Origin of the sequence: Mesorhizobium sp. B2-4-6 (assembly GCF_006442775.1) — a bacterium.
Taxonomy (GTDB): Bacteria; Pseudomonadota; Alphaproteobacteria; order Rhizobiales; family Rhizobiaceae; genus Mesorhizobium.
Genome location: NZ_VFVI01000008.1, coordinates 220,828 through 316,264, shown reverse-complemented (window position 1 = coordinate 316,264; position 95,437 = coordinate 220,828). Strand labels below are relative to the sequence as shown.

The following is a 95,437-nucleotide window of genomic DNA, read 5'->3' as shown; positions in this document are numbered from 1 at the left end:
TGTCCGAAAGGACGACCAGGATTCATTCGGTCTCCTTCCCACTTCAAACCATACACCAGAACCAACACACAGGATTCCAGGGTCTGTGCGCGTCGCTTCGCTCCTTGCTCCGCCCTGGAATGACGAAGATCGGAAGCTTACGGCTGATCGCGAACGTTGAGACTTGCACCCCGTTGGCAGTCGGGATGAGATGGTGCCCAGAAGAGGCGTGACAGGGGCAGTATCAAACCGCCTGCCGATCCGGCGCAAAGCCTTACGTACCAAGGGATTGGGGCGTCTGAGCGTCTCCGGGGGTCCGGGTTGTGGTGGACCTCTAAGATGGCCTATTGGTGGACCTCGGTCAAGCCGCTCTTAGCTCTGGTTCGGCCCGGCAAGTGGTGCGGGCTGGTTTACATTCGCAAGCTTTGTCAGCACCTCAATTTCAGCCCTTACTCTGTCTATCTCAGGCCGATTGGCCCGACTAAATTCCGCGAGTTCGACGAACGTGGTGCTGTCCGTTCGCATCGCGTCAAGCTTCTGCAACAGGGGTTCGACGCTCTCGATGTTCGCAATGGCCTTAATCAGGTAATCCGTCATCGTGCTTTGCGTCCACTTCGGCAAGAGCTTCTTGCCGCAGGCTGTGGCGCATGTGTTCAGGAAGTTGAATGTCTCAACCAGCCTCGCCTGCTGTTCTGCCGGCGAGCCGGCTGCCCATAGCCGCTCTTCCATCTCACGTATCTCTGCAGCGAGCTTGAACATTGCTTCGACATCGCGGGATTTTGTCGACGACCGAAGCTCCCGTGCATTGAAAATCAATCCTATCGCAGAGAGGAACACGCCCGCCCCGACAAAGGCTGTCTCCCAGTCGGTTGCCAACGCGCTACCTCTTCGCGTTGTTGCCGCCTGAGCTGCTGCCACTTCCATCCCCGCCACCTTGGCCGCCTGCGCCGCCGCCACTTTGGCCGCTACCAGCGGTCGACGATGTGCCAGCCGCCGAAGCCAGTCCTTGTTGGAGGTTCGCCATAGACGCCCCCTTCTCCAAGTTCACGTACTGCGGTCTACTGGGCGCGTTTTGCGGTCCGCTTGGAACATTTTGCGGTCTGCTGGAGCTGCTTTCCTTGTCGTTTGCCATGTCGCGGCGGTCCTCTCCGGTTGATAACATTCATGTGGGGATGCGACCTGACGTAAGCAAGACGCCCCGACACACCTCTTGGGGCGATGCATCGGGGCAGGGATGGTGTTGCTGGGTGGGTTAGTCGCTGTAGGCTGAACCGTCCTTACGAGCCGCAGCTATGGCTTGGGCATGTCCGTGGAAGACGTGCCACTCGCCCTTGGCTGCAGCCCTGCGCAGCGCTGGGTAGTCCGCCTGGTCGACATGCTCAAGGTACGTCGCCAAGCTCAGCCCATGCTGCCGCAGAACGTTGCGGTCGAGGTGCTGACTGAACGCAGCCACCACGACATCCGCTTCCACCTCCTCGATCCCAAAGGTTTCTCCAGTCGGGATTTCTCCGGTCTCCACGTAGGCGTCGACGATGAACTGCTGCTGTGTCTCGGAATGGGTCTCCCGAAAGCGGTCCAAGCTCTGGTCAGCCATGCGCACAAACTCGGCATGTTGCTTCTCCTCCTTCTGGTCGGCTGTCAGTTCCTCGTCATCGGCCTCGGTCTTCTCGTCGGCCTTACCTTCCCCGGTGGGCAACGGAGCGGCCTCAGCCGCCCCGTCACTCTCGGCCCCCGGGGTTACCTGAAAGACTTCGGCGCGGCGTAGCCACGGGCAGCCAGCCCGTCGACCACGGCCTTGTTGAACTCGGCCTGCGTGATCTGCCCGACCTCGGCCATGTCCTTGGCCTGTCGGTAGGAGACCTCGATTCCGCCGAGAACCCTGACAGTGGTCCTCTCCACCTCTGCCATGGGCGGGATCACCCCGGCGCTCTGCGAGGTGATTACGCGATTGGTGCTGAAGCCCATGCGCTGGGCCTGAAGCTGGGCATTGTTCCGCACGGACAGTTCCACCGCCCGGTCGATCTCTTCCCGCTTGGCGCGCTCTGCCGCCTCGGTTGCCACGGCGTCTTGCTTGGCCCTGTCAGCTTCCGCCTGTGCAGCCTGGGCTCTCATCATAGCCTGAGCCAGCGGCGTGTTGTCGGTCTGATAGACGTAGTTCTGGTCGGTGTTCATTTCATTTCGTTCCTTCTGGGTTGAATGCTGGATTACCCCTTACTCAGGTGAAGGGGATATTGCTGTGGTGGTGAAGGCGTCGCGCGCCTGAGCGCTGATGAAAAGGGGCTCCGAACTTTGGAGACCCCCGGAGGATCGCAGCAAGCCCTCGCCGTTCTCCCGCTCAATGCGGTAGATGATCATTACCGCCGAAGGGTGAACCCATAGGTCGCGGCCTCAGGGTCGCTTTTGTATGGTCCATGCAAAGCTGCTTGGCTTCCCATGACTTTGTTGTCGGCGACGACAATCTTGGCGCCCTCAGGACGCGCGCTGGGTGTGGCCGGTGTGGCCGGTCGAGAAAGCCCGCCGCTGCCTCCGGCGACCCCTTCCCGTGGCGCTGAGCCGGTGGGCCTCATAAAGACCTCGGTCATACCTCGGGCAACCGCTGCCGGCTCCAGCTCTGGGTAGCCATAGACCATGTAGCACCGGTCAGCGACGGTCAGGACATTGGGTATGCCCGTCAGCCGCTCCAGTTCGCTTGACGTCCCCGCCTCGGCCTTCCTGAGGGCTTCAACGATGGCGAGGGCCGTCTCCCGGCTGGGATAGTCTTCCGGTGGCAGGAAGCCTCGCAAGCCGCTCAGTCCGCTGACGCTCATGCCCGGTTCCCCTTCGATGTCATTCGGCCCATCCGGTAGAGGTACGCGATGGGCGACCCTTCGGGGTTCACCGTCTCGTCATCCACCATGTGCGGGTCGAGGGTCCCCATGGCAACAAGCCGGTCGATGGTCTGGTGATACTGCTTCACTTGCTCAGGGCTCATCGCCCGCCATTCCTCCTTACGTGGTTGGATCACGACGCCCTCGGCAGTCTTCCGCCTCTGGTCCCGCCGCGCCTTTGCTTCCTTCAATGACTTTGTTCGGCGCATCTTCGCGCGCTGTGATAGTGCCTCGTCGGGTATCACCCGCTGGCCTTTGATGGGGTCGAGCGTCAGCCGTTCCCGGCCCCCTCGATCGGCTCTGTCGTCGTGGTCGAGCTTGTGCCGCTTGCTTCGCCTGTCCTCGCCCTGGCGGACCTTGGCCTCGGCAATCTTGCCGGCGACCACGGCGTTCCAATCTGCTTGGGTGAAGCTCTCGGCCTCGGTCGAGGTCGTGACCAAGAAGAGCACTTCCCGGTCTGTCAGTCCCCTCGGGTCGTCATGTGCCTGCATGATCTGGAAGGCTGTCGGGCGATAGACGCAACTGCCGGTCTCGCTGACCATCCCCTGCCAGCCCCGCACGGGGTCATGCTCGATGGTCGACGTCCCGTCCGGGTGCTGGTCGAGGTATTGCGCCATGAACGCCGTGACGGCCTCATGGGTGACGTATCGGTCGAGGTGGTCGTTCGGGTCCCATCCGGGTGACCTCAGCGTGACCAGCGCTTTCTCATCGGGGCTCATTGTCTCCTTTCGTCTCAGGGGGGTGCCTCTGATTGTTTCTGTTGGGAAATCTGCTGCGATCTTCCGTGAGTAACGGAAGCCTTGATGTGGAAAGAGCGCCCCGATGGGGGCGCCCTGTGTAAATTGCACCCCGTAGTGATTACACAGGCGGGGCCTCAGAAGTCCTCGTTATCGACCTCAGCGGCCTGCCTCTGGTCCTCGCTGAGGTGATCCCTCAGGAACCCATACACCTCCGGCAGCTTCCGCCCGAAGTAGCTCGCCAGTGCCATGGCGGCGATCTCGGGGTTCAATGCCAGCTTGGTCGAGAACTTCTTGGTCAACTCGTCGGCGTACCTGTCAGCAACCTGTTGCATCCACTGCTCCCGCTCATCTTCTCCGTTGTTCCCGTGATCCTTCCCGTTGGCCGCAAGGCGAGCCCGGAACCACGACGAGAAATCCCCCGCCTGTTCCCCTAACGCCTTCTTAGCGCGCCGCATGATGGACACTTGGGCTTCCGAGATGCCCGACGCCTTCGCCACCGCTGCCTTGCTGTGCCTGTCGATCAGCACCAGCCGCCATGCGAAGTTCTGCCGGTCGGTGTTGTCCATCGGCAGCTTGGCCTTCGAGTTGGCCTCACCAGCCACCAGAACGGCCTCCTCCGGTGTCCCCTCGAAGTAGGTGACGGGAACCGGCGCGGCCCACTTAGCGGCCCCGTAGGCTTCAATCCGATGGTGCCCGTCGATCAGGATGAACCTTGATCCCGCAACTTGTGGGGATGGCTCTCCTGCTGAGGTGATTGAAACACCTCTCCCGACCACCATAACGGTCACCGGGTCGAGGACCCCAACCGCCTTGATTGCCTTGACCAGTTCCGACACATGCCGCTCGCTGATCCCGCCCCTCGGCTGAAACAACACGGGCACCGTCTCGATGTCCTGTAGGTGCAACTCTGGGGGACCTTGGGCTGCCCCGGTGAACTGCTGTGTCAATTCCTGGAGGTGATCTCCAGCGTTCATTCTCGCTCCTTCTGTTGTTTCCGTTGGGAAATCTGGTGCAATTCACCGCTGATCAGCGACGGCTGTCCACCATGAAATGCATGGATAGGCAAACACGCGTCTGAACATTCGTAGGCTCGCACCTCACCAAGACCGACCACCCCGGAAACACCTTCAAGCGCCCCCGGAAGGAGCAACGGAGGTGCCTGTCGGGTCTACAACAGGGTGGTCGATCTCGGTGAAGCGCGTTGCGTAGTGCTAGTGGGCTGACAATCGCCTTCGTAGTGCTAGTGGGTCACCTATTCAGCAATCGCTAATGAACGACCTTCACAGCTAGTGGATGGGTTATCCCGCCGTCAGCACCTTCTGGACCGCCGATGGCGAACACCCGGCTTCCTTGGCGATCTGCCTCACAGACCGTTTCTCAGCCTTCAAGGCCTTGATCAGGTCGTGGTCGAGGGTCACCGGCCTGCCGGTCTTCCACGGCTCACCCTTGGCCTCGGCTTGGGCCTTGGCCTTGGCAATGCCTTCCATCTGCCGTTCTTTCCGTAGGGCGGTCTCAAACTCGGCGATGCTGGCGAGGATGCCGAACACCAGCTTGCCCGTCCGGGTGGTCGTGTCCAGCGAGGCGTCGTCCAGCACCTTGAAGCCGACACCCTTCTTGTCGAGGAGCTTTACGATCTGGTGAAGGTGCGCCGCCGATCTCGCCAGACGGTCCACCTTGGTCACCGTGAACACGTCACCCTCACGTGCGAACTCCAGCGCCTTATCAAGCTCTGGTCTGGTCTCGTCCAAGCCGGACCTCTTCTCGCTGAATACCTTCTCGGCCCCGGCAGCCCTCAGTTTCTCCAACTGGGTGTCGAGGTCTTGGCCGGTGGTCGAGACGCGGGCATATCCGATGATCATGGTGTTCACTTTCCTCTAAGAGCGTTGGTGTACAACACTTAGTGGACGATTAGTGCACATGTCAAGCGGTATGTTCACGAAGGTATAGGTTTGTGCACAATCAGGGCAGGAGGCGCGCAACTGGGGCCGCACAGAAGAATGCGATCACCGGGCAAATGAACGCGCCCCAAGCGTAGAAGTCGGGACTTGCGTTTGATGAGCCGCGCACGGCCTTCGTCAGGAAGGATGCCAAGAGAGCAAACCCCCCGCCGATCACAATGGACGCGGCGAACATACCGACGACGATTAGGAGGGCCCATCCCCACCAATGCGGCTGCTGCTCGCCGGCATAGGCCAGCCATGCCAGCCCCGCGAACCACCCGAGTATGGTCGTCTTGCTGCTGTAAGAATTGGCAGTTTCAATCGAGATCATTCGTTCCCCCTGGTCAGTTGATTGAGTGCCCCGATGGTTGCCGACCGTGCAAAGGAAAGCAAGGGCCGATAGGGGGTACGGGGGGTCGTCGCGCGAGCCAGTTATCCGATCCCCCTCTCGGAAATTTGCTCCAAACATTTCGACCTCCTAAATTACCTACATGATAACCATCAGGTACGAACTTCGGGAAGACCCCGCCGGCTGGACGGTCTGGGACCTCTACCACGACGAACCAGTCACCCATGGGGGTCGCCTTGCGGTGGGCCTGACGCGGCTCTATGCGGACGATCTGGTGGCGCTGCTGGTCGCCTCTGACATGAAGCGAACGATCACCCGGGGGCCTGCCTTTTGAGCTTGCGTTGGTTCTCCCCGCCGGTCCCCGTGAAGACCAGGAAACCGGGTGCCCGATACGAGGTCAACTCCGTCGAGGCTGCCTCCGAACAACTCCTCGGGTGGACCAAGAAAGGGCCACATTGGCGACGTGCCGTAAACTGCTGCATGGCTGCCCTGGAGGACAAGGCAACCACCAGTGAGGTCCGAAGGTGCTTCCGTCTGGCTGCCAAGGAGGAGGGGGTCCTTCTCCCCGATCTCTGAGGCCCTATAACCCCACCCTGCCGGCCAGCTTTTCCGTTACTAACGCCAAACCGTTACTAACGCTCAGCGCGTAGGGCTTCGAGTTCCTGCCGCAGTGCCCCAATCTGTTTCCAAGCCTCCGTCAACGCTTCTTCAAGTGCAGTAATCTTGGCCTTCTGGTTAGCACGAAAGCGTCTCTGGCGTTCGGCATTGTCGGCACGTTGGGCGGCGAGGTTCCGTCGAACCTGTTCCTCGTATTGTTCCATCGTCAAGCCCGTCTCTTCGAGGTGGCGCCTGATGAGTTCCTCAATTGGGGGGATGTCGTCGAACATAGTTGTCATTGAAGAGCCTTCCGCAGCGCTCTTGTCGCCACCTCAAGCCGCGCCTCAGGCCCGCCGTAAGCCTCGCTCACAGCCCCTGACGAATGACCGAGGATCATGTTCTGTACCGCCTCCGGCACACCAGCCCTGACGAGCTTGTCTTTGAGCGTGTGCCGCAACGAATGCACCGTGACCTTGGGGTCGGTGACCACCTTGCGGACGTGCTTCATGAGAACCTGTGACGCCGCCGTAGCGCCGCCTTCTCGGGCGTAGGTTGGGAACAGCAGGGCGCGGTCTCCCGCCGCCTCGCGGGCCTCCTGAGCGGCCTTGAGGGCGTCCCTGACCAGCGGCACCCGCCGCACACTCCCAGCGTTCTTCAAGCGCCTGTGGGGGTGAAACCTGAGGTCGAGATAAGGGTATGTCCCGTCAACGTGTACGTCCTCGACCATGAGCCCGGTGACCTCCGCCAGCCGGCACCCGGTCGGCTCCAGCATCCGCCAGATGCGCTGAAGGTCAGCAGAGGCATGTCCCAACACCCGCACCCGCGCCGCTTTAAGTTGGCTCTCCGAGAACGGCTTGCGGTCCTCCTTGGCCAGCGTCGCCTTCTTGACCTCCAGCCCGTTGAACGGATTGGTCGCGCCCCTGAGGTCGTCAACCTCTTTGATGGCATGTGTGATGATCGCCCGAAGGTCGTTCAGGTATCGGTGGACCGTCGCCGGGGACATGTCACCGTCAGCCAGCATGTGGTCTCTGACCTCTCTGGCGTCAGTACGGGTCAGCGATCTGATCTGTGGATCACCACGGTTTAGTGCCTTCTCGACGTGGCCTTGCACACGCTCCACCCGTTGCCGCTTCTTGGTTTCGTCAGCCGTGCCCTCAACCTTGTCTTTGAGGTACAGCTTGACGGCATCCGCAAGTGTTGGCTCAGGCTTCCGGTCGGGCACCACCAAGGCGCGATAGAGGTCACCCTGTCCGGTCTCCTCCAGATGGTCGGCCAAGGCGTCAGCCGTGTTGGCGGTCATCGGTCCCCACTCGGCGACCTGTCGGGTTGCCCATTGGTATCGCTCAAGGTCGGTCTTGGGCTGAGCCTTCACAGGATGCCCTTTCGTTGCCGCCTTCAACTCGGCCTCGGCCTGTGTGTGGGCCTTGCCATAGTGTCGCAGCACCTCGGCGGGCGTCCTGCCCAGGGGAAGAATGATCCACGCCTTTCCGAGAACGGGTCGAAGGAAGGGGGGCACCTTTCGCCGATAGCGATAGTGCGCTTTGCCCGAGGGTTGGTGAACGTAGGGCAGATTTATGTCCACGGGTGAACCTCCTGGAGGACCTTTAAGTGGACCTCCGGGGACGCTCAACGCCTTGATTTCCTTGGATTTCACGGTCTTGCGCGGGATAAATGGTGCCCAGAAGAGGACTCGAACCTCCACTCCTTGCGGAACACGGACCTGAACCGTGCGCGTCTACCAATTCCGCCATCTGGGCTGGTGCGGGCTCATGTAAGCGGGCAAACGATATGTGTCAACGCGCTTTTTTCGTTGCATGTCGCCCAAAAGTGCCAGCGGTTTTGGGATATCGACATGCAGCAAAACAAAAATAGGCCGCCTTGGCTGGCCTAATGGCCTCACCCCTCCAGCACGTCCTTCGACGCCACGGTGGAATCGGCGTTGAGCTTGTAGATGACCGGCACGCCGGTGCCGAGCTCGAGCTTGACGATCTCCTCGCCTGACTTGCCGTCCAGCGCCATGATCAGCGCGCGCAGCGAGTTGCCGTGCGCGGCGACCAGCACCGTCTCGCCGCGCAGCACATGCGGCTGCACTTCGTGCAGGTAATAGGGCCACACGCGCGCGCCGGTGTCCTTCAGGCTTTCGCCGCCGGGCGGCGCGATGTCGTAGGAACGGCGCCAGATATGCACCTGCTCCTCGCCCCATTTCTTGCGCGCGTCGTCCTTGTTGAGGCCGGAGAGGTCGCCATAGTCGCGCTCGTTGAGCGCCTGGTCGCGGATCGTCTCCAGGTCGCTCTGGCCGACGATGTCGAGGATGTGCTGGCAGGTTACCTGCGCCCGCTTCAAGGCGGACGTGTAGGCGATGTCGAATTTCAGGCCGCGCGCCTTGAGCTTCTCGCCTGCGGCAAGCGCCTCGGCTGTGCCCTGCTCGGTCAGCCCGACGTCGCGCCAGCCGGTGAACAGGTTCTTCAGGTTCCATTCGCTCTGGCCGTGGCGCACGAGCACGAGAGTTCCCGACATGTCAGCTCCTATAGAGTGTTTGGATAGGGATCAGCTCAGGCCGAGCACGTCCCGCATGGAATAAAGTCCGGGCTTTTTCCCGCGCGCCCACAGCGCTGCCTTGACGGCGCCGCGGGCGAAGATCGCCCGGTCCTCGGCGTGGTGGGAAAGCGTGATGCGCTCGCCGGTGCCGGCAAGGATCACGCTGTGGTCGCCGACGACGGAGCCGCCGCGCAGCGTGGCAAAGCCGATCGAGCCCGTCTTGCGCACTCCGGTATGGCCGTCGCGCACCCGCACGCTGTTGTCGGCAAGATCGATGCCGCGCCCTTTCGCCGCTGCTTCGCCGAGCAGCAGCGCCGTGCCGGACGGCGCGTCGACCTTGTGCCGGTGGTGCATCTCCAGGATCTCGATGTCGAAATCGTCGGCGTCGAGCGCCTTCGCCGCCTGCTCGACCAGCACCGCCAGAAGATTGACGCCGAGGCTCATATTGCCGGATTTGACGATCGTGGCATGGCGCGCCGCGGCGGCGATTCGGGCATTGTCGTCGGCCGAGCAGCCGGTGGTGCCGATGACATGGACGATGCGCGCCTGCGCGGCATAGCCGGCGAATTCGATGGTTGCCGCGGGCGCGGTGAAGTCGAGCACGCCATCGGCCCTGGCGAAGGCCGGCAGCGGATCGTCGACGATCGGCACGTTGATGATGCCGATGCCGGCGAGCTCGCCGGCATCCTTGCCGAGATGCGCCGAGTCCGGCCGCTCGATCGCGGCGGCGACGCGCGCGCCGGGCATGGTGTGGATGGCGCGGATCAGCGTCTGGCCCATGCGGCCGGCGGCGCCCACCACAACCAAGCCCATATCGCCGGCTTCGCTCATGCGCTTCTCCTGACGGTCTTCTTGGCGCGGCTGCGCGGCGCCGGAGTTTGGCCCGAAGTCTGGCTTGCCTTGACGTCGTCGACAAGCCCCAGCCCCTTCTTGCCCTGGATCCGGTGAAAACGGGCATAGATGCTGTGCGGGTCGGCCATCAGCGCCGCATGCGTGCCTTCCTCGACCAGCCGCCCCTCTTCCAGCACGATGATGTGGTCGGCATTGACCACGGTCGAAAGCCGGTGCGCGATCACGATCGTCGTGCGCCCTTCCATGACATGGGTCAGCGCTTCCTGCACGCGCGCCTCCGCCTCGTTGTCGAGCGCCGAGGTCGCCTCGTCGAGCAAGAGGATCGGCGCCTGGCGAACGATCGCGCGCGCGATCGACACGCGCTGGCGCTGGCCGCCGGAAAGGGTCGAGCCGCCTTCGCCGACCGGCGTGTCGTAGCCTTCCGGCTGCTGGCGGATGAACTCGTCGGCCGCCGCTTGTTTCGCCGCCTGCTCGATCTCGGCGTCGGTGGCCGAGAGCCGGCCGTAGCGGATGTTATCGCGGATCGTGCCTTCGAAGAGATAAGGCGCCTGCGCCACATAGGCGATCGATTGGCGCAGCGAATGCTTGGTCACCTTGGCAATATCCTGGCCGTCGACCTCGATCGAGCCCTCGTCGACGTCGTAGAAGCGCTGCAGCAGCGCCACCATCGTCGACTTGCCGGCGCCCGATGCGCCGACGACGGCCGTGACCTTGCCGGCCGCGGCGGTAAAGCTCAAATCCCTGAGCACCGGCATGTCGGCGTTGTAGCCGAATGTCACATGGTTGAAGCGCACCTCGCCGGTAGTGACCTTCGCTTCGACCGCGTCGGGGGCGTCACCCTGCTTCGGCTCGAGGTCGAGCAGTTCGTAGATCATGCGCGCGTTGACCAAGGCACGTTCCATGCCGACCTGTGTCCGGGCCAGGCGTCTTGCCGGGTCATAGGCCAGGATCAGCGCGGTGATGAAGGAAAACACGGCGCCCGGCGGCTGTCCGAGCACCAGCGCCCGATAGCCGGAATAGGCAAGCACGGCGGTAATGGCGAGGCCGCCCAGGATTTCGGAAATCGGCGACAGCCGCTCCGCGACGCGGGCGATCTTGTTGTTACGCTGCTCGGCCGTGTCGGCCATGATGCCGATGCGGCGCGCCAGCTCGTCCTCCAGGGTGAAGGCCTTGACGACGGCGATGCCTTGGGTGGCCTCCTGCACCGATCCGTTCAGCCGCGAGTTGATCAGCACGGATTCCCGGTTGATCTTGCGCAGGCGGCGGGTGATGTAGACGACGGCCCAGATCAACGGCGGCCCGATCAGCAGCGAGCTGAGCGACAGCACCGGATCCTGGTAGATCATCACGCCGAGAAGGGCGACGAGCGAGACCGCGTCGCGGCTGATGGAGGTTAGCGTCAGCGACAGCAGGTCTCGGATGCCGCCGACATTCTCGTTGACCTGTGCCGCCAGCCGGCCGGAACGGGTCTCGTTGAAGAAGTTGACGCCGAGCTTCATCAGATGGTCGAAGCTGCGCTTCTGGTAGCGGGCGACCAGATTGTTGCCGATCGTCGCCAGCGCCACTGCCTGGCCGTAGCCGGCGAAGCCGCGCAGCAGGGAGGCGCCCATGAAACCGGCGCAGATCCAGACGATCATGTCGCTGCGCCGTTCGTAGAAGATCTGGTTGATCATCGGGGCCATGATCCACGCCGTGAAGGCGGTGGTGCCGGAAACGATCAGCAGGCAGGCGACGGCGACGACATAGGTCCAGCGATATTCCTTGCCGTTTTCGGCCAGGATGCGGCGCAGCACCGCGCTGACCTCGGTGGGCTGGACTTTCAGTTTGAGGGAAGTTTGAACAGTCAAATCAGGGCGCTTCGTGGTTTTCCGCGTGTCGGATGGGCCGCATTTCGGCATCCTCTTAGCGCCCCGGCTACGGCTTGCCTATGGCGAAACTTCGTCGCGGCGGCCGATCGCCAACCCGAACGCTGGCGCGATCAAGCCCGCCAGTGCCGGCCCGCCGTCTGCACGCCGAACAGCGAAGGCGTCCTGGCATAGGCGGCGAGCCCGAGCAGTGCCGCCAGCGGATGGGTGATGACATAGACCGGCATTTCGCGCATCAGCGCGCCGTGCGGCGCCTTGTCCTCGAACGCGGCGCGGAAATTGCCGGCTTTCAGCGCCGGCACGATCTTCTGCGCGATGCCGCCGGTCAGGAACACGCCGCCGCGGCCCATGAACACAAGCGCGAGATCCCCCGCTGTGCGGCCGAGGCAGGTGACGAACAGCGCCAGCGCCTCCTCTGCCACCGGATCGGATTTGGCGAGCGCGGCCGCCGTGACCTCGGCCGGCGTGGTGAAAGGCGTCGGCTTGCCGTCCGTCCTGGCGACGGCGCGATAAACGTTGACCAGCCCGCGTCCGCACAGGATCTGCTCGCCGGAGATGCGGCCCTCGAGCTTGTCGATATGCGGGAACACCTCGAAGTCGCGCGGCGTGCGCGGGCCGATATCCATATGCCCGCCCTCGCCCGGCACCGGGATCCAGTGGTCGAGCGCATGGATCAGCCCGGCGACGCCAAGTCCGGTGCCGGGGCCAAGCACGACCCGGCTCGCATTGGGTTCCGGCGTGCCGCCGCCGATCTTTTCCATATGCTCTTCGCCGAGCGCCACCACGGCCAGCGCCTGCGCCTCGAAATCGTTGAGCACGACGACCTCGCTCAGGCCCAGATTGGCGAACATCTGCCGGGGCTTCACCACCCAGGGGCAGTTGGTGAGCGGGATCTCGTCGCCGTCGACCGGCCCGGCGATCGCCAGCACCGCCGAGTTCGGCTGGATGGACGAGCGGTCGAGCACCGCCGCCTGGATCGCCTCGTCGATGGTCTTGAAATTGGCCGTCTGGACGATCTGCGGCTCGGTGGCTTCCGAATTGGCGTCGAGCACGATCGAGAAGCGCGCATTGGTGCCGCCGATATCGCCGATCAGGACCGGAAACCGCAGCCCTGTCTCGTTCTCGCCTGCCATTTTTTCGCGCGTCCCGTTCCTAGCCATCTGGCACTTGTCTGTTCGTTGAACTAGCGCATGGGCCCGCAAAGTGAAAGCGGCTTCGCTTCCGGCTTCCCCTCCCTTTCAGCGCCTACCTTGCCAGTGAGGCGCCTGGCTTCCACGTTGGAGCGGTTCAGCGTCTGTGGAATCGCTGAACCACTCCAACTCTTTGTTTTTCCGCAGTTCCGGGTGGAAAACCGCCGTGCATTTTTCCTGGAATTGCACTAGTTCCCCGGCCGTGGGCGCGGCAGCGGGATGCCGATCTTGGGCGTCGGCGCGAAGGCGCTTGCCGCCGACGGAACCGAGGCGTTGCCGCTGGAGATCGTCTCCGCCGGCTCGGTCGGCTGCGGCTCGGCCACGGCGACTGCGGCGCCGCCGCCATGATAGGTCACTGCCTCCAGCGAAGGCGCGTCCGGCGCATTGACCACGTCCTGGCATTGCTTCGGCAGATTGGCCATCGTCATCATGTCGCGCGCCTTGGGCGCGTCCGGATTTTTGTTCGGCCGCCACGGCTCCTCGGTGAACCACCAGGCCAGCGGCTTGCCGCAGCCATCGTCCCCCGGCGTCGTCTCCTGCGCCTTGCAGAAAGGCGAGCCCGGCTGGCAGCCGATGCGCATGTGGAAATGATAGTCATGGCCCCAGAATGGCCGGACCTTGCGCAGCCAGGAGCGGTCGCCGGTGACGGTGTCGCAGAGCTTCTTCTTGATGCCGGCATTGACCAGGATGCGCTCGACCTCCGGATAGCTCGCCGCGCGCTTCAAAAGCCGCGTATGCGCCGGCGTCCACAGCGCGTCCTTCACCAGATGCGTCTTCTCGTCGACCATCAGCGTCGCGCTCATCGATTCGCGCTGCGCCATGGTCAGCGGCCGCCTTGGCATCGGCGTCAGCCATATGTCGGCGTCGAGACCGATCTGGTGCGAGGCATGACCGGTCATCATCGGTCCGCCGCGCGGTTGCGAGACGTCGCCGACCAGAAGCCCCGGCCAGCCATCGGCTACCGCGTCGCGCGAAAGCTTTTCGATCAGCGAAATCATCGCCGGATGGCCCCAGCGGCGGTTGCGCGAAGGGCGCATCACTTCCCAGGTCGGCCCGTCCATCGGCAGCGCCACGCCGCCGGTGAAGCAGCCCTTGGAATAGAAGCCGAAGGATTGCGCAGGCGCCACGGCCGGCAGTTTCCGGGCGCCGAACAGCTCCTTCGCGCGGGGTTCGGCCGAAATGGCGACAGCCGCCAGCGCGGCCAGCGTCACCAGCGCCAGCGCCGCGGTCAGGAACGGCTTGCGGTCAGGCAGCGATCGCAAATTCATCAGGCTGGGTCCCTCTCCAGTCTATCCATTTGCCGCGCGGTCAGGCGATCAGGAACGAATCGTACCACGTCGCGCGTCCCGCATCGATCATGCGGCTCTGATCGGGCTGCGCGGCGCTCCGTCCCGCCAGTTGCCCTCGGCCCACATCCGCTCCAGCGCCACCCGGTAGTTCGGAAACCGGAAGCGATAGCCGGCCGCCTTGACCGCCTGATTCGCGACGCGCTTGTTCTCGCCATAGAAGGACCGCGCCATGGGCGAAAGTTGGGCGGTCTCGAAGGGAATTTCCGGCGGCGGCGTGACGCCCATCAGCCTGGCGGCATAGGCGACCACATCCTGCGGCGGCGCCGGCTCGTCGTCGGTGACGTTGAAGATGCCGCCGAGATCGTTTTCAGCCAGAAGCCAAAGCGCGCCGGCGATGTCGTCGCAATGGATGCGGTTGAACACCTGGTCCGGCTTGACCAGCCGCCGCGCCGTGCCGTCCTCGAGATTGGCCAGCGCGTTGCGGCCCGGCCCGTAGATCCCGGAAAGCCGCAGGATCGCCGCCGGTTTGCCGATCTCGCGGCCAAGCTCCAGCCATTCCTGTTCGGCCGCCACCCGCATCACCGAGCGTTTCGACACCGGACGGCACGCGCTGGTCTCGTCGACCCAGGCGCCGCCATGGTCGCCATAGACGCCGACGGTCGAGAGGTAGCCGATCCATTCGAGCGCCGGCATCTTTGCCCGGATCGTCTCGCCGGCGGCGTTGAGCACCGGGTCGCCGGCGTCGTCGGGGCCGACCGAGACGATGAGATGCGTGGTCTGTCCAAGCGCATCGCCGAGCTCGGGCGACAGCGCGCCGTCGAAGCGCAGCGGCTCGATGCCGGCCGACCGCAGCGCCTCGAACTTTTCCGGCGCCCGGGTCGTGCCAAAGACCGGCGCGCGGTGCGCGTTGGCCCGCGCGAAAGCCTTGGCCGAATAGCCGGCGCCGAAGATGAAGAAGCGTCTTTCGCTCATCGATGAACTCCCGTCAATCGGCCTTTGCCGGATTCGCCGGCGCCGCCAGCCATTCCTCGCGGACCGTCGCATCCGTTTCGGTTTTCGAAGCCGCGGCGGCGAGGTCGCCAAATTCGCGATCGGACAGCAATCGCGACAGGGCCCAGATTGCCGCACCCCGCACCAGCGGCGAGGCATCGTCGAGCAGGCGGCGCATAATGGGCGTCAGCGACGCATCGCCCGAATTGCCGGCGGCGATCAGCACGTTGCGGATGAAACGGTCGCGGCCGATGCGCTTGATGGGCGAGCCCGAGAAGAATGACCGGAAGCCTGCGTCGTCGAGAAGCAACAGTTCCGACAGCTTCGGCTCGCGCAAATCGGCGCGCGCGGCAAGCTTCGCCTCCGAAGCCGTGCTGGCGAATTTGTTCCACGGACAGGCGGCCAGGCAATCGTCGCAGCCATAGATCCGGTTGCCGATCTTGTCGCGGAACTCGCGCGGGATCGGCCCCTTGTTCTCGATCGTCAGGTAGGAGATGCAGCGCCGCGCATCGAGCCGGTAAGGCGCCGGGAACGCGTCGGTCGGGCAGGCGTCGAGGCAGGCGCGGCAGGAGCCGCAATGGTCGACCTCGGCCGGGTCCGGTTCAAGCTCTGCGGTGGTGAAGATGGTGCCGAGGAACAGCCACGAGCCATGCGCGCGGCTGACCAGATTGGTGTGCTTGCCCTGCCAGCCGAGCCCGGCGGCTTCCGCCAGCGGTTTTTCCATGACAGGCGCGGTATCGACGAACACTTTTACGTCTCCGCCGGCGCGCGCGACGATCTTGCCGGCGATCTCCTTCAGCCGGCCTTTCATCACGTCGTGATAGTCGCGGTTTTGCGCATAGACCGAGATCGCGCCGCGGTCGGACTTCGCGAGGATATCGCGCGGATCGCGGTCCGGACCGTAATTCATCGCCAGCACGATGATCGAGCGGACCTCCGGCCACAGCGTCGAGGGTTCGGCCCGCCGCTGAACCGTCTCGGCGATCCACTCCATCGAACCGTGGAAACCCTCGGATACGAATTCGGCGAGTCTCGCCGGTGCCAGCGGGATCGCGTCCGGCCGGGTCACGGCGACGGCCTCGAAGCCGGCGCGGCGCGCCTCGGCGTCGATCAGCGCGCGCAGGTTCTCAGAAATCGAGGTCCGCATAATGCGACACCGGCGACAGGCCGCGCACCCGGTCGGAAAGCAGCGGCCGGAACGACGGCCGCGATTTCACCCGCGTGTACCATTCGCGCGCGGCGGCATGCTCGCGCCAGTCGATCTCGCCGAGATAATCCAGCACCGAAAGCGTCGCCGCCGCCGCGAGGTCGGCATAGGTCACCTTGTTGCCGGCCAGCCAATGGCGCGTGCCGGCCAGCCAGTTGGTATATTTCATGTGCTGGCGGATGTTGGCGCGCGCGGCGCGGATCGCCGCCGAGTCCGGCGAGCCGCCGCCGGCGGCCTCCGGCATGACCGGCTTCAGCACACGCTCGCGCACCAGATGCCGCGTCACTTCGCTTTCGGCCTTGCTCAGATACCAGTCGGTCAGCCGGCGGATCTCGGCGCGTTGCATCGGGTCCTCGGCGAACAGCCGCTTGTCGCGCTTCAAGACGCCGCGCGTCTCGTCGAGATATTCGGCGATCACCATGGCGCCGACGATCGGCACGTCGCCTTCGGCAAGCAGGATCGGCAGCGTGCCGGCCGGGTTCAGCGCCAAAAACTCCTTGCGCCGCGTCCACGGCTTTTCCTCGATCAGCGCCAGCTCCTCGCCATACTCGCCGAAGGCGAGGCGCGCGAAGCGGCAGGTGGCGAACATGGGGTGATGGAAAAGCGTCAGCATGGTTCCGCGATGAAAAGGCGCACTGGCAATTGGCCGGCCGCGCCGGTAAGTCTTGGCCGCCCGATTCCTGGGGCTGTCATGGGTGTTGCGACCTATAGGGACACTTCCGCCCCATGACAAGCAAGCCCTTCCCTTGGAGCATGATGTCGTCCGAAAACCGCTTCACACTTTTAGGCGTCGTGCTCTAGCCGTCATCCGAGATCAGAGGTTGCCATGGAAAGCCAGACCATCGTCGAAGCGCTGCTGCTCGGGCTTTTGGAGGGCCTGACCGAGTTCATTCCGGTGTCGTCGACCGGCCACATCCTGCTTGCCGGCCATTTCCTCGGCTTCCATTCCACCGGCAAGGCCTTCGAGATCCTGATCCAGCTCGGCGCGATCCTGGCGATCCTCAGCGTCTATTTCAGCAAGCTCTGGCAGATGCTGATCAAGCTGCCCAGCGATCCGCAGACCAGGCATTTCGTCATCGGCATCCTGATCGCTTTCCTGCCGGCCGCGGTCATCGGCGCGCTGGCGCATGATTTCATCAAGACCATATTGTTCGAATCGCCTAGGCTGATCTGCATCATGCTGATCATCGGCGGGGTCGTGCTGCTCGTCGTCGACCGCATCAACTTCAAGCCGGTCCATCACGACGTCGAGCGCTTCCCGACCAGCGTTTATCTGAAGATCGGCCTGTTCCAGTGCCTGTCGTTGATCCCCGGCACCTCGCGCTCCGGCTCGACGATTGTCGGCGCGCTGCTGATGGGCGTCGACAAGCGCGCGGCGGCAGAATTCTCCTTCTTCCTTGCCATGCCTACCATGGTCGGCGCCTTCGCCTTCGACCTTTTCAAGAACCGCAACGTGCTGACCTCGGCCGACCTGCCGATCATCGCCGTCGGTTTCGTCGCTGCCTTCGTCACCGCTTTGTTCGTGGTGCGCTTCCTGCTCGATTATGTCTCGCGCAACGGCTATTCGCTGTTCGGTTGGTGGCGGCTTGTGGTCGGTATCGTCGGGCTGGTGGCGTTGATGGCCTGGGGGTGATTACACTAAGGCGGCGCACCAAACGCCTTCGTCATCCACGGGCGGAGCAAGGAGCGAAGCGACGCGCGCAGACCCGAGGACCGTGACGCGGACCGTAGAACGCGGCGGTCGCGAATAGCTTTCGTTAGACGCGACGCTCTTTGATCCAGATTCTGCACGGTGGCAGCGCGTCTAGGTCACGGCATGGATCCTAGGGTTTCCGCGACGTCGCTTCGCGACTGCTCCATCCTAGGATGACGAACGAAGGGGATCAATTCCGCCCATAGAACGCGTTCTGGACATGCACCGGCCAGCGCCAGGGCAGCACCGCCACCATGTCGAAGCGCATCGAAAGCTTTCCGTAATCCGGTTGGCGCGACAGCCAAAGATCGGCAGCGCCCTCGATCCGCCGCTCCGATTCATGGCCGATCGCTTCCATCGCCTCGATCAGCGTGCGGCGCGCCTTGACCTCGACGAACAGCACGAGGTCGCCGCGCCTGGCGATCAGGTCGATCTCGCCGAGCCTGGTGCGGTGGCGGCGGGCAAGGATGCGGTAGCCTTTCAGCATCAGCGCCAGCGCCGCCAGCCATTCGCCGCGATGGCCGCGCCGATAGGCTTTTCGGCGATGACCGGCCGTGCGCTCAGGCATCTCTTTGTTTGACCATGATCTTTTCCAAAAACCGGGTTCCACTTTTTGGGATCATGGTCTGTCCCTCAGCTCCAGCAGCCGCCGGTAGAGCGCCTGCTTCTGCCCGCCGGTCATTTTCGCCGCTTCGGCCGCAGCCTTCGAGGCCGGCATTTCGGCGGCAAGCGAGAGCAGGAGTCGGTCGATGTCGGCCGGCTGGTCCACCGCCGCCTCCGGCGGGCCGACGCAGACGACGATCTCGCCCTTCGGCGTGTCGGCCGCGGCATAATGGTCGGCCAGCTCGGCCAGCGTGCCGGTGCGCATCTCCTCGAACGTCTTGGTCAGCTCGCGGCCGATGGCGGCTTTGCGTTCGCCGCCGAGCGCCTCGACCATGGCGCCAAGCGTCTCCGCCAGCCGGCGCGGCGATTCGAAGAAGATCAGCGTCGCCGGCACCGCCTTGAACGTTTCGAGCTTGGTGAGCCGTTGCCCGGTCTTCACCGGCAGGAAACCGGCGAACAGGAAGGCATCGGATGGCAGGCCGGAAGCGGTCAGCGCGGCGAGCGCGGCCGAAGGTCCCGGGATCGGCACGACGCGGATGCCATGCTCCAGCGCCTCGCCGACCAGCCGGTAGCCCGGATCGGAGACCAGCGGCGTGCCGGCGTCGGAGATCAGCGCCACGCTCTGCCCGGCCGCCAGCGCCTCGATCAGCTTCGGCCCCGCCTCGCTCGCATTGTGCTCGTGATAGGCGGTGGTGCGGCGGCGGATGCCGTAACGTTCGAGCAGCACGCGCGAGACGCGCGTGTCCTCGCAGGCGACGATGTCGGCGGCGGCCAGCGTCTCCAGCGCGCGCAGCGTGATGTCGGCCAGATTGCCGATCGGCGTCGCCACCAGATAAAGCGCAGGCAGGAGCGGCCGCGCCGCGATCTCGCTTTGCCCGATCAGATAGCTGCGTTTGTCGCCGGTCACCGAATGCCCCTCCTGACCCGCCCTGTTTGGCATGGCTGGCGCCCCGTTGCAAAACGTGAGGTCGGCGTGAGGAAATCGCCATGCCTTTGCCACAGTGCGGAACGAAACCGGCAACGGCGAATTTAACCCCTGATTCCCCGGGAGGAGGCAGGACCGAACGATGCCCAATCGCTTCGACATCTTCATCAGCCGACTTGAAAGCAAAGCCGCCCGCGAGGGCATGCCTCCACATCCGATCGCCGCCGAGTCCGGCGCCCGCCGCGACAAGGCTGACCAGAAGCCTGTCCGCCACGACGAGGCGCATGGCGAGAAGCACCGCGGCAAGCACCGCCAGAAGCACGACGCTTGAACTATTCGCGATCTCGCGCTTCGTCATTCCAGGGCGGAGCAAGGAGCGACGCGCGCAGACCCTGGAATCCATGCCGTTGCATCGAAGCGCCGCCAGCGGTGCGGAATTCTGCACAGCCGTGCTCTTCGCACCGGTCACGGTATGGATTCTCGGGTCAAGCCCGAGAATGACGAACGCGCTGCTCTACCGCGCCAGATCCGCCACCACCGCATCCAGCACGATCATGCCGGCGGTCGTGGCACGCAGCCGGGCGTTGCCGACCGGCGCCACCAGCCCCTCCTCCTGCAGCACCGAGAGCCGCGCGCTCGAAAGACCGCGCCCGGCGAGCGCCTCGTAGCGCTGCAGGTCGATGCCTTCGGCCAGTCGCAGGCCCATCAGCAGGAACTCGTCCGCCTCTTCGGAACGCGTCAAAATCTCGCCGCCGGTGACGCCGTGCCCTCTGGCCTCGACCAGATTGGCCCAGGTTTCCGGCATTCTTTCCGCTATCGTCACCGTGCGGCGGCCGTTCTCGACGAAGCGGCCATGCGCGCCGGGCCCGACGCCGACATATTCGCCGTAGCGCCAGTAGGTCAGGTTGTGCCGGCTCTCGGCGCCGGGTTGGGCGTGGTTGGAAATCTCGTAGGCCGGCAGGCCATGCGCCGCCGTCACCTCCTGCGTCAGCGCGTAGAGATCGGCGGCGTGGTCGTTGTCGGGCAGCGTGAATTTGCGCGCAGCGTAAAGCGCGTGGAAGGGCGTGCCCTCCTCGATGGTCAGCTGGTACAGCGATAGGTGGTCGACGGCGTAGCCGATCGCCTGCTCCAGCTCCGCTCGCCACGCCTCGGGCGTCTGGCCGGGCCGCGCATAGATCAGGTCGAAGGACAGACGCGGAAAAATCTCACGCGCCAGGCCGATGGCGTGCAGCGCCTCCTCGACATTGTGCAGCCGGCCAAGGAAGCGCAGATCCTTGTCGTTGAGCGCCTGCACGCCTAGCGACACGCGGTTGACGCCGGCGGCGCGGTAGCCACGGAAGCGCTCGGCCTCGACCGAGGACGGGTTGGCTTCCAGGGTCACCTCGATGCCGGCTGGCATCGTCCAGTTCCTGGCCACCGCCTCCAGCATCGCCGCGACGGTTTCCGGCTTCATCAGCGACGGCGTGCCGCCGCCGAGAAAAATGCTGGTCACCTCGCGCGGGCCGGTGCGGTCGCGCATGGTCGCAAGCTCCGTCTCGAAGGCGCGGGCAAAACGCTCCTGGTCGACCGGCTGGTGGCGGACATGGCTGTTGAAGTCGCAATAAGGGCACTTGGCCGCGCAGAACGGCCAGTGGATGTAGACGCCGAAGCCGGGGCTCCGGTCGAACGGTATGGTGACCGCGCTCATGCCGATCCTGGTCGCGCCAGATCAAGGCGCGCCAAATCCAGGCGTGCCAAATCCAGGCGTGCTTGCGCGAATTTCTGGAAGGCGCGGGCGCGGTGCGAAAGCGCTGTGGCCTGGCCGGGCTTCCAGCCATGCTTTTCTTGCGCGCTCATCTCGCCGAAAGTCTTGTCGAAACCGTTGGGCAGGAACACCGGATCGTAGCCGAAGCCGAGCGTGCCGCGCGGCGGCCAAACAAGCGTGCCTTCCGCCTCGCCGCGATAATATTCGGCTTCGCCGTCCGGAAATGCCAGGCAGATGACGGCGACGAAGCGGCCGGTGCGCTGGACGGGCTCGGTCGCGCGGGCTTCCTGCAGTGCCGTTTCCGTCTTTTGCATGGCCATGCCGAAATCCCTGCTGCCATCGGGCTTCTCGGCCCAGTTGGCGGTGTAGACCCCCGGCGCGCCGTCGAGCGCGTCGACGCACAGGCCTGAATCGTCCGACAGCGCCGGCAGGCCGGTGGCCTTGGCGGCTGCGTATGCCTTGATATAGGCATTCTCCTCGAAGGTGGTGCCGGTCTCGTCAGGTTCGGGCAGGCCGTATTCCTTGGCCGATTTCGCCTCGAAGCCGAACGGCGCCATCAGGTCGGCGAATTCGCGCAGCTTGCCTTCATTGTGGCTGGCGACGACGATCTTCTTTCCATTGAGGGAATGCATCAAAGACCCCAGATCCTTGGCTCGGCGAACTCGATCGAATTGCCCGACGGGTCGCGGATATAGATCGAATGCCCGCCCTGCGGCCACTCGAAATCGCTTTCGATGGCGATGTTCCTGGCCGCGAGATGCTTGCGCCATGCGGCGATCTCATCGGCGGTCGCGGCGAAGCAGAGGTGCCCTTCGCCGGCCGTGCCGTGCGGCGGCACCTTCAGCCTGGCGTCGGGCGCCGGCGGGATCTTCGTCGCCTCCGCGTTGAAGAGAAGCAATACGCCGTTGCCGCAGCGGAAAAAGACGTGGCGCCCTTCGACCTTGCCCAAGGCTTCGAGGCCGATGATGTCGCGGTAGAAGGTTTCGGCGGCATCGAGATCCGTCACATAGAGCGCCGATTCCAAAATTGCCGAGGGAGTCACGAGGCACCCCCCTCTGGCCTGCCGGCCATCTCCCCCGCAAGGGGGGAGATCAGCAGCTTCGGCGCCGCCGCAAACCTTTCAGCGTTGGAGATTGGCGAAGGCCGAGACAACACCTGATCTCCCCCCTTGCGGGGGAGATGGCCGGCAGGCCAGAGGGGGGTGTGAAGGATCGCCGACCTCATCGCATTCAACGTCAGGCCACCGCCATCTGCTGCAAGCTCACCAGCCGCGAGATACCCTTCTTCGCCAGCCCCATCAGCGCCGCGAACTGCTCCTCGGAAAACGGCTCGCCTTCCGCCGTGCCCTGGATCTCGACGATACCGCCCTTGCCGGTCATGACGAAATTGGCGTCGGTGCCGGCCGAGGAATCCTCGAGGTAATCGAGATCGATGACCGGCTGGCCGTCATGGATGCCGCAGGAAATCGCCGCGACATGGTCCTTCAGCACCTTGGAAACGCTCACCATCTGGCGCGCTTCCATCCAGCGCAGGCAATCATAGAGCGCTACCCAGCCGCCGGTGATCGAGGCGGTGCGGGTGCCGCCATCGGCCTGGATGACGTCGCAATCGACGGTGATCTGCTGCTCGCCCAGCGCCTGCAGGTCGACCACGGCGCGCAAGCTCCGGCCGATCAGCCGCTGGATCTCCAGCGTGCGGCCGCCCTGCTTGCCGGCGGAGGCCTCGCGCCGCATGCGCTCGCCGGTCGAGCGCGGCAGCATGCCGTATTCGGCCGTCACCCAGCCCTTGCCGGAATTGCGCATCCATGCCGGCACTTTTTCCTCCAGGCTCGCCGTGCACAGCACATGCGTGTCGCCGAACTTCACCAGGCACGAGCCTTCGGCATGCTTGGAGACGCCGCGCTCGAAGGAGATGGCGCGCATTTCGTCGGCTTGGCGTTTGGAGGGGCGCATTCGGCCTTCTTTCTTGTCGTTTTGCGGAATCGTGGCCGGCTTGTAGACGCATGCGGGGCAAGTCGCAAAGGAAAAGGACGCCGCGCAGGAAAACGGGCCGGGTGACCGCAAAACGCGGCACCGTGACCGCAAACGCGGCACCGGGTTGCGCCGCTGTGGCTTAAGTCTATATCTTTCGGAAGGAGGTTTCTCGCCGGGATGAACAAACCAGTCGATCCGACGTCGCAGTCGCCGGTACTTCAATCACTGGACATGCGCTCGCGCGATATCTTCCGGCGGATTGTCGATTCCTATCTGCGCGACGGCGAGCCGGTCGGCTCGCGCAGCTTGTCGCGCATCCTGCCCTCCTCGCTGTCGCCCGCCACCATCCGCAATGTCATGAGCGATCTCGAGCATCTGGGCCTGATCTACGCGCCGCATATTTCCGCCGGGCGGCTGCCGACCCAGACCGGCCTGCGCTTTTTCGTCGACGCCTTCATGGAGCTCGGCGACCTTTCCGACGACGAGCGCCGCGTCATCGAGGCGCAGGTGCGCGCCTCCGGCTCTGGCGCGACGCTGGAGCATATGCTGACCGAGGCCAGCCAAATGCTGTCCGGCATGTCGCGCGGCGCCGGCCTCGTGCTCGCCTCCAAGAACGAGGTGGCGCTGAAGCACATCGAATTCATCCAGCTCGAGCCCACCAAGGCGCTTGCCGTGCTGGTGTCGCAGAACGGCGATGTCGAGAACCGCGTCGTCGACCTGCCGGCCGGCATCACCGTCTCGCAGCTGCACGAGGCCTCGAACTTCCTCAACGCCCATATCAGGGGGCGCACGCTTGCCGAGGCGCGCATCGAGATCGCCCGCATCAAGGACGAGACCAGAACGGCGCTCGACACGCTGTCGCAGGATCTGGTCGAGAAGGGGCTGGCGGTCTGGGCCGGCGCCGAGAGCGGCCTGCCGGCGCGCCTCATCGTGCGCGGCCGCGCCAACCTCCTGGAAAACGTCACCGCCCAGGCCGATCTCGAGCTCCTGCGTCATCTGTTCGAGGATCTGGAGACGCAGGACGGGCTGCTGCAGCTGCTCGACCTCGCCGAGGAAGGACCTGGCGTGCGCATCTTCATCGGCTCGGAGAACAAGCTGTTTTCGCTGTCCGGCTCGTCGCTGGTCGTTGCGCCCTATCGCGACAAGGACGCCCGCGTCATCGGCGCGCTTGGCGTCATCGGCCCGACCCGTCTGAACTACGCCCGCATCGTGCCGATGGTCGATTACACCGCGCAGCTGATTTCACGAATGCTGCGCTAGGTGTATCGGTATACAGGTGATGTCGGCCTGACCTGAATCTCGACAGGGTGCAAAGGAGAAAAACATGGCGCTGGAATCGCTCAAGGCCCAGATCGGCCTGCTGCTTGAGGAGATGGTGAACCAGCCCGAGGACGAGCACGAGATCCAGGAGCAGCTGCGCGAGAAATTGCGGGAGATGCGCGCAATGGGTCTGCCCTTGCCAGCTGACCTCGTCGAGTTGGAAAAGCGCCTCGACGACGATCTGGATGCCGAAGAGGCCTGAGCCCGAGGCCCGTCAAATCCGCGTGCGCAAGCTTCTCTTTTCGATCGTTTGCCCAATATGTCCTGGCTCTGGGCGCGCCTGATCGATTGAGGCGCGCTGGCAGACGACGGAGGACAGCCATGATGCGGATCGCCGGCCTTGCGGGCCTCGCGCTGGTCTTTGCCACCGGCGCCTTTGCGCAGCAGGCCGATCAACCCTTGCTCAGCGGTGAAAAGGCCTTCGGCGATTGGAAGGCCGATCGCCCGGGCGTGCGCCGGCTGCTGAAACCTGAGGATTTGCCGAAACCCGATGTGACGGAGTCCGCCTCGAACGGCGGCGGCGTCACCGATCGCCCCGAGGACGCGAAGCCGAAACTTCCGCCCGGCTTCTCCGCCGAGCTGGTCGCATCCGGCATCGACAGTCCGCGCGTCGTGCGCGTGGCTCCGAACGGCGACGTCTTTGTCGCCGACAGCCGGGCGAACCAGGTCCGCGTCTATCGCTTGGCGGAAGGCAGCGTCAAGCCCGCGCAAAAGTCGGTCTTCGCCAAGGGCCTGACCCGGCCCTACGGCATCGCCTTCTATCCGCCTGGCGACACGCCGCAATGGGTCTATGTCGCCAACAGCAACAGCGTCGTCCGCTTTGCCTATCGCGACGGCGACCTCAAGGCGTCCGGCAAGCCGGAGACCATCGTCGCAAAGATCCCCGCCAGCCATCACTGGACGCGCGACATCGCCTTCTCGCCCGACGGCAAGACGCTCTATCTGTCGGTCGGCTCGGGCTCCAACGTCGCCGAGGACATGGGCGCAAAGCCGAAGGGCGGTGTCGAGGCGTGGGCGAAATCGCAGCCGCTGGGCGAGGCCTGGGGTCCGGAACAGGGTCGCGCCGACGTGCTGGCCTTCGATCCCGACGGCAACAACCGCAGGACCGTCGCCACCGGCCTGCGCAACTGCTCCGGCATGGCCGTGCAGCCGGCGACGGGCACGCTCTGGTGCGTCGTCAACGAGCGCGACGAGCTTGGCGACAACATTCCCTTCGAATACGCGACCGCCGTGAAGGACGGCGCCTTCTACGGCTGGCCCTGGTATTACATCGGCGACAACGAGGACCCGCGCCACAAGGGCGCGCGCCCCGACCTCGCCGGCAAGGTCACGGTTCCGGATGTGCTGATCCAGGCGCATTCGGCGCCGCTCAACATCGCCTTCTACGACGGCGGCAATTTCCCGGCCGACTACAAGGGCGATGCCTTCGTCGCGCTGCACGGCTCGTGGAACCGCAACGTCCGCACCGGCTACAAGGTGGTGCGGCTGAGATTCAAGGACGGCAAGCCGACCGGCGAATACGAGGACTTCGCCACCGGCTTCGTCATTTCCGATGACGCGGTCTGGGGCCGGCCGGTCGGCGTCGCCGTGGCCAGGGACGGCGCGTTGATCCTCACCGAGGACGGCAACGGCACCATCTGGCGCGTTACGTATGGCGGGTAGTTCCCCGAATCTCGTCATTCTAGGGCTGCGCGCGTCGCTCCGCTCCTTGCTCCGCCCTGGAATGACGACAGGACTGATCGTTTCGGCCAAACTCCAAGGTATGCGGCGTCCCACAAAGGAACCAGCTCCCGGTCGAACTGGCGCAACGAATCCCATTGCGAGGGGAATTACCGTCGCACTGGCATCATGATAAAAGCCCGGCTCTCGACAGCGGTCCCCGCAGGACTGTACGCCAGGCCAGAACCATGACACTCACCGGATTCCTCGCCTACAGCGCCGCCCTCGGCATCGCCGCCGTCATTCCCGGCCCCGGCGTCACGGCGCTTGTCGCCCGCGCGCTCGGCTCCGGCTTCCGCTCGTCGCTCGCCATGTCGTTCGGCCTGATGCTCGGCGACCTCACCTATCTCACCGCCGTGGTGCTCGGGCTTGCTTTCGTCGCCCAGACCTTCGGCGTGGTCTTCCTCGCCATCAAATGGGCCGGCGTCGCCTATCTCGCTTTCCTCGCCTGGCGCTTCTGGACCAGCGGCGTCACGCCCGAAACCGTCGAGTCCCGGAAGGCCAAGGGAGGTCTGGTGTCGAGCTTCGCCGCCGGGCTGACCGTGACGCTCGGCGATCCGAAGACGATGATCTTCTATCTCGCCATCACGCCGACCATCGTCGACCTGAAGACGATCACGCTCGCCGACTACGCCATCCTTGCGATGCTCACCGTGGCGGTGCTGTTCGTGGTGCTGGTGCCTTACCTGGTTTTGGCCGCCAAGGCGCGCTGGTTCCTGAAATCGCCGCGGGCGCTGAAGGTCCTCAACCGCACCGCCGCCGGCTTCATGATGGGCGCGGCCGCGGCCATAGCGGCGCGCCAATAGGCGCCAATCTCAACCCGCGCCCGATTCGGCCAAACCATTCCCGAAACCCGCTGTGGCGGAAAATGCTTTTCCGGTCGTGGGCGCTTTTGAGCAACCGCCCCACTCGGATATTTTCGGTCGCCGGCCTATCTTGCGCGGCTGAAAGCCCTATTCTGTTTTTGCCTGTGCCATTGCCTTGGAGCGAACCATGAACAAGCCCGTCACCTCCGCGCGCGTGCCCGGCCGCGGCCGCGTCTTCAATTCGATCACGGAGACGATTGGCGACACGCCGCTGGTCAGGCTGGACAAGTTCGCCAGGGAGAAGGGCATCGTCGCCAATCTCATGGCCAAGCTCGAATTCTTCAACCCGATCGCTTCGGTCAAGGACCGCATCGGCGTCGCCATGATCGAGGCGCTGGAGGAGGCCGGCAGGATCGCGCCCGGCAAGACCACGCTGATCGAGCCGACCTCCGGCAACACCGGCATCGCGCTGGCCTTCGCCGCCGCGGCCAAGGGCTACAAGCTGATCCTGACCATGCCGGAGACCATGTCGGTCGAGCGCCGCAAGATGCTGGCGCTGCTCGGCGCGGAGCTGGTGCTGACCGAAGGCCCGAAAGGCATGAAGGGCGCCATCGCCAAGGCCGACGAGCTCGCCGCCACCCTGCCCAACGCCATCATCCCGCAGCAATTCGAGAATCCGGCCAATCCCGAAATCCACCGCCGCACCACGGCCGAGGAAATCTGGAACGACACCAATGGCGAGGTCGACATTTTCGTTTCCGCCATCGGCACCGGCGGCACCATCACCGGCGTCGGCCAGGTGCTGAAGAAGCGCAAGCCCTCGCTGCAGGTCGTGGCGGTCGAGCCGGAAGCCTCGCCGGTGCTGTCGGGCGGCCAGCCCGGCCCGCACAAGATCCAGGGCATCGGCGCCGGCTTCGCCCCGAAAATCCTCGACACGTCGATCTATGACGAGGTCGTCAGGGTTTCGAACGAGGATTCGGTCGCCAATGCGCGTCTCGTCGCCCGCCTCGAAGGCGTGCCGGTCGGCATCTCGTCGGGCGCAGCACTCCAGGCGGCCATCGTCGTCGGCTCGCGGCCGGAGAACAAGGGCAAGAACCTCGTCGTCGTCATCCCCTCTTTCGCCGAGCGCTATCTCTCGACCATCCTGTTCGACGGGCTGGGCGCTTAGGCATACCCCTCGTCATCCTCGGGCTTGACCCGACGATCCATGCCTTGACCGCGGCCGTGGAATGCCGCGGGAGTGTCTCGCTTAATCCCTGGACTGTTCAAAAAAGCATCCGTGGCGGGCGCTGCCCGGCTTGAGCAAGACCGGGCTTCCGGCTCATATCGCCGCCAGGCCTCATCGGCAGGCGGGAGGATTTCTCATGTACAAGCTCTATACGCGCCCGGGCAGCGGCGGCTTCGTCGTCGAGGCTGCGCTTGCCATGACCGGCCTGCCCTTCGAACAGATCGATGTGCCGAAGAAAGATCCGCCCGATCCGGCCTTCCTCGCCATCAGCCCGCTGAACCAGGTGCCCGCGCTGACGCTGCCCGACGGCCATTCGCTGACGGAGTCGGCGGCAATCTGCATTCTGCTCGCCGAGCGCCACCCGCAGGCCGGCCTTGCGCCGCAACCGGGCTCGCCCGGCCGCGCCGAATTCCTGCGCTGGATGGCCTTCATGTCGTCGGTGCTCTATCCGGCGATGCTGCGTCTCTATTACGCGTACCGCTACACCGCCGATGGCGAAGGCCTCCAGCCGGTGAAAGCGGCGGCGGTCGCCGAGATGGATCGCGGCTTTGCTATCCTCGACCAGGCGCTGGCCGGCCGCGACTGGCTGGCCGGCGAGACGCTCTCGCTGGCCGACATCTACCTGGTCATGCTGGTGGCTTGGCATCCCGACGTCGAGAAAGCGCGGGCCGCTTGGCCGAACATCGAACGCCTGTGGGCGAAACTGCGCCGGCACGACCTCATGCGCAAGCTGAACGCATCGCACGAGATGTGGGCCGAGGCTTAACTCCCAATAAGCTTCGCCTTCTCGCCCTGCAGGAAACGCCGCAGCGCCGGGTCGCGCTCGAGGCCGATCGCCCGGTCGTAGGACTGGGCCGCCTGCTTCGTGTTGCCGAGCCTGGCCAACAGCCCGGCGCGAGCGGCCTAATAGGGCTGGTAGTCCTGCAGCCGCTTGTCCTCGCCAAGCACGTAAAGTGCCGCCAGCCCAGCCGTTGCACCCTCGGTTTCGGCGATCGCCACCGCGCGGTTGATCGCCACCACCGGCGAGCCGGCCACGGCCTGCAGCGCGTCGTAAAGCTGGCGGATCGCCGTCCAGTCCGTGCCGCCGCCGCGCCGGCGCGCCGTATGGGCGGACTGCACGGCGGCCTCGAGCTGGTAGCGACCGATGATGCTCCCTTGCGCGGCGCGCACCAGCAAGGCTTCCGCCTCGTCGATCAGGCCGTCGTCCCAGAGCGCGATATCCTGCTTGGCCAAAGGCACGAAATCGCCTTCCGGGCCGCGCCTCGCCGAGCGGCGCGCCTCGGCGAACAGCATCAGCGCCAGCAGCCCGAGCGCTTCCGGCTCGTCCGGCATCAGCGAGGCGACCAGCCGACCGAGCCAGATGCCCTCGGTGGCGAGGTTGCGCCGCCGGCTGTCGGTGCCGGTCGGGTCCGACCAGCCTTCGGCGAAGGTGGCGTAGATCGCCTCCAGCACCGCGCCCAGCCGGTCGCCCAGCTCCGCCTGCTCCGGCACGCGGAACGGAATCCCGGTTTCGCGGATCCGCGCCTTGGCCCGCACCAGCCGCTGTCCCATCGTCGCCGGCGAAACCAGGAAGGCCGACGCGATCGTCGCGGCGTCGAAACCGAGGATCGTCTGCAGGATCAGCGGCGCGCGCACGCTGGCCTCGATCGCCGGATGGGCGCAGGCAAACATCAGCCGCAGCCGGTCGTCGGGCAGCTCCTCGCCGCGCATGCGCGCCTCCATTTCCTCGGCCATCAGCTGCAGATGATCGCGGGCCGCCTCGCCGGTCAGCCGCCGCCGCACCGCGTCCACGTCGCGCCGGCGCGCCACCGCGAGCAGCCAGGCTTCCGGCTCCGCCGGGACGCCGGTTCGCGGCCAGCGTTCGAGCGCGGCCGCGAAGGCGTCGGCCAGCGCGTCCTCGGCGCCGGCGACGTCGCGCGTGCGGGCCGCGAGCCAGGCGACCAGCTTGCCGTAGCTGCGCCGGGCGGCCGCCTCGGCCGCCGCCCGCGCGATCTCCGAGCGATCATCCATCACAGGGTTCGCTATGCGGCGGCTATGTACTCGGCCATTTCCCAGATCGGCCGCACCTCGACCGTGCCTGTGCTGGACGCCGGACAGCGCGCGCCCCATTCGATGGCCGTGTCGATGTCGGCCGCCTCGATCATGTAGAAACCCGCCAATTGCTCCTTGGTGTCGGCATAGGGGCCGTCGAGCACATTGGTCTTGCCATTCGCCATCCGCACCGCGGTGGCCGCCTGGGTCGGGCGCAGCCGCTCGCCGGCAATGTACGCGCCGGATGTCTTCAGCGCCTCGGTATAGGCGCCATAGGCCGCGAGCACCTGTTGGGTCTGCTCCTTCGGAGCGTTCGCCATCGCGGCTTCGTCATTGTAGATCAAAAGCATGTATCGCATGGTCTTCTCCCGTTTTGTTGACGGCCGCTTTCGTCGCGTGCCGACCTATGTCGTGCGGCCGCGGCCGATTTCGACAGGCATCGGGAAAATCTTTCGTCCTCGTCCGGCGATTGCGCAAGCACCACGCTCTCCAGGCAGCCAGGGCCGATCGCGGCAATGCTGGAACAACTGGCAGCGGCGCCTCGCGGCGCTATCCTTTTTCTCCGGAGCGGCGGATCGCGCGAGAAGATGGGAGAAGACCATGGAACTTGTGACCCACAAGAAATTCAAGAACGGCCGGCTGATGCCGTGGGGAAAGGGAACGGTCGTCAGCGGGGCGAAGGGGACCATCTATCTTTGCGGAAACACGGCCACATCGGATGACTACGATCCAATGGGCAAGAAGGGCGGCGGCTTCGTCGGCGATGCCGCGGCGCAATGGCGCGCGGTGCTCGGCAATATCAAGTCGGACCTGGAAGAGCTCGGCAGCGGTCTCGAACATCTCATCAGGCTCACCTTCTTCGTCAGGGGGCCGTTTCCCGACGGCGGCGTCCTCGGCTCGCCGAATTTTCGCCTGGACGTGCTGGACGCGTTCTTTGCCGAGCACTGTCCCAAGCATTGCAGCTACAACAACCCGCCGCCCTCGGAGGTGATCGGGGTCGCGGCGCTTGCTCAAGCCGATATCGTCATCGAAATCGTCGCGGTCGCGGCGCTGCCGGACTGAGGTCCGCCGCCGCAAGCCGCGCAGCGGCATCCGGTGCTTGCAGCGGCGTGCGGACAGAACGGATTTGAGCGGTTCTGCTGTCTTAACCGTTCGTCTAATGACTGCAATTGCGGGTTGGCATTTGCCGCTCGCTGTCTAAACTCTCCGCGAACTCGGGCCGGGAGGACGGCGCGGCCCGGATGTTTTCAGGGAGGAAATCGCGATGTTCAATTTCAGGACCAGGCTTGTTGCCGCCGGCGCGCTGGCGCTGTCGCTTGGCCTCGGCGCCGTGTCGGCCGGGGCGCAGGAATTCATCAATGTGCTCACCGGCGGCACGTCGGGCGTCTACTATCCGCTCGGGGTCGCGCTGTCGGAGATTTACGGCAAGGGCATCGAGGGCTCGCGCACCCAGGTTCAGGCGACCAAGGCTTCGGTCGAGAACCTCAACCTGCTGCAGCAGGGCAAGGGCGAGATCGCCTTTGCGCTCGGCGATTCCGTCAAGATGGCCGCCGAAGGCAACACGGAGGCCGGCTTCCCGGGCAAGCTCGACAAGTTGCGCGGCATCGCCGCGATCTATCCCAACTACATCCAGATCGTCGCCAGCCGGGACTCCGGCATCAAGACGCTCGCCGACCTCAAGGGCAAGAGCCTGTCGGTCGGCGCGCCTGCCTCCGGCACCGAGCTCAACGCGCGCGCCATCTTCGCCGCCGCCGGTCTCAAATACGAGGATCTCGGACGGGTCGAATATCTGCCCTTCGCCGAGTCGGTCGAGCTGATCAAGAACCGCCAGCTCGACGCCACCTTGCAGTCGGCCGGCCTCGGCGTCGCCTCCATCCGGGACCTCGCGACCTCGCTTCCCATCAACGTCGTCGCCGTGCCGGCCGAGGACGTCGCCAAGATCGGGGCGCCCTATCTTTCCGTGGTTATCCCGAAAGGCACCTATGAGGGCCAGACGGAAGACGTCGCGACCGCCGCGGTCGGCAATTTCCTCATTACCCGCGCCGACGTCTCCGACGAGACCGCCTACCAGATGACCAAGCTGCTGTTCGAGCATCTCGACCAACTGGCTGCCGCGCATGCCGCCGCCAAGGCGATCGATCCGGCCAAGGCGCTGGACGGTATGCCCGTGGCGCTGCATCCCGGCGCGGAGAAATATTACAGGGAAAAAGGGTTGCTGAAGTAGGGCCCATCGAGGAAAGGCTATCGCATAGCCCAGCGCCAGCCCCCTCATCCGGCCGCTTCGCGGCCACCTTCTCCCCGACGGAGAGAAGAGACCGGCGCCAACGCCGACCGCCTCCTCTCCCCTCGGGAGAGGTCAGTCGAGCGAAGCGGAGGCTGGGTGAGGGGGAGCGTCATACGCGGTTTCCCTCCCCTCAACCGAGACGGTACTGCCCGCCAGGAATCCGCCGATGACCGATACCCCCACCGTTCTTTCCCCGATCGCCGAGGAACAAGTCGAAGGCCTCCCGCCCGGTTTTGGCGACGGCCTTGCCGGCAAGGTGGCCTTCCTCATCGCCGTCGCCTTCTCCGTCTTCCAGATTTACATCGCCGCCTATGGCAGCCTGCCCAGCCAGGTGGTGCGGGCCATGCATGTCGGCTTCCTGCTGCTGCTCGGTTTCGGCCTCATCGCCAACCTGCGCGCCAGGAGCGCAGCGGCGAAGCTTGGCTTCTGGGTGCTCGGCCTGCTCGGCTTCGGCACCGGCCTCTACAACTGGGTCTTCTATGCCGACCTCATCCGCCGCTCCGGCTTCCTCACCACGCCGGACCTGATCGTCGGCGCGTTGCTGGTGGTGCTCGTCTTCGAAGCTGCCAGACGGCTGATGGGCCTGCCGCTGGCCGTCATCGCCTTCATCTTCCTCGCCTATTGCTTCGCCGGCAACCACCTGCCGCCGCCCTTCACCCATCGCGGCTATGATTTCGCGCAGCTGGTCGACACCTTCGCCTATGGCACCGAGGGCATATACGGCACGCCGGTCTATGTTTCGGCTGCCTACATCTTCATCTTCGTCGTCTTTGCCGCTTTCCTCGAACGAGCCGGCATGATCGCCCTGTTCAACGATTTCGCGCTCGGCCTGGTCGGCTCGTGGCGCGGCGGCCCGGCCCAGGTCTGCGTGCTGTCCTCCGCGCTGATGGGCACAATCTCCGGTTCGGGCGTCGCCAATGTCGTCGCCAGCGGCCAGTTCACCATCCCGCTGATGAAGCGCTTCGGCTTCCGCTCCGCCTTTGCCGGCGCGGTCGAGGCGACCTCCTCGATGGGCGGCCAGATCATGCCGCCGGTGATGGGAGCCGTCGCCTTCATCATGGCCGAGACGCTGAACATCCCTTATGCCGAGGTGGTCAAGGCGGCGATCATCCCGGCGCTGCTCTATTTCGGCGCCTGCTTCTGGCAGGTGCATCTGGAGGCCGGCAAGGCAGGCCTACACGGCATGGCCAAGGCGGATTTGCCCAATCCGTGGGAAGCGGTCAGAAAGCACTGGCCGCTGGTGCTGCCGCTTGCCGCGCTGGTCTACCTGCTGTTTGCCGGCTACACGCCGATCTTCGCCGGCACGATGGGGCTCGCGCTGACCATCGTGCTCATCCTCGGCACGCCGCTGGCAGCCTTGATCGGGCCGCTCGCCTTCCGCTTCGTCTTCTGGCTGGCGCTCGGGCTGGCCGCGGCGTCTTTCATGCGCTTCGGCGTCAATGTGCTCAGCCTCGTCATCGCGGCGCTCGTCATCGCCTGTCTCGCCTTCAAGGGCGGGCGCGAGACGCTGCGCATCTGCGTCGACTCGCTTGCCGAAGGAGCGAAGAACGCCCTGCCCGTCGGCATCGCCTGCGCCATCGTCGGCATCGTCATCGGCACGCTGACGCTCACCGGGATCGCCTCCACTTTCATCGGCTGGATCATATCCATCGGCGAGAACAACCTGTTCCTGTCGCTGGTGTTGACCATGCTCACCTGCCTGGTTCTCGGCATGGGCATTCCGACCATCCCCAACTACATCATCACCTCCTCTCTCGCCGGCCCGGCGCTGCTGTCGCTCGGCGTGCCGCTGGTGGTCAGCCACATGTTCGTCTTCTATTTCGGCATCATGGCGGATCTCACCCCGCCGGTGGCGCTCGCCGCCTTTGCCGCAGCACCCATGGCCAAGGAAAGCGGCCTCAAGATCGGCATCCAGGCGTCCAAGCTCGCCATCGCCGGCTTCGTCATGCCGTTCATGGCCGTCTACACGCCGGCGCTGATGCTGCAGGACGCGGGCCCGATCGCGGCTTCGTTCGGCTATCCCGTCGAGGTCGCCTACATCGTCGTCAAGGCCTGCATGGGCATCGTGCTGTGGGGGGCTGCCGCCGTCGGCTTCCTCGCCCGCCGCATGGCTTGGTGGGAGCGTCTCGTCGCGTTCTGCGCCGGCCTGCTCCTGGTGGCCGCATTGCCGCTCACCGACGAGACCGGCTGGGTGCTGGCGCTGGCGTGGATCGGCTGGCACTGCTGGCGCGCCCGCCGGCTGTCCGCCGCCGACACTCCATGAGCCTGTGTATCCTCGCCGCCGGCAAGACGGTGACGCTCGCCGTCGCCGCCTTCACGCTATCCTGGACGCATTCGGTGGAACGGACGCGCTGGCAGGAGGACTGGACGGTGACGCCGGCCGGGCTGCGGGTCGTTGAGGCACGGGTCAAGGGCTCCGGCGCCGGCATGGAGCCGCCGGAGGGCTCGGTGCTGCGGGGCGGCTGGTGGGTCTATGCGCCCCGGATCGGATTCCAGCCGCGTCTGGTGCTCGCGGCGTCCGGCGCCACCGGGGAAGGCTGGACGCTGTGCACGGCCGCCAACTGCCGGGAACTGGGCGGGACGGCCGGCGAACCCACCGTGCTCGAACCGTGCGACGGCTCGAGCCAGCCACGGTAGCGCACGATCAGCCCGGCGACCGGGTGCGATATCTCGACATGGAAGCGGAAGCGGTCGTCCTCGACTGTTTCGTACGCGTTCGACCGCGGGCAAAGCCACATCGGCAATGGCAGGCCGAGAAAGCTCCAGCGCCGCAGCACGAGCGACAGGCGGTCCTCGCCGGCCACCAGCGCCATGGCGAAGGTGAGGGGGCCGAAGCGCTCGCAAAGCAGCCGCTCCGAGCGGCCACGTCCGGCAAATTGCCGGCTCGAAAAACCGTGAGTTCCGAAAGTCCGCGTCCAGGTCTCGCCTTGCCCGTCGGTGACGAAACGCACCTTGACGGGGACATCGGCCGCGGCAGGTGGGAAGCCGGCCATGCGCGCGGCAAGCCGGCTAAGAATACCGCCGCCGCGCTCCACGCTCGCTCTTCCTTCCGCCATAGCCGCTCCCTCATGCATGGCGCAGATTTCAGCTGGAAGGCTTTTCCAGGCATCGCCGAGCACACCGGGATAGAGAGCCTTTCCCTTGTCGGTGTCGTCCCTGAGGCCGGTGTGGATCGTCTTGCCGGCAAACAGCGCTTCATAGTCCGCGAGATCGACGTCACGCACCGCCGCCCGGGCGCCCGGCAAGGGCATGCGGCCGTCGAGCGCCTTGCGGACGATCGCCTCGATCGCCATGGACGGGATCAGCGGCCCGTCATCGCCCTCGGCCAACAGGTGCCAGGACCGTTTGATCGGCTTGCCGGCCTCGTCCGCGCCCTCGACTTCGACGAACATGCCGCCGCGATGCTCGCCCCATGACAGCCGGTTGGTCGCCCAGTGCATCAGCGGCGCCAGCGGCGACAGCGATCGCGCCAGGCCGGCGCGGACCAGCCAGGCCAGGCCGATCAGCGCGCGGTGCAGCACCTCGGGCACCGGCCCGGCGCCCATCCAGATCGTGCTCGCCTCCGGCCACAGCGCCTGCAGCGCGCGCAGGTCCGGCACGTCGACCAGCGAGAACAAGGTGTTCCTCACCGGCACGTGCCCGGGCGGCGCGATCGTGTACCGCATCTGCCCGGTGAGCGGGTAACCCTCGGCCGGCCTGCCGCCGCGCTGCAGCCGCACCGCCCGGCCAGCATAGCTCGCGATGGCGCGGATGACGTTCTCGCCGACGCCGGCGAAAGGCGACGGCGCGATGCCGCCACGGATGGTGTCGACGCGCGCCATGTCGGCCGAAAGATGGCGCGCCACGGCGGCAGTCAGCACCGGGAAGCTCGACACCCCGGACAGCACGACGACGCCGGCCGCCCTGGCTGCCGCGTCGAAAGCGGATACCCCGGCGACGAAGTCCGAACCGTCGGCAAGGTCGAGATAGTGGATGCGCGCGGCGATACAGGTCTCGACCAGCCGGTAGCGCCCCTCGCCATAGGCCTGAAACGGACCGCTGGCGTCGACGACGATGTCGGGCAGCATGCCGGCGAGTTGCGCGCCAAGGTCGCCGTCGCGGTCGAACGTCGCCGGCACCAGCCGAGCCTTGGTGTTGCCTCGATCCCCGCAATAGGCCGCTGCCTTGGCGAGCGACCGGCCGGCGATGATGAGTTCGAGGCGCGGCTCGTTCTCCAGCAATTGGACGATGCGTCCGCCGAAGGTGCCGTAGCCGCCGACGATGAGAAGCTTCATGCCATGCCCCCAAGCCAATCGCCTTCAGCCGATCAACCGCTCCCGCAACTCGGCCGAAGGAATATCGCAACTGTCCTTGCGGCCGAACAGCGCGTAGCGGTTCTTGGCGACGCGGTCGTAGAGCCAGTCGCGCAGCGACCGCGGCAGGATGAGCAGCGCCTTTGCAATGCGCCATGGCCAGCCGAGCGCGGCCATGACGGCGATGAAGCTGTCGAGGCGCGTGAAGGCCGCGCCGTCGATGATGGCGAGGTTGCTGTCGTAATCGTCGGTCGGCAGGCCGTGCTCACGAAACAGTGCCTCGCCGAGCGGCGACTGCGCCGTGGCGAAGCGGAAGCGTTTTTTCCGGTCGAGCTTGAGGATGAGCTGGACGAAGCCCGAGCAGAACACGCAGACGCCGTCGAAGACGATCAGCGGCTGGCTGGCGTCATAGGCCTGGCGCGGCAAGGTGGGAGGTTCGGGCAGGTCGGTCATGGCGGCCCCGGCTGCTGTGGCCCCCTTACGCTATGCCAAGGGGACACTGAGCTGGGGAGACACTAAGCCAGCCGGCGGCTGCGTCAAAGCCGCGGCGTTGTCGCACGCCATGTGGCGGCGAGCGCAAGGCGTTCGGCGCGATAGGTGGTAGTGCGCTGGTCGGCGGCCGGCCGGCAGATGCGGCTGTGGTGGGCGCGTTCGCGGGTCATGATCAGTTCGCGCTGACGCCCAGCGAGTTGCCGCGGCGCGCGCACGCAGGGCCTGGGCCGCGCATGTAATAGCGCTCGGGCCGATAGGTCGGCGCGACGAATTCGCGAATGGCTGCGGCGTAGCCGGCGATGTGATTCCAGAAGTTCATTTTTACTGTCCCTGTCCCGCTTTCGGATGTCCCGTCCGAATTGTTCGAGAGCATAGCGTCGAGGCGTGAATAGTCGGTGAACGTGATGTTAATTTCTGGTCCGAAACACGTTGCATCGTGGCCGGATTGCGGCTGATTCGCGGTCTTTCGGTGCCTTTCGTCGCCTTTCCGCCCCGTGTGACTTTTGCATCACATATGTTTCGTTCCGATGTCGCTTGCGCGCGCATCTGTTTCACGTTTGCCCGGGGACATCCCACGTTTGCCCGGGGACAGGGAATTTCCTTTCGCGCGCCTGGGCGGGCAGGAACCTGTCACGGAAGACGACGTTGACCCGCAAGGTCGGGCGAACCGGCCAAGTTGACGGCTGTCCTGCCGGGCAACTTCCTCAAAACGCGAAACATGGAAAGGCAACCGCCATGGGCTTCTTTTCGAAAGACATCAAGACGCTGGACGACCTCTTCATCCACACGTTGCGCGACATCTATTATGCCGAGAAGCAGATCGAGAAATCGCTGCCGAAGATGATCGACAAGGCGACCGATCCGCAATTGAAGGCCGGCTTCGAGAAACATCTTGCGCAGACCAAGGGCCACATCGAGCGGGTCGAGCAGGTGTTCGAGCTGCACGGCGTCAAGGCCAAGACCGTCAACTGCCCGGCCATCGACGGCATCCTCGCGGAGGCCGACGAAGTCAGCGGCGATGTCGACGACAAGGAGGTTCTGGACGCTGCGCTGATCGCATCCGCCCAAGCCGTCGAGCACTACGAGATAACGCGCTACGGCACGCTGATCGCCTGGGCCAAGCAGCTCGGCCGCAGCGACTGCGCCAACGTGCTGGCCAAGAACCTCAAGGAAGAAGAGGCGACGGACCGCAAGCTCACCGAGATCGCGGAAAGCAAGGTCAACCTGCAGGCCGCCGAATAGCAGGCCGCGTGGCAGCCCTCCGGAACCCAAGCGAACCCCTGTCCGTTGCGATTGAAACCGCATCGCGCAGGAGTTCGCAATGGCACCACGCCCGGCCTGGAAGGGCTATCTCAAACTGTCGCTGGTCACGTGCGCCATCGAGCTCACCAACGTCGTGACCCATGCCGAGAAGGTCTCTTTCCGCATCCTCAACCGCAAGACCGGCAACACCGTCAAACGCATCTATGTCGATGCCGGGACCGGCAAGCCGCTTGAGGAGGGGGACGAGATCAAGGGCTATGAGGTGAGCAACGGCGATTTCATCCATATCGAGGAGGACGAGATCGAAGCGGTGCAGATCGAATCCTCGCACACGATGAGCCTCGACGGCTTCGTCGAGAAATCCTCGATCGAGCAGATCTATCTCGATACGCCCTACTATGTCTCGCCGGCGGACAAGGTGTCGGAGGAGGCTTTCGCCGTCATCCGCGATGCGATGGCTGGCAAGAAGATGGCTGGCCTTGCGCGTATCGTGCTTTACAGCCGCGAGCGCCCGGTGGTGATCGAGCCGCTCGGCAAGGGCATGGTGCTGACGACGTTGCGCTACGACAACACTGTGCGCCAGCCCGACGCGGTGTTCGGCGAGATCAAGTCGGTGAAGACCGACCAGGAGATGACGGATCTCGCCGAGCTCATCATCGACAAGAAGCATGCCAAGTTCGATCCTTCGAAGTTCGATGACAAATACGAGGATGCGCTGCTCGAGCTGATCCGCGCCAAGAAGGCCGGCAAGAAGGCGCCCAAGGCCAAGGCGCCGCCGAAACCCTCCAATGTCGTCAACCTGTTCGACGCGCTGAAAAAGAGCTTGAATGCCGATGGTGGCGGCAAGGCCGGCAAATCCACTGCCAAGGCGCCGGCGAAACGAACCAAAGCCAAGCCCGCGCCGAAGCGCAAATCCGCATAGGAGCAAAGCGTCATGGCTGGTCTCGAGCAATATCACGCCAAGCGCGATTTCAAGAAAACAGCCGAGCCGGCGGGCAAGGTCGCGCGCGGCAAGAAGGGCGGCGGCATTTTCGTCGTCCAGAAGCACGCCGCCACGCGGCTCCACTATGATTTCCGGCTGGAGCATGACGGCGTGCTGTGGAGCTGGGCGGTGACGCGCGGCCCGAGCCTCGATCCGCATGAGAAGCGGCTGGCCGTGCATGTCGAGGATCACCCGATCGACTACGCGTCTTTCGAAGGCACCATTCCGAAGGGCCAATATGGCGGCGGCTCAGTCATCGTCTGGGACGAAGGCAGGTGGACGCCGGATGGCGATCCGGCCAAGGGCATGAAGAAAGGCCATATCGACTTCGAGCTCGAGGGCCACAAGCTCAACGGCCGCTGGCATCTGGTCAGGCTGAGGCCCCGCCCGGGCGAGAAGCGCGACAATTGGCTGCTGATCAAGTCCGACGATGCCGCCGCCCGGCCCGGCGAGGATGTCCTCGAGGAAGAACCGAAATCGGTGAAGTCGGGCCTGACCATCGAGGAGGTGGGCGAAGGCAAGGCCGCCAGGGGCGAGAAGCCGAAAGTCTGGCAATCCAACAGGCCGGCTGCCGCCAAGGCCAAGGCCGGGCATGACAAGCGTCTCGACTTCATCGAGCCGCAGCTGGCGACGCTGGAGAAGGATGCGCCCGCCGGCGAGGACTGGCTGCATGAAGTCAAGTTCGACGGCTACCGCATGCAGGCGCAGATCGCCGGCAGCGAGGTCAGGCTGCTCACCCGCGCCGGTCTCGACTGGACGGACAAATTCGATGGTCCGGTCACCGCCGCGCTTGCCGGGCTGAAATGCCGCGACGCCATCATCGACGGCGAGATCGTGGTTTTGGCCGACAGCGGCGTGTCGTCCTTCCCCTTGCTGCAGGCGGATCTGTCGGCCCGGCGCGCCGACCGGTTCGTCTACTATGTCTTCGACCTGATGCGGCTCGACGGCAAGGATCTGCGCCGCGAACCCTTGGTCGAACGCAAGCAGGCGCTGGCTGAACTGCTCGGCGAGCAGCCCGACCATTCGGGGCTGCGCTTCAGCGACCATTTCCACGAGCCGGGCAAGGTCATGCTGCAGCATGTCTGCCGCATGGGCCTGGAAGGCGTGGTGTCGAAACGTGCCGATGCGCCCTACCGCAGCGGGCGTGGGCTCTCTTGGATCAAGTCGAAATGCACGCTCAGGCAGGAATTCGTCATCGGCGGCTATCTGCCCTCGGACAAGACCGGGCGCGGCCTGCGCTCGCTGCTGGTCGGCTTCAACGAAGGCGGCAAGCTGCACTATGCCGGCCGTGTCGGCACCGGCTTTTCCGGCAAGGTGATGACCGATTTGAAGAAGAAGCTCGACGGCCTCGAGGCGAAGGGCTCGCCGTTCTCGGCCGCCGTGCCCAAGGGCAAGGGCCTCACCTTCGTCAAGCCGGAGCTTGTCGGCGAAGTGGAGTTCCGCAGCTGGACTTCCGACCGTATAATCCGCCACGCCTCGTTCCAGGGGTTGCGCGAGGACAAGCCGGCGGAGGAAGTCGTGCAAGAACAGCCGAAGAAGGCCGAAAGCGAAGCAAAACCGAACGCAAAGACGGCGCCGAAGCCCTCGGCCGGAATGGCGAAGACTTCGGTAAAGCTCTCGCATCCCGACAAGCTGCTGTGGCCCGACGAAAAGGTCTCCAAGCAGGACCTGCTCGATCACTACGCGCTGGTCTGGCCGCGCATGGCAGAATTCGTCGTCAACCGGCCGCTGAGCCTGGTGCGCGCGCCGGACGGCATCAACGGCCAGCGCTTCTTCCAGAAACACGCCTCGCCCGGCATGAGCGACAAGATCGCCAGGATGAAGGATCCGACCGACGGCGAGGAGATACTGTTCATCAGGGATTTCGACGGGCTGGCCGCGCTTGTCCAGTACGGCGTGGTCGAGGTCCATATCTGGGGCTGCACCCTCGACGCGCTGGAGAAGCCGGACCAGATCATCTTCGACCTCGATCCGGACGAAGGCGTGGATGTCGGCAAAGTGCGCGAGGCGGCGCTCGACATCCACAAGCAGCTCGACGAGCTGTCGCTGCCGAACCTCGTCAAGACCTCCGGCGGCAAGGGCTATCACGTGCTGGTGCCGCTGAAACCCTCGGCGGAGTGGGACGCGGTCAAGGACTTCGCCCATGATTTCGCCCGCGCGCTGGAGCAGGCCGCGCCCGACCGCTACACGGCGACGCTGTCGAAGAAGGCGCGTACCGGCAAGATCTTCGTCGACTATCTGCGCAACGGCAGGGGCTCGACCACGGTCGCGCCCTATTCCTCGCGCGCCAAGAAGGGCGCGACGATATCGATGCCGGTGACGTGGCCTGAGATCGAAAAGGGACTTGCGCCGAACGCCTTCCCGCTTGGCGATGCGACGACGCTGGAACAGTTGAAGAAGGCCGATCCGTGGAAGGAGTTCTTCAAGCTGGGGAAGCCGCTGAAGCGGGGGTGAGCCTGGGCAAAGGAAGGCTAGGAGAGAAACACCCGCTCGAACGCCTGCCTGCCCGTCGGCGAGAACACAACGGCGCGGCTGTCCTTTTCGCGCCGGCCCCATTTCTCGGCGATGATCTTGTCGAGGATGGCGGCGCCCAGCGTGCCGGCGAGATGCGAGCGCCGCACGCTCCAGTCGAGGCAGGCGCGGCACACCGGCCGCCGCGCCTTGGCATGGGTGTCGATGCCGAGCGCGGAAAAATGCGAGACGCCGGATGACGAGAGCCTGATCTCGTTGTCCTCGCGCAGCAAAAGTTTCCTGTCGAAGAGCCGGTCGAGTATCGCCACCGCCTGCTCGCCGGCGAGGTGATCGTAACAAACGCGCGCCACGCGCCTGGCCGCGTCGCGCGGGCCGGGCCGCACACGCTTCGGGCCGACCGCCTCGGCGACGCCGATGATCGCTTCGATCATGCCGGCCACCTGCGCGCCGGCCAGGCCGTAATAGCGGTGGCGCCCCTGGCTGGCCAAGGTCAGCAGCCCGCCTTCCATCAGCTTGGACAGATGCGAGGAAGCGGTGGGCAGCGACACGCCGGCCTCGAGCGCCAGTTCCGACGCCGTCAGCGCCGTACCACCCATCAACGCGTTCAGCATGTTGGCGCGGGCCGGGTCGCCGACCAGGCTGGCGATGCGGGCGATGTCCGGTCCTTCACGCATGGTTCGATCCTTATCGAAGCATTCCCGTCAGGGAAGCATTATTCTGGGGTCATCTCAAGCAGCGCGGCAAACCCTCCTGACAGCAATATGCCTAGCACAATGACGCAAGCGATGTTTCGACCGGGATCGAACCGTCGTCGTCGAAAAACCAACCAGACGAGGACACCGACATGACCATCACCTGCTTCATCCGCTACGAGATCGATCCGTTCGGCAAGGCGGCGTTCGAGCAATATGCGCGCGCCTGGGGCCAGGCCATTCCGCGGTGCGGCGCCGACCTGATCGGCTACTACGCCCCGCACGAAGGCTCGGCCACCACGGCCTATGCCGCCTACAACATCGAGAGCCTTGCGGCCTATGAAGCCTATCGCGCGCGGCTTGCCGCCGACCCGGCCGGCAACGCAAACTACGAATTCGCGCGGCGCGAGAAATTCATCCTCAAGGAGGATCGCGTCTTCCTGAAGCTGGTGTCCGGCCCGCATGGCCCAACACAGCTCTTTCAGACCGACGTGACAGTCAGGGAAGGGATGGAGGCATGATCGCAGTCATCTTCGAGGTCGAGCCGGCGGAAGGCAGGCGCGATGCCTATCTAGGCATCGCCGCGGAGCTCAGGCCCCTGCTCGACGGCATAGACGGTTTCATCTCGGTCGAGCGCTTCCAGAGCCTCGTCGATCCCAGGCGCGTGCTGTCGCTGTCCTTCTGGCGCGACGAGGAAGCGGTGAAGGCCTGGCGCAACACCGAGGAGCACCGGCAGGCGCAGAAGGCGGGGCGAGGAGGCATCTTTGCCGGCTACCGTTTGCGCATCGCCCATGTCGTGCGCGACTACGGGATGACCGAAAGGGCGGAGGCCCCAAGGGATAGTCGCGCCGTGAATGCGTGAAACGCGCCTTCCCTTCTCCCACGGGAGAAGGGAAAACCTAAGCATTCCCGATCAGCACGCCCGCCCCGAACACCAGCGCGCCGCCCAGCACCACTTGGAAGGCGGCGCGCCAGAACGGGGTCTGCATGTAGCGGTTCTGGACGAAAGCGATCGCCCAGAGCTCGAAGAACACCACTACAGCCGCCACGGCGGTGGCCGTCCAAAAATGCGGGATCAGATAGGGCAGCGCGTGGCCGAGGCCGCCCAGCGAAGTCATCAGGCCGACCGTCAACCCGCGCTTGATCGGCGAGCCGCGCCCCGACAGCTTGCCGTCGTCGGAGGCGACCTCGGTGAAACCCATCGAAATGCCGGCGCCGATCGAGGCGGCGAGGCCGACCAGAAGCGTCTGCCAGGTGTCGTGCGTGGCGAATGCCGCGGCGAAGATCGGCGCCAGCGTCGACACCGAACCGTCCATCAGCCCGGCCAGCCCCGGCTGCACATACGTGAGGATGAACTGGCGCTGCTCGGCGCTCGCTTCCTCGACCTTGACCGTGCCCGGCACATGCTCCTGCTCCAATTCATGCGCCGAGCTCTCATGGCCCTGCTCGGCCACGGCGAGATCGTCGAGCAGCTTTCGCGTCGAAGCGTCGGTGGTGCGCTTGGCCGCCTCCACATAGAAGCGATAGGCCTGCTGCTCCATGGCCTCCGCCTGGCGCCGCACATGCTCGATGCCGAGCGGCTTCACCAGCCAGTCGGGCTTGCGCTCGAAATAGCCTTTCACATGTTCGCGCCGGATCAGCGGGATGCGCTCGCCGAAGCGCTTGCGGTAAAGCTCGATGAGCGAATCGCGATGGCCGTCCTCTTCCTCGGCCATCGCCTCGAACACTTTCGCCGATTGCGGAAAGTCCTGCGCCAGGCCATCGGCATAAGCGCGGTAGATGCGTCCGTCATCCTCCTCGGAAGAGATCGCCAGCGCCAGGATCTCCTGCTCCGACAGTGAATCGAACGAGCGGCGGCCGAAGCCGAAAACACGGGAAAGCATGATGGGATCACTCTAGTTTAGAATTGTTCTAAACTAGGATTTTGATTGCCGGACGTCAATTGCGAACGGCACGGGCCGCGGGCACGAATGGGTGATCCAGCGGAACCGGGCCCAACTCTTCATTATTGCCGAATGTTTGCCTATATAGCTTACAACCGCCAAAATTGAAGGAACCCCCGGCATGACGAACAAAAAGCCCCCGCACGCATTTGACGCCAAACCGGTTCTCGATCTCATCGCCAGCATCGAGGCCGACCTGCAGCGCCTGAAGGGTCTTGTCGAAGAACAGCTCGAAAAATTCGACCCGGCCAACCCGCACAACAAGACGCCGGATGGCAAGCTGACCGAGGAGGGCGCCGAGTGCTGCTACCGCATGTTCGACGAAGGCAAGTCGCGCTACACGGTTTCCCAGCAGATGAAGATATCGTTCGCCGCCGCCACCCACCGCTTCAACTCCTGGCGCAAGCTCGGCGGCAGCAAAAGGACAAAGACGCTGCTGGGGTGAGGCGCGCCGGGCGCCACCCTCCAACCTTGTAACCATCACATTTTTTCGTTGGCGTGCCGCCGCATTTTCCGTGCAGCATGGCCGAACCCATCCTTCGCGAGAGCAACGCCCATGACCACCGAGCCCGGCATCGCCGATATCCACGCCGCTTCGGCCCGGCTTTCCGGCCTGATCGTCGAAACGCCGCTGATCGAGTCGCCCGAGCTCAACAAGCGCTATGGCGGCCGCATCCTGTTCAAGCCCGAGACGCTGCAGCGCACCGGCTCCTTCAAGATCCGCGGCGCCTACAACAAGCTGTCGAGCCTGAGCGAGGAGGAGCGCGGCCGTGGCGTCGTGGCCTTCTCTTCCGGCAACCATGCGCAAGGGGTGGCGGCCTCCGCCGCCATGTTCGGCGTCAAGGCCGTCATCGCCATGCCGGCCGATGCGCCGGCCATGAAGATCGGCAATGTCCGCAAGATGGGCGCGGAGGTGGTGCCGTTCGATCGTTTTCGGGAAGACCGCACCGCCGTGGTCCGGCCCTACGTGGAAAGGGGCATGGTGCTGGTGCCGCCCTATGACGACCCGGCCATCATCGCCGGCCAGGGCACGATCGGCCTTGAATTGGTGGCGCAAGCCAAAGCGCTTGGAGCGAACCTCGACGCCGTCGTCATCCCTTGCGGCGGCGGTGGGTTGAGCAGCGGCATTTCGATCGCGGTCAAGGATGCTTCGCCGACCACGTCGGTCTGGATAGCCGAGCCCGAGCATTTCGACGACACGCGCCGCTCGCTGGCCAAGGGCGAGCGGGTCGCGAACGATCCCGGCCATAGCTCGATCTGCGATGCGCTGCTGACCGCCGAGCCCGGCGCCATCACCTTCGAGATCAACCGCCGGAATCTCGCCGGCGGCATCGCCGTGTCCGAAGACGCGGTCAGGCAGGCGATGCGCGACGCCATGGCCCATCTCAAGCTGGTGGTCGAGCCGGGCGGCTCGGTCGCCCTGGCCGCGCTCTCGTCGGGCAGGATCGACCTTGCCGGCAAATGCGTCGCCGTCGTGCTCTCCGGCGGCAATGTCGATCTGGGCACCTATGCTGGGATCATGGCGGCTGCATAAAGCGGCGCGACGCGGTCATCCGGTTACCAGCGCCTGTTCCAGATAGTCGGTGAAGGCACGCGCCTTCCGCGAAGGACGCCGTCCGGCGGGAAAGACCACGTAAGCCGTCATCGGTTCGAGCCTGTAATCGGCCAGGATTTCGACCAGCGTGCCGGAAGCAAGCTCGCTCGCGCACATCCATGTCGAGGCGATGCCGATACCGAGGCCCGCGCTCGCACAGGCGACGACACCGATGGCCGAACGGGTCTGCACGCGCGGAATAACTGGCTGAATCTCGGTCACGCCATCGTGCTGCGCCGTCCAGGTCTGGTCGCCTCCGTCGCCGGGCCCGCCGATCAGGTGGTGCTGGCCGAGGTCGGCGAGGCATTTCGGCGTGCCGCGGCGGGCAAGGTAGGCCGGTCCCGCAACGAACAGGCGCCGGGTCGTTGCGAGCTTGCGTGTCACGAAGCTTGAATCCGGCTGGTTGCCGAGACGAAGCGCCATGTCGGCGCCTTCGGTGATCAAATTCTCGTACCGGTCGGACATCATCAAATCGATCTTGAGCAGCGGATGCCGTTCGAGGAAGGCAGGCAGCAACGGCACGATCTGTTTGACGCTATAGGTCGTAGGCAACGCCACGCGCAGCGTGCCGGACAGCCGGTCCGCGCCGCGCGCCGCGTTCTCTGCCTCCTCGATGCCGGCAAGCGCCTCGCGCGCCCGCGAAAGCAGCGCCTCGCCGGCATCGGTCATGGACAGCTGGCGCGTGGTCCTGGTGAGCAGCTTGACGCCGAGCCGCTCCTCGAGCGCCGCGATCGTGCGCGAAACCGAAGGCTGCGACAGCCCGAACTCGCGGGCCACCTTCGAGAAATTGCCGGTCTCGACGGTGCGGACGAAGATCGCAAGTTGCTGGAGCCGGTCATTCATACGGCCTACGTATATATCATATGAGGTTCACCGGGCTACTGGGCCTGCTGCGCATGATTTACCTCTTCGGCAACGCCGCGATTGGTGGCGTTTCGCAGAATTGAAGGAGAAAAATCATGGACGAGCTGAAAGGCAAGGTGGCGATCGTCACGGGCGCTTCGAAGGGCATCGGCGCGGCAATCGCGCGGCAGCTGGCAAAAGCGGGCGCCGCGGTGGTGGTAAATTACGGTTCGAGCAAGGAAGACGCGGACAAGGTGGTCGGCGACATCCTGCGCGACGAGGGCAAGGCGGTGGCGATCCAGGCGGATGTCAGCAAGGGCGCGGACGTGAAGCGGCTCTTCGCCGAGACGAAGGCTGCCTTCGGCACGCCCAGCATCCTTGTCAATAACGCCGGCGTATACCGTTTCGGGCCGCTGGAGGAGGTGACGGAAGCCGAGTTCCATCGTCAGTTCAACACCAACGTGCTGAGCACGATCCTGACGACACAGGAAGCGGCAAAAGCATTTGACGGCCACGGCGGCAGTATCATCAACCTCAGCACCATTTCGAGCACCAATCCCGTGCCGAACTCCGTCGTCTATTCGGCCTCCAAGAGCGCGGTGGATACCATCACCAGGGCGCTCGCCAACGAACTCGCCACCCGCAAGATCAGGGTCAACGCGATCGCCCCGGGCATGACGGAAACCGAGGGCCTCGCGGTCGCCGGCATCGAAGGCGAAACCGCCAGGACCATCGGCGCGTCCTTGCCGATGGGCCGGATGGGAGTGCCGGACGATATCGCCCGCGTCGCCGTCTTCCTGGCGTCCGACCAGTCGGCCTGGCTGACCGGCGAACGCATCACCGCTTCCGGCGGGCAGCGCTGACTGCCGGACCCAAAAGTCTTGCAGCAGCCAGATGGACACATCCGCCTGCTGCAAGATGTGTCATTATTGTTTTTGGAATGCAGCGGAGAAAGCTCATGCCCCTACCAGAGCATTTTGATTTCCTGATCCTCGGCAGCGGCCAGGGTGGCAAGGCGCTTGCATGGCATCTGGGCCGATCCGGCCAGCGCGTCGCCGTCGTCGAGCGCCGCTGGGTCGGCGGCTCCTGTCCCGCCGTCGCCTGCATGCCCAGCAAGAACGAGGTTTGGAGCGCAAGGGTCGCGTACCTGGCCCACAACGCCGGCCAGTTCGGCACGTCGACCGGTCCCGTCTCGACCGACATGGCGAAGGTCCGCCGGCGAAAGCAGGAGATGATCGACCGCGAGATCGCCTTCCACCTCGATGCCTACAAGAGCAGCGGCGCGGACTTGATCATGGGAAGCGGCCGCTTCATTGGCGAAAAGACGATCGAAGTTGCGCTGAACGAAGGCGGTACGCGGGTGCTCACCGGTGACAAGGTCGTCATCAATGTCGGCACGCACGCGGCGATCCCAGGCATTCCCGGTCTCCAGCAAGCTCAGCCGCTCACCCATATCAGCGCGCTCGAGCTCGACATCCTGCCGTCGCGTCTCCTCGTGCTCGGCGGCGGTTATGTCGGACTGGAACTGGCGCAGGCCTATCGACGCTTCGGCAGCCGGGTGACGGTGATCGAAGCCGGGCCTCAGCTTGTCGGCCGCGAGGACCGCGACGTCGCCGACGAGATGCAGAAGCTTCTCGAGGGCGAAGGCATCGAGTTCTTTGTCGGCGCCGAGCCGCTTGGCGTGCATGGCCGTTCCGGCGAACAGGTCGGCGTGACCATCCGCACCGCTTCGGGCGAGCTGACGATCGAGGGAAGCCATCTGCTCGCCGCCGTGGGGCGCGTGCCGAACACCGCGGGCATCGGCCTCGAGGAAGCCGGCGTGGCGCTCGACGGCCGTGGCTTCATCCGCGTCAACGAGCGGCTGGAAACAAGCGCACCCGATGTCTGGGCGCTTGGCGAAGGCGCCGGCAGCCCGCAATTCACGCATGTCTCGGTCGACGATTTCCGCATCGTCAGGGACAATCTGGCCGGCGGCCATCGCACGACGCGCGACCGGCTGGTGCCCTACACCATGTTCACCGATCCGCCGCTTGCCCGCGTCGGCTTGAGCGAAGGCGAGGCGCAGCGCCAGGGCGTCATTGTCCGTGTCGCCAGGTTGCCGATGAGCGCGGTGCTGCGCACGGAAGCGACGGACGAAAAGCAGGGCTTCATGAAGGTGGTCGTGGCCGGCGATGACGACAATATTCTCGGCTTCACCATGATAGGCTCCGAGGCAGGCGAGGTGCTGGCGGCGGTGCAGACGGCAATGCTGGCGAACCTGCCTTATCCGAAGCTGCGCGATGCCGTCATCACGCATTTGACGATCGCGGAGGGACTTGGCCCCCTGCTGGCGAACGTGCCGCCGAGGTCCGGGCAATAGATCAGAAGCTTTGCGTCGGGCGCGGCTCTCAGACAGCTGAACCTTCCAAATGACCGAGGAAAATATCATGAAGGCAATCGTGGTGACGGACCAAGCCGCGGGAACGGCCGGGATGACGCTGGTGGAGCGGCCCGAGCCGCAGGCAGCGATAAACGACGTCGTGGTTCAGGTTTATGCGTCGGGGTTCGTCCCGACCGAGCTGGCGTGGCCCTCGACCTGGAGCGATCGCCGCGATCGTGACCGAACACCGTCGATCCCCGGGCATGAGCTGGCCGGCGTGGTCACCGCTCTCGGCTACGGCACGACGGGATTGTCGGTAGGACAGCGGGTGTTCGGCCTCGCCGACTGGTATCGCGACGGCACCCTGGCGGAATATATCGCCATCGAGGCGCGCAACCTCGCGCCGCTGCCTGGCGACGTCGACTTCACGGTGGGCGCAAGCCTGCCGATCTCGGGCCTGACGGCGTGGCAGGGACTGTTCGAGCACGGCCGCCTTCGGGCCGGGCAGAGCGTCCTTGCGCATGGGGCAGCCGGCGCGGTCGGGTCGATGGTGACGCAACTCGCGCGAGAGGCCGGCGCCTACGTCGTCGGCACCGGACGCGCCGCCGACCGTCAGGCGGTGCTCGACTTCGGCGCCAAGGAGTTCATCGACCTCGACAACGACATCCTGGAAGACGCCGGCAAAGTCGACCTGGTGTTCGACGTCATCGGCGGCGACATCGGCAAGCGGTCCGCGGGCATGGTTCGGGCCGGAGGAACGCTGGTGTCCGTCGTCGGGCCGGCCGAGGCGCGGCCCGCCGATGGCCTGGCGGTCGACTTCGTCGTCGAGGCCGATCGCGCCCAGCTGAGCGAGATCGTCCAGCGGGTGCGGGACGGACGACTGCGCACGAACATCGGCAACGTCTCCACCCTCGACAATGCCGTCGCTGCCTTCAACCCGACCGAGCGCCCCAAGGGGAAGACGGTCATCCGCGTTCGTCCGTGAGGATTTTGGGGACAGCGAACGGTTCGGCCCTCCTCGGTTATAACGTGCCGTGTTCATCGAATGTCCAGTTCTGACCACGGCAAACGAACGCGCCGAGCCACTCTCGCTCGCCCCGCGCAATTGTCCTCCGCCCCTAATCCAGTTGCGGCGAGTGGCTTTCAAGTTGTCATGCGGTTGGATCGCTTTGGGGCTGATTCCGGACTGTCAGATTTGAAGTGTCTATTCGGGACTAAGTGCCGTTCACCATCCGAGCTCAATCGGTTGTTTAAGCTGCACCTTGGAATTCCCAGAAGTTGCCGTTCTGCCAGGCCATCCAGGTTGCTTATTCGCTTGTCTGGATTTCGGGCACAGTGCGAACAAACAATTTCACTGAGTCCTCGGAGTTCTGCTTGGACTTGTATTCGGTTCCATCCTCGGAAAATCCAAGTTGGGTAAGCATATCACGCATAATTTCGTTTGAGTTTCTCGTTGTCGCAAACAAGGCGGCCCCTTTGGCGGCAGGTAAGAGCTCATTGATGAGCCGGGTCATCTGACCTTTCCCGCGATGAGGGACATCGAGAAATATCCAGCCGAGTTCGTACGGGTAGGCGGCAGGGTCTAGCTGACTTTCCGCCTTCTTGAACACTTTAGTGCGATAGCTGTCGACCGGCTTCTTCAAGGCTGCGGTGCCAACGATGGCATTCTCATAGGCAATGAAGCCGAGCCGGAAGGCGCGTTTGGCACGTTCACGAATTCCATCCGCTACTTCGCCGCCATCGGCCACCTTTGCAGCGAACTGACCGAGTTCGGCATCGCTACAAGCCTTAGGAGCCTTGACGACAATCAGGTATTTCTTGTCGCGCTCAGCGTTATGCACATGTCTGACGGCGATCTCCAACAGCTGCTTGGCATCCTCGTTCGTTATGTCGCTGTCTTCAGTCTGCTTGCCTTGGACTGTTAGTTTACCACCGGCGATGACATGTCCAAAAAGACTTTCGTCTTCTCTGATATCTTTGATGAGCCTATTGACGTATTGTATGCGAGCCTTTTTTCGGATCGGGTCCTCCCGCTCGTCCTGCCGGAAAAGGGCACGGAGGCGCGAATTTGCATTTTCTGTATCTACGGTCAGCTTTGCGACCAAACCTTGAATTCTGTCTAAGGTGCTTTCCGTGTCGCCTAGTTGATAGTCTGCCCAGCCAAGCTGATCCGACATACTCTTGATGCTGCTGTCGAGCGAAGACTCAAGATTGCTCAGCTCGGCCGTTATGCGCTCCGCTGCCACCTCGAACCGAGCCGCAAACGCGCTCGCCTCGCTTTCTAGGAAAAGCCCGAGCAACTCGCTCGGATGTAGGGGACGGTTTCGCGCACCATCGCGGCGGCAGTAAACACCCTTTGGCGTACAATGCGGCTTGGTCTGGCTAGGTGGAACTTCCACCCTAAGGATAGGCTTGTCGTCCAAGTTTTCGATGTAGACATCGATTGAGACCGGCGGAATGCAGCTGACCGCTTTGTTCAGGATCTGAAGGATGGTGGCATCGCTGACATCGCAGCCACGCACGACGCCGATTTGGGCCTTGTCAACCACCTGTTCGTCAACACCTGCTAATATTTGCCCTCCGGCCTCTGAGTTGGCGAAGGCAACGAGGTCATCTGCACTGATGCCATCTGGCAGACGCTTGAAATCGGAGCGCTCGCTTTCGCCTTCGGCGAGATGTTCGCGCGTGAGCTTGCTTAGGTTTTTGATGCGCTTCTTGATTGCCATCGTTCGTTGGGCCTTTACTGGGCAACGTCTCTATAAGAATCCGCCTCCGGACTTGTATCGCTCCACTATTCTTGTTCGCTTTTCTTCCTGTCGGCAACTATTTAGTCCTGCCTTCACCTCAACATCAGCCGTCGGCGCTCGCCTTCGATTCCGCTATTCGCCAGCTGCCGAGGGTCTGCTTTTTTGAATGCTGATCCAGAACCCGCCAGTCTCCTCCTCACCAAAGTCCGATTTTGCGACACAATAAGACCGTCGCTCCAGCGTCAGATTTCAGTTCGTTCTACCAGGAGCAGTGCGTCGATATCGACACCCAGATGCCGCACCGTGTCCTCGATCTTGGTTTGGCTGGCGCGCAGGTTGCCCGTCGCGTTGTAAGTCATTGCAGCCTTTGTTCTGCGCAGGGAATATTCGAAGTTCAATTGCAGTGATCCATTCGTCGACCAGACGGGCATATTGCCGCGTGCTCATATGGTGTGCATGGTTGATCCGGCTTGGGAACGCGTGGTCATTCACGGCGCCACCGCGCCTCTCAGCCACGCCAAGAGGCTAGTACGCACATCGCTGGTCAGTTCGGATTGGACAGGACCTCCTGTCTTCTGTTGAACCACCATCGCCCGCGTTCGTCCCGGCATATGTACCCAGAGCAGGTGGGACTGGAAGCCGCGAGACAGCGAGCATACTTGGTAGCGCGATTTGCTGAACTATAGGCGCGCACCACATCTTTCCTCGTCTGGACTTCCAAATATGGGCTCGCGGCGCCAGCATACCGCAACTGCCCTGGATGGTACGCGCCGCCTCCCGACGCGGAGATCAACGGTCATGGAAACAGCGGACGATTGCCGCGCCGGTGGGTCGGTGTCGTTGCGGTGGCTGAAATCTGCCATCCCTGGCTCTGATGATTGGTGATTGTTTGCGCGTGCGGGTGGCGGTAGGAATTAGGCTCTCCGTAGGATGCGATCGCCCGCCATGGGTCGACAGACGCCGGTGGCGATGCCTCTGAACGCCCGGCATGATGAGGCACCGTCAGGCCACCGATGCCGGCCAGCATGTGCGACTGGATTAGGTCATAACCGGTGTCACCAGTCAGAAGTACTGCGCGTCCATTCTCCTCATAACGAAGCTGATAACCCGCGCCGTTGCGATCATTGGCTAGTGTCGACGTGCCACGCGACAGACTGAAACCGCCGCTACTCGCCGGGCCGTCGATGAAGACCAGGCGGTTACCGAGGTCTGCCTGAAAGCGCGCGGTATTGGGACCGACGGGCTGGTCAGGGGCAAACCAGGCGAGCTTGCGGTAGGGTTGGTGACGACGGCCTAGGTCGAAATGATCGAAATCCCAGTGCGAGAGGATGATGAAACCGCCCGGCACCATCGGCGGGGTTATGGTCTTGGGCAGCGACCCTTTGTTGAACCAGATCGGTGCTCCGACGTCGAAAAAGCCGATCGGCTTGCCGTCTCGCTTGATCAGCGCGGCAGAGGCTTGGCCGACATCAAGTATGATGATCTCGATCCGGCCGCCCAAATGCAGTTGTTGCATAGCTACGGAGGCACTGACGCGGGGCCGCTGCTTCAGCGGGATGCTGGTGGCGGCCATGAGGTTCATGACCAGCGCGTCGTCTCCAGGCTGCGACATGGCGGGCGATCCGCTGATTCGGCGCATCGCCTTGATCGATCGCGATGGCCCCGCCGCATAGTTGTTATCGGCGCGCAGTTCCCAAGCCCGGGGAACATCGCCACTATCGTCGACGCGGAACGAGAGCCAGTCTCCCTTAGCAATCTCACCGAGCCCGAATTGCTCTTCCCATCGCTTGGGCGTCGACATCGCGCGAACCAGCGCCAGCGCGCTGCGATCTTCCATAATTTGGGCACCATCGCGATCGAAGCGGTCGGAGCGAACGCAGTCGATCAGTAAGAAGGATCGAGTTCGCGCACTCCGGGGGTCGGCTTCGACCGCCTCCTCAACGACACCGTAATAGTCGGTCGGCTCACGCGAATCGAAGCGCTTCCTGATCGGCACCCTCATCCCCCCGATTTACGCCTGATCCACGTATGGCGATAATGACACGGGCCATCATGCCGACAAGTAGCAAATCAAATCCAGATAGATTTCTGTTCTGTCACCGACATTTGCACGCAAGCAAGAATGCGCGCGATGCTGGTAGGACCCCGAACCGATCTTCGAGAGGCTGTAGAAAAACTTTAGAGGTTGAGGAGAAAGAATGACGGCTTTTGAGAACCTTACTCAGCCCGCCGAACGGCCGACATGAGGCGCAAAGCAGCAAAGCAGTCACGGTTCAGCCTCCGAGAGGCTGCTCTGGGTTAGAACGTGCCGTCCATCAATATCCGGTACCACAGCAAGGACCGTCTCGACCCACTCCCGCTCGCCCGGCGCACCCTTCCTCCGCCCCTAATCCAGCGTCCGCCTGAACCGCACCAGCGCCACGCCGGCAAACAGCGCCACGAACACCACCAGCCAGCCGATCTCCGTCGCCACCGCCGGCAGCGCGGCGCCCTTCAGCATGACCGCGCGGGTGATGCGCAAAAAATGCGTCAGCGGGAAGATCTCGCCAAAAGTCTGCGCCCAGCCCGGCATGCCGCGATAGGGGAACATGAAGCCCGACAGCATGATCGAGGGCAGGAAGAAGAAGAAGGTGAGCTGCAGCGCCTGCATCTGGGTGCGGGCGATGGTCGAGATCGTGTAGCCGAGCAGCACCAGCGACAGCACGAACACCAGCACGGCCGACAACAAGAGAGAGAGCGAGCCGGTGAAGGGAATGGCAAACAGAAGCTTCGCCGCCGCCAGAACCACCACCACTTGCACCGCGCCCACCACCAGATAGGGCAGCACCTTGCCCAGCATGATTTCCAGCGGGCTCGACGGCATGGCCAGAAGGTTTTCCATCGTGCCGCGCTCGGTCTCGCGCGTCAGCGCGATCGAGGTCATCATCACCATCGTCATCTGCAGGATGACGCCGAGCAGGCCGGGCACGATGTTGTATTGCGAGATGCCCTCGGGATTGTAGCGCCGGTGCACGACGACATCGAGCTGGCCGCGCGCCGCCTCCTTGGCCGTCTCCTGCGTGCCTTGCGCCCTGAGCAGCGCCTGGCCGGCCACGGTGCTCAGCGTCGAGATCGCGCCGCTGGCCACCGCCGGGTCGGTGGCGTCGGCCTCGATCAGGATCTGCGGATTGTCGCCGCGCTCCACCCGTCGGGCGAAATCGGCGGGAATGGTGACCACGAAGGAGACATCGCCGCGCGACATCAGGAATTCGGCCTCCTCGGCGCTTTGCGCGACATGGTCGAAACGGTAGTAGCCCGTCGTCTGCAGTGCCGAGACCATGGCGCGCGTATAGGGATCGCTGCTGGTCGCCACAAGCGCCGCCGGCAGGCTCTTCGGGTCGTTGTTGATCGCATAGCCGAACAGCACCAGCTGGATCAGCGGCACGCCCAGCATCATGGCGAAGGTGATGCGGTCGCGCCGCATCTGGATGAATTCCTTGATCAGCAGCGCGCCCAGCCTGGCGAAGGAGAAGACCGCGTTCATGCCATGTTGTCCTTCGAGCCCGACATGAACTGGATGAACACATCCTCGAGGCTGGTCTCGCCGGGCTTCACCGTGACGCCCTTATGCTCCTTTTCGACATCGGCGAGCGCCTTTTCGAGCGCCGCCTTGTCGGAGCCGACGACATGCAGCGTGGCGCCGAACGGCGCCACCTGGTCGACGCCCGGACGGCCCTGCAGCGCCTCGGCCACCTGGTCGAGCCGCGGCCCCTGCAGCACGAAGGTGGTCAGCCCGGCATTCTTCACCACCTCTTCCACCGTGCCGGTGGCAAGCATCTTGCCGTAGGAGATGTAGCTGATGCGGTGGCAGCGCTCGGCCTCGTCCATGTAATGGGTGGAAACGAGCACGGTCAGCCCGCCGCCGGCCAGCCGATGGATCTCGTCCCAGAACTCGCGCCGCGCCTTCGGGTCGACGCCGGCGGTCGGCTCGTCGAGCAGGAGCAGCTTCGGCTTGTGCATGATGCAGGCGGCCAGCGCCAGCCGCTGCTTCCATCCGCCGGAAAGCGTGCCGGCCAGCTGGTCGCGACGGCTCGTCAGGCCGAGCTCCTGAAGCGTGCGCGCGACATATTCCTCCACCGGCCTCAGCCGGTAGAGCCGCGCCACGAATTCGAGGTTCTCGCCGATCGTCAAATCCTCGTAGAACGAAAACTTCTGCGTCATGTAGCCGACTTCGCGCTTGATCTTGAGCGCGTCGCTGCGGATGTCGAAGCCCAGCACCGTGCCGTCGCCTTCGTCCGGCGTGAGCAGCCCGCACATCATGCGGATGGTCGTCGTCTTGCCTGAGCCGTTCGGTCCGAGGAAGCCGACGATCTCGCCTTCGGCGACCGTCATCGTCACATGGTCGACGACGGTCTTGTCGCCGAAGCGCTTGACCAGGCCGCGAACGTCGATTGCGTTCATTGCCCGAGATCCGCAAGATCGACATCGACGATCTGGCCGGGCTGCAAGGGCCCGGCATTGCCATCCGGCCGCGCTTCGACCAGATAGACCAGCTTCTGCCGGTTCTCGAGCGAATAGATCACCGGCGGCGTGAATTCCGGATCGGGCGAGACATAGCTGACGCGTGCCTTGAGTCCCGTCCCGCAGCCGTCGCAATGGACGTTGAGCTCGGTGCCGACCTTGACCGACGAGAAGGCGCTTTCCGGCACATAGACGCTGAGCTTCACGGCGCCGTCCGGCAGCACCGAGATCACCGGCGCGGTCGGCCCGGCTGTGTCGCCGGGATTGCGGATGACGTCGTTGACGCGGCCGGGCGAGGGCGCCGTCAGCACCCGCTTCGACAGCCGCCACTCGGCCTGCTCCAGGGTCGACTGCGCCTGCTTGACCTGGTTGTCGGCGGCCTTGATGGTCTCGGCCCGCGCCGGCAGGTTGCCGACGGCGAGATTGGCTTCCGCCTGGCCGACCTGGGCCGTGGCCGTCTCCAGCGAAGCCGAGGCGGTGTCGTAGTCGGCCTGGGTGCCGGTGCCGCGCTTGTAGAGATCGCTCGCCCGGTCGTATTTGCGTTTGGCGTCGGCCGCCTGGGCTTTTGCCATGTCGACCTCGGCCTTGAGCACCGCGATTTCCTCGGGGCGCTTGCCGACCTGCAGGTCGGCAAGCTGGGCCTGCGCCTGCGCCAACGCGGCCTGCGCTTGCGCGACCTCGATCTTGGCGTCGGCGTCCTCGAGCGTCGCCACCGGCGTGCCGCTCTCGACGCGGTCGCCGCGCCTGACCGTCACCGTCGCCACCTGGGCCACTTCGATCGGCGCCATCAGCACATATTCGCCTTCGACATAGCCGACGGCCAAGGGCGCCGCCGGCGCGCAGGCGCCGAACAATTGGGCCGCGAGCGGCAGCGAACAGAGAAAGCTCATGATTTGCCCTTCTTGCCGGCGGCCGGCCCGCGCGCCGCCAGCATTGCCCTGAGGTTGTCGGTTGCGACCGCCGCCACCTTGGCGGCCTCTTCATTGCCGATCTCGCGCCAGCCCATCCGTCGCATCACCGCTTCGCGGCCGATGCGGAAATAGATGACCTGGCCGATCATGGTGAAGACGGTGAGTTTGGTCGCCTCGCTCTCGGCCGGCTCGCCGGTCGCCTGTTCCCAGATCTGGCACAGCCGCCGGTGCGTCGGCTCGAACACGCCCGCATAGATGCGGTCGAGCGCGGCGGTCGGATGCGAGAGCTCGCGAAGTACGAATTGTACGATCTCGCCGGCCTGCGGACTGGCCACGACGAAGCCCACCATCCGCTCGAGCGCTGCGAAAAGCTGGGCGCGGGCGGCTTCCGGCTCCAGCGGCGCGGCGGCCTGGGCGCCGCCCAGCGCCTGGCCGGCGATCCTCTGGATGGTGTCGACGATAAAATCGGCGGCGGCGGCGCGCAGGCCTTCCTTGCCGCCGAAATGATAGGCGATCGAGCCGATATTGGCCTTGGCCTCGGCCGCGATCTCGCGCGTCGAGGTGCCGGCGAAACCTTGCCGCCCGAACAGCTTGAGCGCCGCGTGCACCAGCGCCGTTCGCGTTTGCTCTGCGGTGGTGGACTCGCGCGGCTGCCTTTTTATGCCTGGTTGCCTGTTCATACCCCGACTTTAATCAATCGATTGATTAAAGTCAAGTTTGACTCCGAGTCGGCTTGCCTTCCCGGCCCTCACAGGCTTTAGTGCCCGGCCATGGGCAAGGAAGTCGAGCGTAAGTTCCTGGTCTCCAGTCCGGCCTGGCGCGACAGGGTCGAGGCGGAAATCCGCATTCGCCAGTTCTATGTCGCCGCGCAGCCCGGCCGCACGGTGCGCGTGCGCATCTCAGACGGGCGCTCCGCCAAGCTGACGCTGAAGTTCGGCGACAGGGCGCGCGAGCGCGACGAGTTCGAATATTCGATCCCGCTTGCCGAAGCCGAGGAGTTGACGGCGTTTGCCGTCGGGCGTGTCATCGAGAAGACACGCCACCATGTTAGACACCGCGGCTATCTCTATGAAGTCGATGTTTTCGGCGGAAAGCTCGCGGGGTTGGTGATCGCGGAGCTGGAGACGCCGGAGGACGTATCCGACGAAATGCTGCCCGACTGGCTCGGTCGCGAGGTCACCGGCGAGTCGAGATTGTACAACGCGTCGCTGGCCCTTGGGGGGATTCCGGAGATCGTCGCATGAGCTTCCGCATCGATCCGCGCTTGCCGCTGACCGGCGAGGTCAGGCGCATATTGGCCGACGAGATCGGGAAGGCAATCGCCCATCTCGAGATGGCGCGCGAGAAGCCGGAGCAGGGGCTGCACAAATGCCGCAAGCGGCTGAAAAGCGTGCGCGCCTTGCTGCGCCTGGTTCGTTCCGGCGACGAACCGTTCTGCCAGACCGAGAACGAATGTTATAAGCAGGTATCGGCGCTGCTGGCCGGGCCGCGCGAGGCGACCGCCTTGATCGAAACCGTCGATCGCCTGGCCGATGCCTTTCCGGAACAATCCGCCGGCGGCGGTCTCGATCCCGTGCGCGAGCGGCTGGTGCTGCGCCAGCATGAGCTCCATGCCGGCCCCGGCCTCGATGCCGCCATCAATGCGGCCGTAGCCGCCTGCCGTGAGGGCCTGGAGCGCATCGACAGGCTGGCCATGCCCGATCAGCCGGAACAGGCCGCCGACATCCTCGCCGACGGCGCCCGCGCTACCTTGCGGCGGGCCAAGAAAGCGCTGGACAAGGCGGAGTCGCGCGGCGAGAACGAGGATTTTCACGACCTGCGCAAGGCGGCCAAGACGCATTCCATGCATCTGTCGCTGCTCGGCCGCCTGTGGCCGACGCCGATCAAGGCGCGGCGCAAGGCGGTCGACAAGCTCGGCGAGCAGCTCGGCGAATTGCACGACGTCTTTGTCATGCGCGCGCTGCTCGACGCCGATGGCGAGCCGCTCGGCCCCGCCGATGACACGAAGCTTCTGCGCAAGCTCTTGAAGCGCTCCGAAAAGAGCCTGACCAAGGCCTGCCTCGCCGATGCCGCCGAGCTGTTCGGCGACAGTCCGAAACGCTCGGCCAAAAAACTCGCCCGCAAGGCGCGCGACGATCTCGCCGGACCCCAGGAAGAAGCGAAAGCGGCGTGAAGCCCTTTCCTTCTCCCCTTGTGGGAGAAGGAGGATCGGCGCGTAGCGCCGAGACGGATGAGGGGTGCTCCAGCTTGGCCAACGCGCTTGGTCTAAGCCGCAATCGCCAACGTCTCATTCCCTGGAACACCCCTCATCCGTCGCCTTTCTCCTGCAAGGGGAGAAGAGGGAGAGCTACGCCGGCAGCGCCCGTTTCTCCTTCGCCGCTCGCGCTCCCGCATCGCGCGGATGCGGCCCGATCGGCATGATCGCCGGAAAGGGCGTCGCGCCGAAAGCAAAGGTCCATTTGTAGCCGGTGAGCTGGTCCTCCGGCGTGGTGTGCTGGTCGTGGTGGGCAAGCAGCCTGGCGCGTTCGGCGAGCTCCTCGGCCTCGCGCCGCAGCATCTCCGCCGTTTGCGGCCGCATCCGCCTGGAAAAGCTGATGAAGGTCGCGCCCTGCTCCATATGGCCGAGCGCCCAGCCGACGAAATTCTTGTTGGTCATCTCGAAATGCGGCTTCAGCGGTCCCTCGAAATCCCACTGGATCGGCGTGTCGACGAGCAGCCTTGCCGACAGGCCGCGCCCCAGCGCCACCAGCCCGAGTTCCTCGAGATCGCGCAGGCAGAGGAACATCGAAGCTTCGCTCAGGCCCTGCGAGCGCATGATGCCTTCGGCCGTGAATTTCTCCGACAGCATGATGAAGACGAAGAGCAGCGCCGGCCGCGCCGCCAGGCGGCGCTCGATCTCCGGCCCGACGCGGTTGGCCGGGCCCGGTCCCCGGTTCATCGCGCCGAGCACGTTCTCCAGCTCGACATCGGCGGCCGCGCAGATCTCCATCAGCCGGTCGAGCTTGCAGTTCCGCTCGTGGAAGATGCGCTTCACCGTCGGTTCGGAAATGCCCATGCGTTCGGCCAGCGTCCGGTAGGTCAGGCCCTTGGCCCTCAGCGTCCGTTTCAGCGCCTCGAAGATCGGACCGTTCATGGAATGCGCCTCGTTCATCCGATTTGGTATCGAAGAACGATACTAGTCTTGTTCCGACTTCCAGGAAAGTATCGAAAATCCTAGCTCTCCGTCGTCATTACAGGAGAGCAGCCATGAAACGTCTCATCGCCTCAACCATCGTCGCCACAATCGCCGTGTCCGCAGCGCAGGCCGGCGAACTCTGGCGCGCCACCGGCTTCCAGCAGCCGGAATCCGCGCTTGTCGATGCCGCCCACAACCGCATGGTCGTCTCCAACATCGCCGGCAATCCGGGCGACGCGGACGGCAATGGCTACCTGTCGCTTCTGTCGATGGACGGCAAGGTCATCGCCCGCCACTGGGTGGACGGCATGGACGCACCCAAGGGCATGGCGATCGCCAGTGGCAGGCTCTACGCCGCCGACATCACCAAGGTGCGCGTCGTCGATCTCGCCAGCGGCAGACTGGTCGAGACAATCGACGTGCCGGGCGCCGTGTTCCTCAACGACATGACGCAGGACAGCGCCGGCAAGGTGTATGTCAGCGACATGCTGGCCGACACGATCTATCGCATCGACGGCGACAGGCCGGAATTGTTCGTCAAGGATGCGCTGCTTGCCTCGCCCAATGGCGTGTTCGCCGATGGCGGCAGGCTGATCGTCGCGTCCTGGGGCAAGGGCATCAACAAGACTGACTTCAGCACCGCCGAGCCGGGCGGCCTGCTGTCGGTCGACCTCGCCACGAAGAAGGTCGCGCCGCTGCCGGGCGCTCAAGAATTTGCCGACCTCGACGGTGTCCTCGCCATTGGCGACACCATCTACGCCACCGCCTACCTGACCGGCACGCTTTACAGCTATAAGCCCGGCGGCGCGCCGGAAGCGGTGGCGCGGTTCAAGCCCGGCAGCGCCGACATCGGCACCGACGGCAAGCGCATTTTCGTGCCACTGATGGGCGAAGGCGAGGTCGTGGCGCTGTCACTGGATTGAGCCATGCGGCGGCGGATAAGCCTTAACCGCCGGAGGGACAGCGTTTCGCATCTCGGCACTCAGCGGCGAGGCGATTTTTCGCCTCGCCAATCGCGATTGGACCGCCATGTCGGTGGCGGCTGCCATCTGGTTTCGCCGCTTGCTCCGCACTATCCGGCTCCCATCCGTCACCTGAGCGAAGCCGTGAAGACATCCAGCCCGACCGGCGCCGTTTCGCCGATGATCCCCGTGTTCATATGCGCTCTGGCGATCTTCCTGCTCTCCGGCATGGACGCGGCCATGAAGTCCCTGGCCCTCGCGGTCGGCGTCTACAACACGCTGCTGTGGCGCAGCCTGGTCGCCACGTTGGTCGCGGGCGCCGCCTGGACGGCAGGGTCGCGCTCGAAGCCGACCCTTCCGGTGCTGGGCCTGCATGCCTTGCGCGCCGCGATTGTCGGTATCGTCCTGGTCTTGTTCTTCTGGGGTCTGGCGAGGCTGCCGCTCGCCGAGGCGATCGGGCTCAGCTTCGTCGCGCCGCTGTTTGCGCTTTTCCTTGCGGCATTGTTGCTGGGCGAACGCATAAGGCGGCAGGCGGTCTGGGCGTCGCTGGCCGGCATGGCGGGCGTCGCGATCATGCTGGCCGGCAAATTCGGGGCGGCAAGCCATTCGCAAGATGCCCTGCTTGGCACGGCCGCGGTGCTCGTATCGACGGTGTTCTACGCCTACAATCTGATCCTCTCCCGGCAACAGGCGCTGCTGGCCAGGCCGGTCGAGATCATGCTGTTCCAGAACCTCTTCGTCGCGATCATCCTCGGTCTCGCAGCACCCTGGCTCGCGGTTGCGCTGCCGAGCGATCTCTGGCTTCCTTTGGGCGCGGTGGCGCTGCTGTCGCTCGCCGGGCAATTTTTGATGAGCTGGTCCTACGCCCGTGCCGAGGCGCAATATCTGATCCCGACCGAATACTCGGCCTTCATCTGGGCGATCGCGCTTGGCTGGTTCTTCTTCGGCGAGACGGTGGCCTGGACCACGCTGACAGGGGCATGCCTCATCGTCGCCGGCTGCCTGATCGCCGCGCGCGCCAATCCGAAGCTTGCCGAGCCGATCGAAGCGACCGTTTGAGCAGGGGCCTACGCCGTCGCCGCTTTTCCGCCCAGTTGCGCCCGCGCGTCACGGATCGAGGCGGCATAGGTTACCAGCGGTCGCTTGACGCCATGGCTTATCAGCGTGCGCCTGACTTGCGACGAGGCGCCCGCGATAATGAAGCGTCCTCCGGCGCGCCTGGCCTTGCGCACGGTGCTTTCGATGACGTTTGCCGCGGTCGAATCGAGGAAGGGCACCGCCGTGCAATCGAGGATGAAGTTCCTGCGCTGGTCGGCGATACGGTCCAGCACCGCGGCAACCGTTGCCGCAGCGCCGAAGAAGAAGGCGCCGGAGATGCGGTAGATGACGGTGTCCGGATCGGTGGCGGCGGCGAGGTCATAGGCTACGCGCCCGCCATTTGCGTCGTCGGCGCGGTCGTCCGTCACCGACGGGACGTGCGCCTCCACCTCGACCGAACGTGCCATCCGCCCGATGAACAGCAGCGCGCCCAGCGCGAAGCCGATCACGATGCCGGTGGTGAGGTCGCGGAAGATGACAAGTCCGAAGGTGACCAGAAGCACCAGGGCGTCGCCCCAGGACGATCGGATCAGCGCCAGGAAGGCTGGCTTCTCCACCATGTTCCAGGCCACCGTGGCCAGCACCCCGGCAAGCGCCGCCAGCGGGATATAGCTGGCAAGCGGCGCAGCCACCAGCATGAACAGCAGCAGGAAGGCGGAATGGAATATTCCCGACAACGGTCCATGCGCGCCGGCGCGGATGTTGGTTGCCGTGCGCGCGATCAGTCCGGTCACGCAGATCCCGCCGAAGAGCGCCGAGCCGATATTGGCGATGCCCTGTGCTACCAGTTCGCAGTTGGAGCGGTGCCGTCGGCCGGTCATACCGTCCGCGACCACGGCGGAAAGCAGCGACTCGATCGCTCCCAGCAGGGCGAAGGAAATTGCATCGGGTACCACGGAGATGAGCTTCTGCGCATCGAGCGGCGGTAGAGTCGGGTCCGGCAACATCCGCGGAATGCCGCCGAATTGCGTGCCGATCGTCTCCACGGGAAGACCAAGAGCCGTCGCGGCCAGCGACGCCGCGGCGACCGCGATCAGTAGGCCCGGCCAGGAGGGCCGCCAGCGCTTCATGGCCACGATGATCCCTATCGTCAGCGCGGCGACGGCAATGGCCGCCGGATTTGCTGTCCCGGCAGCCTTGCCGAGCGCGATAAGCCGCGGCAGCAGGTCGCCTGGCTCCTTGCCCGGCAGCGTCAGGCCGAACAGGTCGTGCAACTGGCTGGACAGGATGATGACGGCGATGCCGGCTGTGAAGCCGACCGTTACCGGATAGGGGATGAACTTCACATAAGCGCCGAGCCTCAGATACCCGGCCGCGATCAGGAAGACACCGGCCATAAGCATCGCCAGGATCAGTCCGTCGACGCCGTGCCGGTCGACCGTCGAGGCCACGACCACGATGAAGGCGCCGGCGGGCCCGCCGATCTGGAACCGGCTGCCGCCAAGCGCGCCGACGATGAAGCCGCCGATGATCGCCGTGAACAAACCGCGCTCCGGCCCGACATGCGAGGCGATTGCGATCGCCATCGACAGCGGCAGAGCCACGATGGCGACCGTCAGGCCGGCGATTAGATCGGCCCTCAGCTGCCTGAGGTGGTAGCCCTCGCGCAGCACCGTCACCAGCTTTGGCGTGAACAGCTCGGCGAACCTCGGCCGCGCCTGATGGTGAATTGCCCGCCGCGCCTGATCCATGAACTGCTTCCGCTCCACAGGGCGGCGGGATCGTCGGCTGCATGTCGGCGGTCGCCGTCGCGATAACCGTTGCGACGCTGCATCGCGCTGCCCGAAACCGGCTACGGTTTCCGGGGGCGGATGCAGTTGCGGCTCAGCCCTGCGGGTTCTGCGCCACGATGGCCTTGAGGCGTACGCCCCTGCCGCCGCGTTCGCTGGTCTGGTTCTCGCCGATCAATTCCACCCCGACCTCATCGAGGGCCTGGATGACCTTCATCAGCGTGTCGACGACGCCTCGCACGACGCCCTCGCTCGCCTCCATACGCTGTATCGTCGGAAGCGAAACTCCGGCGCGCTCGGCGAGCGTTCGCTGGTCGATACCGGCCAACGCTCTTGCGGCGCGCATCTGCGCAGCAGTGATCATCGGCCAGAACCTATGTCTGAGTCTGCGGTGTCAATGGATAATATAAACATCCTGATGTTTCAACCCTCATTTGGCATAGATGAAACATTGGTTATTCGCTATCCGTAACAACCTTGCGTCGCTGCACCAGGCGTGCCGCAAGCCAGCACAGCATGGCCCATGCGAAGCCCGCGCACCAGCCGGCAAGCACGTCGGACGGCCAGTGCACGCCAAGATAGACGCGGCTGGCGCCGATCAGCACCGTGGTGAGCACGGCAAGGCCAAGCACGAAGACTTTCGTCCTGCGGTCCGGCAGGAAGCGGGCGGCCAGCGAGCCGAGGGTCAGATAGGTCACCGCCGACAGCATCGCGTGGCCGCTGGGGAACGAGAGCGAAGTCTCGGTGACGAGATGCGAGACGAGATCGGGGCGCGGCCGGTCGACCTCGAATTTGAGCAGGCTGGAAAGCACTTGCCCACCCGCCACGGCCGCGAACATGAACAGAGCGGTCAAGGGCCTGCGGATCAAGAGCAGATAGACGATCGTCGCCGTCGTGATCAGCACCAGCACAGCGGTGCTGCCCAGCGCGGTGACGTCGCGCACCGCACCTTCGAGCCAGGGTGGACCGATTGGACTGTCCGGCTGCCCGGCATGGCGGAAGGCAAGCAGGATTTCCGTATCGAAGGCATGTGGCGTGGTGGCGCGCGCCACCTCAATCAGCTCCACTAGGCCCCATAGACCGCCGGCAATCACCAGCCCGGCCAGCAGCACCGGGAATTCCATTTTGTTAAGCAGCGCGTTGGCGGTCGATTTCATTCTGGCCTTGGGTCCAGCTACAGCCGTTGGATATAGGGCCCAAGCGTGATCAGCGCGACGGCGGCGATCGCCAGCACCATGCCGGTCGCTTGCAAACCGTTGAGCCGCTCGCCGAAGAAGGCGAGCGCCACGACATTGACCGCGACGAGCTGGATCACCGCCGACAGGCTGAACGACACCGACATGCCGAATTCGCGCACCAGCCGCAGCATGATCAGATTGCCAGCCGTGTAGAGCGCCAGGGTCAAAAAGAGCTTGGCCAGGCTCGGCGCCATCCCCCAATGCTTGGCCGCCATCGCCGCCAGCAGGAACATCACCGTCGAAATGCCGAGCTGCCCCAGTCCCCAGAAACTCACCTGTCGTCCCCTTCTTGAAGCGCCGTCGCCACGCCGACCGCAGCCCTTGTTTCCGAAGCGGGCGAGACCGTCAAGCTGGGCGATGGAGGATAGGGCGAAGGCCGCGGACCGACATCGACGACTTCGCCAATCACCGAGGGGGTACGTCGAAGCCATGTCACGAAAATGTGATCGGCGCGCTTTAGGGGTCGAAAGGTCAAAATCCCAGCCACCTCAAGAAGCCAGAGGAATCCCATGACCGTGACCCCTGAGACCCGCTTCCGCACCAGCCAGCTCGAGGAAAATGACGGCCCGCCCGCCAACCCGACCGACAACCGCACCATGGGCGAGATCATCGCCGCGCGTTTCTCGCGCCGCGGCTTTCTCATGGGCTCGCTGGCCGTCTCGGCCATTGCCGCCACCGTCAGCCCGCTGGCGCTGATCGCCGCCGACGAGGCGCGCGCCGCAGAGGCTTCGGCTTTCAAGTTCGACGAGCTCGAGGCCGGCATCGACGACAAGCACCATGTCGCGCCGGGCTATGACGCCGACGTGCTGTTGCGCTGGGGCGATCCGCTGTTCGCCGACTCGCCGGAGTTCGATCCGGCAAAACAATCGGCCGAAGCCCAGGCCAGGCAGTTCGGCTACAACAACGACTATGTCGGCTATATCCCGATCGACGGCTCCGCCGAGCACGGCTTGCTGGTCGTCAATCACGAATACACCAACCCGCATCTGATGTTCCCCGGCATCGTCTCGATCGTCGAGAAGGACGGCAAGAAGGCCGCCGAGGTGGCGCCGCTCTCGAAGGAGCAGGTCGATGTCGAGATGGCCGCACATGGCGGCACGATCGTCGAAATCCGCAAGCAAGGCGGCAAGTGGCAGGTGGTGCGCGACGGCAAGCTCAACCGCCGCATCATGTCCACCACCGAGATGGCGCTGTCCGGCCCGGTCGCCGGCCACGATCGCGTCAAGACCAATGCCGACCCGTCCGGCGCGAAGGTCATCGGCACCGTCAACAACTGCGCCGGCGGCGTCACGCCCTGGGGCACCTATGTGATGGCCGAGGAGAACATCCACGGCTATTTCTCGGGCGAATTGCCGGAAGGCCACAGGGAGGCCGCCAACTACAAGCGCCTCGGCATTCCGGAAGGCGCCTATGAGTGGGGCGCGCATTACGACCGCTTCAACCTCGCCAAGGAGCCGAACGAGCCCAATCGCTTCGGCTGGATCGTCGAGGTCGACGTCAACGATCCGGCTTCGGTGCCGAGGAAGCGCACCGCCATGGGCCGCTTCAAGCATGAGGGCGCCGAGTCGATCGTCGCCAGGGACGGCCGCGTCGTCTTCTATCTCGGCGACGATGAGCGCTTCGACTATGTCTACAAATTCGTCACCGCCGGTAAGTTCAATCCCGATGACCGCGCGGCCAACATGGACCTGCTCGACGACGGCACGCTGCATGTGGCGAAATTCGCCGAGGACGGTTCGGTCGAATGGATCCCGATCGTTTTCGGTGAAGGCCCGCTGACGGCGGAGAACGGTTTTGCTTCCCAGGCCGACGTTCTCATCGAGACGCGGCGCGCCGCCGACCTGCTCGGCGCCACCAAGATGGACCGGCCGGAGGACATCCAGCCCAATGCCGGCAACGGCAAGGTCTATGTCATGCTGACCAACAACACCAAGCGCAAGGCCGAGCAGGTCGACGCCGCCAATCCGCGCGCTGGCAACGCCTTCGGCCACATCATCGAGATCGTCGAGGAAGGCGGCGACTTCGCCGCGACCAAGGGCAAATGGGAGGTGCTGTTGAAATGTGGCGATCCGTCGGTGGCCGATGTCGGCGCCACCTTCTCCACCGCGACCACCGCCCATGGCTGGTTCGGCATGCCGGACAATTGCGCCGTCGATTCCGCCGGGCGCCTGTGGGTCGCCACCGACGGCCAGGGTCCGAAGGCCACCGGCCGCACCGACGGCCTGTGGGCGGTCGATACCGAGGGTGCCGCGCGGGCAACGTCGAAACTGTTCTTCCGCGTCCCGATCGGCGCCGAGATGTGCGGCCCGCTGTTCGCGCCTGACGACCAGACGGCTTTCGTCGCCGTCCAGCATCCGGGCGACGGCGGCGAGGACTGGGAAGGCTTTGGCCGCCCGTCCTATTACGAGGACCCGTCGACCCGCTGGCCGGACTTCAAGCCGGACATGCCGGTAAGGCCGTCGGTCGTCGCGATTACGAAGCAGGGCGGCGGCAAGATCGCGGTGTGATGCGCTGAGGCTAGCGCAAGCGTTGGGGATTGGCGGAAGCCTCCCCAACGTCGTCATTCTAGGGCGAAGCAGGAGCGAAGCTCCGTCGCGGAGACCCTGGAATCCATGCCGTGACCGCGATCACAGGGCGCAGCGGAGCAGAATTCTGCACCGTGCAACGCTCGCATGTCACGGAATGGATCCTCGGGTCTGCGCTGCGTCGCTGCGCTCCTCGCTCCGCCCGTGGATGACGAAGCCGAGCAGTCACTTCGCGCGTTGAACCATGGCCACGTTCATCCTGTTTCTCAGGCGGAAGCCGATCGACTCGTAAAGTTCGATCGCCGCCGCATTGCTGTCATAGGCGTGCAGGTACGCAATCTCGCCGCGCGCCGCGATCCTGCCCGCCACGAACACCCACAGCAGCCGGGCAAGGCCGCCGCCGCGGAAATCCGGATGCGTGCAGACGCCGCTGAGTTCCGAGCAACCGGGCTGCTTCATGCGCTCGCCGGCCATCGCCGCCAGCCAGCCGTCGATCCTGATGCCCCAGAAATCGCCGAGGCTCAGCGCCTCCAGCGTGAACGGGCCGGGCTTGGTGAGAGACGCGAGCAAGCAGCGCCACGCTACGCGTCATGCCCGGTTGCGCGACGCCGAGGGATTGCGCCAAAGCCGACGCGCGCATGGCGCGTTTCGCGCGGTCGATGGACGATACTGGACGCTTTCGGACGTTTGCCCTTCATTCGCCGCCAAATGCATCCTATATCGCGCTGGCGCGACGCGGCCGGCAGCGGTCGCCAGCGATTCGCGACCTGAGGGCGGCAGGTCATCCATTCTTGGCATGCGGAGCTCATGGCGCCCCTGCGCATCTATTTCGACAGGCTTCTCGACGCCGTGGCGCCCAAGGTTCCGCGGCGCGAGTTGACGGATGCCGAACGCCTGGCGCTGGTGCGCCGCCATGGCGATTTCTCGCTCGCCTACTCCACGGCCGTGCAGCAGAAACTGTCCTATTTCAGCGATGGCGACGGCTACATAGCGTTCGGCACCAAGATGAGCCGCCATTTCGCGCTGGGCGATCCGGTGGCCGAACTGGCCGACCGCCCGGCCTATATCAAGCGCTTCGTCGAGGCCGCCGGCGGCCCGTGGTTCGTCCAGGTCGGCGCCGACACCGCCAAGGTGTTGGCCGGCCTCGGCTACCAGGTCAATCGCCTCGGCATCGACACCAGGCTGCTTTTGCCGGCGCATGATTTTTCCGGCAAGCGCAACGAAACCGTGCGCTATTCCGAGCGCTGGCTGACCAAGAAGGGTTTTACTCTCGCCGAGGACAAGGGCGACAGGCTGCTCGAGGAGATCAAACAGCTTTCCGCCGACTGGCGCAAGGAGCGCATCATCAAGCGCTGGGAGATGGGTTTCCTCAACCGCCGCTTCTCCGAAGAGCTCGGCGCCGACATGCGCCGCTTCCTCCTGCACAGCCCCGAAGGCCGGCTTCTCGCCATTCTCGATTTCGACCCGCTGTTCCGCGACGGCAAGGTGGTCGGCTACACCACTTCCTTCAAGCGCAAGCAGGTCGACGCGACGCCGCATGCCGAAATCGGCTTGACCAAATTCGCCGTCGACCGCTTTCGCGAGGAAGGCATCTCCGAGGTGACGCTCGGTCTCTCGCCGCTGCTCGACATCGAGCCGAGCGGTTTCGCCGAATCGAGCTTCTGGCGCGGGGCCTTCCAGCGCGCCTACAACTCGCCCTGGGTCAACCGCTCGCGCTTCAACCTGCAGGGCCAGGCCGCGTTCAAACGCCGTTTCCACGGCGTCGAGGAGCCGACCTATATCGCATTCCGCAAAGGAACTTTCGCGGAAATGCTGGGGCTGCTGCGCCTGCTGAAGGCGATTTGAAGGAGGCTGTGTTTTCCTCGCCGCCGCTTCGTGGGGCGAGGAACTGAATGTCCGTCAGTTCCTCAACCGGTAGCCCGTCTTGAAGATCCACGCCACGATCGCGATGCAGATGGCCAGGAACATCAGCGTCATGCCGAGGCTGACGCCGACCGAGACATCAGCCTTGCCGTAAAAACTCCAGCGGAACCCGCTGATCAGGTAGACGACCGGATTGAACAGCGTGATCGTCTTCCAGATGCCCGGCAGCATATGGATCGAATAGAAGCTGCCGCCGAGGAAGGTGAGCGGCGTGACGATCAGCAGCGGCACCAGCTGCAGTTGCTCGAAGGTCTTTGCCCAGATGCCGATGATGAAGCCGAACAGGCTGAAGGTCACCGCCGTCAGCACCAGGAAGGCGATCATCCAGAACGGATGCTCGATCCTGAGCGGCACGAACAGTGCCGCGGTGGCCAGGATGATCAGGCCGAGGATGATCGACTTGGTCGCGGCGCCCCCGACATAGGCGATGATGATCTCCAGATAGGAGACCGGTGCCGACAAAAGCTCGTAGATCGAGCCGACGAATTTCGGGAAATAGATGGCGAAGGAGGCGTTGGAGATCGATTGCGTCAGCAGCGACAGCATCATCAGGCCCGGCACGATGAAGGCGCCGTAGGCGATGCCGTCGATCTCGTTGATGCGCGAGCCGATCGCCGAGCCGAAGACGACGAAATAGAGCGATGTCGAGATGACCGGCGAGATGATGCTCTGCAGCACCGTGCGGAAGGCGCGCGCCATCTCCACCCGGTAGATTGCCCATACCGCACGAAAATTAGGGGCAGCGCGCAGGTTCATGGCTCTTGCCTCAGAAGATTGACGAAGATCTCTTCGAGCGAGCTGTTCTTGGTGTCGAGATCGCGGAACTGGATGCCGGCCGCCTCGAGGTCGCGGATCAGCGAGGCGACGCCCGGACGGTCGCTCTGGTTGTCATAGGTGTAGGTGAGCTGGTTGCCGTCGTCCGACAGCTCCAATGAATAGTGGGAAAGCCCGTCCGGAACGGCGGCAAGCGGCGCGCGCAGTTCCAGTTTCATCTGCTTGCGACCGAGCTTGCGCATCAGTTCGGCCTTGCCTTCGACCAGGATGATCTCGCCCTTGTTGATGACGCCGACGCGGTCGGCCATCGCCTCGGCCTCTTCGATGTAATGCGTGGTGAGGATGATGGTGACGCCGTCTTCGCGCAGGCGCCGCACCATCGCCCACATGTCCTGGCGCAGTTCGACGTCGACGCCCGCGGTCGGCTCGTCGAGGAACAGCACGCGCGGCTCGTGCGACAGCGCCTTGGCGATCATCAACCGGCGCTTCATGCCGCCCGACAGGGTGATCGCTTTCGAGTCCTTCTTGTCCCACAGCGAGAGGTCGCGCAGCACTTTTTCGACGAAGGCCGCGTTGGGCGCCTTGCCGAACAGGCCGCGGCTGTAGTTCACCGTTGCCCAGACCGTCTCGAAGGCATCGATGGTCAGTTCCTGCGGCACCAGCCCGATCAGGCTGCGCGCCGCGCGATAATCCTTGCCGATGTCGTGGCCGTCGACGCTGACGCTGCCGGAGGAACGGTTGACGATGCCGCAGACGATCGAGATCAGCGTCGTCTTGCCGGCGCCGTTCGGCCCGAGCAGCGCGAAGATCTCGCCGCGCTCGATGTCGAGATTGATTTCCTTCAGCGCCTTGAAGCCGGTGGCATAGGTTTTCGTGACACCGGAGATCGAGATGATGGATGACATGCTGAAATACGGCCGGCTGGAAAAGGTCACCTGATATAGGTCGGATGCCGCCCGGTGCAACCGTGAATCGACGCCGTTGCTGACAGTTCTGGACAGGGAGGAGGTTCTTTCTCCCCGTTTACGGGGAGAAATGCCCGGCAGGGGCAATGAGGGGCGGCGCTGACCTTCAACCAATCGTGCTCCTGGCTGCCGAACCGCAGATGCCGGCGCTGCCCCTCATCCGCCCTTCGGGCACCTTCTCCCCGTAAACGGGGCGAAGGAAATCAGGTCTGCGCCGTCCAGAACGCGATCTCCTGCGCCTTGGTCCTGAGCTCGGTCTTCAGCCATTGATCGTCGTCGTCGAGGTAGCTCCACGGCGTCCTGCCCTGCGCCCGCATCTCGCGGATGTAGGACCGGTAGCGGTAGTGGCTGTAGACCGACATTGCGTATGTGGCATAGGCGGCGGCAAGCTTCCTGTGGCCGCGCACGATCACCAGGTTCTCGTCGTTCTTCTCGCTCGCCGGCGCCGAGAAATTGTGGCTCCCGGTCACCACAACGCAGTCGTTTGAATGCGGGTCGGTCACCAGGATCTTCGAATGCACGATGGCGTGGCCGATCTGGGACAGGAAGGTCCGCCGGTTGACCTCGGCGATCCATGGCCCGAGCGGCGCGTCGAGGCCTTGCGGCTGCGCCACCGCGTAGCGGTCGGGCGTGAATTTCCGGTCGCTGCTCACTAGGTCGATGTCGAGGAAATTCTGTTCGGTGCCGCCCTCGTTCGCGCTCAGCGTCGAGACCACGCCGCGCACATACATGCCCTTTTCCTTGGCGCGCTGGCCGGCCAGCGTATGCAGCCCCTGCTTGCCCGGCGTGAACATCAGGAACAGCACGGCCTGCCTGGCCGATGTGATCACATCGCGCAGCGCCGCCATGTCGGCCCCGTCGGAGGTGCGGGTGAACCAGACGGTCGCCTTGGCGGCACCGACCGTGAAGGTTTTCGGCGCGTTGTTGTCCGCCATCAGCGCCGGCGTGAAATTGGCCGGGTCGGTCTTCGGCGGCGAGGCGTCCTTGAGCAGGTCCCAATGCTTGCGGAAATGCTCCGCCACCGCCGCGTCCTCGATCAGCAGGCCGTTGCTGACCTGCGTGCAGAGGCCCGTCGTGCTCCAGTTGGTGCTGCCCGTCCACACCTGCTTCGGCTCGTCGTCTTGCGACACCACGACGAACTTGTTGTGGCCGAGGCCTTTCGATTTCAGCATCCGGTCGATGGTCGCGATGCCGTGGTCGTTGAGGTTCTTGCGCGCGTCCTTGTTGCCGTCGCCGCTTTTGTCGGAGCCGTTGGCGAGGATGAGATTGAGCCGCGGCCCGAGCCCGATCAGCGCCGTCTCCAGCGTCGCGTCGCCGAGCTCGTAGAGCGCCGCATGCAATTCGTCGCCGGCGCCTTGCGTCAGCCCGACCATGCGCAGCCCCAGATCGCCTTCCAGGAAAGCGCGGAACTTCGCGTCGCCATTGGTCTGCAGGCTCTTCTTGAAGGCCACCGGCGAGAGCTTGTTCTTGGCCATGTAGCGGGCGACGAATTGCGACAGCACCAGGCCGCGGTTGAAGTAGCAGGAAAAGCCGCCGCCGGCGTCGGTGGCGAGCGTATGCCAGTCCGTCCAGTCGCTCGACACGCCCTTGGTCAGCGGCTTGCCGGGGCCGGCGCTCATCATCGCGGTCACCCGGTAGCGCACGACATTGCCGACATCGGCCGCATGGTCGGTCCAGTTGAAGCGCTGGAACGGCCACACGTCCGACGGCCGGTGGTCGCCCGATTTCGGCTTGTCCTTGGTGAAGCCGACGCGGTTCTCGACGGGCTCGATCTTCTCGGTGGCGCCGGCCTTGCGGCCGCGCTCCAGAAGGAAGCCCCGGCATCCGGCGATGAAGTCGCTGGGCGCCCAGGCGACGAAGGCGTCGTCGCCATTGATGTAGACGGAGACTTTTATGTCGATGGCCATCTGTCGTTCCTCCCCATCTGCCGTTGTTCCCAAAGCGCGCGGCCGGCATGTCCGGCTCATCAATGCAGCCAACAAGAATCCGCCCCGGAAACAGGGTCCCGGATCAGTTGAAACAGAATGTTCGAAAGGTGACGACGATGATTATGGGACGGCAGAAGATCGGATGTCAATGTTCTGCAGCGTCAAGTATAATTCTATGAACTGCTTCACACTATGTTCTGTTTGCCAGCAAAACAAAGGACGGATGGTTTTCGCGAATCCATCAAGACCGGCCTGGAGCAATTCCAGGAAAGTGCGAGCGGCGAGGTTGCCATCGGGGCCTCACCGTTCCTTTCCGTGAAGTCGGCACAAACGCCGGGGATTGGCGGAAGCCTCCCAGCCTCGTCATTCCAGGGCGGAGCAGCCGCGAAGCGGCGTCGCGCAGACCCTGGAATCCATTCCGTGACTTTGATCGAAGAGCGCAGCGGAGCAGAATTCTGCACCGTAGCAGCGCTCGGACGTCACGGAATGGATCCTCGGGTCTGCGCGCGTCGCTTCGCTCCTTGCTCCGCCCGTGGATGACGATCGCGATGGTCGTTTCGGCCAATCGCCAAGGCAATGCCATCCGCCCCACGCGGACATTTACCCGACGATCGAAATCCCTGCGCTACGGAACCCGGCCGGCGTTTCGTCAGCTCTTGCTGGAGGCCAGCACGAGCACCGGCTTCTCGCTGTAAAGCTGCGGGAACAGCGACTTCAAATTCTCGATCTTGGGCAGGTCGTTGTAGACGATATAGGGATAGGTCGGGTTCAGCGTCAGGAAGTCCTGATGGTAATCCTCGGCCGGATAGAAGGTCTTGCCGGTTTCAAGCGTGGTGACGATCGGCTTGCCGAACACCTTGGCCTTGTCGAGCTGGTCGATGTAACTCTCGGCGACCTTCTTCTGCTCGTCATTCTCGGCGAAGATCGTCGAACGGTACTGCGTGCCTGAATCCGGACCCTGGTAGTTGAGCTGCGTCGGATTGTGCGCGACCGAGAAATACACCTGCAAGAGCTGGCCGTAGGTGACTTTCGCCGGGTCGTAGGTGATCTCGACGGATTCGGCATGGCCCGTGCGGCCGGTGCCGACGACTTCATAGACGGCGTTTTCGGCGCTGCCGCCGGTATAGCCGGAAACGGCCTTGCTCACGCCCTTGACGTGCTGGAACACGCCCTGCACGCCCCAGAAGCAGCCGCCGGCGAAGATCGCCTTCTCGGTACCGCTCGCCGCCTTTTCATCCATCGCCGGCGGCGGGATCACCACCGCGTCCTCGGCCGAGCGGGCCGGGCTCTGCCAGAAGACGGCCGCCGCGACTGCCGCAAGACCAAGCGCTGCAACCGCGCCGCGCGCGAAAAATGGCGATCGCCGCGCGGCCTTTGTCTCGATGCCGTTCATGTCCTGATCTCCTTGCTGTTGTCCCAGTATATACGAACGAAGCCGTCGGGGGGTTCTCACTTTGCCGTGCGGCGGCTTACGGCAGATGGCGTCCCCCGCTCCGTCTCGGAGCGGGGGACGCCGTCCTACGCGGCTTACTGTGCCGGCTTCATCGCATCCGCCGGCTTCATGGCATCCGTGGCCGGTTTCATCGCGTCGGTGGTAGCCGGCTTCATCGCCTCGGTGCTCATCGCGTCGGGCTTCATGGCATCGGCCGGCTTCATGGCATCCGTCGCCGGCTTCATGGCGTCGGTCGCCATCGCATCGGCGGGCTTCATCGCATTGGTCGTGTCGTCGGCGCGGGCGCCGGCGACGAAGACGGCAGCGGAAAGCGCGAAGGCGAGTGCCGGCAGGGTCAGATATTTGGTCATGATAGTCTCCTTGGGTTTTGGCGCGCGGAAGCGGGCCGGGTTATGCGTTGCCGCTGTCATGCGGCCCCGCGCGTAGGGAAAAAGAGATCAGTTGGCGGCCGCGGCCAGGATCGGTCCGCCGCCTGGCGCCTGCACCAGCACCGCGGTGTTCAAGCCGCCGGTGGCGGCCGGCAGCGGCAGCGTGGTGGCCTCGCCGTTCCAGCTGCCGAGCTTCGTCAGCGCATGCACGACATTGGCGTGCGGCAGGGTGCGGCCGGTGTTCTCGCCGCGCGCCACCGGCACCTCGACGACGCCTCTCGTGTAACGCACCAGCCAGATGTCGGCGCCGCCGCCCGGCGCCTTGCCGGCGCCGATGCTGACCTTGGCCTTGTCGAGCGAAAGCTCCGGACCCTGGGTGTGGCCGCCCTTGGCAATCAGGCTCTGGATCTCGCCGGGCGCCGCGCCCACGCCGTCGCGTCTGCCGTTCACCACCACCTGCGGCGTGAACGGTCCGTCCCGGCCGAGCGACGGCTCGTAGGTCACCTGGCGATCGGTGAATTCCTTGCGGCCGAACGTGTCCTTCCAGCCGAGATAGTCCCAGTAGGTGACGTTGAACGACAGCGCCAGCACGCCCGGCTGGTCCTTGACCTTGATCAGGTTGGCGTTGGCCGGCGGGCAGGACGAGCAGCCCTGGCTGGTGAACAGCTCGACCACGGTGAGCGGCTGCGCCGAAGCGGCGCCGAGCGTGGCGGCGAGCATCGCCCCGGCGAGCAGGGCGGTCCTTGTTGTCGATCCGGTCATGGGAAGCAGTCTCCGTTACGGCGGGTCATGCTCCCATTTCGCCGGGGTGGAGAGGTTCGTTACAGCTTCACCGGTTTGTGATTGGGGCGCTTCCCTTCTCCCCGCGAACGGGAGAAGGAAAAAGCCCCACCGCTTGCCCCTCAACCCTGCCCCTGCTAAAGCGCGCCGCATGACGACGCCCCTCGACCACATCCGCAATTTCTCCATCGTCGCCCACATCGACCATGGCAAATCCACTCTTGCCGACCGGCTGATCCAGCTCACCGGCGGGCTGGAGGCGCGCGACATGAAGGAACAGGTGCTCGATAGCATGGACATCGAGCGCGAGCGCGGCATCACCATCAAGGCGCAGACAGTGCGGCTGAAATACCGCGCCAACAATGGCGAGGACTATATCCTCAACCTCATCGACACGCCCGGCCATGTCGACTTCGCCTATGAGGTGTCGCGCTCGCTCGCCGCCTGCGAGGGCTCGCTGCTGGTGGTCGACGCCAGCCAGGGCGTCGAGGCGCAGACGCTGGCCAATGTCTACCAGGCCATCGACAACAACCACGAGATCGTCGTGGTGCTGAACAAGGTCGACCTGCCGGCGGCCGAGCCCGAGCGCATCCGCGAGCAGGTCGAGGAGGTGATCGGCATCGACGCTTCCAACGCGGTGCTGATCTCGGCCAAGACCGGGCTTGGCGTGCCCGAGGTGCTGGAGGCGATCGTCCACCAGCTGCCGCCGCCGCGCGAGGGCGACATCAACGCCCCGCTGAAGGCCATGCTGGTCGACAGCTGGTACGACGCCTACCTCGGCGTCATCGTTCTGGTGCGCATCATCGACGGCGTGCTCAAGAAGGGCCAGACCATCCGCATGATGGGCACCGGCGCCAAATATCTCGTCGAGCGCACCGGCGTCTTCACGCCGGCCCGTATCAATGTCGATGAGCTCGGCCCCGGCGAGTTCGGCTTCTTCACCGGCTCGATCAAGGAAGTGGCCGACACCCGCGTCGGCGACACCATCACCGAAGACAAGCGCCAGACCGCGCATGCGCTGCCCGGCTTCAAGCCGGCGCAGCCGGTGGTGTTCTGCGGCCTGTTCCCGGTCGACGCCGCCGATTTCGAGGACCTTCGCGCCGCCGTCGGCAAATTGCGCCTCAACGATGCCAGCTTCTCCTATGAGATGGAAACCAGCGCCGCGCTCGGCTTCGGCTATCGCTGCGGCTTCCTCGGCCTGCTGCATCTCGAGATCATCCAGGAACGGCTGGAGCGCGAGTTCAACCTCGACCTCATCGCCACGGCGCCGAGCGTGGTCTACCGCCTGAACCTCAACGACGGCTCGGTCAAGGAACTGCACAATCCGGCCGACATGCCCGACGTGGTCAAGATCGCCTCGATCGAGGAGCCCTGGATCCGCGCCACCATCCTTACCCCCGACGACTATCTCGGCGGCATCCTGAAGCTCTGCCAGGACAGGCGCGGCATCCAGGCCGATCTCTCCTATGTGGGAAAACGCGCCATGCTGACCTACGATTTGCCGCTCAACGAGGTGGTCTTCGATTTCTACGACCGGCTGAAGTCGATCTCCAAGGGCTACGCCTCCTTCGACTATCACCTGACTGACTATCGCGAGGGCGACCTGGTCAAGATGTCGATCCTGGTCAACGAGGAGCCGGTCGACGCGCTGTCCATGCTGGTGCACCGCACGGCGGCGGAAAAGCGCGGCCGCGCCATGTGCGAGAAGCTGAAGGAACTGATCCCGCACCACCTGTTCAAGATCCCGATCCAGGCGGCAATAGGCGGCAAGGTCATCGCCCGCGAGACCATCTCGGCGCTGCGCAAGGACGTCACCGCCAAATGCTACGGCGGCGACGTGACCCGCAAGCGCAAGCTGCTCGACAAACAGAAAGAGGGCAAGAAGCGGATGAGGCAGTTTGGGAAGGTGGATATTCCCCAGGAGGCGTTTATTCAGGCGCTGAAGATGGGGGATTGAGGGGCCTGCCGTGTACGTTAGGGCAAAGGTCTCTCAGAGCAGCCCTAGCCAGGGACGCACAAAGAACAGCCACGGGTTCATCGTAACTTTCTGTTGCGATATTGCTGAACGAAACCTACTTCTATTGCGGAAGCAATAGGGGGGTGACTTGTCCGCAAATGAAAGTAACAGGCGAAGAGCCTTTGGCGAGGTGGTTTCAGTTGACGCTTGGCATCGGCCATTCAGCAACCAGAATCCCACCGCCGACTTGCATGTTGACGTTACGTTTTCAACCGGCCGCGTTGGCGGTGAAAAGTCTTCAAAGGTCAGCTTCCGGCTAAGCCTGCGTCGTGCCGAAATCGTATTGGTGCTGCCCAAAACTGAACCTATAGACATCAAGAAGAGTTCGATCGCACGCGATCATCGTGGCATCGAAGGGAAGAAAACTCTTCTAAAGGAAAGGAAGCACTCTGCCGGTGCCAGCGGATCGGTTGGTGTAGCAGTGACAACCTCAACTGTTAGTGCGAACGCTTCACTGGAAGCGCGAGGGGACAGCTCTATTTCTGCATCAGAGAAAGTAGAAATAGAGGAGAAGATCCAGCTTATGGTGATTCATCAATCAAAAACTCATGATGGTAACTACCGATGGGGTATAACGCCCGAATCGGCTCAGACGTTAAACGGCAAACCGTGGGAAGCGGAAGCGTTTCCCCGGGGCACGTTAATCGATACGAGAACGGATAAGAACAAAGGCATTCCTCCAACGGTCTCGGTCGAAGTTCGATGCCTGAGAGAGGACATGATAATATCTGATATTATGATTAAGGACGAGAAGAAGTGGGACTTATTTAAAAAAGGGGGATCTCAGAAGGCAAAGCTTGCGGCAGCAGGGTCCTATATAAGGGATAAGCTTATATTGGAAGGATTGGAGTTTGAGAGCGTAGACGAGAGATTTGGTGCGATAACGCTAACAAGCGTAGTCGCTGAACCCGAAAGTGAGACCTGAGATGGTCGCAGAAAAGCACTGGTCTGAGAAAGTAATCGAAATACTGACTTCAGATACGGGAGATCTGCGAAAGTTAGCCGCCATCGCTGGGCGCTCACCAAAAGCCTTTTATCGAGGATCCGACCTGAGTGGTGCAGATCTGCGAGGCCAGGATTTGAGGGGAATGGATTTTCGGGGGGCGAATCTATCGAATGTGCTGCTCGACAAGAACACTAGGATCGATAGCACGACGTTGTCCGAAGCACTCTTTCCCGAATCTCTTGATGGTCCGCTAGTCAGCGAGAGGAATCTAGGCGAGCATCGACTATCGGATCACGAGGTTGGGCAGACACTGAAGTCACCTCCGAAGTCAGAGCTTGATCTGTCTACGTTAATCACCTTTTCAAACGACTTGATACGACGAGGCGAGTATAAAGCAGCTATAGATCTTATGTATATGTATCGTAGCCGATATAGGCATGATCGTGAGTTTGTCTTAGCACTGGGCGCGGCTTTTGAGAAGGAGCACTCAGTGAGCGCAGTGGCGTTGTATAGAGAGTATATAGCTGAGGTTGGTAGTGACTACGATGTCGTATTGAGATTGGCTCAGACGTTAATCGAGCAGCGTGATCATCATGAGGCGATACATTATTTAGAGATGCTTCAAGACGTGCGACCAGACGACCTTGCAACGGCTATTAAACTGGGTAATCTTCTGACTGCCGTCGGTCGTATAGGAGAGGCAGTTCAACTCTTTGAGACTCTCGTACATCGATTTCCAGAGAGAGGGGCTACATGGGCAAGGCTAGCGAAATTGCTCGTGTATCGTGGTGAGTCAGAACCCGCGCAGTCACTTCTTCGCGAAGCAAGCGCCCGATTTCCCGAAAGTATCGACATCTTTCGTGTGGTAGTTAAGGCGCAAGCTCGCTTTAAGTGGCCATTCGATGCAATAGAGCAGGGTATTTTGAGGGGGATTAGTACGAAGAATAGGCCCTCTTTCGTGCGGGAGGCGCTTAAACTCGGTTTTAAGGCAGAATACAGGGTGCCGATAGCGGAACTGGTAGAAAGGTTCTCGTTATGGGAGATGGAAAGGTCTCTGTATAAACTTGTAATAAACGAAGCGATTATCGAGCGAGATTTCAAGAAGGCGTTGAATTTCGCAAACCGTTGGGTCGAAGAAGCGGACGATCGCGACATCCTGCGGGCGAGAAAAGAGTGGGCTATGACATTGCTCGATGCCGGCAATGAGGCTGAGGCGTTTGATGTATTGGAAGAACTTTATAGCGAGAGGTTGGACGATCCGGCACCGGCAAAGTGGCTATCCGACGCATATATAAGAGCTGGGCAGGGGGAGTCGGCGGTAAGCATATTGCGCCGCACGGTTGAGCGCTTCCCAGGTAAGTCTGCACCGACAAAATGGTATTTAGAAGCGCTAGTGAACACTAATCGAATCGTGGAAGCCCTGGAACTTTGGCAATCACAAGACCAAGATGTATTTGGTAAGCGTACCCGAGAGTTGATGTCTAAGATAGAAGCTAGGTTTAGAGAGGCCTGACTGAAGCTATTCGTCGGCTGACGCAATAATCCGAGAGTGACCGTTGATCTTCGCTCACCTCGTTGTATCCTCTCCCCTGGTCGGGGATCCATCACATGCGCTCCACTCTCGATCTCGTCGCCGCGATCGGCCTCGCCATCGGCGGCGCTTTTGGCTTAACAGGCACTTTCGTTGCCAGCGACGCGCTGCGCGAAACGGTCTGGACCGTCGATGGTATGGCGATCGTCGTCGCCACGGCGCTGCTGACGATGAAATACCAGCGGCTCGGCAATGATCTCGTCGCGGCGGGCTTCCTCACTTTCCTTGCCGGCGAAAGCCTGCTTCTGGCCGGCAATGCGGCGGGCCTGCAGGCCAGCGTGCCTTCCTATGCGGGCGGCATCGCGCTCTGGGCAGCGGGGCTGGTGATGGTCAGCGCGCAAGCCACCTTCGCACTCTGGATGCGGCTCACGGCTTTCGCCGCCGCTTTGCTCTTCGCCGTCTCCGTCCTCATGATCCTGTGGGGCGCGCCGCTCTTGCCCACCTCCGCGCCTCTGCCGGCGCTCGGCTACCCGTTCCTGGTGCTGACCTTCATCGGCTGGATCTGGACTTTGCTGAAAGCGGAGCGTTGAATCGCGAGGCAATGGCCGCGCCGCTGGAAATCCGCAACAGCCCGTCGGGAAAGATCCTGCCCGCGCTCGGGCCGTTCCTGCTTGGCGGCATCTTCTGCTTCGGCGCGCTGCAGGGCGTGGCCTCGGGCGCGGATGGCGGGCATGTGCTGTGGATCACGCTGCTCGGCGCCGCCTGCCTGGGGCTCGGCGTATTCATCGCGCGCGGCGCCTTCGACACTTCTGTCAAGGTGGTGCTGAACAGCCAGGGTTTCCGCGATGCCCGCGCCGGCGACGTGCTGGTGCCGTGGAGCAAGGTGCGGAGCGTGCGCCATGCCGCCGGCGGCAAGGGCGCGGCGATGCTCAATTTCGAGCTCACCGAGGAGCCGCCCGGCGCAATCCGATATTCCTCCGCCAATGCCTTCGGCCTGATGCCCTTCGGCCGGAACATCGTGCATATGGAGATTTCCTCGCTCGACGTGCGCGGCGAGGAGATGGTGGATGCCGTGAAGACATTCGCGCCGCATGTGGTGGTGAGGAGTTAGGGCGCGGCCTCGCGCATTGCCGACGTTGCAGAACGGGTGGAATGCGCAAGCTGCTGATCTCCCCCTTGTGGGGGAGATGTCCGGCAGGACAGAGGGGGGCGCTGTCCCGCCGGCGTCTCAAAGCTTGGATACCTCTCCGCACTTCGTGGGACGAGAGCTTTATCTGGTGGCGCTGTGATCCTTCGCGCCCCCCTCTGCCCTGCCGGGCATCTCCCCCGCAAGGGGGAGATTACGCAACCCACCCGTGCTCTACTCCCATCGGGGACCTCGCCATGATTCGCGCTCTGCTCGCCTTCCTCCTTCTCGCCACCCCGGCTTTCGCCGCCGACATGTCGGTGTTCGTGCGCAACCAGCGTTCGGATGGCGTCGCGGTGGAACTGTTCAGCCGTGACAGCCAGAAAGTCTGGCCCGGCGACGACAAGGTGTTTCTCATCCGGCCGAAGGCGCGAAAGTCCGTGCCGATTTCCTGCGAGCCGGGCGAGCACATCTGCTGGGGCGCCTGGGTGAACGGCGACGATTCCGTCACCGCCGGCGTCGGCCCCGACAACGACCAGCCCTGCGACACCTGCTGCTTCATCTGCACCGAGCACTCGACCGAGACGGTCGATCTGGCGGAATAGGCGGGGCGCCGAATCTGCCGACTTCTCATGCTTGGGTTCCTCGCCCCCGCCAAAGGTGGGGGAGTTGGCCGCGAAGCGGACGGAGAAGGGCCTTCGTAGGGCCTCCCCTCTCCGTCTCGGCTTCGCCGAGCCACCTCTCCCACTTCGTGGGGCGAGGAACCAAGGCTGTGCACTTGCCCCGCTTGACGCCCCTCTCGCCCCCGCCCTAGCCTCGCCTCAACCCAACAGGAGACCCCACCCAGATGGCAGGCACGGTCGAAGGCGAGAAGATCGACGTTTCTTTCAGCGGCAAGCGCTGCATCCACTCGCGCAATTGCGTGCTCGGCAACCCGCATGTCTTCGTGCCCAACGCGCCGGGCGAGTGGATCCATCCGGAGGCGGCGAGCGTCGAGCAGGTCGTGGCGCTGGCGCAGAACTGCCCGTCCGGCGCCATCACCTACACCAGAAAGGATGGCGGACCGCAGGAGAAGCCGCCGGTGGTCAACACCGTGCGGTTGAGGGAAAACGGCCCGCTGGCGGTGCATGCCGAGATCGTGCTGGGCGACGAAACCGTCTTCCGCGCCACGCTCTGCCGTTGCGGCCTGTCGCAGAACAAGCCGTTCTGCGACAACAGCCACATCAAGGCCGGCTTCACCGCCACCGGCGAGCCGCCGCTGAAGGAAGCGCAGGTGCTGGAAGCGCGGGATGGCCCGCTGGCGGTGACGCCCACGGTCAACGGCCCGCTCAAGGTCGAGGGGAATGCCGAGATCGTCACCGGGACAGGACATACGATCGCGCGCACGACCAAGGTGTTCCTCTGCCGCTGCGGGCACTCGGCGAACAAGCCGTTCTGCGACGGGAGCCATAAAAGGGTGGGGTTTGTGGGGTAGCGTGCATGCGAGCTTGGCGCATGCATTGTCTAATGTAGCGCTGGTCGACCCCCACTCCGTCTCGGCTTCGCCGAGCCACCTCTCCCCCGATCGACGGGGTAGAGGAAAGGCGCCAAGCTTTTTGCCGTCAATGCTCGTCCAGCAACGCTCCCTTCCTTTCCCTCCGGAGGGGGGAAAGGTGGCGCTGCGAAGCAGCGACGGAATGGGGGAACCACGTGGCAATCCGCTCAGGTCGATCAGTCAATCACAGAAGATGTGTGCATAGCGTAACCCTTGTGAGGCCAGGAACTTGCTCTCCACCCCCTGGCCCACCCCTCCCGCCTTTATCGGCCAGCCCGTATCGGCTAAGGGCTTCGCAACCAAGCCCTCTTGCCCGGACCGCCGCCCAAAATGACCGCCAAATCTCACCCCCTCTTCCTCGGCATCGACACGGGCGGCACCTACACCGACGCCGTGCTGTGGTCGGAGGAAGGCGGACCCAAGGGAAAAGTCCTGGCCAAGGCCAAGTCGCTGACCACGCGCCACGATCTCGCCGTCGGCATTTCCGGCGCGGTGGATGCGGTGCTGGAGAAATCCAAGACCGATCCTGCCTCGATAAAACTTGTCTCGATGTCCACCACCTTGGCCACCAACGCGCTGGTCGAGGGGCAGGGCGGGCGCGTGGCGCTGGTCATGATCGGCTTTTCCGAGGCCGACCTTGCGCGCGACGGGTTGAAGACGGCGCTCGGCACCGACCCTGTGGTGTTCTGCCCGGGCGGCCATGACGTGCACGGCAATGCGGCGAAACTCGACCTGTCCGGCCTCGAGGCGGCGCTGCCGGAACTTGGGCGTTCGGTGTCTGGCTTCGCCGTCTGCGCCTATTTCGCCACCCGCAACCCGGCGCATGAGCTTGCGGCCCGCGACCTGATCCGCGACAAGACCGGCCTGCCGGTCACCGCCAGCCACGAGTTGTCGGCGAAGCTCGGCGGCCCGCGCCGCGCGCTCACCACCTTGCTCAACGCCCGGCTGATCTCGATGATCGACCGGCTGGTCGCGGCGACCGAAGGTTTCCTCGCCCAGCGCGGCATCGCGGCACCCCTGATGGTGGTGCGCGGCGACGGCGCGCTGGTCTCGGCGGCCTTCGCCCGCCAGCGGCCGATCGAGACGATCCTGTCCGGCCCCGCCGCAAGCCTGGTCGGCGCGCGCCACATGACCGGGCTGGACGACGCCATGGTGTCTGATATCGGCGGCACCACGACGGACGTCGCCGTGCTCGACGGCGGCCGTCCGCGCCTCGATCCGGAAGGCGCCACCGTCGGCGGTTTCCGCACCATGGTCGAGGCCGTCGCGATGCGCACCTTCGGCCTCGGCGGTGATTCCGAAGTCACGCTGGAAGACGGCGCGCTTGACCCGAAGATCCTGCTCGGGCCGCGCCGCCTGGTGCCGCTGGCGCTGTCGGGCATGGTGCATGGCGAGGCGGTGACCTCGGAGCTGGAGCGGCAGCTGCGCGCGCCGAATCCCGGCCGCATGGACGGGCGCTTTGCCGTGCGCACCGGCGTGCCGGACCGGCTCGCCGCCGGGCTGACCGCGCCGGAGGCGAAACTCTACGAGACGATCGGTTCGGTGCCGCTCGCGCTCGATCGGCTGCTCGCTTCGAACGCCCAGAACGCCACGCTGAACCGGCTGGTCGCGCGCGGGCTCGTGCATATCTCAGGCTTCACGCCGTCCGACGCCGCCCATGTCGTCGGAAAACAGGCCAATTGGGATGCCGCCACCGCCCGCCTCGGCGCCGAGCTCTTCGCCCGCCGCCGCGACGGCCGCGGCCAGACGATCGCCGCGACGCCGGAAGCCATCGCCGAGCGCGTGCTCGTCACGCTGACCCGCTGGTCGGCCGAATACATCCTCGAAACCGCTTTCGCCGAGGACGGGCTGGATGGCGCCGCGACCGTCGCGCACGCGCTGGTGCAGCGCGCGGTCGATGCCCATCCCGGCATCGCCCGCTTCACCGTCGCGCTCGACCGCCCGGTCATCGGCCTCGGCGCGTCGGCGCCGCTGCATTATGCCGGCTTGGCCGTGCTGGTCGGCAATGGCTGCATCGTGCCGGAAGACACCGACGTCGCCAACGCGCTCGGCGCCGTGGTCGGCCAGGTGCGCGTCTCGGCCGAAGCCCGCGTCAGCCAGCCCAAGGAAGGCCTGTTCCGCCTCGCCTCGGGCCAGACGGTGCGCGACTTCACCGAGGAGGACAAGGCGATCGCGGCGGCTGAGGCCGATGTGCGCGCGCTCGCCGCCGAGCGCGCGAAGGACGCCGGCACCGACAGCGCCGAGATCGAAATCGCCACCGAGTTCAAGGTCTCGACCATCGAGGGCCAGCGCATGTTCATCGAGGCGCATGTGGTGGCCGTGGCGTCGGGAAGGCCGCGGATTGCGGTGTGAGCCCCCTTCCTTCTCCCCGTTTCACGGGGAGAAGGTGCCCGAAGGGCGGATGAGGGGCAGCGCCGACCAATGAGATTGCGCTGAACCGCTACTTACGGAACGCCGCGCCGCCCCTCATCCGGCTGCCGCCACCTTCTCCCCGTAGAACGGGGAGAAGGGAGCCTACACCCTAAGCCGAATTGACCCCGCGACCCCAAACATGCCAAACGCCCGGCAAGCCTACCTATCTGGAGACGTGCAGATGACCGACCGCATCGAGATCGCCGGGTTGCGGATTGCCCGGGAGCTCCATGACTTCGTGGCCGAGGAGGCGGCAGTCGGCACCGGCATCGACCCGGAGAAATTCTGGACCGGCTTTTCAGAGATCGTCCACGACCTCGCCCCGAAGAACCGGGCGCTGCTTGCAAAACGCGACGCCATGCAGGACAAGCTCGACGGCTGGTACCGCGCCAACGGCGCGCCGATCGACATGGAGGCCTACAAGGCCTTCCTGAAGGAGATCGGCTATCTGGTGCCGGAAGGCCCGGCCTTCAGCGTCTCGACCGTTAACGTCGATCCCGAGATCGCCGTCGTCGCCGGACCGCAATTGGTGGTGCCTGTGATGAACGCGCGCTATGCGCTCAACGCCGCCAATGCCCGCTGGGGCTCGCTCTATGACGCGCTCTACGGCACCGACGCCATTCCCGAGACCGGCGGCGCCGAGAAGGGCAAGGGCTTCAATCCGGCGCGCGGCGCCAAGGTCATCGCCTGGGCCAAGGATTTCCTCGACCAGTCGGTGCCGCTGACGTCAGGCAAATGGGCCGGCGTCAACGGGCTGTCGGTGGCCTATCGTGCGCTCAAGGTGGGCGAAGGCGCCGGCGCCACCACCCTCGCCGACCCGAAACAGTTTGCCGGCTATCGCGGCGATGCCGCCAATCCCGAAGCGGTGCTGCTGGTGAAGAACGGGCTGCATATCGAGATCGTGATCGACCACGCCAACCAGATCGGCAAGACCGATCCTGCGGGCATCGCCGATGTCATCCTGGAATCGGCGTTGACCACCATCCAGGACTGCGAGGATTCGGTCGCCGCGGTGGATGCGCAGGACAAGGTCGTCGTCTATCGCAACTGGCTCGGCCTGATGAAGGGCGACCTTGCCGAGGAGATCAGCAAGGGCGCCAAGACGTTCACCCGCAAGCTCAACCCTGACCGCCGCTACACGGCGCCCAATGGCGGCCAGCTCTTGCTGCCCGGCCGCTCGCTGATGCTGGTGCGCAACGTCGGCCACCTGATGACCAATCCGGCGATCGCCGACCGCGACGGCAACGAGGTGCCGGAAGGCATCATGGACGCCGCGATCACCGCGCTGATCGCGATGCACGATGTCGGCGACAACGGCCGCCGCGCCAATTCCCGCGCCGGCTCGATGTATGTGGTGAAACCGAAAATGCACGGGCCGGAAGAGGTCGCCTTCGCCGTCGAGATATTCGACCGCGTCGAAGCCCTGCTCGGCATGGCCAGGAACACCATCAAGATGGGCATCATGGACGAGGAGCGGCGCACCACCGTCAACCTCAAGGAAGCGATCCGCGCCGCGAAGGAACGCGTCGTCTTCATCAACACCGGCTTCCTCGACCGCACCGGCGACGAGATCCACACCTCGATGCAAGCCGGCCCGATGATCCGCAAGGGCGACATGAAGCAGGCCGCCTGGATTTCCGCCTACGAGGCATGGAACGTCGACACGGGCCTGGAATGCGGCCTCGCCGGCCACGCCCAGATCGGCAAGGGCATGTGGGCGATGCCGGACCTGATGGCGGCGATGCTGGTCGAGAAGATCGCCCATCCCAAGGCCGGCGCCAACACCGCCTGGGTGCCGTCGCCGACGGCCGCCACCCTGCATGCCACGCACTATCACAAGGTCGACGTGCACGCCGTGCAGGCGGCGCTGAAGAGCCGGCCGAAGGCCAAGCTCGACGACATCCTGTCGGTGCCGGTAGCAAGGCGGCCGAACTGGACGCCGGACGAGATCCAGCGCGAGCTCGACAACAATGCGCAAGGCATCCTGGGCTATGTCGTGCGCTGGATCGACCAGGGCGTCGGCTGTTCGAAAGTGCCCGATATCAACGATGTCGGCCTGATGGAGGACCGCGCCACGCTGCGTATCTCCTCGCAGCACATCGCCAACTGGCTGCGCCACAAGGTCTGCTCGGAAATCCAGGTGCGTGACTCGCTACAGCGCATGGCGGCCATCGTCGACCGCCAGAATGTCGGTGACCCGCTCTACCGCCCGATGGCGCCGGACTTCGATGGTTCGATCGCCTTCCAGGCTGCCTGCGACCTGGTGTTCAAGGGAACTGTCCAGCCCAATGGTTACACCGAGCCGGTGCTGCATGCGCGGCGGCTGGAGCTGAAGGCGAAGGGCTGAGCGAGTAAGCAGTAGATCGAAGGGCGTTGCGTTAAGCCGCCGCGTTCCATTTTTTCATCTGGCGCCGCCGCCCCTCATTGCCCTGCCCATCCTCCGCTGCAGCCACGGAGGGTGAACCGGGCATTTCTGCCCCTAAACGGGGAGAAAAAGGCTGCGGCAACGCCGGCTCGTTCCTGCAACGTTGGCGATTGGCGAAAGCGGCGGCGACAAGTCCCTTCTCCCCGTTTACGTTTACGGGGAGAAGATGCCGGCAAGCAGATGGGGGGCGTTGGCCTCTGCCCAATTGGCAACCGGCACCCCAACGCCGCATGCTGAAAGCGATCGTCAGGAAAACCTCAATTCACGGAGCTTGAGCGCAATGTGCCTGCGCCGCCGGAATTGCTGCGAACCTATGCCGGCTTCTGGGCGCAGTGCATCGAGGACGCGAGCCGGCCGATCTGCGTCTGCGCCTTGCTCGCCAGCGAGCTTCCCGCCCTTCTGCCCGAAATTGCCGTGGAGGTCCGGGCGTATTTTCAGTTTCTGTCGGGGTGGCTGACCGGCGTCATCGAGCGCGGCGCCGAGCAAGGCACATTGACGATCGCCGCCGCGCCGCGCGTGGAGGCCGAGGCTTGCATGGCGACCGTGCACGGGGCGATGATTTCCGCGCGGGCCTATGGCGACGTCCTGACTTTCGGCATGATCCTGACGCCGACGCTGCAGAGGCTGATACCCGCGACCGATTGAGGAGAAGATCGGCCGGCATCCGCGCCCCCTTCCGGCGATAAAAAGTTCACGCAGGAAGCCGAGCGTCCCTTGGGCGTCCTTGCCGGCATCAATTGCCGCTTTTCCCCATTTCCCGCATTGAGTGACTGTTTTGCTACAGGTTTATTAGACAATTAAGATTAAGCTCTTTGCAATGGCGGCGATAACGAGCGACGCTTGGGAGACAATCGATGCGTTCTATCCTGGGGACTTTCCTGGTTCTGGGCTTAGCCCTGACCGGCGCCGATGCCGCTGACATCGTCCAACCGGTGGCATCGATGGACGTTCCCTATTCATGGACCGGCCTTTATGTCGGCGCGAACGCGGGAGGGGCCTTCGGAAAGGTCGATGGCGATTTCATCGGCATTCCTGGATCGGCAGACATCGGGAATTTTACCGGCGGCGCTTTGGTCGGCGCCAATTATCAGTACGGTCAGTGGGTTCTCGGTATCGAAGGCGATATCAATTACCTGGGATTCAAGAAAGAATTCTCGCCCGGGGCCAACGGTGGGGGCGGTCTCGGCGCCGAAGCGAGCGTCGATGCCTTCGGAACGATCCGAGGCCGCGTCGGCTATGCCTTTGATCGTTGGCTTCCTTATGTCACGGCAGGCGTTGCGATGGGTGATGTGAAGATCGATGAGCACGTCTTCGGTGTAGCCAAGACCAAATTCCAGACAGGATATGCAGTCGGCGGCGGTGTTGAATACGCTTTCAGCAACAATTGGACCGCCCGTGCGGAATATCTCTATGTCGACCTCGGCAAGAAAGACTTCGGGTTTGACCCGATCGATCCGTATAACGTGAGGACGAACTTCAGTGTCGTTCGCGCTGCCTTAGCCTACAAATTCTGATTCCGGGCAACATCGCAATTTGCTCATGATGATGCCGGCGCGGCTGCACGCCAAATCGCGCTGCCGTCAGGAATTGCCTTGAAAATGATAGAGCTATTTCCCCGTTCCGCCGGAACGGCTCTGGGCATCCGGTCGCTTCATCACGCCGCCTGCGCCATCCGCTCCGCGCTCATCCGATAGGAAATCGCCTCGGCGAGATGGATGCGGCCGACCGTCTCGCTGGCGTCGAGGTCGGCCAGCGTGCGCGCCACCTTGAGCACGCGGTGATAGGCTCGCGCCGAAAAGCCGAGCTTTTCGCTGGCGTCCTTGAGCAGCGTCAGGCCGGCGGCATCGGGCTTGGCTATCTCCTCGATGATCGAAGGCGGGCAATGCGCGTTGGTGGTGGCGCCCGCTCCCAGTCTTTCCAGCCGCTCGCGCTGCATGGCGCGCGCACGCGCCACGCGCTGCGCCACCGAAGCACTTGTCTCGGCCTTGTCCGGCCGGATCAGGTCGCTCGCCGAGACCGCCGGCACCTCGATCCGAAGGTCGATGCGGTCGAGCAGCGGGCCGGAAATGCGCGCCTGGTAGTCGGTGCGGCAGCGGTCGCCGCGCAGGCAGCGATAGCCGGGCTCGCCCGACATGCCGCAACGACATGGGTTCATCGCCGCCACCAGCTGGATGCAGGCCGGATAGGTGACGCGGTGGTTGGCGCGCGCGATCATGCAGTCGCCCGTCTCCAGCGGCTGCCGCAGCGCATCGAGCGTCTGCGGCGTGAACTCCGGCAACTCGTCGAGGAACAGAACGCCGTGATGGGCGAGCGAGACCTCGCCCGGCCGCGCGCGCAAGCCGCCGCCCACCATCGCCGCCATCGAGGCGGAGTGATGCGGGGCCCGGAACGGCCGCCGGTCGGTCAGCTTGCCTTCGCCGAGCTCGCCGGCAACGGAAGCGATCATCGACACTTCGAGCAGTTCCTTGGGCGCCAGCGGCGGCAGGATCGAAGGCAGGCGCTGGGCCAGCATCGACTTGCCCGAGCCAGGCGGTCCGACCATCAACAGGCTGTGCTACATTAATGTCGTGGCAAATACCGGACGTTAACGCGCATCGGATATCGGACAGCATCATGCCTAAAGCCTATTCATATCTGAGATTTTCAACGCCGGAACAGGCCGAAGGCGATTCCTATCGCCGCCAGATGGCTGCGGCGGTCGAATGGTGCAGACGCAAGGGAGTGGAGCTTGACGACAACCTGCGTTTCCATGACCTCGGCAAATCCGGCTACACAGGCGCCAACTTCACCGAGGGAGCGCTTGGCCGCTTCGTGGATGCCGTGCAGGCGGGGAAGATTGAGCGCGGCTCCTATCTCCTGATCGAGTCTTGGGACCGGTTCTCACGGCAGAACGCCATGACGGCGACGGCGCGTCTGTTTGACCTCGCCACGGCGGGCATAACGGTCGTGACCGTCGATGACGGTCAGGAGTATTCCAAGGAGCGCCTGACGGGGCCGGACGTGTCCCCCATGCTGCTCCTTGTCGTCAAGCTTTCGCAGGCTCATCTTGAATCCGCCCGGAAGTCTTCGAACGTTGGGAAGGCGTGGGCCGAGAAACGCCAACGCGCGCGCGCCGGCGAACACAAGATGACCAAGCGGGCACCCGAGTGGCTGTCTCTCCAGGACGGCCGATTCGTCGAACGCGACGAGCGGGTGAGGATCGTCTGCCGTGTTTTTCATGAAACGATCGAAGGATATGGACGCCGCACCATCGCGCGCCGTCTGAACGAGGAAGGCGAGCCAGCGTTCAAAGGAGCGAACGGCTGGCATTCCTCCGCCATCGCCAAGATCCTGTCCAATCGGGCGGTTCTCGGTGACTTCTTCCCCGGCACGGGCAGCGCCCGCTTCCGGACTTACAAGAAGGAGGCGGAACCTATCAAGAACTACTACCCCGCGATTCTGGAAGAGGCGACTTTCTGGCGCGCGCAAGCCGTGATCGCCTCCCGCCGTCGTGTGACCAACGACGAGGGCGAGGTTGTCCAGCGTGGAACGGCTGGCCGACGTGGAGGCGGGATTGCGCACCTCCTCATCGGCCTTTGCCGTTGCGCCCGCTGCCATGGAGCGATGCACACCATCAACAAAGGGAAACCTCCCAAGGGAGCCCTTTATTTCGAGTGCGACACCGCCCGGCGAAAGGCCGGATGTGACAACGCCATGCGTTGGCGTGTGGACGACATCGAGCGGCGCTTGCTCAGACATCTTTCGTACATCGACGCTGACGCGGTTTTGCGCGGCGAGGCGTCGCACGGCGAACTTGAGGCGGTTGAAGGCGCAAAGGCGCGCCTTGCCGATGCTCAAAAACGCAAGGCAAACCGCGCCGCGATGATGGAGGTGGCCGAGGGGCTGGATACGGATTCGCTGGCGCGATACCGAGAACTGGTTGACGAGGTTGCGGCGCGTCAAGCTGAACTCGCCGAGGCGGAAAAAGCTCTTGCGCAGACCGCAGCCGATCCTGGCTTGAAGGCCCGGCTGGCCGAGGCCGTGGACCTCAACAGGGCGATGTCCGAGGCCGAGGGCGAGCAGCGTACGGCTATCCGCGTCCGCCTCGCCGAGCAGCTTCGGCAGCTCGTGGATCACATAAGGTTCGATCATGAGCTTAGCGTCGTCGCCGTGCTGAAACCGCGTCCGGACGTGCCCACGAACCAGATCCCGTTCACCTGGGGCGATGGTGGCCTTTGGACTCTCTCGCTGGACTACGATAGCCAGCCGCACGGCCCCGATTTCTCCGAAGACATGGGCGACTATGACGACGACCAGACGCGGGCGCGGACCCTCGCCTTCCTCAACCGCAGGCTCGCCGAGAAGGCAAGGGGCGCTTCGTAGGCACCGCATTCCTTCCCCTGCCAACGCCTTCCTCATTCCAGCCGCTCCCGCGCCGTTCCTACTGCCTTCCTACAGCAGGCCGCTACGCCACGTTCATGGACAGGCGCTAGCGTTCCCGATGGTCATCCAACTACCTCGCTAGACCCGCCGTCAGGGGCTTCCAGAACGGCCGCATGGGGCGGCCGACAGGAGGCCGAAATGGCAAAGAAACAGGAAACCGCAGCACCACCGAAGAACCAGCCCTCCCACGGCGTCTTTGTGGTCGAAGGAGAAGGCGACCGCGCCTTCTGGACGAAAGTCGGTGCCGCCTGGCCGCATCAGGACGGCAACGGGTTCAACGTCAGCCTGACCGCGCTGCCGGTCAACGGCCGGGTCGTCATCCGGACCCGCACCGAGAAGGGGGAGCAGTAAGATGCTCCTCACCCTCGAACTCCGCACCGCCCTCCGCTGCAACAGCGACCTGTCCCGCCAGCGCGAGCGCGATCACTACCCGGTCGTCAAATGCTTTCTCCCGAACACGGGAGCGACGTGGCTCTTTACCGAATTAGGTCCCGACGAGGACACCCTTTTCGGACTCTGCGATCTCGGCCACGGAACTCCGGAACTCGGCTACGCGAGCCTCGCCGAACTTCAAAGCCTGCGCGGCCCCCATCGCCTTTTGGTTGAGCGCGACCGCTATTTCAGGGCGACGAAGCCTCTATCGGAATACGCCCTCGATGCCTGGAGGCATCGCCGGATCGTCGCCTAGACGGCGATCCACCCCCTCGGCAACTCATCTCAAATCGAGCTTTGCACCTTTCGGTGCCATTGCGAGCTATGCGCACCCTCCCGCTCATCCCAATACGTTGTGAATTGCCTGTCAGGAGTATCGGAACATAACGTGAACATTCATTGCTCCTTAGGACGTTTGATGCCAATCTGGCAAAAATCGACACAGCAATGATTCGGCAGGTGCGCATGCGTAGCAGGAAACAGTCAGAATTTTCCAGACTCAGGCAGAAGGCCGGTATGACAATTGAAGAGGCTGCCGACTTCCTGGAGGTTTCCCGCCGCAGCGCATATCGATACGAGGACGGCGGGCGGGTTCCCGGACTGGCACTTCGGACGCTCCGGGAACATGCTGAAAAGCAGACGGAAAACCCTGTCGATGCCAGCTTCCGGTTTGTCGACCTCTTCGCCGGCATCGGCGGACTTCGGCTCGGCTTCGAGGCGATCAATGGGCACTGCGTGTTTACCTCAGAATGGGATGCCGGTGCACAGAAAACGTACGCCCTGAATTTCAGGGACAATCATGAGATCGGTGGCGATGTTCGGGAATACTCGAAAGATCCAAGTAAAGTTCCTGAGCACGATGTCCTTCTTGCAGGTTTTCCATGCCAGCCTTTCAGTATTGCGGGCGTGTCAAAAAAGAATTCTCTGAATAGACCTCACGGCTTTCTTTGCGATACTCAAGGAACACTTTTCTTCGATACCGCGCAAATCATTGCGCATCACCGCCCCGCCGCGTTCGTGCTTGAGAACGTGAAGAATCTTGAAAGCCATGACGGTGGGACCACCTTCCGGACCATCATCAATGTCTTGAGGCACGAGCTTCGCTATCATGTCCAGCATCGCGTGATCAGTTCGGAGCCGTGGGTTCCCCAGAAGCGAGAACGCATCTTCATTGTTGGCTTCCGTGATCCGACCGACTTCGACTTCGAGTCCCTTGAGATTCCTGACGCGAAGTCGGGACCAAAGCTGAGGGACATCCTTCAGCCCCATGACCAGGTCGATCCCAAGTACACGCTGACGCCGCGCCTCTGGCAGTACCTCCAGGATTACAAGGCGAAACACCAGGCGAAAGGTAACGGCTTCGGATACAGCCTGTTCGGTCCCGAGGATGTCGCCCGCACCCTGTCGGCGCGGTATTACAAGGATGGGTCCGAGGTCTTGATAGATCAGCCGGGCAAGAGGCCCCGCCGCCTTACGCCGATCGAATGCGCGAGGCTGATGGGATTCGAAAGAGGCGACCGCCGCTGGCGGATCGAGGTTTCCGACACACAGGCATACAGACAGTTCGGGAACGCAGTTGTCGTGCCGGTCGTGGAATTCGTCGCGAAGGCCATCGAGCCGCATATCCGCAAGGCCGTCGCGACGGCCGATAGGAAGCCGCCTGGACCGCACGTCGTGCCGATCATCACCCGTCCCGCCGCTGAGCCGAAAACGGCAGCCTATGCCTGACATCGTTTCTCCGGAAGTCCGGAGCCGGATCATGGCCCGAATTCGGGGGACCAACACGAAGCCCGAACTGACCCTGCGCAGGAGCCTTCACGCTCTCGGTTTCCGGTTCCGGCTCCATGACCGCCA

At 64.2% G+C, this 95,437-nt stretch carries 92 protein-coding genes, 1 tRNA gene and 6 pseudogenes (1 of these 99 cut by a window edge); 46 read left to right on the top strand and 53 right to left on the bottom strand.

Going from position 1 to position 95,437, the window contains the following annotated elements:
* Window positions 1-351 precede the first annotated feature (351 nt).
* The 8 genes from FJ957_RS21315 to FJ957_RS21280 form a co-directional block, all read right to left on the bottom strand.
* The gene (locus tag FJ957_RS21315) at window positions 352-936 is read right to left on the bottom strand and encodes a hypothetical protein (protein ID WP_140834808.1); all 585 of its coding nucleotides are present in this window, start codon (window positions 934-936) and stop codon (window positions 352-354) included.
* 295 nt (window positions 937-1,231) lie between these two features.
* On the bottom strand, window positions 1,232-1,675 hold the full coding sequence (locus FJ957_RS21310) for a hypothetical protein (protein ID WP_140834807.1): 444 nt from the start codon (window positions 1,673-1,675) through the stop codon (window positions 1,232-1,234).
* A gap of 41 nt (window positions 1,676-1,716) precedes the next feature.
* Window positions 1,717-2,151: a hypothetical protein gene (locus tag FJ957_RS21305; protein WP_140834806.1), complete on the bottom strand. Its 435-nt coding sequence runs from the start codon at window positions 2,149-2,151 to the stop codon at window positions 1,717-1,719.
* A gap of 182 nt (window positions 2,152-2,333) precedes the next feature.
* Window positions 2,334-2,786, bottom strand: coding sequence for a hypothetical protein (locus FJ957_RS21300; RefSeq protein WP_140834805.1), 453 nt, complete (start codon window positions 2,784-2,786; stop codon window positions 2,334-2,336).
* The gene (locus FJ957_RS21295) at window positions 2,783-3,565 is read right to left on the bottom strand and encodes a hypothetical protein (protein WP_140834804.1); all 783 of its coding nucleotides are present in this window, start codon (window positions 3,563-3,565) and stop codon (window positions 2,783-2,785) included. The genes FJ957_RS21300 and FJ957_RS21295 overlap by 4 nt, the downstream gene beginning before the upstream one ends.
* Window positions 3,566-3,720: 155 nt before the next feature.
* Complete coding sequence (locus FJ957_RS21290) at window positions 3,721-4,560, bottom strand: ParB N-terminal domain-containing protein (protein WP_140834803.1); 840 nt, start codon at window positions 4,558-4,560, stop codon at window positions 3,721-3,723.
* Window positions 4,561-4,884: 324 nt separating this feature from the next.
* Window positions 4,885-5,445 (bottom strand): recombinase family protein, encoded by a 561-nt coding sequence (locus FJ957_RS21285; protein WP_140834802.1) that lies wholly within the window; start codon window positions 5,443-5,445, stop codon window positions 4,885-4,887.
* 100 nt (window positions 5,446-5,545) lie between these two features.
* Window positions 5,546-5,857: a hypothetical protein gene (locus tag FJ957_RS21280; protein ID WP_140834801.1), complete on the bottom strand. Its 312-nt coding sequence runs from the start codon at window positions 5,855-5,857 to the stop codon at window positions 5,546-5,548.
* Between the two features lie 160 nt (window positions 5,858-6,017).
* Here FJ957_RS21280 and FJ957_RS21275 point away from each other — a divergent pair, with 160 nt between their 5' ends.
* Complete coding sequence (locus FJ957_RS21275; RefSeq protein WP_246685904.1) at window positions 6,018-6,209, top strand: hypothetical protein; 192 nt, start codon at window positions 6,018-6,020, stop codon at window positions 6,207-6,209.
* 29 nt (window positions 6,210-6,238) lie between these two features.
* Window positions 6,239-6,451, top strand: coding sequence for a DUF982 domain-containing protein (locus FJ957_RS21270; protein WP_140834800.1), 213 nt, complete (start codon window positions 6,239-6,241; stop codon window positions 6,449-6,451).
* Window positions 6,452-6,507: 56 nt separating this feature from the next.
* Here the strand turns inward: FJ957_RS21270 and FJ957_RS21265 are convergent, their stop codons facing one another.
* From FJ957_RS21265 to FJ957_RS21215, 11 genes are all read right to left on the bottom strand, one after another.
* On the bottom strand, window positions 6,508-6,771 hold the full coding sequence (locus FJ957_RS21265; RefSeq protein ID WP_140834799.1) for a hypothetical protein: 264 nt from the start codon (window positions 6,769-6,771) through the stop codon (window positions 6,508-6,510).
* Complete coding sequence (locus FJ957_RS21260; protein ID WP_140834798.1) at window positions 6,768-8,054, bottom strand: site-specific integrase; 1,287 nt, start codon at window positions 8,052-8,054, stop codon at window positions 6,768-6,770. Before FJ957_RS21260 ends, FJ957_RS21265 begins: the two co-directional genes overlap by 4 nt.
* Before the next feature lie 90 nt (window positions 8,055-8,144).
* A tRNA-Leu gene (locus FJ957_RS21255) sits at window positions 8,145-8,229 on the bottom strand.
* A 139-nt stretch (window positions 8,230-8,368) separates the two neighbouring features.
* On the bottom strand, window positions 8,369-8,989 hold the full coding sequence (locus FJ957_RS21250) for a 2,3-bisphosphoglycerate-dependent phosphoglycerate mutase (RefSeq protein WP_140834797.1): 621 nt from the start codon (window positions 8,987-8,989) through the stop codon (window positions 8,369-8,371).
* Window positions 8,990-9,019: 30 nt separating this feature from the next.
* Entirely contained in the window at window positions 9,020-9,841 is an 822-nt protein-coding gene (gene dapB, locus FJ957_RS21245; RefSeq protein WP_140834796.1) for a 4-hydroxy-tetrahydrodipicolinate reductase, read from the bottom strand.
* A complete protein-coding gene (locus tag FJ957_RS21240) occupies window positions 9,838-11,760 on the bottom strand; it encodes an ABC transporter ATP-binding protein (RefSeq protein ID WP_246685903.1) in 1,923 nt (640 codons plus the stop codon). The genes dapB and FJ957_RS21240 overlap by 4 nt, the downstream gene beginning before the upstream one ends.
* Before the next feature lie 80 nt (window positions 11,761-11,840).
* Entirely contained in the window at window positions 11,841-12,860 is a 1,020-nt protein-coding gene (locus FJ957_RS21235) for a glucokinase (protein WP_140834794.1), read from the bottom strand.
* Window positions 12,861-13,105: 245 nt separating this feature from the next.
* A complete protein-coding gene (gene mepA / locus FJ957_RS21230; protein WP_140834793.1) occupies window positions 13,106-14,185 on the bottom strand; it encodes a penicillin-insensitive murein endopeptidase in 1,080 nt (359 codons plus the stop codon).
* Between the two features lie 87 nt (window positions 14,186-14,272).
* Window positions 14,273-15,178, bottom strand: coding sequence for an SDR family oxidoreductase (locus FJ957_RS21225; RefSeq protein ID WP_140834792.1), 906 nt, complete (start codon window positions 15,176-15,178; stop codon window positions 14,273-14,275).
* Between the two features lie 13 nt (window positions 15,179-15,191).
* The gene (gene queG / locus FJ957_RS21220; protein WP_140834791.1) at window positions 15,192-16,343 is read right to left on the bottom strand and encodes a tRNA epoxyqueuosine(34) reductase QueG; all 1,152 of its coding nucleotides are present in this window, start codon (window positions 16,341-16,343) and stop codon (window positions 15,192-15,194) included.
* Window positions 16,324-17,016 carry a glutathione S-transferase family protein gene (locus tag FJ957_RS21215; protein WP_140834790.1) on the bottom strand — a complete coding sequence of 231 codons (693 nt, stop codon included), beginning with the start codon at window positions 17,014-17,016 and terminating at the stop codon, window positions 16,324-16,326. The genes queG and FJ957_RS21215 overlap by 20 nt, the downstream gene beginning before the upstream one ends.
* Window positions 17,017-17,229: 213 nt before the next feature.
* On the opposite strand from FJ957_RS21215, the gene FJ957_RS21210 reads away from it, so the two are divergent.
* Window positions 17,230-18,036 carry an undecaprenyl-diphosphate phosphatase gene (locus FJ957_RS21210; protein ID WP_140834789.1) on the top strand — a complete coding sequence of 269 codons (807 nt, stop codon included), beginning with the start codon at window positions 17,230-17,232 and terminating at the stop codon, window positions 18,034-18,036.
* Window positions 18,037-18,286: 250 nt separating this feature from the next.
* On the opposite strand, the gene FJ957_RS21205 is transcribed toward FJ957_RS21210, so the two are convergent.
* Complete coding sequence (locus FJ957_RS21205) at window positions 18,287-18,664, bottom strand: YraN family protein (protein WP_140834788.1); 378 nt, start codon at window positions 18,662-18,664, stop codon at window positions 18,287-18,289.
* 51 nt (window positions 18,665-18,715) lie between these two features.
* Window positions 18,716-19,606, bottom strand: a complete 891-nt coding sequence (gene rsmI, locus FJ957_RS21200) for a 16S rRNA (cytidine(1402)-2'-O)-methyltransferase (RefSeq protein ID WP_181177669.1) — start codon at window positions 19,604-19,606, stop codon at window positions 18,716-18,718.
* 160 nt (window positions 19,607-19,766) lie between these two features.
* Here rsmI and FJ957_RS21195 point away from each other — a divergent pair, with 160 nt between their 5' ends.
* A complete protein-coding gene (locus FJ957_RS21195; protein WP_140834786.1) occupies window positions 19,767-19,955 on the top strand; it encodes a hypothetical protein in 189 nt (62 codons plus the stop codon).
* Between the two features lie 183 nt (window positions 19,956-20,138).
* Here FJ957_RS21195 and hemW read toward each other — a convergent pair whose 3' ends face one another.
* The 4 genes from hemW to rph form a co-directional block, all read right to left on the bottom strand.
* Window positions 20,139-21,311 (bottom strand): radical SAM family heme chaperone HemW, encoded by a 1,173-nt coding sequence (gene hemW, locus FJ957_RS21190; RefSeq protein ID WP_140834785.1) that lies wholly within the window; start codon window positions 21,309-21,311, stop codon window positions 20,139-20,141.
* Window positions 21,308-22,000, bottom strand: coding sequence for an RdgB/HAM1 family non-canonical purine NTP pyrophosphatase (gene rdgB / locus FJ957_RS21185; protein WP_140834784.1), 693 nt, complete (start codon window positions 21,998-22,000; stop codon window positions 21,308-21,310). The genes hemW and rdgB overlap by 4 nt, the downstream gene beginning before the upstream one ends.
* Entirely contained in the window at window positions 22,000-22,410 is a 411-nt protein-coding gene (locus FJ957_RS21180; protein ID WP_140834783.1) for a VOC family protein, read from the bottom strand. Before FJ957_RS21180 ends, rdgB begins: the two co-directional genes overlap by 1 nt.
* A 193-nt stretch (window positions 22,411-22,603) precedes the next feature.
* Window positions 22,604-23,320, bottom strand: a complete 717-nt coding sequence (gene rph / locus FJ957_RS21170) for a ribonuclease PH (protein WP_112098165.1) — start codon at window positions 23,318-23,320, stop codon at window positions 22,604-22,606.
* A 198-nt stretch (window positions 23,321-23,518) separates the two neighbouring features.
* Here rph and hrcA point away from each other — a divergent pair, with 198 nt between their 5' ends.
* The 6 genes from hrcA (at window position 23,519) to FJ957_RS21140 (ending at window position 29,180) form a co-directional block, all read left to right on the top strand.
* Window positions 23,519-24,601, top strand: coding sequence for a heat-inducible transcriptional repressor HrcA (gene hrcA / locus FJ957_RS21165; protein WP_140658212.1), 1,083 nt, complete (start codon window positions 23,519-23,521; stop codon window positions 24,599-24,601).
* Window positions 24,602-24,665: 64 nt separating this feature from the next.
* Window positions 24,666-24,863, top strand: a complete 198-nt coding sequence (locus FJ957_RS21160; protein WP_140834782.1) for a hypothetical protein — start codon at window positions 24,666-24,668, stop codon at window positions 24,861-24,863.
* A 119-nt stretch (window positions 24,864-24,982) separates the two neighbouring features.
* The gene (locus FJ957_RS21155) at window positions 24,983-26,323 is read left to right on the top strand and encodes a sorbosone dehydrogenase family protein (protein ID WP_140834781.1); all 1,341 of its coding nucleotides are present in this window, start codon (window positions 24,983-24,985) and stop codon (window positions 26,321-26,323) included.
* A 245-nt stretch (window positions 26,324-26,568) separates the two neighbouring features.
* On the top strand, window positions 26,569-27,186 hold the full coding sequence (locus tag FJ957_RS21150; protein WP_140834780.1) for a LysE family translocator: 618 nt from the start codon (window positions 26,569-26,571) through the stop codon (window positions 27,184-27,186).
* Between the two features lie 187 nt (window positions 27,187-27,373).
* On the top strand, window positions 27,374-28,354 hold the full coding sequence (gene cysK, locus FJ957_RS21145; protein ID WP_140834779.1) for a cysteine synthase A: 981 nt from the start codon (window positions 27,374-27,376) through the stop codon (window positions 28,352-28,354).
* A gap of 196 nt (window positions 28,355-28,550) precedes the next feature.
* Entirely contained in the window at window positions 28,551-29,180 is a 630-nt protein-coding gene (locus FJ957_RS21140; protein WP_140834778.1) for a glutathione S-transferase family protein, read from the top strand.
* On the opposite strand, the pseudogene FJ957_RS21135 reads toward FJ957_RS21140, so the two are convergent.
* Window positions 29,177-30,424: pseudogene (locus FJ957_RS21135) on the bottom strand (RNA polymerase sigma factor). The gene FJ957_RS21140 and the pseudogene FJ957_RS21135 sit on opposite strands and share 4 nt — an antisense overlap.
* Before the next feature lie 11 nt (window positions 30,425-30,435).
* A complete protein-coding gene (locus FJ957_RS21130; protein WP_140834777.1) occupies window positions 30,436-30,804 on the bottom strand; it encodes a YciI family protein in 369 nt (122 codons plus the stop codon).
* Between the two features lie 241 nt (window positions 30,805-31,045).
* Between FJ957_RS21130 and FJ957_RS21125 the strand changes: the two genes are divergently transcribed.
* From FJ957_RS21125 to FJ957_RS21110, 4 genes are all read left to right on the top strand, one after another.
* Window positions 31,046-31,507 carry a RidA family protein gene (locus FJ957_RS21125; protein ID WP_140834776.1) on the top strand — a complete coding sequence of 154 codons (462 nt, stop codon included), beginning with the start codon at window positions 31,046-31,048 and terminating at the stop codon, window positions 31,505-31,507.
* Window positions 31,508-31,709: 202 nt separating this feature from the next.
* Window positions 31,710-32,669, top strand: coding sequence for a TAXI family TRAP transporter solute-binding subunit (locus FJ957_RS21120; RefSeq protein WP_140834775.1), 960 nt, complete (start codon window positions 31,710-31,712; stop codon window positions 32,667-32,669).
* Between the two features lie 226 nt (window positions 32,670-32,895).
* Complete coding sequence (locus FJ957_RS21115) at window positions 32,896-34,992, top strand: TRAP transporter permease (protein ID WP_140834774.1); 2,097 nt, start codon at window positions 32,896-32,898, stop codon at window positions 34,990-34,992.
* Window positions 34,989-35,366 (top strand): DUF1850 domain-containing protein, encoded by a 378-nt coding sequence (locus FJ957_RS21110; RefSeq protein ID WP_140834821.1) that lies wholly within the window; start codon window positions 34,989-34,991, stop codon window positions 35,364-35,366. The genes FJ957_RS21115 and FJ957_RS21110 overlap by 4 nt, the downstream gene beginning before the upstream one ends.
* A 44-nt stretch (window positions 35,367-35,410) precedes the next feature.
* Here the strand turns inward: FJ957_RS21110 and FJ957_RS21105 are convergent.
* The 3 genes and pseudogenes from FJ957_RS21105 to FJ957_RS21095 form a co-directional block, all read right to left on the bottom strand.
* Window positions 35,411-37,003, bottom strand: a pseudogene (locus FJ957_RS21105) (DUF4166 domain-containing protein); the annotation flags it as partial.
* A gap of 24 nt (window positions 37,004-37,027) precedes the next feature.
* The gene (locus FJ957_RS21100; protein ID WP_140834773.1) at window positions 37,028-37,474 is read right to left on the bottom strand and encodes a thiol-disulfide oxidoreductase DCC family protein; all 447 of its coding nucleotides are present in this window, start codon (window positions 37,472-37,474) and stop codon (window positions 37,028-37,030) included.
* A gap of 211 nt (window positions 37,475-37,685) precedes the next feature.
* Complete coding sequence (locus tag FJ957_RS21095) at window positions 37,686-37,832, bottom strand: hypothetical protein (RefSeq protein WP_108702809.1); 147 nt, start codon at window positions 37,830-37,832, stop codon at window positions 37,686-37,688.
* 416 nt (window positions 37,833-38,248) lie between these two features.
* Here FJ957_RS21095 and FJ957_RS21090 point away from each other — a divergent pair, with 416 nt between their 5' ends.
* From FJ957_RS21090 to ligD, 3 genes are all read left to right on the top strand, one after another.
* Complete coding sequence (locus FJ957_RS21090) at window positions 38,249-38,755, top strand: ferritin-like domain-containing protein (RefSeq protein WP_140834772.1); 507 nt, start codon at window positions 38,249-38,251, stop codon at window positions 38,753-38,755.
* A 79-nt stretch (window positions 38,756-38,834) separates the two neighbouring features.
* Window positions 38,835-39,698 carry a Ku protein gene (locus FJ957_RS21085; RefSeq protein WP_140834771.1) on the top strand — a complete coding sequence of 288 codons (864 nt, stop codon included), beginning with the start codon at window positions 38,835-38,837 and terminating at the stop codon, window positions 39,696-39,698.
* Window positions 39,699-39,710: 12 nt separating this feature from the next.
* Window positions 39,711-42,212: a DNA ligase D gene (gene ligD / locus FJ957_RS21080; RefSeq protein ID WP_140834770.1), complete on the top strand. Its 2,502-nt coding sequence runs from the start codon at window positions 39,711-39,713 to the stop codon at window positions 42,210-42,212.
* A gap of 17 nt (window positions 42,213-42,229) precedes the next feature.
* Here the strand turns inward: ligD and FJ957_RS21075 are convergent, their stop codons facing one another.
* On the bottom strand, window positions 42,230-42,904 hold the full coding sequence (locus tag FJ957_RS21075) for a winged helix-turn-helix domain-containing protein (protein ID WP_140834769.1): 675 nt from the start codon (window positions 42,902-42,904) through the stop codon (window positions 42,230-42,232).
* 170 nt (window positions 42,905-43,074) lie between these two features.
* Here FJ957_RS21075 and FJ957_RS21070 point away from each other — a divergent pair, with 170 nt between their 5' ends.
* Window positions 43,075-43,443: an NIPSNAP family protein gene (locus tag FJ957_RS21070; RefSeq protein WP_140834768.1), complete on the top strand. Its 369-nt coding sequence runs from the start codon at window positions 43,075-43,077 to the stop codon at window positions 43,441-43,443.
* Window positions 43,440-43,784 carry an antibiotic biosynthesis monooxygenase gene (locus FJ957_RS21065; RefSeq protein ID WP_140834767.1) on the top strand — a complete coding sequence of 115 codons (345 nt, stop codon included), beginning with the start codon at window positions 43,440-43,442 and terminating at the stop codon, window positions 43,782-43,784. The genes FJ957_RS21070 and FJ957_RS21065 overlap by 4 nt, the downstream gene beginning before the upstream one ends.
* Window positions 43,785-43,821: 37 nt before the next feature.
* On the opposite strand, the gene mbfA is transcribed toward FJ957_RS21065, so the two are convergent.
* Window positions 43,822-44,805: an iron exporter MbfA gene (gene mbfA / locus FJ957_RS21060; RefSeq protein ID WP_140645921.1), complete on the bottom strand. Its 984-nt coding sequence runs from the start codon at window positions 44,803-44,805 to the stop codon at window positions 43,822-43,824.
* 181 nt (window positions 44,806-44,986) lie between these two features.
* On the opposite strand from mbfA, the gene FJ957_RS21055 reads away from it, so the two are divergent.
* Window positions 44,987-45,310 carry a hypothetical protein gene (locus FJ957_RS21055; RefSeq protein ID WP_140658183.1) on the top strand — a complete coding sequence of 108 codons (324 nt, stop codon included), beginning with the start codon at window positions 44,987-44,989 and terminating at the stop codon, window positions 45,308-45,310.
* Between the two features lie 111 nt (window positions 45,311-45,421).
* On the top strand, window positions 45,422-46,399 hold the full coding sequence (locus FJ957_RS21050) for a threonine/serine dehydratase (RefSeq protein WP_140834766.1): 978 nt from the start codon (window positions 45,422-45,424) through the stop codon (window positions 46,397-46,399).
* 15 nt (window positions 46,400-46,414) lie between these two features.
* On the opposite strand, the gene FJ957_RS21045 is transcribed toward FJ957_RS21050, so the two are convergent.
* Complete coding sequence (locus FJ957_RS21045; RefSeq protein ID WP_140834765.1) at window positions 46,415-47,302, bottom strand: LysR family transcriptional regulator; 888 nt, start codon at window positions 47,300-47,302, stop codon at window positions 46,415-46,417.
* 116 nt (window positions 47,303-47,418) lie between these two features.
* Here FJ957_RS21045 and FJ957_RS21040 point away from each other — a divergent pair, with 116 nt between their 5' ends.
* From FJ957_RS21040 to FJ957_RS21030, 3 genes are all read left to right on the top strand, one after another.
* The gene (locus FJ957_RS21040) at window positions 47,419-48,165 is read left to right on the top strand and encodes a glucose 1-dehydrogenase (RefSeq protein ID WP_140834764.1); all 747 of its coding nucleotides are present in this window, start codon (window positions 47,419-47,421) and stop codon (window positions 48,163-48,165) included.
* Window positions 48,166-48,260: 95 nt separating this feature from the next.
* Entirely contained in the window at window positions 48,261-49,661 is a 1,401-nt protein-coding gene (locus FJ957_RS21035; RefSeq protein WP_140834763.1) for an FAD-dependent oxidoreductase, read from the top strand.
* 67 nt (window positions 49,662-49,728) lie between these two features.
* A complete protein-coding gene (locus FJ957_RS21030) occupies window positions 49,729-50,646 on the top strand; it encodes an NADP-dependent oxidoreductase (RefSeq protein WP_140834762.1) in 918 nt (305 codons plus the stop codon).
* A 322-nt stretch (window positions 50,647-50,968) separates the two neighbouring features.
* On the opposite strand, the gene FJ957_RS21025 is transcribed toward FJ957_RS21030, so the two are convergent.
* The 7 genes and pseudogenes from FJ957_RS21025 to FJ957_RS20995 all read right to left on the bottom strand — a co-directional run bounded on the left by FJ957_RS21025 (window position 50,969) and on the right by FJ957_RS20995 (window position 58,499).
* Window positions 50,969-52,387: a GNAT family N-acetyltransferase gene (locus FJ957_RS21025; RefSeq protein ID WP_140834761.1), complete on the bottom strand. Its 1,419-nt coding sequence runs from the start codon at window positions 52,385-52,387 to the stop codon at window positions 50,969-50,971.
* A gap of 263 nt (window positions 52,388-52,650) precedes the next feature.
* Window positions 52,651-53,010 (bottom strand): annotated as a pseudogene (locus FJ957_RS21020) (integrase); the annotation flags it as partial.
* Between the two features lie 194 nt (window positions 53,011-53,204).
* Window positions 53,205-54,410, bottom strand: a complete 1,206-nt coding sequence (locus FJ957_RS21015; protein ID WP_140834760.1) for a hypothetical protein — start codon at window positions 54,408-54,410, stop codon at window positions 53,205-53,207.
* A gap of 384 nt (window positions 54,411-54,794) precedes the next feature.
* A complete protein-coding gene (locus FJ957_RS21010; protein ID WP_140834759.1) occupies window positions 54,795-55,931 on the bottom strand; it encodes an ABC transporter permease in 1,137 nt (378 codons plus the stop codon).
* Complete coding sequence (locus FJ957_RS21005) at window positions 55,928-56,848, bottom strand: ABC transporter ATP-binding protein (protein WP_140834758.1); 921 nt, start codon at window positions 56,846-56,848, stop codon at window positions 55,928-55,930. The genes FJ957_RS21010 and FJ957_RS21005 overlap by 4 nt, the downstream gene beginning before the upstream one ends.
* The gene (locus FJ957_RS21000) at window positions 56,845-57,798 is read right to left on the bottom strand and encodes an HlyD family efflux transporter periplasmic adaptor subunit (RefSeq protein ID WP_140786238.1); all 954 of its coding nucleotides are present in this window, start codon (window positions 57,796-57,798) and stop codon (window positions 56,845-56,847) included. Before FJ957_RS21000 ends, FJ957_RS21005 begins: the two co-directional genes overlap by 4 nt.
* A complete protein-coding gene (locus FJ957_RS20995; RefSeq protein ID WP_140834757.1) occupies window positions 57,795-58,499 on the bottom strand; it encodes a DUF1956 domain-containing protein in 705 nt (234 codons plus the stop codon). The genes FJ957_RS21000 and FJ957_RS20995 overlap by 4 nt, the downstream gene beginning before the upstream one ends.
* Window positions 58,500-58,589: 90 nt before the next feature.
* On the opposite strand from FJ957_RS20995, the gene FJ957_RS20990 reads away from it, so the two are divergent.
* Both FJ957_RS20990 and FJ957_RS20985 read left to right on the top strand, forming a co-directional pair.
* Window positions 58,590-59,063 (top strand): CYTH domain-containing protein, encoded by a 474-nt coding sequence (locus FJ957_RS20990; RefSeq protein ID WP_140834756.1) that lies wholly within the window; start codon window positions 58,590-58,592, stop codon window positions 59,061-59,063.
* Window positions 59,060-59,992: a CHAD domain-containing protein gene (locus FJ957_RS20985; RefSeq protein ID WP_140834755.1), complete on the top strand. Its 933-nt coding sequence runs from the start codon at window positions 59,060-59,062 to the stop codon at window positions 59,990-59,992. Before FJ957_RS20990 ends, FJ957_RS20985 begins: the two co-directional genes overlap by 4 nt.
* 174 nt (window positions 59,993-60,166) lie before the next feature.
* Here FJ957_RS20985 and FJ957_RS20980 read toward each other — a convergent pair whose 3' ends face one another.
* A complete protein-coding gene (locus tag FJ957_RS20980) occupies window positions 60,167-60,952 on the bottom strand; it encodes a helix-turn-helix transcriptional regulator (protein ID WP_140834754.1) in 786 nt (261 codons plus the stop codon).
* 113 nt (window positions 60,953-61,065) lie between these two features.
* Between FJ957_RS20980 and FJ957_RS20975 the strand changes: the two genes are divergently transcribed.
* The gene (locus FJ957_RS20975) at window positions 61,066-61,917 is read left to right on the top strand and encodes an ATP/GTP-binding protein (RefSeq protein ID WP_140834753.1); all 852 of its coding nucleotides are present in this window, start codon (window positions 61,066-61,068) and stop codon (window positions 61,915-61,917) included.
* A gap of 171 nt (window positions 61,918-62,088) precedes the next feature.
* On the top strand, window positions 62,089-63,015 hold the full coding sequence (locus tag FJ957_RS20970; RefSeq protein ID WP_140834820.1) for a DMT family transporter: 927 nt from the start codon (window positions 62,089-62,091) through the stop codon (window positions 63,013-63,015).
* 8 nt (window positions 63,016-63,023) lie between these two features.
* Here the strand turns inward: FJ957_RS20970 and FJ957_RS20965 are convergent, their stop codons facing one another.
* From FJ957_RS20965 to FJ957_RS20950, 4 genes are all read right to left on the bottom strand, one after another.
* Window positions 63,024-64,745, bottom strand: a complete 1,722-nt coding sequence (locus FJ957_RS20965; RefSeq protein ID WP_140834752.1) for a SulP family inorganic anion transporter — start codon at window positions 64,743-64,745, stop codon at window positions 63,024-63,026.
* 133 nt (window positions 64,746-64,878) lie between these two features.
* Window positions 64,879-65,148: a helix-turn-helix transcriptional regulator gene (locus FJ957_RS20960; protein ID WP_067328683.1), complete on the bottom strand. Its 270-nt coding sequence runs from the start codon at window positions 65,146-65,148 to the stop codon at window positions 64,879-64,881.
* A 91-nt stretch (window positions 65,149-65,239) separates the two neighbouring features.
* The gene (locus FJ957_RS20955) at window positions 65,240-65,941 is read right to left on the bottom strand and encodes a phosphatase PAP2 family protein (RefSeq protein ID WP_140834751.1); all 702 of its coding nucleotides are present in this window, start codon (window positions 65,939-65,941) and stop codon (window positions 65,240-65,242) included.
* Between the two features lie 17 nt (window positions 65,942-65,958).
* A complete protein-coding gene (locus FJ957_RS20950; RefSeq protein ID WP_140834750.1) occupies window positions 65,959-66,297 on the bottom strand; it encodes a hypothetical protein in 339 nt (112 codons plus the stop codon).
* A 234-nt stretch (window positions 66,298-66,531) separates the two neighbouring features.
* Between FJ957_RS20950 and FJ957_RS20945 the strand changes: the two genes are divergently transcribed.
* Window positions 66,532-68,529: a PhoX family phosphatase gene (locus tag FJ957_RS20945; RefSeq protein ID WP_140834749.1), complete on the top strand. Its 1,998-nt coding sequence runs from the start codon at window positions 66,532-66,534 to the stop codon at window positions 68,527-68,529.
* Window positions 68,530-68,772: 243 nt separating this feature from the next.
* On the opposite strand, the pseudogene FJ957_RS20940 reads toward FJ957_RS20945, so the two are convergent.
* Window positions 68,773-69,114: pseudogene (locus FJ957_RS20940) on the bottom strand (GNAT family N-acetyltransferase); the annotation flags it as partial.
* Between the two features lie 240 nt (window positions 69,115-69,354).
* On the opposite strand from FJ957_RS20940, the gene FJ957_RS20935 reads away from it, so the two are divergent.
* Complete coding sequence (locus FJ957_RS20935) at window positions 69,355-70,392, top strand: phosphatidylglycerol lysyltransferase domain-containing protein (protein WP_140834747.1); 1,038 nt, start codon at window positions 69,355-69,357, stop codon at window positions 70,390-70,392.
* Between the two features lie 54 nt (window positions 70,393-70,446).
* Here the strand turns inward: FJ957_RS20935 and FJ957_RS20930 are convergent, their stop codons facing one another.
* From FJ957_RS20930 to FJ957_RS20905, 6 genes are all read right to left on the bottom strand, one after another.
* A complete protein-coding gene (locus FJ957_RS20930) occupies window positions 70,447-71,226 on the bottom strand; it encodes an ABC transporter permease (RefSeq protein WP_140709343.1) in 780 nt (259 codons plus the stop codon).
* Window positions 71,223-72,149 (bottom strand): ABC transporter ATP-binding protein, encoded by a 927-nt coding sequence (locus tag FJ957_RS20925; RefSeq protein WP_140645889.1) that lies wholly within the window; start codon window positions 72,147-72,149, stop codon window positions 71,223-71,225. The genes FJ957_RS20930 and FJ957_RS20925 overlap by 4 nt, the downstream gene beginning before the upstream one ends.
* A gap of 263 nt (window positions 72,150-72,412) precedes the next feature.
* Entirely contained in the window at window positions 72,413-74,116 is a 1,704-nt protein-coding gene (locus tag FJ957_RS20920; RefSeq protein WP_181180649.1) for a phospholipase D-like domain-containing protein, read from the bottom strand.
* Window positions 74,117-74,786: 670 nt separating this feature from the next.
* Entirely contained in the window at window positions 74,787-75,530 is a 744-nt protein-coding gene (gene msrA / locus FJ957_RS20915) for a peptide-methionine (S)-S-oxide reductase MsrA (RefSeq protein WP_140834745.1), read from the bottom strand.
* Window positions 75,531-75,664: 134 nt separating this feature from the next.
* A complete protein-coding gene (locus tag FJ957_RS20910; RefSeq protein ID WP_140834744.1) occupies window positions 75,665-75,940 on the bottom strand; it encodes a hypothetical protein in 276 nt (91 codons plus the stop codon).
* Window positions 75,941-76,027: 87 nt separating this feature from the next.
* Complete coding sequence (locus tag FJ957_RS20905) at window positions 76,028-76,720, bottom strand: DUF1223 domain-containing protein (protein ID WP_140834743.1); 693 nt, start codon at window positions 76,718-76,720, stop codon at window positions 76,028-76,030.
* A 169-nt stretch (window positions 76,721-76,889) separates the two neighbouring features.
* On the opposite strand from FJ957_RS20905, the gene lepA reads away from it, so the two are divergent.
* The 11 genes and pseudogenes from lepA (at window position 76,890) to FJ957_RS20845 (ending at window position 90,243) form a co-directional block, all read left to right on the top strand.
* Entirely contained in the window at window positions 76,890-78,695 is a 1,806-nt protein-coding gene (gene lepA / locus FJ957_RS20900) for a translation elongation factor 4 (protein ID WP_140834742.1), read from the top strand.
* Between the two features lie 148 nt (window positions 78,696-78,843).
* A complete protein-coding gene (locus FJ957_RS20895; protein WP_140834741.1) occupies window positions 78,844-79,680 on the top strand; it encodes a hypothetical protein in 837 nt (278 codons plus the stop codon).
* Between the two features lies 1 nt (window position 79,681).
* Window positions 79,682-81,214 carry a tetratricopeptide repeat protein gene (locus FJ957_RS20890; protein WP_140834740.1) on the top strand — a complete coding sequence of 511 codons (1,533 nt, stop codon included), beginning with the start codon at window positions 79,682-79,684 and terminating at the stop codon, window positions 81,212-81,214.
* Between the two features lie 95 nt (window positions 81,215-81,309).
* Complete coding sequence (locus FJ957_RS31880) at window positions 81,310-81,822, top strand: hypothetical protein (protein ID WP_181180648.1); 513 nt, start codon at window positions 81,310-81,312, stop codon at window positions 81,820-81,822.
* A complete protein-coding gene (locus tag FJ957_RS20880; protein WP_140834739.1) occupies window positions 81,819-82,343 on the top strand; it encodes a hypothetical protein in 525 nt (174 codons plus the stop codon). The genes FJ957_RS31880 and FJ957_RS20880 overlap by 4 nt, the downstream gene beginning before the upstream one ends.
* Before the next feature lie 272 nt (window positions 82,344-82,615).
* The gene (locus FJ957_RS20875) at window positions 82,616-82,963 is read left to right on the top strand and encodes a hypothetical protein (protein ID WP_140834738.1); all 348 of its coding nucleotides are present in this window, start codon (window positions 82,616-82,618) and stop codon (window positions 82,961-82,963) included.
* A 242-nt stretch (window positions 82,964-83,205) separates the two neighbouring features.
* Window positions 83,206-83,832, top strand: a complete 627-nt coding sequence (locus FJ957_RS20870) for a CDGSH iron-sulfur domain-containing protein (RefSeq protein ID WP_140834737.1) — start codon at window positions 83,206-83,208, stop codon at window positions 83,830-83,832.
* A 390-nt stretch (window positions 83,833-84,222) separates the two neighbouring features.
* On the top strand, window positions 84,223-86,244 hold the full coding sequence (locus tag FJ957_RS20865) for a hydantoinase/oxoprolinase family protein (protein ID WP_140834735.1): 2,022 nt from the start codon (window positions 84,223-84,225) through the stop codon (window positions 86,242-86,244).
* A 241-nt stretch (window positions 86,245-86,485) separates the two neighbouring features.
* Window positions 86,486-88,651, top strand: coding sequence for a malate synthase G (locus tag FJ957_RS20860; RefSeq protein WP_140834733.1), 2,166 nt, complete (start codon window positions 86,486-86,488; stop codon window positions 88,649-88,651).
* A gap of 348 nt (window positions 88,652-88,999) precedes the next feature.
* A pseudogene (locus FJ957_RS20850) lies at window positions 89,000-89,374 on the top strand (TetR/AcrR family transcriptional regulator); the annotation flags it as partial.
* Between the two features lie 209 nt (window positions 89,375-89,583).
* A complete protein-coding gene (locus tag FJ957_RS20845; protein WP_140834730.1) occupies window positions 89,584-90,243 on the top strand; it encodes an outer membrane protein in 660 nt (219 codons plus the stop codon).
* Window positions 90,244-90,383: 140 nt separating this feature from the next.
* On the opposite strand, the pseudogene FJ957_RS20840 reads toward FJ957_RS20845, so the two are convergent.
* Window positions 90,384-91,283: pseudogene (locus tag FJ957_RS20840) on the bottom strand (ATP-binding protein); the annotation flags it as partial.
* A gap of 59 nt (window positions 91,284-91,342) precedes the next feature.
* Between FJ957_RS20840 and FJ957_RS20835 the strand changes: the two are divergent.
* From FJ957_RS20835 to FJ957_RS20815, 5 genes are all read left to right on the top strand, one after another.
* On the top strand, window positions 91,343-93,091 hold the full coding sequence (locus tag FJ957_RS20835; protein WP_181180647.1) for a recombinase family protein: 1,749 nt from the start codon (window positions 91,343-91,345) through the stop codon (window positions 93,089-93,091).
* A 198-nt stretch (window positions 93,092-93,289) separates the two neighbouring features.
* Window positions 93,290-93,502, top strand: coding sequence for a hypothetical protein (locus FJ957_RS20830; RefSeq protein ID WP_140834724.1), 213 nt, complete (start codon window positions 93,290-93,292; stop codon window positions 93,500-93,502).
* 1 nt (window position 93,503) lies between these two features.
* Entirely contained in the window at window positions 93,504-93,839 is a 336-nt protein-coding gene (locus FJ957_RS20825; RefSeq protein WP_140834722.1) for a DUF2958 domain-containing protein, read from the top strand.
* Window positions 93,840-94,099: 260 nt separating this feature from the next.
* Complete coding sequence (dcm, locus tag FJ957_RS20820) at window positions 94,100-95,311, top strand: DNA (cytosine-5-)-methyltransferase (protein WP_281407689.1); 1,212 nt, start codon at window positions 94,100-94,102, stop codon at window positions 95,309-95,311.
* Window positions 95,304-95,437 carry the 5' portion of a very short patch repair endonuclease gene (locus tag FJ957_RS20815; protein WP_140834719.1) on the top strand. Its footprint extends 322 nt past the window's final position, so the window shows 134 of its 456 coding nt (coding positions 1-134); the start codon lies at window positions 95,304-95,306; its stop codon lies beyond the right edge, outside the window. The genes dcm and FJ957_RS20815 overlap by 8 nt, the downstream gene beginning before the upstream one ends.

Bases quoted from the DNA above. Each gene is read 5' to 3' on its own strand.
- FJ957_RS21100 (WP_140834773.1), bottom strand. From the start codon at position 37,474: ATGACCGACCTGCCCGAACCTCCCACCTTGCCGCGCCAGGCCTATGAC.
- FJ957_RS21050 (WP_140834766.1), top strand. From the start codon at position 45,422: ATGACCACCGAGCCCGGCATCGCCGATATCCACGCCGCTTCGGCCCGG.
- FJ957_RS21280 (WP_140834801.1), bottom strand. From the start codon at position 5,857: ATGATCTCGATTGAAACTGCCAATTCTTACAGCAGCAAGACGACCATA.
- FJ957_RS20955 (WP_140834751.1), bottom strand. From the start codon at position 65,941: ATGAAATCGACCGCCAACGCGCTGCTTAACAAAATGGAATTCCCGGTG.
- FJ957_RS21045 (WP_140834765.1), bottom strand. From the start codon at position 47,302: ATGAATGACCGGCTCCAGCAACTTGCGATCTTCGTCCGCACCGTCGAG.
- FJ957_RS20925 (WP_140645889.1), bottom strand. From the start codon at position 72,149: ATGTCATCCATCATCTCGATCTCCGGTGTCACGAAAACCTATGCCACC.
- FJ957_RS20935 (WP_140834747.1), top strand. From the start codon at position 69,355: ATGGCGCCCCTGCGCATCTATTTCGACAGGCTTCTCGACGCCGTGGCG.
- FJ957_RS21075 (WP_140834769.1), bottom strand. From the start codon at position 42,904: ATGCGTGAAGGACCGGACATCGCCCGCATCGCCAGCCTGGTCGGCGAC.
- FJ957_RS20905 (WP_140834743.1), bottom strand. From the start codon at position 76,720: ATGACCGGATCGACAACAAGGACCGCCCTGCTCGCCGGGGCGATGCTC.
- FJ957_RS21250 (WP_140834797.1), bottom strand. From the start codon at position 8,989: ATGTCGGGAACTCTCGTGCTCGTGCGCCACGGCCAGAGCGAATGGAAC.
- dcm (WP_281407689.1), top strand. From the start codon at position 94,100: ATGACAATTGAAGAGGCTGCCGACTTCCTGGAGGTTTCCCGCCGCAGC.
- lepA (WP_140834742.1), top strand. From the start codon at position 76,890: ATGACGACGCCCCTCGACCACATCCGCAATTTCTCCATCGTCGCCCAC.
- msrA (WP_140834745.1), bottom strand. From the start codon at position 75,530: ATGAACGGCATCGAGACAAAGGCCGCGCGGCGATCGCCATTTTTCGCG.
- FJ957_RS20990 (WP_140834756.1), top strand. From the start codon at position 58,590: ATGGGCAAGGAAGTCGAGCGTAAGTTCCTGGTCTCCAGTCCGGCCTGG.
- hrcA (WP_140658212.1), top strand. From the start codon at position 23,519: ATGAACAAACCAGTCGATCCGACGTCGCAGTCGCCGGTACTTCAATCA.
- FJ957_RS21110 (WP_140834821.1), top strand. From the start codon at position 34,989: ATGAGCCTGTGTATCCTCGCCGCCGGCAAGACGGTGACGCTCGCCGTC.
- FJ957_RS20995 (WP_140834757.1), bottom strand. From the start codon at position 58,499: ATGAACAGGCAACCAGGCATAAAAAGGCAGCCGCGCGAGTCCACCACC.
- FJ957_RS21085 (WP_140834771.1), top strand. From the start codon at position 38,835: ATGGCACCACGCCCGGCCTGGAAGGGCTATCTCAAACTGTCGCTGGTC.
- FJ957_RS21285 (WP_140834802.1), bottom strand. From the start codon at position 5,445: ATGATCATCGGATATGCCCGCGTCTCGACCACCGGCCAAGACCTCGAC.
- FJ957_RS20980 (WP_140834754.1), bottom strand. From the start codon at position 60,952: ATGAACGGTCCGATCTTCGAGGCGCTGAAACGGACGCTGAGGGCCAAG.
- ligD (WP_140834770.1), top strand. From the start codon at position 39,711: ATGGCTGGTCTCGAGCAATATCACGCCAAGCGCGATTTCAAGAAAACA.
- FJ957_RS20910 (WP_140834744.1), bottom strand. From the start codon at position 75,940: ATGACCAAATATCTGACCCTGCCGGCACTCGCCTTCGCGCTTTCCGCT.
- FJ957_RS20865 (WP_140834735.1), top strand. From the start codon at position 84,223: ATGACCGCCAAATCTCACCCCCTCTTCCTCGGCATCGACACGGGCGGC.
- FJ957_RS20945 (WP_140834749.1), top strand. From the start codon at position 66,532: ATGACCGTGACCCCTGAGACCCGCTTCCGCACCAGCCAGCTCGAGGAA.
- FJ957_RS21155 (WP_140834781.1), top strand. From the start codon at position 24,983: ATGATGCGGATCGCCGGCCTTGCGGGCCTCGCGCTGGTCTTTGCCACC.
- cysK (WP_140834779.1), top strand. From the start codon at position 27,374: ATGAACAAGCCCGTCACCTCCGCGCGCGTGCCCGGCCGCGGCCGCGTC.
- FJ957_RS20835 (WP_181180647.1), top strand. From the start codon at position 91,343: ATGCCTAAAGCCTATTCATATCTGAGATTTTCAACGCCGGAACAGGCC.
- FJ957_RS21070 (WP_140834768.1), top strand. From the start codon at position 43,075: ATGACCATCACCTGCTTCATCCGCTACGAGATCGATCCGTTCGGCAAG.
- FJ957_RS21150 (WP_140834780.1), top strand. From the start codon at position 26,569: ATGACACTCACCGGATTCCTCGCCTACAGCGCCGCCCTCGGCATCGCC.
- FJ957_RS21005 (WP_140834758.1), bottom strand. From the start codon at position 56,848: ATGAACGCAATCGACGTTCGCGGCCTGGTCAAGCGCTTCGGCGACAAG.
- FJ957_RS21305 (WP_140834806.1), bottom strand. From the start codon at position 2,151: ATGAACACCGACCAGAACTACGTCTATCAGACCGACAACACGCCGCTG.
- FJ957_RS21035 (WP_140834763.1), top strand. From the start codon at position 48,261: ATGCCCCTACCAGAGCATTTTGATTTCCTGATCCTCGGCAGCGGCCAG.
- FJ957_RS21205 (WP_140834788.1), bottom strand. From the start codon at position 18,664: ATGCCTGAGCGCACGGCCGGTCATCGCCGAAAAGCCTATCGGCGCGGC.
- FJ957_RS21030 (WP_140834762.1), top strand. From the start codon at position 49,729: ATGAAGGCAATCGTGGTGACGGACCAAGCCGCGGGAACGGCCGGGATG.
- FJ957_RS21235 (WP_140834794.1), bottom strand. From the start codon at position 12,860: ATGGCAGGCGAGAACGAGACAGGGCTGCGGTTTCCGGTCCTGATCGGC.
- FJ957_RS21160 (WP_140834782.1), top strand. From the start codon at position 24,666: ATGGCGCTGGAATCGCTCAAGGCCCAGATCGGCCTGCTGCTTGAGGAG.
- FJ957_RS21300 (WP_140834805.1), bottom strand. From the start codon at position 2,786: ATGAGCGTCAGCGGACTGAGCGGCTTGCGAGGCTTCCTGCCACCGGAA.
- FJ957_RS21025 (WP_140834761.1), bottom strand. From the start codon at position 52,387: ATGGCAATCAAGAAGCGCATCAAAAACCTAAGCAAGCTCACGCGCGAA.
- FJ957_RS21140 (WP_140834778.1), top strand. From the start codon at position 28,551: ATGTACAAGCTCTATACGCGCCCGGGCAGCGGCGGCTTCGTCGTCGAG.
- FJ957_RS21210 (WP_140834789.1), top strand. From the start codon at position 17,230: ATGGAAAGCCAGACCATCGTCGAAGCGCTGCTGCTCGGGCTTTTGGAG.
- FJ957_RS21115 (WP_140834774.1), top strand. From the start codon at position 32,896: ATGACCGATACCCCCACCGTTCTTTCCCCGATCGCCGAGGAACAAGTC.
- FJ957_RS21015 (WP_140834760.1), bottom strand. From the start codon at position 54,410: ATGAGGGTGCCGATCAGGAAGCGCTTCGATTCGCGTGAGCCGACCGAC.
- FJ957_RS21010 (WP_140834759.1), bottom strand. From the start codon at position 55,931: ATGAACGCGGTCTTCTCCTTCGCCAGGCTGGGCGCGCTGCTGATCAAG.
- FJ957_RS20845 (WP_140834730.1), top strand. From the start codon at position 89,584: ATGCGTTCTATCCTGGGGACTTTCCTGGTTCTGGGCTTAGCCCTGACC.
- FJ957_RS20975 (WP_140834753.1), top strand. From the start codon at position 61,066: ATGAAACGTCTCATCGCCTCAACCATCGTCGCCACAATCGCCGTGTCC.
- FJ957_RS31880 (WP_181180648.1), top strand. From the start codon at position 81,310: ATGCGCTCCACTCTCGATCTCGTCGCCGCGATCGGCCTCGCCATCGGC.
- FJ957_RS21000 (WP_140786238.1), bottom strand. From the start codon at position 57,798: ATGAGCTTTCTCTGTTCGCTGCCGCTCGCGGCCCAATTGTTCGGCGCC.
- FJ957_RS21295 (WP_140834804.1), bottom strand. From the start codon at position 3,565: ATGAGCCCCGATGAGAAAGCGCTGGTCACGCTGAGGTCACCCGGATGG.
- rph (WP_112098165.1), bottom strand. From the start codon at position 23,320: ATGCGCCCCTCCAAACGCCAAGCCGACGAAATGCGCGCCATCTCCTTC.
- FJ957_RS20960 (WP_067328683.1), bottom strand. From the start codon at position 65,148: ATGATCACTGCTGCGCAGATGCGCGCCGCAAGAGCGTTGGCCGGTATC.
- FJ957_RS21125 (WP_140834776.1), top strand. From the start codon at position 31,046: ATGGAACTTGTGACCCACAAGAAATTCAAGAACGGCCGGCTGATGCCG.
- FJ957_RS21195 (WP_140834786.1), top strand. From the start codon at position 19,767: ATGCCCAATCGCTTCGACATCTTCATCAGCCGACTTGAAAGCAAAGCC.
- FJ957_RS20930 (WP_140709343.1), bottom strand. From the start codon at position 71,226: ATGAACCTGCGCGCTGCCCCTAATTTTCGTGCGGTATGGGCAATCTAC.
- FJ957_RS21275 (WP_246685904.1), top strand. From the start codon at position 6,018: ATGATAACCATCAGGTACGAACTTCGGGAAGACCCCGCCGGCTGGACG.
- FJ957_RS20965 (WP_140834752.1), bottom strand. From the start codon at position 64,745: ATGGATCAGGCGCGGCGGGCAATTCACCATCAGGCGCGGCCGAGGTTC.
- rdgB (WP_140834784.1), bottom strand. From the start codon at position 22,000: ATGCATTCCCTCAATGGAAAGAAGATCGTCGTCGCCAGCCACAATGAA.
- FJ957_RS20875 (WP_140834738.1), top strand. From the start codon at position 82,616: ATGATTCGCGCTCTGCTCGCCTTCCTCCTTCTCGCCACCCCGGCTTTC.
- hemW (WP_140834785.1), bottom strand. From the start codon at position 21,311: ATGAGCGCGGTCACCATACCGTTCGACCGGAGCCCCGGCTTCGGCGTC.
- FJ957_RS21090 (WP_140834772.1), top strand. From the start codon at position 38,249: ATGGGCTTCTTTTCGAAAGACATCAAGACGCTGGACGACCTCTTCATC.
- dapB (WP_140834796.1), bottom strand. From the start codon at position 9,841: ATGAGCGAAGCCGGCGATATGGGCTTGGTTGTGGTGGGCGCCGCCGGC.
- FJ957_RS21120 (WP_140834775.1), top strand. From the start codon at position 31,710: ATGTTCAATTTCAGGACCAGGCTTGTTGCCGCCGGCGCGCTGGCGCTG.
- mbfA (WP_140645921.1), bottom strand. From the start codon at position 44,805: ATGCTTTCCCGTGTTTTCGGCTTCGGCCGCCGCTCGTTCGATTCACTG.
- queG (WP_140834791.1), bottom strand. From the start codon at position 16,343: ATGCGGACCTCGATTTCTGAGAACCTGCGCGCGCTGATCGACGCCGAG.
- FJ957_RS20860 (WP_140834733.1), top strand. From the start codon at position 86,486: ATGACCGACCGCATCGAGATCGCCGGGTTGCGGATTGCCCGGGAGCTC.
- FJ957_RS21215 (WP_140834790.1), bottom strand. From the start codon at position 17,016: ATGCTGACGCTTTTCCATCACCCCATGTTCGCCACCTGCCGCTTCGCG.
- FJ957_RS21225 (WP_140834792.1), bottom strand. From the start codon at position 15,178: ATGAGCGAAAGACGCTTCTTCATCTTCGGCGCCGGCTATTCGGCCAAG.
- FJ957_RS21130 (WP_140834777.1), bottom strand. From the start codon at position 30,804: ATGCGATACATGCTTTTGATCTACAATGACGAAGCCGCGATGGCGAAC.
- FJ957_RS21240 (WP_246685903.1), bottom strand. From the start codon at position 11,760: ATGCCGAAATGCGGCCCATCCGACACGCGGAAAACCACGAAGCGCCCT.
- FJ957_RS20830 (WP_140834724.1), top strand. From the start codon at position 93,290: ATGGCAAAGAAACAGGAAACCGCAGCACCACCGAAGAACCAGCCCTCC.
- FJ957_RS21095 (WP_108702809.1), bottom strand. From the start codon at position 37,832: ATGAACTTCTGGAATCACATCGCCGGCTACGCCGCAGCCATTCGCGAA.
- FJ957_RS20870 (WP_140834737.1), top strand. From the start codon at position 83,206: ATGGCAGGCACGGTCGAAGGCGAGAAGATCGACGTTTCTTTCAGCGGC.
- FJ957_RS20985 (WP_140834755.1), top strand. From the start codon at position 59,060: ATGAGCTTCCGCATCGATCCGCGCTTGCCGCTGACCGGCGAGGTCAGG.
- FJ957_RS20890 (WP_140834740.1), top strand. From the start codon at position 79,682: ATGGTCGCAGAAAAGCACTGGTCTGAGAAAGTAATCGAAATACTGACT.
- FJ957_RS21065 (WP_140834767.1), top strand. From the start codon at position 43,440: ATGATCGCAGTCATCTTCGAGGTCGAGCCGGCGGAAGGCAGGCGCGAT.
- FJ957_RS21055 (WP_140658183.1), top strand. From the start codon at position 44,987: ATGACGAACAAAAAGCCCCCGCACGCATTTGACGCCAAACCGGTTCTC.
- FJ957_RS20920 (WP_181180649.1), bottom strand. From the start codon at position 74,116: ATGGCCATCGACATAAAAGTCTCCGTCTACATCAATGGCGACGACGCC.
- FJ957_RS21040 (WP_140834764.1), top strand. From the start codon at position 47,419: ATGGACGAGCTGAAAGGCAAGGTGGCGATCGTCACGGGCGCTTCGAAG.
- mepA (WP_140834793.1), bottom strand. From the start codon at position 14,185: ATGAATTTGCGATCGCTGCCTGACCGCAAGCCGTTCCTGACCGCGGCG.
- FJ957_RS21265 (WP_140834799.1), bottom strand. From the start codon at position 6,771: ATGACAACTATGTTCGACGACATCCCCCCAATTGAGGAACTCATCAGG.
- FJ957_RS21290 (WP_140834803.1), bottom strand. From the start codon at position 4,560: ATGAACGCTGGAGATCACCTCCAGGAATTGACACAGCAGTTCACCGGG.
- FJ957_RS20825 (WP_140834722.1), top strand. From the start codon at position 93,504: ATGCTCCTCACCCTCGAACTCCGCACCGCCCTCCGCTGCAACAGCGAC.